The 115343-nt window shown below is 69.0% G+C and carries 101 protein-coding genes and 1 pseudogene (2 of these 102 cut by a window edge); 45 read left to right on the top strand and 57 right to left on the bottom strand.

Going from position 1 to position 115343, the window contains the following annotated elements; translation table 11 throughout:
* From ABD978_RS38275 to ABD978_RS38255, 5 genes are all read left to right on the top strand, one after another.
* Nucleotides 1-137, top strand: partial view of a hypothetical protein gene (locus ABD978_RS38275; RefSeq protein WP_345365580.1) — the final stretch only. It extends 193 nt beyond the left edge of the window; only the last 137 of its 330 coding nucleotides appear in the window; the start codon falls outside the window, past its left edge; the stop codon is at nucleotides 135-137.
* Nucleotides 130-345, top strand: coding sequence for a hypothetical protein (locus ABD978_RS38270; protein WP_345365578.1), 216 nt, complete (start codon nucleotides 130-132; stop codon nucleotides 343-345). The genes ABD978_RS38275 and ABD978_RS38270 overlap by 8 nt, the downstream gene beginning before the upstream one ends.
* A 121-nt stretch (nucleotides 346-466) precedes the next feature.
* Nucleotides 467-2518 carry a tetratricopeptide repeat protein gene (locus ABD978_RS38265; protein ID WP_345365576.1) on the top strand — a complete coding sequence of 684 codons (2052 nt, stop codon included), beginning with the start codon at nucleotides 467-469 and terminating at the stop codon, nucleotides 2516-2518.
* On the top strand, nucleotides 2515-2871 hold the full coding sequence (locus tag ABD978_RS38260; protein WP_345365574.1) for a hypothetical protein: 357 nt from the start codon (nucleotides 2515-2517) through the stop codon (nucleotides 2869-2871). Before ABD978_RS38265 ends, ABD978_RS38260 begins: the two co-directional genes overlap by 4 nt.
* 9 nt (nucleotides 2872-2880) lie before the next feature.
* Complete coding sequence (locus tag ABD978_RS38255) at nucleotides 2881-3291, top strand: NUDIX domain-containing protein (protein WP_345365713.1); 411 nt, start codon at nucleotides 2881-2883, stop codon at nucleotides 3289-3291.
* A 113-nt stretch (nucleotides 3292-3404) separates the two neighbouring features.
* Here ABD978_RS38255 and ABD978_RS38250 read toward each other — a convergent pair whose 3' ends face one another.
* From ABD978_RS38250 to ABD978_RS38240, 3 genes are read right to left on the bottom strand one after another with little or no spacing between them, the layout of a single operon-like run.
* Entirely contained in the window at nucleotides 3405-4649 is a 1245-nt protein-coding gene (locus ABD978_RS38250) for an AMP-binding protein (protein ID WP_345365572.1), read from the bottom strand.
* Nucleotides 4642-5319, bottom strand: coding sequence for an SDR family NAD(P)-dependent oxidoreductase (locus ABD978_RS38245; protein ID WP_345365570.1), 678 nt, complete (start codon nucleotides 5317-5319; stop codon nucleotides 4642-4644). Before ABD978_RS38245 ends, ABD978_RS38250 begins: the two co-directional genes overlap by 8 nt.
* Nucleotides 5312-7168: a hypothetical protein gene (locus tag ABD978_RS38240; protein WP_345365568.1), complete on the bottom strand. Its 1857-nt coding sequence runs from the start codon at nucleotides 7166-7168 to the stop codon at nucleotides 5312-5314. Before ABD978_RS38240 ends, ABD978_RS38245 begins: the two co-directional genes overlap by 8 nt.
* Nucleotides 7169-7277: 109 nt before the next feature.
* Between ABD978_RS38240 and ABD978_RS38235 the strand changes: the two genes are divergently transcribed.
* From ABD978_RS38235 to ABD978_RS38225, 3 genes are read left to right on the top strand one after another with little or no spacing between them, the layout of a single operon-like run.
* Nucleotides 7278-7517: a hypothetical protein gene (locus ABD978_RS38235; RefSeq protein WP_345365566.1), complete on the top strand. Its 240-nt coding sequence runs from the start codon at nucleotides 7278-7280 to the stop codon at nucleotides 7515-7517.
* Nucleotides 7433-8590, top strand: a complete 1158-nt coding sequence (locus tag ABD978_RS38230) for an NsdA family TPR-like regulatory protein (RefSeq protein WP_486303915.1) — start codon at nucleotides 7433-7435, stop codon at nucleotides 8588-8590. Before ABD978_RS38235 ends, ABD978_RS38230 begins: the two co-directional genes overlap by 85 nt.
* Nucleotides 8591-8616: 26 nt before the next feature.
* Complete coding sequence (locus tag ABD978_RS38225; RefSeq protein WP_345365562.1) at nucleotides 8617-9573, top strand: phosphotransferase family protein; 957 nt, start codon at nucleotides 8617-8619, stop codon at nucleotides 9571-9573.
* 15 nt (nucleotides 9574-9588) lie between these two features.
* Here the strand turns inward: ABD978_RS38225 and ABD978_RS38220 are convergent, their stop codons facing one another.
* Nucleotides 9589-9828 (bottom strand): hypothetical protein, encoded by a 240-nt coding sequence (locus ABD978_RS38220; protein WP_345365560.1) that lies wholly within the window; start codon nucleotides 9826-9828, stop codon nucleotides 9589-9591.
* Nucleotides 9829-10032: 204 nt separating this feature from the next.
* On the opposite strand from ABD978_RS38220, the gene ABD978_RS38215 reads away from it, so the two are divergent.
* Nucleotides 10033-10638 (top strand): GmrSD restriction endonuclease domain-containing protein, encoded by a 606-nt coding sequence (locus ABD978_RS38215; RefSeq protein WP_345365558.1) that lies wholly within the window; start codon nucleotides 10033-10035, stop codon nucleotides 10636-10638.
* Between the two features lie 46 nt (nucleotides 10639-10684).
* Nucleotides 10685-10891 carry a hypothetical protein gene (locus ABD978_RS38210; protein WP_345365556.1) on the top strand — a complete coding sequence of 69 codons (207 nt, stop codon included), beginning with the start codon at nucleotides 10685-10687 and terminating at the stop codon, nucleotides 10889-10891.
* Between the two features lie 609 nt (nucleotides 10892-11500).
* Here ABD978_RS38210 and ABD978_RS38205 read toward each other — a convergent pair.
* Nucleotides 11501-11773, bottom strand: coding sequence for a hypothetical protein (locus ABD978_RS38205; protein WP_345365554.1), 273 nt, complete (start codon nucleotides 11771-11773; stop codon nucleotides 11501-11503).
* Nucleotides 11774-12043: 270 nt separating this feature from the next.
* Between ABD978_RS38205 and ABD978_RS38200 the strand changes: the two genes are divergently transcribed.
* From ABD978_RS38200 to ABD978_RS38180, 5 genes are all read left to right on the top strand, one after another.
* Entirely contained in the window at nucleotides 12044-12472 is a 429-nt protein-coding gene (locus tag ABD978_RS38200; protein WP_345365552.1) for a hypothetical protein, read from the top strand.
* Nucleotides 12473-13675: 1203 nt separating this feature from the next.
* Nucleotides 13676-14062 (top strand): BlaI/MecI/CopY family transcriptional regulator, encoded by a 387-nt coding sequence (locus ABD978_RS38195; protein ID WP_345365550.1) that lies wholly within the window; start codon nucleotides 13676-13678, stop codon nucleotides 14060-14062.
* The gene (locus tag ABD978_RS38190; protein ID WP_345365548.1) at nucleotides 14059-14997 is read left to right on the top strand and encodes a M48 family metalloprotease; all 939 of its coding nucleotides are present in this window, start codon (nucleotides 14059-14061) and stop codon (nucleotides 14995-14997) included. Before ABD978_RS38195 ends, ABD978_RS38190 begins: the two co-directional genes overlap by 4 nt.
* A gap of 60 nt (nucleotides 14998-15057) precedes the next feature.
* Nucleotides 15058-15969 carry an isocitrate lyase/PEP mutase family protein gene (locus ABD978_RS38185; protein ID WP_345365546.1) on the top strand — a complete coding sequence of 304 codons (912 nt, stop codon included), beginning with the start codon at nucleotides 15058-15060 and terminating at the stop codon, nucleotides 15967-15969.
* The gene (locus ABD978_RS38180) at nucleotides 15966-16724 is read left to right on the top strand and encodes a sulfite exporter TauE/SafE family protein (RefSeq protein ID WP_345365544.1); all 759 of its coding nucleotides are present in this window, start codon (nucleotides 15966-15968) and stop codon (nucleotides 16722-16724) included. The genes ABD978_RS38185 and ABD978_RS38180 overlap by 4 nt, the downstream gene beginning before the upstream one ends.
* Before the next feature lie 166 nt (nucleotides 16725-16890).
* Here ABD978_RS38180 and ABD978_RS38175 read toward each other — a convergent pair whose 3' ends face one another.
* Together ABD978_RS38175 and ABD978_RS38170 are read right to left on the bottom strand one after the other, a co-directional pair.
* Nucleotides 16891-17802, bottom strand: a complete 912-nt coding sequence (locus tag ABD978_RS38175) for an isocitrate lyase/PEP mutase family protein (protein WP_345365542.1) — start codon at nucleotides 17800-17802, stop codon at nucleotides 16891-16893.
* Between the two features lie 143 nt (nucleotides 17803-17945).
* Entirely contained in the window at nucleotides 17946-19232 is a 1287-nt protein-coding gene (locus ABD978_RS38170) for a HAMP domain-containing sensor histidine kinase (RefSeq protein WP_345365540.1), read from the bottom strand.
* A 373-nt stretch (nucleotides 19233-19605) separates the two neighbouring features.
* Here ABD978_RS38170 and ABD978_RS38165 point away from each other — a divergent pair, with 373 nt between their 5' ends.
* From ABD978_RS38165 to ABD978_RS38150, 4 genes are all read left to right on the top strand, one after another.
* Nucleotides 19606-20040, top strand: coding sequence for a hypothetical protein (locus ABD978_RS38165; protein WP_345365538.1), 435 nt, complete (start codon nucleotides 19606-19608; stop codon nucleotides 20038-20040).
* Nucleotides 20037-20747: an ABC transporter ATP-binding protein gene (locus tag ABD978_RS38160; RefSeq protein WP_345365536.1), complete on the top strand. Its 711-nt coding sequence runs from the start codon at nucleotides 20037-20039 to the stop codon at nucleotides 20745-20747. Before ABD978_RS38165 ends, ABD978_RS38160 begins: the two co-directional genes overlap by 4 nt.
* 77 nt (nucleotides 20748-20824) lie before the next feature.
* Nucleotides 20825-21493: an ABC transporter ATP-binding protein gene (locus tag ABD978_RS38155; RefSeq protein ID WP_345365534.1), complete on the top strand. Its 669-nt coding sequence runs from the start codon at nucleotides 20825-20827 to the stop codon at nucleotides 21491-21493.
* Nucleotides 21490-24150: an ABC transporter permease gene (locus tag ABD978_RS38150; protein WP_345365532.1), complete on the top strand. Its 2661-nt coding sequence runs from the start codon at nucleotides 21490-21492 to the stop codon at nucleotides 24148-24150. The genes ABD978_RS38155 and ABD978_RS38150 overlap by 4 nt, the downstream gene beginning before the upstream one ends.
* A gap of 3 nt (nucleotides 24151-24153) precedes the next feature.
* Here the strand turns inward: ABD978_RS38150 and ABD978_RS38145 are convergent, their stop codons facing one another.
* The 4 genes from ABD978_RS38145 to ABD978_RS38130 all read right to left on the bottom strand — a co-directional run bounded on the left by ABD978_RS38145 (nucleotide 24154) and on the right by ABD978_RS38130 (nucleotide 30218).
* The gene (locus tag ABD978_RS38145) at nucleotides 24154-24852 is read right to left on the bottom strand and encodes a response regulator transcription factor (protein WP_345365530.1); all 699 of its coding nucleotides are present in this window, start codon (nucleotides 24850-24852) and stop codon (nucleotides 24154-24156) included.
* Between the two features lie 80 nt (nucleotides 24853-24932).
* A complete protein-coding gene (locus ABD978_RS38140) occupies nucleotides 24933-26258 on the bottom strand; it encodes a glycosyltransferase 87 family protein (protein WP_345365711.1) in 1326 nt (441 codons plus the stop codon).
* On the bottom strand, nucleotides 26258-27400 hold the full coding sequence (locus ABD978_RS38135) for a glycosyltransferase (RefSeq protein ID WP_345365528.1): 1143 nt from the start codon (nucleotides 27398-27400) through the stop codon (nucleotides 26258-26260). Before ABD978_RS38135 ends, ABD978_RS38140 begins: the two co-directional genes overlap by 1 nt.
* Nucleotides 27393-30218 (bottom strand): CDP-glycerol glycerophosphotransferase family protein, encoded by a 2826-nt coding sequence (locus ABD978_RS38130; RefSeq protein WP_345365526.1) that lies wholly within the window; start codon nucleotides 30216-30218, stop codon nucleotides 27393-27395. Before ABD978_RS38130 ends, ABD978_RS38135 begins: the two co-directional genes overlap by 8 nt.
* Nucleotides 30219-30350: 132 nt before the next feature.
* Here ABD978_RS38130 and ABD978_RS38125 point away from each other — a divergent pair, with 132 nt between their 5' ends.
* Nucleotides 30351-30971 carry a DedA family protein gene (locus ABD978_RS38125; protein WP_345365523.1) on the top strand — a complete coding sequence of 207 codons (621 nt, stop codon included), beginning with the start codon at nucleotides 30351-30353 and terminating at the stop codon, nucleotides 30969-30971.
* Nucleotides 30972-31172: 201 nt separating this feature from the next.
* Entirely contained in the window at nucleotides 31173-31313 is a 141-nt protein-coding gene (locus ABD978_RS38120; protein WP_345365521.1) for a hypothetical protein, read from the top strand.
* A gap of 102 nt (nucleotides 31314-31415) precedes the next feature.
* On the opposite strand, the gene ABD978_RS38115 is transcribed toward ABD978_RS38120, so the two are convergent.
* The 5 genes from ABD978_RS38115 to ABD978_RS38095 form a co-directional block, all read right to left on the bottom strand.
* Entirely contained in the window at nucleotides 31416-32303 is an 888-nt protein-coding gene (locus ABD978_RS38115; RefSeq protein WP_345365519.1) for an alkaline phosphatase family protein, read from the bottom strand.
* A gap of 62 nt (nucleotides 32304-32365) precedes the next feature.
* Entirely contained in the window at nucleotides 32366-33202 is an 837-nt protein-coding gene (locus tag ABD978_RS38110) for a ZIP family metal transporter (RefSeq protein WP_345365517.1), read from the bottom strand.
* Between the two features lie 117 nt (nucleotides 33203-33319).
* Nucleotides 33320-33709, bottom strand: coding sequence for a BlaI/MecI/CopY family transcriptional regulator (locus ABD978_RS38105; RefSeq protein ID WP_345365515.1), 390 nt, complete (start codon nucleotides 33707-33709; stop codon nucleotides 33320-33322).
* Between the two features lie 200 nt (nucleotides 33710-33909).
* Nucleotides 33910-34884, bottom strand: coding sequence for a M56 family metallopeptidase (locus ABD978_RS38100; protein ID WP_345365513.1), 975 nt, complete (start codon nucleotides 34882-34884; stop codon nucleotides 33910-33912).
* Nucleotides 34881-35264, bottom strand: coding sequence for a BlaI/MecI/CopY family transcriptional regulator (locus ABD978_RS38095; protein WP_345365511.1), 384 nt, complete (start codon nucleotides 35262-35264; stop codon nucleotides 34881-34883). Before ABD978_RS38095 ends, ABD978_RS38100 begins: the two co-directional genes overlap by 4 nt.
* Before the next feature lie 155 nt (nucleotides 35265-35419).
* On the opposite strand from ABD978_RS38095, the gene ABD978_RS38090 reads away from it, so the two are divergent.
* A complete protein-coding gene (locus ABD978_RS38090; RefSeq protein WP_345365509.1) occupies nucleotides 35420-36064 on the top strand; it encodes a phosphatase PAP2 family protein in 645 nt (214 codons plus the stop codon).
* Between the two features lie 539 nt (nucleotides 36065-36603).
* On the opposite strand, the gene ABD978_RS38085 is transcribed toward ABD978_RS38090, so the two are convergent.
* The 15 genes from ABD978_RS38085 to ABD978_RS38015 all read right to left on the bottom strand — a co-directional run bounded on the left by ABD978_RS38085 (nucleotide 36604) and on the right by ABD978_RS38015 (nucleotide 53495).
* Nucleotides 36604-39207 (bottom strand): TniQ family protein, encoded by a 2604-nt coding sequence (locus ABD978_RS38085; RefSeq protein ID WP_345365507.1) that lies wholly within the window; start codon nucleotides 39205-39207, stop codon nucleotides 36604-36606.
* Entirely contained in the window at nucleotides 39204-40343 is a 1140-nt protein-coding gene (locus tag ABD978_RS38080) for an ATP-binding protein (protein WP_345365505.1), read from the bottom strand. Before ABD978_RS38080 ends, ABD978_RS38085 begins: the two co-directional genes overlap by 4 nt.
* Complete coding sequence (locus tag ABD978_RS38075) at nucleotides 40340-42496, bottom strand: hypothetical protein (RefSeq protein ID WP_345365503.1); 2157 nt, start codon at nucleotides 42494-42496, stop codon at nucleotides 40340-40342. Before ABD978_RS38075 ends, ABD978_RS38080 begins: the two co-directional genes overlap by 4 nt.
* Nucleotides 42493-43236, bottom strand: a complete 744-nt coding sequence (locus ABD978_RS38070; protein ID WP_345365501.1) for a TnsA-like heteromeric transposase endonuclease subunit — start codon at nucleotides 43234-43236, stop codon at nucleotides 42493-42495. The genes ABD978_RS38075 and ABD978_RS38070 overlap by 4 nt, the downstream gene beginning before the upstream one ends.
* A 195-nt stretch (nucleotides 43237-43431) precedes the next feature.
* On the bottom strand, nucleotides 43432-46431 hold the full coding sequence (locus tag ABD978_RS38065; RefSeq protein ID WP_345365498.1) for a BTAD domain-containing putative transcriptional regulator: 3000 nt from the start codon (nucleotides 46429-46431) through the stop codon (nucleotides 43432-43434).
* Entirely contained in the window at nucleotides 46428-46880 is a 453-nt protein-coding gene (locus ABD978_RS38060) for a TadE/TadG family type IV pilus assembly protein (protein WP_345365496.1), read from the bottom strand. The genes ABD978_RS38065 and ABD978_RS38060 overlap by 4 nt, the downstream gene beginning before the upstream one ends.
* A 6-nt stretch (nucleotides 46881-46886) precedes the next feature.
* Nucleotides 46887-47276 (bottom strand): hypothetical protein, encoded by a 390-nt coding sequence (locus tag ABD978_RS38055; RefSeq protein ID WP_345365494.1) that lies wholly within the window; start codon nucleotides 47274-47276, stop codon nucleotides 46887-46889.
* A gap of 68 nt (nucleotides 47277-47344) precedes the next feature.
* On the bottom strand, nucleotides 47345-47746 hold the full coding sequence (locus ABD978_RS38050; protein ID WP_345365492.1) for a hypothetical protein: 402 nt from the start codon (nucleotides 47744-47746) through the stop codon (nucleotides 47345-47347).
* Between the two features lie 8 nt (nucleotides 47747-47754).
* The gene (locus tag ABD978_RS38045; protein ID WP_345365490.1) at nucleotides 47755-47979 is read right to left on the bottom strand and encodes a hypothetical protein; all 225 of its coding nucleotides are present in this window, start codon (nucleotides 47977-47979) and stop codon (nucleotides 47755-47757) included.
* 31 nt (nucleotides 47980-48010) lie between these two features.
* Nucleotides 48011-48904, bottom strand: a complete 894-nt coding sequence (locus ABD978_RS38040) for a hypothetical protein (protein ID WP_345365487.1) — start codon at nucleotides 48902-48904, stop codon at nucleotides 48011-48013.
* Complete coding sequence (locus ABD978_RS38035; protein ID WP_345365709.1) at nucleotides 48901-49803, bottom strand: type II secretion system F family protein; 903 nt, start codon at nucleotides 49801-49803, stop codon at nucleotides 48901-48903. The genes ABD978_RS38040 and ABD978_RS38035 overlap by 4 nt, the downstream gene beginning before the upstream one ends.
* Nucleotides 49800-51218, bottom strand: coding sequence for a TadA family conjugal transfer-associated ATPase (locus tag ABD978_RS38030; RefSeq protein WP_345365485.1), 1419 nt, complete (start codon nucleotides 51216-51218; stop codon nucleotides 49800-49802). The genes ABD978_RS38035 and ABD978_RS38030 overlap by 4 nt, the downstream gene beginning before the upstream one ends.
* Entirely contained in the window at nucleotides 51215-51961 is a 747-nt protein-coding gene (locus tag ABD978_RS38025) for a hypothetical protein (RefSeq protein WP_345365483.1), read from the bottom strand. Before ABD978_RS38025 ends, ABD978_RS38030 begins: the two co-directional genes overlap by 4 nt.
* A 41-nt stretch (nucleotides 51962-52002) precedes the next feature.
* Nucleotides 52003-52629 carry an SAF domain-containing protein gene (locus tag ABD978_RS38020; protein ID WP_345365481.1) on the bottom strand — a complete coding sequence of 209 codons (627 nt, stop codon included), beginning with the start codon at nucleotides 52627-52629 and terminating at the stop codon, nucleotides 52003-52005.
* Nucleotides 52630-52709: 80 nt separating this feature from the next.
* Nucleotides 52710-53495: a hypothetical protein gene (locus tag ABD978_RS38015; protein WP_345365479.1), complete on the bottom strand. Its 786-nt coding sequence runs from the start codon at nucleotides 53493-53495 to the stop codon at nucleotides 52710-52712.
* A 937-nt stretch (nucleotides 53496-54432) separates the two neighbouring features.
* Here ABD978_RS38015 and ABD978_RS38010 point away from each other — a divergent pair.
* From ABD978_RS38010 to ABD978_RS37945, 14 genes and pseudogenes are all read left to right on the top strand, one after another.
* Nucleotides 54433-57357 carry an AfsR/SARP family transcriptional regulator gene (locus tag ABD978_RS38010; protein WP_345365477.1) on the top strand — a complete coding sequence of 975 codons (2925 nt, stop codon included), beginning with the start codon at nucleotides 54433-54435 and terminating at the stop codon, nucleotides 57355-57357.
* A gap of 147 nt (nucleotides 57358-57504) precedes the next feature.
* Nucleotides 57505-57635, top strand: a pseudogene (locus ABD978_RS38005) (zinc-binding dehydrogenase); the annotation flags it as partial.
* A 481-nt stretch (nucleotides 57636-58116) separates the two neighbouring features.
* A complete protein-coding gene (locus tag ABD978_RS38000; protein WP_345365475.1) occupies nucleotides 58117-58437 on the top strand; it encodes a hypothetical protein in 321 nt (106 codons plus the stop codon).
* A gap of 219 nt (nucleotides 58438-58656) precedes the next feature.
* Nucleotides 58657-58797, top strand: a complete 141-nt coding sequence (locus ABD978_RS37995; RefSeq protein ID WP_345365474.1) for a hypothetical protein — start codon at nucleotides 58657-58659, stop codon at nucleotides 58795-58797.
* A 1118-nt stretch (nucleotides 58798-59915) separates the two neighbouring features.
* Nucleotides 59916-60989 carry a MarR family transcriptional regulator gene (locus ABD978_RS37990; protein WP_345365472.1) on the top strand — a complete coding sequence of 358 codons (1074 nt, stop codon included), beginning with the start codon at nucleotides 59916-59918 and terminating at the stop codon, nucleotides 60987-60989.
* 95 nt (nucleotides 60990-61084) lie between these two features.
* Nucleotides 61085-62341, top strand: a complete 1257-nt coding sequence (locus tag ABD978_RS37985) for an AAA family ATPase (RefSeq protein WP_345365471.1) — start codon at nucleotides 61085-61087, stop codon at nucleotides 62339-62341.
* Nucleotides 62342-62397: 56 nt separating this feature from the next.
* Nucleotides 62398-64233, top strand: a complete 1836-nt coding sequence (locus tag ABD978_RS37980) for a VWA domain-containing protein (protein WP_345365469.1) — start codon at nucleotides 62398-62400, stop codon at nucleotides 64231-64233.
* 117 nt (nucleotides 64234-64350) lie between these two features.
* Nucleotides 64351-64746, top strand: a complete 396-nt coding sequence (locus tag ABD978_RS37975) for a hypothetical protein (protein ID WP_345365467.1) — start codon at nucleotides 64351-64353, stop codon at nucleotides 64744-64746.
* A gap of 181 nt (nucleotides 64747-64927) precedes the next feature.
* Nucleotides 64928-65410 carry a hypothetical protein gene (locus ABD978_RS37970; protein WP_345365465.1) on the top strand — a complete coding sequence of 161 codons (483 nt, stop codon included), beginning with the start codon at nucleotides 64928-64930 and terminating at the stop codon, nucleotides 65408-65410.
* On the top strand, nucleotides 65407-65796 hold the full coding sequence (locus tag ABD978_RS37965) for a hypothetical protein (protein ID WP_345365463.1): 390 nt from the start codon (nucleotides 65407-65409) through the stop codon (nucleotides 65794-65796). The genes ABD978_RS37970 and ABD978_RS37965 overlap by 4 nt, the downstream gene beginning before the upstream one ends.
* Nucleotides 65797-66038: 242 nt before the next feature.
* Entirely contained in the window at nucleotides 66039-66404 is a 366-nt protein-coding gene (locus ABD978_RS37960; protein WP_345365461.1) for a hypothetical protein, read from the top strand.
* A gap of 427 nt (nucleotides 66405-66831) precedes the next feature.
* Nucleotides 66832-67188, top strand: a complete 357-nt coding sequence (locus ABD978_RS37955) for an SPDY domain-containing protein (protein WP_345365459.1) — start codon at nucleotides 66832-66834, stop codon at nucleotides 67186-67188.
* A 427-nt stretch (nucleotides 67189-67615) separates the two neighbouring features.
* Nucleotides 67616-68050, top strand: a complete 435-nt coding sequence (locus ABD978_RS37950; RefSeq protein WP_345365457.1) for a hypothetical protein — start codon at nucleotides 67616-67618, stop codon at nucleotides 68048-68050.
* A gap of 223 nt (nucleotides 68051-68273) precedes the next feature.
* Nucleotides 68274-68516 carry a hypothetical protein gene (locus tag ABD978_RS37945; RefSeq protein ID WP_345365455.1) on the top strand — a complete coding sequence of 81 codons (243 nt, stop codon included), beginning with the start codon at nucleotides 68274-68276 and terminating at the stop codon, nucleotides 68514-68516.
* Here the strand turns inward: ABD978_RS37945 and ABD978_RS37940 are convergent.
* The 13 genes from ABD978_RS37940 to ABD978_RS37880 all read right to left on the bottom strand — a co-directional run bounded on the left by ABD978_RS37940 (nucleotide 68507) and on the right by ABD978_RS37880 (nucleotide 84514).
* Nucleotides 68507-69589 carry a hypothetical protein gene (locus tag ABD978_RS37940; RefSeq protein ID WP_345365453.1) on the bottom strand — a complete coding sequence of 361 codons (1083 nt, stop codon included), beginning with the start codon at nucleotides 69587-69589 and terminating at the stop codon, nucleotides 68507-68509. The two genes, ABD978_RS37945 and ABD978_RS37940, sit on opposite strands and share 10 nt — an antisense overlap.
* Nucleotides 69590-70111: 522 nt before the next feature.
* Nucleotides 70112-71206 (bottom strand): NlpC/P60 family protein, encoded by a 1095-nt coding sequence (locus ABD978_RS37935; RefSeq protein WP_345365451.1) that lies wholly within the window; start codon nucleotides 71204-71206, stop codon nucleotides 70112-70114.
* Nucleotides 71203-71808: a hypothetical protein gene (locus ABD978_RS37930; protein ID WP_345365449.1), complete on the bottom strand. Its 606-nt coding sequence runs from the start codon at nucleotides 71806-71808 to the stop codon at nucleotides 71203-71205. Before ABD978_RS37930 ends, ABD978_RS37935 begins: the two co-directional genes overlap by 4 nt.
* Nucleotides 71805-72692, bottom strand: a complete 888-nt coding sequence (locus tag ABD978_RS37925; RefSeq protein WP_345365447.1) for a replication-relaxation family protein — start codon at nucleotides 72690-72692, stop codon at nucleotides 71805-71807. The genes ABD978_RS37930 and ABD978_RS37925 overlap by 4 nt, the downstream gene beginning before the upstream one ends.
* Before the next feature lie 47 nt (nucleotides 72693-72739).
* Nucleotides 72740-75271, bottom strand: coding sequence for a type IV secretory system conjugative DNA transfer family protein (locus ABD978_RS37920; RefSeq protein ID WP_345365445.1), 2532 nt, complete (start codon nucleotides 75269-75271; stop codon nucleotides 72740-72742).
* A complete protein-coding gene (locus tag ABD978_RS37915) occupies nucleotides 75268-77106 on the bottom strand; it encodes a VirB4 family type IV secretion system protein (protein WP_345365443.1) in 1839 nt (612 codons plus the stop codon). Before ABD978_RS37915 ends, ABD978_RS37920 begins: the two co-directional genes overlap by 4 nt.
* Nucleotides 77103-78080, bottom strand: coding sequence for a PrgI family protein (locus ABD978_RS37910; RefSeq protein WP_345365441.1), 978 nt, complete (start codon nucleotides 78078-78080; stop codon nucleotides 77103-77105). Before ABD978_RS37910 ends, ABD978_RS37915 begins: the two co-directional genes overlap by 4 nt.
* A complete protein-coding gene (locus ABD978_RS37905; protein ID WP_345365439.1) occupies nucleotides 78077-79372 on the bottom strand; it encodes a TrbL/VirB6 family protein in 1296 nt (431 codons plus the stop codon). Before ABD978_RS37905 ends, ABD978_RS37910 begins: the two co-directional genes overlap by 4 nt.
* Before the next feature lie 404 nt (nucleotides 79373-79776).
* The gene (locus tag ABD978_RS37900) at nucleotides 79777-80073 is read right to left on the bottom strand and encodes a pilin (protein ID WP_345365437.1); all 297 of its coding nucleotides are present in this window, start codon (nucleotides 80071-80073) and stop codon (nucleotides 79777-79779) included.
* 68 nt (nucleotides 80074-80141) lie between these two features.
* On the bottom strand, nucleotides 80142-81152 hold the full coding sequence (locus ABD978_RS37895; protein WP_345365435.1) for a sigma-70 RNA polymerase sigma factor region 4 domain-containing protein: 1011 nt from the start codon (nucleotides 81150-81152) through the stop codon (nucleotides 80142-80144).
* 788 nt (nucleotides 81153-81940) lie between these two features.
* Nucleotides 81941-82870 (bottom strand): WD40 repeat domain-containing protein, encoded by a 930-nt coding sequence (locus ABD978_RS37890; protein WP_345365433.1) that lies wholly within the window; start codon nucleotides 82868-82870, stop codon nucleotides 81941-81943.
* Nucleotides 82848-83570 (bottom strand): DUF6461 domain-containing protein, encoded by a 723-nt coding sequence (locus ABD978_RS37885; RefSeq protein ID WP_345365431.1) that lies wholly within the window; start codon nucleotides 83568-83570, stop codon nucleotides 82848-82850. The genes ABD978_RS37890 and ABD978_RS37885 overlap by 23 nt, the downstream gene beginning before the upstream one ends.
* A 413-nt stretch (nucleotides 83571-83983) precedes the next feature.
* Nucleotides 83984-84514 (bottom strand): hypothetical protein, encoded by a 531-nt coding sequence (locus ABD978_RS37880; RefSeq protein ID WP_345365429.1) that lies wholly within the window; start codon nucleotides 84512-84514, stop codon nucleotides 83984-83986.
* Between the two features lie 826 nt (nucleotides 84515-85340).
* Between ABD978_RS37880 and ABD978_RS37875 the strand changes: the two genes are divergently transcribed.
* On the top strand, nucleotides 85341-86387 hold the full coding sequence (locus tag ABD978_RS37875) for a TRM11 family SAM-dependent methyltransferase (protein WP_345365426.1): 1047 nt from the start codon (nucleotides 85341-85343) through the stop codon (nucleotides 86385-86387).
* Here the strand turns inward: ABD978_RS37875 and ABD978_RS37870 are convergent.
* Genes ABD978_RS37870 through ABD978_RS37860 form a run of 3 tightly spaced genes read right to left on the bottom strand, consistent with a single transcriptional unit; the run spans nucleotide 86303 to nucleotide 89422 of the window.
* Nucleotides 86303-87985, bottom strand: coding sequence for a hypothetical protein (locus tag ABD978_RS37870; RefSeq protein ID WP_345365424.1), 1683 nt, complete (start codon nucleotides 87983-87985; stop codon nucleotides 86303-86305). The two genes, ABD978_RS37875 and ABD978_RS37870, sit on opposite strands and share 85 nt — an antisense overlap.
* A 6-nt stretch (nucleotides 87986-87991) precedes the next feature.
* On the bottom strand, nucleotides 87992-88318 hold the full coding sequence (locus tag ABD978_RS37865; protein ID WP_345365422.1) for a helix-turn-helix domain-containing protein: 327 nt from the start codon (nucleotides 88316-88318) through the stop codon (nucleotides 87992-87994).
* 15 nt (nucleotides 88319-88333) lie between these two features.
* A complete protein-coding gene (locus tag ABD978_RS37860; RefSeq protein ID WP_345365420.1) occupies nucleotides 88334-89422 on the bottom strand; it encodes a tyrosine-type recombinase/integrase in 1089 nt (362 codons plus the stop codon).
* An 820-nt stretch (nucleotides 89423-90242) separates the two neighbouring features.
* Here ABD978_RS37860 and ABD978_RS37855 point away from each other — a divergent pair.
* Both ABD978_RS37855 and ABD978_RS37850 read left to right on the top strand, forming a co-directional pair.
* Nucleotides 90243-90479 (top strand): helix-turn-helix domain-containing protein, encoded by a 237-nt coding sequence (locus ABD978_RS37855; protein ID WP_345365418.1) that lies wholly within the window; start codon nucleotides 90243-90245, stop codon nucleotides 90477-90479.
* 3 nt (nucleotides 90480-90482) lie between these two features.
* Nucleotides 90483-92126, top strand: coding sequence for a tyrosine-type recombinase/integrase (locus ABD978_RS37850; protein ID WP_345365416.1), 1644 nt, complete (start codon nucleotides 90483-90485; stop codon nucleotides 92124-92126).
* A 509-nt stretch (nucleotides 92127-92635) separates the two neighbouring features.
* Here the strand turns inward: ABD978_RS37850 and ABD978_RS37845 are convergent.
* On the bottom strand, nucleotides 92636-92944 hold the full coding sequence (locus ABD978_RS37845) for a hypothetical protein (RefSeq protein ID WP_345365414.1): 309 nt from the start codon (nucleotides 92942-92944) through the stop codon (nucleotides 92636-92638).
* A 13-nt stretch (nucleotides 92945-92957) separates the two neighbouring features.
* On the bottom strand, nucleotides 92958-100148 hold the full coding sequence (locus ABD978_RS37840; protein WP_345365412.1) for an RHS repeat-associated core domain-containing protein: 7191 nt from the start codon (nucleotides 100146-100148) through the stop codon (nucleotides 92958-92960).
* Between the two features lie 446 nt (nucleotides 100149-100594).
* Between ABD978_RS37840 and ABD978_RS37835 the strand changes: the two genes are divergently transcribed.
* The 6 genes from ABD978_RS37835 (at nucleotide 100595) to ABD978_RS37810 (ending at nucleotide 110181) form a co-directional block, all read left to right on the top strand.
* Nucleotides 100595-104809, top strand: a complete 4215-nt coding sequence (locus tag ABD978_RS37835; RefSeq protein ID WP_345365410.1) for a ricin-type beta-trefoil lectin domain protein — start codon at nucleotides 100595-100597, stop codon at nucleotides 104807-104809.
* A gap of 1993 nt (nucleotides 104810-106802) precedes the next feature.
* Nucleotides 106803-107351: a dihydrofolate reductase family protein gene (locus ABD978_RS37830; protein WP_345365408.1), complete on the top strand. Its 549-nt coding sequence runs from the start codon at nucleotides 106803-106805 to the stop codon at nucleotides 107349-107351.
* Between the two features lie 47 nt (nucleotides 107352-107398).
* The gene (locus ABD978_RS37825) at nucleotides 107399-107743 is read left to right on the top strand and encodes a DUF1801 domain-containing protein (RefSeq protein ID WP_345365406.1); all 345 of its coding nucleotides are present in this window, start codon (nucleotides 107399-107401) and stop codon (nucleotides 107741-107743) included.
* A 32-nt stretch (nucleotides 107744-107775) separates the two neighbouring features.
* Complete coding sequence (locus ABD978_RS37820; protein ID WP_345365707.1) at nucleotides 107776-108192, top strand: YciI family protein; 417 nt, start codon at nucleotides 107776-107778, stop codon at nucleotides 108190-108192.
* A gap of 2 nt (nucleotides 108193-108194) precedes the next feature.
* Nucleotides 108195-109454 carry an RNA polymerase sigma factor gene (locus tag ABD978_RS37815; RefSeq protein ID WP_345365404.1) on the top strand — a complete coding sequence of 420 codons (1260 nt, stop codon included), beginning with the start codon at nucleotides 108195-108197 and terminating at the stop codon, nucleotides 109452-109454.
* Nucleotides 109455-109653: 199 nt separating this feature from the next.
* Entirely contained in the window at nucleotides 109654-110181 is a 528-nt protein-coding gene (locus ABD978_RS37810) for a transposase (RefSeq protein WP_345365402.1), read from the top strand.
* On the opposite strand, the gene ABD978_RS44105 is transcribed toward ABD978_RS37810, so the two are convergent.
* The 8 genes from ABD978_RS44105 to ABD978_RS37775 all read right to left on the bottom strand — a co-directional run.
* Entirely contained in the window at nucleotides 110171-110404 is a 234-nt protein-coding gene (locus ABD978_RS44105; protein ID WP_425550814.1) for a DUF6069 family protein, read from the bottom strand. The two genes, ABD978_RS37810 and ABD978_RS44105, sit on opposite strands and share 11 nt — an antisense overlap.
* A gap of 144 nt (nucleotides 110405-110548) precedes the next feature.
* A complete protein-coding gene (locus ABD978_RS37805) occupies nucleotides 110549-111247 on the bottom strand; it encodes a dihydrofolate reductase family protein (RefSeq protein ID WP_345365400.1) in 699 nt (232 codons plus the stop codon).
* Nucleotides 111244-111708 (bottom strand): SRPBCC family protein, encoded by a 465-nt coding sequence (locus tag ABD978_RS37800; RefSeq protein ID WP_345365398.1) that lies wholly within the window; start codon nucleotides 111706-111708, stop codon nucleotides 111244-111246. Before ABD978_RS37800 ends, ABD978_RS37805 begins: the two co-directional genes overlap by 4 nt.
* A complete protein-coding gene (locus ABD978_RS37795; RefSeq protein ID WP_345365396.1) occupies nucleotides 111705-112049 on the bottom strand; it encodes an ArsR/SmtB family transcription factor in 345 nt (114 codons plus the stop codon). The genes ABD978_RS37800 and ABD978_RS37795 overlap by 4 nt, the downstream gene beginning before the upstream one ends.
* A gap of 401 nt (nucleotides 112050-112450) precedes the next feature.
* Nucleotides 112451-112615 carry a hypothetical protein gene (locus tag ABD978_RS37790; RefSeq protein ID WP_345365394.1) on the bottom strand — a complete coding sequence of 55 codons (165 nt, stop codon included), beginning with the start codon at nucleotides 112613-112615 and terminating at the stop codon, nucleotides 112451-112453.
* A 296-nt stretch (nucleotides 112616-112911) separates the two neighbouring features.
* Nucleotides 112912-113574, bottom strand: coding sequence for a DUF4097 family beta strand repeat-containing protein (locus tag ABD978_RS37785; protein ID WP_345365392.1), 663 nt, complete (start codon nucleotides 113572-113574; stop codon nucleotides 112912-112914).
* 210 nt (nucleotides 113575-113784) lie between these two features.
* Nucleotides 113785-114591, bottom strand: coding sequence for an ABC transporter permease (locus ABD978_RS37780; protein ID WP_345365390.1), 807 nt, complete (start codon nucleotides 114589-114591; stop codon nucleotides 113785-113787).
* On the bottom strand, nucleotides 114588-115343 hold the 3' portion of the coding sequence (locus ABD978_RS37775) for an ABC transporter ATP-binding protein (protein ID WP_345365388.1). The gene runs 186 nt beyond the window's last position; only the last 756 of its 942 coding nucleotides appear in the window; the start codon falls outside the window, past its right edge; the stop codon is at nucleotides 114588-114590. The genes ABD978_RS37780 and ABD978_RS37775 overlap by 4 nt, the downstream gene beginning before the upstream one ends.

Genomic DNA, 115343 nt, shown 5'->3' with positions numbered 1-115343 from the left:
CACGTCCAGTCCTCCGCGGCGAGCACCGGCCGGAGCCGGACGTCGAGCCGTTCTCCCCTGCCGACGAGATCGACTATGCCGCACGCCGAATAGCCATCGTCGTCTCAAGCCGTGTCGAGGAGTCCGCCGATGCGTGACGAACGGCTGGCGGCGATCGCCGCAGAGGTGGAGCGTCACCTTCCCGGCTGGGTCGTCGTGTCAGCGCCGTGGCATAGGGGGCTGACCGCGTTCGCGGCCTGCACGCGGGAGAAAACGGTCATCGACGCCGGCGATGCGGACACTCTCATCGCCCTCTGCCGCGCCGCCCAACTCGCCGACGTATCCAGCGCCCCCCTGACCCCCTAGACCTGGATGCGCAGCTCCGGGCCCGATGACAGGCGCGTCAGCTTACTTGTCGGGTACCGGGCTGCGCGCACCAGTCACTCCCATCCCGTACTCGACCACCGGGCGGACCGAAAAAACCAAGATGACAGGTAACCACATCAGCAACGCGACCGTAGGCGCAGTGGTGCAGGCCCGCGCCATCCGCGGCGACATCCACATACACACGCGGCCCGCTGCCCGCATCACCCCTCGCCAGCTCCCCCGTGGCCCCCGGCTGCTGGTCGACCGCGAGGAGGTGCGTAAGACCCTCGACGACGCGCCGGCCGACTCGACGATCCTGCTCGCCGGTTCGGGCGGCGCCGGGAAGACGGCCCTTGCGCTGGCCTGGCTCCATCGAAAGGCCGGCCGCTATCCAGACGGCCAGCTCTTCGCCGACCTGCGCGGGTACTCCAGCGGCGGCCCCATCCCACCCGGACGCGTGCTCGGGGAATGGCTGCGCGCACTCGGCGTCGCACCTGAACAGATCCCGGCTTCCCTAGATGAACGCTCGGCGCTGTTCCGTTCGCTCACCGCCGGGAATCGATTCGCGGTTCTGGCCGATAACGCCGCCTCCACCGCCCAGATCAAGCCGCTGTTGCCGGGCCCGGGCTGCCTGATGGTCGTGACGGCCCGCGACCTGCTCGGCGGCCTGCTGGTCAACGGCGCCAGAGCCCTGGCCTTGGGACCACTCGAGGAGAGCCTGCCTGGAACTGCTCGATTCGCTGATCGGTCCCGAACGACGCGGCGCCGAAACCGCCGCCGCTCGCACGCTGGTGCACGCCTGCGGCCAGCTGCCCTGGCCGTCTGCCTCACCGGCGCGACCCTCGCCACCCACCCCGACTGGCCGATCGCCCGCCTGGCGCACGGCTTAACACTTCCCGCATTCGACACCGACGACGGAGCCATGACCGAGATCTTCGACAGCGCCTACAACCACCTGCCCGACGACGAAACCCGCCGCCTGTACCGGCTGCTGAGCCACCACCCCGGACCCGACATCACACCGGAGGCCGCCGCCGTCCTCGCCGACACGACGATTGAGGCCGTGACCCCCCGGATGGAGCAGCTCGCCGAGGCCAACCTCATCAACGAGACGCGAGGCCGTTTCTCCTTCCACGACCTCGCACACGATCACGCCTGCACCACCGCGAAGAAGTACGGAGCCGGTGATGATGCGACCGGGGCGTTCGTTCGCTGCGCCTACTGGTACCTGCGCACGGCGGCCGCCGCCCAGAAGGTGCTGATCCCCGGCCGTTGGTATCTCGGGCGTGTCTTCACCGAGGCACCCGACGCCCAGCTCACCGACAGAACCGCATTGGAGTGGCTCGCGGCCGAGCGCCTCAACCTGCTGGCCATCGCCAACGTCGCCCACCAGCGGGGCCTGCACACGCTCGCCTGGCAGATCGCCGAAGCGTGCTGGGGGTTGTTCGTCCGCCGCCGTTACTACGACACCTGGATCAACCTGTATGAGACCGGTCTCAAAGCCGCTCGCGTTGCCGGGGACCTTGAAGCACAAGCCCGGATGCTTCAAGGCCAAGCCAGCGCCTTCCTGGGCATGCGCTGCTACGACCGCGCAGAAGCTCTCGCCACCCGAGCTTTGGGCCTGGCAGTCGACAGCAGCCACCGCCATGCCGAAGCGACTTCACTGGAACTGATCGGCCTGGTCGAACTCGGCTGCGGCGATCATGCCGACGCCCGTGAGCATTTCGACGCGGCACGCGAGATCTACCACGACCTCGACGACGAACGCGGGGCCATGCTCATGACCCGTCACGAAGCCGAAGCCGACCTGGCAGCGAAGAACTACGGCAGGGCAATCGAGCTGCTGACGGAGGCTGAGCAATGGTGTGCCGTCCGGCCAGAGGAAAGCTACCTGCGCTCACGCTGTCTGATTCGGCTCGGACGCGCACACCGTCTCCTCAGCCACCACCAAGCCGCCCTGGACACGCTGGAAAAGGCACTAGACCTCAGTAGGGCTACCGACGCCCACCAGCAGCAGGCCGAAATCCTCATCGAGTTCGCCGACCTGGCCGCCAGCATGGGCAAGCCCGACCTCGAACAGCGGCATCTCCGCGAGGCCCACGCCATCTACACGGAGTTGGGCGCTGCGGAGGCGGCGACGGTCGCCAGCCGACTCGTCCCCAAGACCGAATGAAACCGCTCGTCTTACCCCCTCCAGGCGCGAGAGAGATCATCGTCATGTTCCAGTCGCAAGGCCCGGAGCGGCTGCCTGAACACAATGTCAGAGAGATCTTCGGTGCCAGCCGGTGGCAGGTCACCCGCTGGGCCAGTGGACTACCTCAACACCGGAAGACCATCCTCGGCGTCCGCGAATACCGTCGTACGGACGTCGAGCAGCTGGCCAACAGTCCCGGCAACCCAGGCGCGCTTGCCCGCGAGCAGCTTGGCCGCCGCTCGTCAGTGGGCGGCCGCAGCGCCCCGCAGCGACGCCGCCCGCCGGATACGGAAGGGCGTTCACTGCCGTCGTCGGAATCCTGCTGGACCTGATACCAGCGCATCGGTAGCGCGCCGGAGAACCGAGCCGCGCAGCTCCTGCTCCTGGAACGCCAGGGCACCAGATACTGCGACGGCATGCTCCACCTGCCCAGCGGCCACCTCGACGAAGGAGAGCCCATTCGCGCCGGCGCCGCCCGCGAAGCCCACGCGGAGACCGGCGTCCGGATCGACTCCGCCGGCCTGCGGCTGGCCACCGTCGTCCACCACCGGCAGCGGCCCGACCTCGCCCGCGTCGGCATGTTCTTCGCGAACAACCGATGGGACAGAGAGCCCTATAACGCCGGACCCCACAAATGCGGCAAGCTCTTGTGGTGCGACCCGGCCGTACTGCCGTCGAACACGATCGACTACCCGGCCGCCGGCATCAGGGCCGATCTGGCTGGAACATCCATCACAGCCCACGGCTGGTGACCGAGCTTTCCCTCGAATAGCGCGAACCCGCCCCGCCCTCCAAAGAGGTGCGGGGCGGCTTCTCGTTGACGTCGGGGCGCTAGTAGAGGTTGTCACCCTGCCGAACACTCAGGTCAGCGCTGCGGGTCCCGACTCAGCTTGACCGAGTGGAGCAGCGGCGCGGTGCCCTGACCGGCAACCGCCACATCATCGGGTGAGATTCCGAGCGCGTCGGCCGCGCGGCACTGGATCGCGGTCGCGTACTCGGTGCTCACATCGGACAGCAGGCGGATGGTCGCTTGCCCGCCGTGGTGGCGGATGAGGGCGCAGCGGCGGCGCAGGAGTGGTCCCAGGACGTCGAGGAGGTCGCGGGGCCACAGGCCGCCGATTTGGTTGTCGTCCGCGCGGCCGAGCAGCCGGAGCCGGCTGCGGTCATCCAGGCGGCCGAGGTCGGTGGTGCGTAGCCGGTCATCGGCTGCTGGCTCGGTGAGGTCGAGCGGTATGCCGATGGTCGGGCTGGTGAGCTCGATGACGGGCTCGCCGCCGGCGGTGTCGACGATGGTGCGTACGCCGGGCATCTCGGTGCCGACGGTTCCGAGTGAGTTGATGCCGGCTTCGGCGTCGAAGTGGGTGAGGCTGGCGGTCTCGGTGAGGCCGTAGCCCTCGCGGAGGTCGATGCCGTGGTTGCGGTAGTCCATGACCGCGGTCGTGCTGAGCGGCGCGCCGCCGGAGTCGACCAGGACGTGACGCGGCAGCGGGCCAGCCGCTTGAGCGTGGTCAAGGATGACGGGGTTGGCCAGGACGATGAGCCGGTCCGCCGTACCGGCCAGGTGCTTGGCGTCATGGAGGACCCGTGGGAGGGATCGGCTGAGGTGCAGGCGGGCGCCGAGCCGGGCGGCGAGGAGAACGCCTGCGACGAAGGTGAAGTTGTAGGCGGCCGGGAGCGCCGTAACGATGATGCTGTCCTTGGTGACGTGGTAGATCTGCTCGTACCAGGCGGTGACCTGGTCCAGCTGCGCACGGGTGAACCCGTACCCACGCGGCGTACCGGTGGTGCTGCCGGAGGTGAACATCGCCACGTCCCAACCGCCGCGGACATCCCCGCCGGTGTGCGCGTCGGCGCGGACCCGGCGCTCGTCGATCTGCACGACGGTCCCGTCGGGCAGGGCGCCGGTCGGCGGGCCGGGAAGCAGGACGAGGCGATGGCCGGCCTGCAGCGTGGCCTGCGCGGCCGCGGCGATCCGGGCCTGGTCGGATCCGTGCAGCAGGTAGGCGCTGGGCTGGCTGATCGGGCGGGTCAGGGGCAGGTGGGTTTCCTCGGCGAGGACCTGCGCGGGTGCCGGGTCGGTGCCGGTGGTGGAGATCGTCCAGTCAGGCATGCCATATCTCCTCAGTGCGGGCGGTGTGCTCGTGAGTGACGAACTGGGTGATGGCCGCGACGGCGGCTGCCAGGGCTTCGTTCGGGCGTTGGCCGGCGGTCCGGGGAGGCGGTGGCGGGCCGGGGGCGGCCGCGCGCATTGGCACGCCGATGTCGGGGAGCCGGACGGTCAGCAGCGCGATCCCCGGTGCGGGCGCTTCGATCGCGGCGTGCCGGAAGGCTTCCTCGGTGGCGGCTTTGGCCGCGGCGTAGATCAGTGTGCCGGGTGCCGGGGCGCCGACCACGTCGCTGGAGACGAGCACGACGGGCAGCGGACGCGGCAGCAGCCAGCTGGCGGCGCGCAGCAGTTGCAGGTGGGCCAGGCAGTTCACCTGCATGCACGCGGTGAACGCGTCCGGGGTGAGGTCGTCCAGGGTGGCGCGGGAGTCGACGCCCGCCGCACACACCAGCGCGGTGATCGGAAGCCCATCGGCGAGGTGTTCGGCGGCCGCCGTGGTGGCGGCTGGGTCGGCTAGGTCGCAGGGCAGGAAGTCGTGTCCGGCGGGTAGCCGGGCCGGGCGGGCCCGGCCGACCGCGCACAGTTGGCCAGGCCACGCCGGGACCAGGGCGGCGAGCAGTTGCTCGCCGACCGTCCCGGTGCCGCCGGTGAGCACGAGCACGTGGTCATTCATCGCAGAGGACCACGCGGCCGGTGGCGGCGTTAAAGTGCACGGTGACCAGCCGCAGCGGCAGGCCGAGTAGCTTCAGGAGCTGGCGGACGCGGCCCTGCTGGACCTCGTAGTAGTCCTCCAGGACGTTCAGGTGCGCGGTCACCGGCGCGGCCTGGTCGAGCACGTCGGCCACGAGCGCGGTGATGTGCGGGTCGGGCCGGTGCGGGTCGGTGACGTCGGCGAACCGCCGGTAGTACTCGCCGAGCTCGGCGACCTTCTCATCATGCGGCTGGTCACCGGACAGGATCTGCGTGGCCTGCTCGTGCACTCCGACCGTGAGGCCATACCGCTCGGCGAAGTACTGGTCGAACCGTACGGGGGCGGTGCGGTAGGTCAGCAGCGCGGTCTCGAAGAACACGCAGCCGGTGATCGGCGTACCGTCGATGCCCTCGAACAGCTCGCAGTGGCTGCCGTCGGGCAGCGGCAGGAACAGGTTGCCGCCGCGGCGGTCGAACCGGTTGCCGAGCTTGGAGTGGCGCAGCCGCTGATAGAGCGCGACGACGATGGCGCGGATGATCGGTGAGGACTCACAGATCAGGTGCATCGGCGCGCCGCCGAACGTCTGCCGCAGGAACTGGCGGTAGGTGGTCGGGGCGAGCCGGACCAGGACGTGATCGTCGTCCATCATCGGCGTGAGCACCGGTGGGCAGGTCTGCTGTTCGGCGAGCAGTTCCATCAGCGCGGCGCCGATGGCCACGCCGGTGTCCTGGTCGACGTCGAGGTCCCGGTCCAGGTGGATGTGGCCAGCCTCCATGCTGACCAGCTCCGGGCCGATGTAGCGGGACAGCAGGAGGCGGGCCTCCTCGGCCATGGCCTGGTGCGTGACGGCGCCGGTTTCCGGTGGCGCGGTCAGGGTCGCGGCCGTGACGTTGCTGGTCTGCTCGGTCACGGCGGCGGCTGCGAACGCGTCCGCGCTGATGCGGTAGGCGCCCTCGCCCATCGGAACGACGGTGCTCTGGCCCGTCGTCAGGGTGGTGATGGTCGGGAGCTGCCGGGCGACGTGGCCGATGACGTCGTCGGTCTCGGGCCGGGCGCCGGGCTGGTAGGTCCAGGAGGCCGCGCTGACGCCGCACGGGTCGGCCTGGACCACCAGGAAGTCGACGCCTGTGGGCAGCTGCTGCTCGTGCGCGTGCGCCCACAAGGCGAGCGCGGCCTCGACCGGGGTCAGGTACTCCAGGAGCGCGGACAGCTCGTAGCGGAACTGCCGGCGCAGGCGGCGCCGGGCGCAGCGCACCGCCATCCAGTAGTCCGGGGTCGCCGGCGGCGCGGCGATGGTCACGTCGCCGGTGTCGGTCTCGGCGGCGGGGTCGGGCCGCAGCCACGGCGTCGGCAGCAGGCGGCCGCGCTGGGCCAGCCGGGCCCGGGTCACGATGACCAGCTCCGACAGGACCTTCAGGGAGTCCGGGAGCCGGTCGGAGCCGCGTAGGCGGCGCAGCGCGTGCTCCTCGACGCCGGCCTGCAGGCCGAGCTGGCCGATGTCGACGATGCGGGAGAAGTGGACGAGCTCCTGCTGGATCTCGCTCGCCTCGCCGGAGATCGTGCCGGTGCCGTGTTCGAGGTAGGCCGCGGCCAGGTCGACCGGGTCGATGCTGCCGGCGTCGACGTCGGCCAGGGCGGACAGGAACTGGGCGGGCACGTCGCTGCCGTGCAGGGAGGCCAGGACGGCCAGCCGGCGCAGCAGCCGGTCGAGCGCGCCGGCCAGCGCGTCGGGCGACAGGTCGGCGGTGGTGGCGTGGTCGAGGGCGGAGAACGCCGCGAGCAGGTCCCGGCTGAGGCTGGTCTGATCGCGGTAAGTGCTGGTGAAGATCATGAGCGCTCCCTGACTTGAGGGGTCTTGGGGGTCAGTGAAGAGCGCCCCGGGTCCGGGCGGAAGGTCGGAACGTATTGAAGGCATTGCAATCGGTGGGCATGCTGGCGGCATGGCGCGTCAGCGAAGCCGCCCCATCCAGAACCCCGCGTTACGAGCGGCGATCGACCAGGCCGGATGGACCCTGGCCGCCGCCGCCGGAGCCATCAACGCGGTCGGGGCCGAGAACGATCTCCCTCTGACCTACGGCGCCGGTGCCATCGCGCACTGGATCGCCGGCGTCGTCCCGCGCGACGAGACGATCCCCATCACGGTCGAGGCCTTCGCCGGGCACTCGGCCGCCCGGGACTGACGGCCGAGGATCTTGGCTGGGATGCCCCGGCGATGACCGACATTCGCGCGGACCCGTGGCAAGGTGACCCCGTGGCGTGGCTGATGCGGCTGGCAAGGAGTGACATGGACCGCCGAACTGCACTGGCCACCGGCCTCTACAGCCTGGCCGCCCTCACGATGCCCACCGCCCCGCACCGCATCCTGTCCCGCTCCGGGCCCGGCCGCCGCGCCGGCGCGGCCGACGTCGCCCGGATCCGCGCCACCACCCGCCACCTGGCCGATATGGACGACCTGTACGGCGGCGGGAACGCCCGCGCCGCGGTCGCCGGATACCTCGCCGGCGAGGTCGGCCCACTGCTGCGCGGCACCACCGGCCGGGCCCGCCCGGACCTGTTCCGTGCCGCGTCCGAGCTGACCTACCTGGCCGGGTGGATGGCCGTCGACGCCGGCGCGAACGGCCTGGGCCAGGGGTACTACATCGAATCCGTGCGCCTGGCCGAAGAGGCCGGCGACCCGCTGCTGCGCGCGACCGCGCTGCGGTCCATGGCCATCCAGGCGATCGAGCTCGGTCACCCGCACCGGGCCGTCGACCTGGCCGAGGCCGCGGTGTCCGGGATCCGGCGCGGCTGCCCGACACGCACCCGCGCCTGGATCACCGGCGCGCACGCCGAGGCGCTGGCCGCCGCAGCCGACGGCCGCGACGCCCGCCAGGTCCTCATCCGCGCAGAACGCGACCTCGAGCGCGCCGACTCCCTCCCCGAGGACGCCTGGTACGGCGGCTACCGCCGCGAATCTTTCGAGCACCAGACCGGCACCCTCCTGGCGAGCCTCGGCGACCTGCCCGAAGCCGAACGGCACCTGGCCGCGTCCGTGAATACGCGCCGGCCGATCGAGCGCCGCACCCGTGCGCTGATCGCCGCGCGGCTCGCCCGGGTCCAGTACCGCCGCGGCCGCCGGGACGCCGCCGCGCAGACCCTCGGACGGATCCGCGACGAGCTGCCGACGGTCGCCTCGGCGCGTATCCGCCGCGAACTGGCTCCCCTGCCCCACGACCTGCTCCCGGGCACCCTTCACCGAAATCACCGGAGATGATCACGCGGCGTGGTTACCATCGGCGCGTGACCACGCCGCAATCCGTGCAGCCGGCCGCCACAGCCGTACGCCTACGCTGGGGGGAGTTGCCCGCGCCGCTCCGCGAGGGCCTGGCCGAGCTGCTCGGCGACATCGCCACCGCCCACGTCCAGGGCGGCGGCTTCACACCCGGTCTAGCCGCCCGACTCCAGCTCGCCGACGGCCGCCGCGTCTTTGCCAAGGGCATCCCCGCCGCGCACCCGCTCGCCGGGAAGTACCGCGACGAAGCCGCGACCACCCGGGCGCTTCCGGCGGCCGCGCCTGCGCCCCGGCTTCACTGGGACGGCCAGATCGCCGACTGGGTCGTCCTTGTCCTGGACGACGTCGAGGCCCGGCACGCCGACCTGTCACCCGGCTCCCCGGACGTTCCTCGGGTGGTGGCCACGATCGCCGGCCTGGCCGACGTCCTGACCCCCTGCCCCGTCGACGCACCCGCCGCCGAGATCGAACTCGCCGACTTCGTGCACGGCTGGGGAACCCTGGCGGCCACGCCGCCCACCGACTTGGACGAGTGGACCCGGCGGCACCTGGACGACCTGGCCGCGCTCGAGACCGCCTGGCTCCCGGCGGCCGCCGGCGACACGCTGATCCACGGCGACGTGAACACCTCCAACCTCCTCATCGACCCGGAAGGCAGGGCGTTCCTGATCGACTGGGCGCAACCGGCCCGCGGGTCGGCCTGGCTCGATGTCGTCGACCTCGTCCCTCACCTGATCCTGGCCGGGCACACGCCCGCCGCAGCGGAAGCCGCGCTCGCCGACGTACCGGCCTGGCGGGACACCGACCCGGCGGTCATCACCAGCTACGCCGCGGCGTTCGCCGGCTACTGGGCCCGCAGCTCACGTCAGCCAGCGCCGCCGGGAGTCCCTCACCTGCGCAGTCACCAGGGACGGGCCGCTCGTGCGGCGATCGCCTGGACGGTACACCGCACCGGTTGGGAGTAGTCGCGCTGGAGGCGGTCAGAAGTCGGGTTCCTCGACGTACCGGGGCACCCGGCGGTAGTTCTGACCGGGTACGGGCTCGAGGTCGACGGCACGCATCCACACGTCAACACCGCGCCAGAGGACGTGCTCTCGCGCGAGCCAGGCGACGTGGGCGTGCCAGGCGCCTCTCTTGTCGCGCGCCCAGCCGAGCAAGAAGACGTATCGGCCGGTCGCCTTGATGCGGACGACCGGCGCGAACATCTCCGACATCTTCACGATTCGAACAGGCTAGCGATAGGGGTGCGGAGGAAGTCGCGGGCCGCCTACCGCACCGGCCCGCGATTCTGACTCTAGGTAGTCATTCATTGACAAAGAGTGTTCGCCTGGCGATGCTTGGCAGGCACGCGCTCCGCCCCTGCCCCTGGAGAACCTTCCCCAGTGCCTGTCATCCCCCGTGTCCGCAGATCAGCCTTCGCCGTCATGGCGGCCGCCGTGACCGCTGCGGTCCTGGCACCAGCCGCGCCCGCGTCGGCGGACCCGCCCGAAGCGCCGCCGGTCGCCACCGCCCGTAAGGAACTCGCACACCTGACCATCGCCGCGCCGCATTCGATGGCCGGGTACTCCAGGGCGAAGTTCCCGCATTGGATCGAGCAGGGCAACAACTGCAGCACCCGCGAGGTCGTCCTCAAACGCGACGGCCAGGGCGTCACCACCGACGCCGAGTGCCGGGCGGTCTCGGGCACCTGGATCAGCCACTACGACGGCAAGATCCTCGCCAGCGCAGCCGGGGTCGACATCGACCACGTCGTCCCGCTCGCGAACGCCTGGCGGTCCGGCGCCGATGCCTGGACCACTCCTCGGCGCAAGGCCTTCGCCAACGACCTGAGCGACCCGCAGCTGATCGCGGTCTCGGCCGCCAGCAACCGAGCCAAGGGCGACCAGTCACCGGACCAGTGGAAGCCGCCGGCCGCCTCCTACTGGTGTACCTACGCCCGGATGTGGACGCACATCAAATACCTGTACGCCCTCAACGTCACCCAGCCCGAGGAAACGGCCCTGACCACCATGCTGGACACCTGTCACTGACATGGCCGAGCTAACGTCACCATTCACGGCCGCACCGGGCGGGGTGATGACCGACGATGTCGGCGTCATCACCGGCAACCTCGAACTGCGCACCACCTGTAGCCCCGGCGGGGCCGTGGCGGTCCAGGTTCGCTACGCGGGCGCCGAGGAGTGGTACCGGCTTGGCGTCGCTGACGTCACGTTGCATGACGGACGCGACCACCAGGCGGTCCACCAGGCACTTCTTGGGGTGTTACACCGCCCAGAAGGCTGATCCGTTTCGCCGTGGTGAGCTGCTGCTCTGCGGTGGCTCACCACGGGGCGGCAGCACTCGCGATCATCCATAGACGTTGCTTCCAGGACACCACCCTCCGGAAGCGAGGAGCCGTGCCGCCCTATCGGAAGGTGCGGCCGAATGGGTCTCCGGCCTGCTGCCGAGCAAGACTGAAACAAGAAGTGTCCCGGCGGAACGGCTGCATGCAGCCGTTCCGCCGGGACGCTCATGTTCAGCCTCCCCCGGTCAGATCAGGGGAAGACAGGAGTCACCGGTCACTTCTGCGGCTTGTCCCACGGCGCGTCGGACCGCTCCTCGGACGGCCCGGACTGCCCCTGGGACGGCCGGGACTGCTGCTGGTCCGAGCCGGTGTTGTTGTTCGAGTTGGTCGCCATGGTGTTTCTCCCTGATCTAGTCCGTCCACGCTGAATGCGTGGGCCACCTCCTGTTTGAAGGGGCCAATCGACACTGTTCGGGCACGACAGGGAAACGCACGCCGCGGGAAGAAGATGATCTGACACGTTCGAAGCCGGTCAACTCGGTCTCGGGCAACGCGGAGCGCCCCGCACCCGCAACGACGGGTACAGGGCGCTGCTCATCGGCCACGGATCAGGCGCGCTTCCACCGCCACCGGCCGTTCGAGTACTTCACGCACCGGTACCGCTTCCCCGTCTTGTACGCGTACCCGTAGTGCTTGTGCGCCGCAGCCGGGCAGAACGAGCCTGGCGTGATGCACGTCCAGTGCGAGGTCCCGGCGGCCTTGTGCGCGTGGCAGCGCGCCGTCGAGATCGCGGGGGCGGCATTCGCCGGCGCGGCGACGGCGGAGATACCGCCACCGATGATCGCGGCAGCCGCAACGGTGACCGCGAGGTTCTTCAGCATTCGACTCCTTCGGCGAGTGCGAAGCGGGGGATTCGGGAACAAGCTGTGTTCTACCGGCTACCGGACGGTCGGCGCATGGCTCTGGCCAGACCCGGACGGCCAAGGCGGGAGACGATTGGAGAGGGCAACCCCACGCGCGCTTAAAGCGTCTCTGGAGGCTGGGCAGCAACGATAATCGGCGTGTCGGGAGCTGACCGGATTCGGACGGTAACGCAACCGGTCGCCCAGGACGGCGCGTCATTCCCCTGCACCCGAATTGCAGGAGTCCCCATGCGCCGAACCCTCACCGCAACCATCACCGCCGCCGCCCTCGCATTTCCCCTCACCGCCGGCACCGCGTCCGCAGCGACCCGACACCACATGCTGATCAGCGGACCGAACGGGGCGAGCGCCAAGCCGTCCTGGGTATACGACAACAACCCGAACCCGAAGAAGTCAGCGCTCGCCATCGCCGCTACGGCGTTCAACACCGCCCACGACGCGCTGATCCCGCTGAAGGGCACCAGCCTGTGTCTGCAGCGCAAGTCGACTCGGGGCGGCAACTGGCACAAGTTGACCTGCCGGATGACGGACCGCTACGGCGACGTCCGGTTCGTGCTGCAGTCCGCGCCGCACTCCGGCTGGTACTACCGGATCCATCACTACAGCTCGAAGTACTTCTACGCAGCTACGAGCCGCACGATCCACCCGGTCTACTGATCCCGGACCCGATCAAGCCGCCCCGCCCTCCGCGAGGACACTGTTGGCGAATCCGCCCCGTCGGCCCAACTGGCGGGGCGGAGCGCCGCTGATAGGAACTGTCCAGTTAACCGTACAGTCCCCACCTGAGCGGTCCTCCGATGCTGCTGCCGTCTGGGCCTGGGGTGCCTGGCCGAGGGTGCAGGCGGACGGCGGTGCGAGCGTGGGCGGCCAGTTCGGGAATGTCTTCGGTGATGTCCACGATCGGTGGAGGAGTGGTGTGAGGCATGCGGGCCATCTTCTTACCCAGCGCCGACGGAACGGTCTCGATTCTCGATCCCGCGCGCGATCGGGGCTCCCTGCTAACGACCCTGCGCTTGAAGCCGAGTCGAAGGCGTCTGCCGCGCTCATGGCCGGTTACGAGGGCGTGGCCGCCGGACGGGAGCAGTCGTCGTGTTCTGGGTCTGACCCGCCTTGCCCGGTCCAGGCGGTCCGGATCTGACGGAACTCCTTGTAGGATCCGCCGATCCGTGAGCAAGCGCAGGGCATCTACGTGCGGCGATGTTGGAGCTAAACAACGGATCGGTGCCTGATTTCCGGTTGATCATGAGCAATCGAGCGCCGCCTTACCCATGAATCAGCAGCGTTGGAGTCCGTCCTGACCTCGGGTGGCTCATGAGCGCGCCACGCCAGAAGTGTCGATCTTGGTCTCGCCTGAGTACGGCCTGACGTCGGCCGGTCGGGCGTGGCTTGTTGGCTGAAGCTGGGGCCGGGATGCCGGTGACAGGCAGCGGCGGGCTCGGGGTTGTCAGACGCTGACCTGCCGCGCCGTTCGAGGATGCGGTAGGCGGTTAGCTTGATCGGGTCCAGGGTGAGGACTGCGGCGAGTGCCCAGCCCCAGGACAGGCTGAGGAGGTCCCAGTCGATGGGGCGCATCAGGAAGCCGGTGAGGGCGGTCGCGGTGGCGAGGGCCTGGGTGCCGATGACGGTGCCGAGCAGGATCCACGGCGGCCGGTGGGACCCCCGCTGCGCTCACCGGCCAGCGGCGTAGCAAGGTGACCGCGCTGTGGCCGCCGCCGACCGGCCGACCGTCGCCCCTGGGAGGCGGGCTTGCGGCCATCTGGCTGAACGAAGGACTCGCCGAACGCGCTGGATGTCTACGACTCTGTAGACCGTCTACGTTAGTGTAGTCATCCAACTACTCTGAGCGACAAAGGTGGGTGGATGTCGGAGATGCGGAGTCGCCGCGCGGCGGGTGTGTTGGAGGCGGAGGTGCTCGCCGCGTTGTGGGCGTCGGCCGAGCCGTTGACGCCTGCCGAGGTTCAACGACGGCTGGGTGGTCGTCTGGCCCGGACGACGGTCGCGACGATCCTCTCCAGGTTGCACGACAAGGGGGCGGTGGACCGGCGGAGGTCAGGGCGGTCGTTGTTCTACACGCCGGTGCATGACAGTGATGGGCTGGTCGCACGCCGGATGCACACGGAGCTGGGCAAGGGACGCGACCGGCGGACCGTGCTGGCCCGGTTCGTCTCAAGCCTGAGCAGCACCGACGAGCGCCTGTTGCGGTCACTGCTGGGTGAGGATCCGGGCGAGGGGGGCGGGTCATCGTGATCGCGGTGTGGGTGCCCTTGCTGGCTCCGCTGATCCTCGCCGTGGTGTTCCGGCTTGCCGGACCGTGGCGGCTGGAAGAGCGCATGCGGCCACGCCTGGCGGTGTGGGTGTTGACGATCTCGTCGATGAGCCTGGCGGTGTGCACGGTCGTGGCGTTGGTGGTGCTCCTGGTCGCCGGCCTGCTGCAGGTTCCGGCCATGGCGAGTGTGGTGCCGATTCCGCCTGGGATCACGCGGTGGCTGCCGGTGGGCGTCTGGCCGTTCGGTTCCTGCCTTGCGGGGGCGCTGCTGCTGGGCATGGCCGGCGGCCTTTTGCGTGTCGCACGGCGGCATCGGAGCGTGCGGCGTGAGGCCTGGGCGCGGGCGGTGCGGTACCCGGTACACGGTGATGTGACCGTAGTGCCCGACGTCGACGTCGACGCCTACGCGTTGCCCGGCCGTCCCGGACGGGTGATCATCACTGGCGGAATGCTCCGGCATTTGAGGCCGTGTGAGCGTCGTGTCCTGCTGGCCCATGAACGATCGCACCTACGTCACGGGCATCACCGGTTCCTGCTGGCCGCCGAGTTGGCCGCGGCCTGTCACCCTCCGCTGCGCTCGCTGGGGGAGACCGTGTCGTACTGCGTAGAGCGATGGGCCGACGAGGACGCCGCTGCGGAAGTCGGTGACCGGGCACTGGCGGCCAAGGCGATCGGCAGGGCCGCGCTCACTTCGCACACCCGTCATTCCGCACCTTTGGCACGGATCGCATCCGGCCCGGTTCCGCGGCGGGTCGCCGCCCTGCTGGACCTGCGGGAGGCCGATCCGATGCGCGGCCTGTGCAGCCATCTGACCGCACTCGTTCTGGTCTCGTGCCTGGCCGTCTCGGCCGCCGGCGCGCTAGACGCCACGACCGACCTGCAAGAAGCGATCCTGGCCGCGCCGACGGCCACCTGACGGCCACCTGACCTCCGCGAAAGCGCGGGCGACCAACAAAAGGTGATCAAGGAGTCCTCAATGGTGCAATCTCAGCTCCTCGCCCAGATGCCGCACACGGCCGTCAGCCCGGGCCGGCGGTTGCGCGCTGCGATCGCCGCCGAGGAGATCACCCCGCTGATCGGGGTCTTCGACATGTTCTCGGCGTCGGTCGCGGCCCGGCACTACGACGGCTTGTTCGTCTCCGGATTCGGGTTCGCGGCCTCCTACTACGGCCTGCCGGACATCGGATTCATCGCCTGGCCCGACATCGTCGGATTCGTCCAGCGGCTGCGGCTGGCCTTCCCCCGCCAGCATCTGCTGGTCGACATCGATGACGGGTACGGCGACCCGGAGGTCGCCTGTCACGTAGTCGAGCACCTGGAAGCGATCGGCGCCTCCGGCGTAATCCTGGAGGACCAAAAACGTCCCCGCCGGTGCGGCCACGCCGACGGCAAGCAGGTCCTTCCTCTGGAGGAGTATCTGACGAAGCTGGAGATGGTCCTGGACACCCGCCGCGATCTGGTGGTGGTAGCGCGTACCGACGCCACCGACGAGGCCGACATCATGCGTCGGGCCCAGGCGCTGGCCGCGACCGACGCCGACGTCGTCCTCGTCGACGGCGTTCGCACCGCCGATCAGATCGCCAGGGTCCGTTCGGTCGTCGGAGACAAGCCTCTGCTGTTCAACCAGATCGCCGGCGGGAAGTCGCCCAGGCTGTCCCTACCGGAGTTGCAGGCGCTTGGGGTGAACGTCGCGATCTACAGCACCCCCTGCCTGTTCGCCGCCCAAGAGGCCATCGACCAAGCGCTGATCGGGCTGAAGCAACGCCAGGGGCGGCTCGCCGACCCGCGCCCGGGCGCTATCGGCGTGGCGGCCTCCACCGAGTTGCTCGAAGACAACATCAGCCGCCATCACCCCAAGGCGCAGCCACCCGTCCAGGCCGCGCTGTGACTCCGGCACAGGCGATCGCCACCACCTTGGCCGGTGTCGCCGCCGGAGCGATCAACACGGTCGTGGGATCCGGAACGCTCATCACGTTCCCGACCCTGCTCGCCCTCGGCTATCCACCGGTCACGGCGAACGTGTCCAACACCCTGGGGCTCATACCCGGATCACTGTCGGGTGCCTACGGGTACCGGAGCGAGCTCGCAGGCCAGCGCATGCGCCTCACCAGACTGGTAGTGGCCTCCCTCCTGGGAGGCACGCTGGGTGGTCTGCTGCTGCTGACGCTGCCCGCGTCCGTCTTCTCCGCGGCGGTCCCCGTCCTCGTCACGGCCGCGCTCGTCCTGGTCGTCATCCAGCCGCGAACGGCACGCCGCATGGCGGCCAGTGACCGGCACCACTACGGCACGGGGCCCGTCCCGGCGCTGGCCGTCGCCGGATGCGGCGCCTACGGCGGATACTTCGGCGCCGCCCAAGGCGTGCTGCTCATCGCCACCCTCAGCCTGTGCCTCCCCGATGACCTGCAACGGCTCAACGCGATGAAGAACGTCTTGGTCGGCCTGGTCAACCTGACCGCAGCGATCATCTTCCTCGCGGCCGCCCCGATCGCCTGGCCGGCCGTCGGCTGCATCGCCATCGGCTCCCTCCTCGGAGGCCACATCGGCGCAGGCATTGGCCGACGGCTACCACCCGCTGTACTTCGAAGCGTGATCGTGACGGCAGGACTCACCGCCATCGCGAACCTCGTGCTCATCCGGAAGTAGACACGCGAGACCGCGAGGTAGACGGCGAAGCACAGCTCGGCCACCAGGTAGCCGAGGTTCAGCTTCTCTCACGGTGTTCGACGAGGGTGCCAGCTCCCGATCGACCAGGCCATCGCCTGCATACTCGCCAATGACGCTTCCGCCGATCGGGGCACCGGGTGAGCGCTCAGGCCTGCGGGGGAACGTGAGAACGCGGCTGATGCCGGCTGATGTTGCGTTCGAGGAGGGCGGTCGCGGCGGCCACGCCGACCGCGCCCGGGCGCGGCTCGGGAAGCCGCCCCTCGCGTTCCTTCAGCGCGACGAGATCCCTGTCGATCGCCTCCTGCGCGGCGAAGAGGCAGGGCGCGCTGTAGATGGCAACGTCGACCCCGAGTTCCCCCAGTTCGGGGAGCGACAGCCGGGGAGACTTCCCGCCGGCCATCTGGTTGAACAGCAGCGGCTTGCCCTGGACGACGGCCCGGACCTTGGTGATCAGCTCGGCGGCGGGTATGCCGTCGACCAGCACGGCATCCGCGTCGGTGGCCGCGAGCGCGGCCGCGCGGCGTAGTATCTCGGGTTCTTCGGTGGCGTCGGTACGGGCGACCACGACCAGGTCGCCGCGCGTCCGCAGTACGAGGGTCAGCTTCTCGAGGTACTCCTCGAGTGGGAGGATCTGTTTTCCTTCGGCGTGACCGCAGCGCCGTGGCCGCTTCTGATCCTCCAGGATCACTCCGGAGGCGCCGATCGCTTCCAGCTGCCGGACGACGTGGCAGGCGACCTCCGGGTCGGCGTAACCGTCGTCGATGTCGACCAGGAGGTGATGAGCGGGAAAGGCCAGCCGCAGCCGCTGGACGAAGTTCACCATGTCGGGCCAGGCGATGAAGCCGATGTCGGGAAGCCCGTAGTACGAGGCCGAGAACCCGAATCCGGAGACGAACAGGCCGTTGTAGTGCCGGGCCGCCACCGAAGCCGAGAGCATGTCGAATATCCCGATCAGCGCCGTGACCTCCGGCGAGGCGATCGCCTGGCGCAATCGTTCCCCGGGCCGCGCCGTCTCGGACAGTGAGCCGGTGAGCCTGTCTTGCGTTGTCGAATCCATGGTTCCCCCCCGAGACATGGATGCGTTTCCCATCCCACCCCTCAAGCTAGGAAGCTCGCGGTTAGCGGACTCGATTCCGATGGCTAGACGACGGCAAAATGCGCTCGGCGGCGGACTCGCGCGCCGTCACGGCCGTACCCCGCTCAGTCCCGCGCCAGTGGGAGCAGGAGGGTGAACGTCGCGGGCACGGGGCGGGTCAGGAGCAGGCGACCGCCTTCGGCCTCGGCGAGACTGCGGGCCATGGCCAGGCCGATGCCGTGTCCGGGGGTCCCTGCCGCGCGGCGGCGGAAGATCTCGTCCGGAGGCCGGCTGATGCCGGGGCCCTCGTCGACGACGTCGACGGCGAGGGCGTCCCCGGCGTCGCGGACGCTGACCGTGACCGGGCCCGCGCCGTGTCGTGCGGCGTTGTCGATCAGGACGTTGAGGATCTGGCGGACGGCCGCGGTGGAGGCGTGGGCGGACGGTGGGTCCGGTTCGATGGTCAGGCGCAGCGGGCGGCCGTGGGCGGCCAGGCCGGCGTGCCAGTTCTGGCGGATCTCGTCGATGAGGACCTTGGCGTCGAGGGTCCCGCTGTGATCGGGGACGTCGCGCGCCAGGGCGAGCAGATCGTCGATGATCGTCTGGAGGCGATTCGTCGCGGCGATGGCCGTGGTGATCGCCTTCTCGGAGGCCCCCGCCGGGGTGTCCCGCATGGCCTCGAGGGTGAGCCGCAGGCCGGTCAGCGGTGTGCGCAGTTGGTGGGACGCATCGGCGGAGAAGGCACGTTCACGGGCGAGCAGGTCGCCGAGGCGTTCGGCGGTGGCGTTGAGGCTGGCGGAGACCGAGTCGATCTCGGGGATTCCGCTGGGCCGGGTCCGTACGCTCAGGTCGCCGTCGCTGAGTCGCTGGGCGTCGGCCGACATCTCCTCCAGCGGCCGGGCCAGGCGCCGGGCCTGGCGCTGGGCGAGGATCGCGGTGAGGCCGACCGCCAGTAGGGCGACCCCCAGCATGATGAGCCAGGTCCGCGCGATGCGCCGGTAGACGACCTGCTTGCCGGTGGCCGCGCGGATCGCACCGGTGACGCGTTCGTTGTCCGCGACCGGCACGGCGACGACGATGTCGGGCCCCCTGGATTCGTTGGCTGCACTACCGCGCAGCGCCGCACGGACCGCTCCGTCGGCGTGGACCGGTCCGCGACCGGTGATCTTTCGCCCGGAGGCGTCGTAGACGCCGAGGGTCATGTCGGGTTCGGTGCGGGGCAACTCGATGGGATCGCCTCCGGCCAACTGCGCGGGCGCCACCGCGACAGTCGCGCCCGTGACCAGCCGCGACAGTTCCGCTCGCTCATCGGCGATGTACGAGCGCGCCAGGCCGATGGCGAACGGCACGCCGAACAGGCTGATCGCCAGGACGGCGGCCAGCACCGCCAAGGTCACGATGCGTCTGCGCACGCCCGTCCCCTTCAAGCGACTGCCGATTGCGGGCCTGCTGCCAGTCTGCCGTCACAGTCGCCGATGGGACCGCTCCGACCACTGATTTTGCCGTTGTCTAGCCATCGGGGCCAGGTCGGCTAACCGGGAGGTTCCTAGCGTCGGGTGCGACGGATGGATTTCTCAGAAAGATCGGGGGCCGCTCATGACAGCTCCTCGAAGTGTGATCCACGTCGGGGGCGCGGTTGTGCTCGTCGCAGCGTTGGCCGCATGCGGCGGCGGAAACGGTCAGTCGGTCGCCGCCTCAGGCCGAACCGCTGCCCGCGCGCCCTCGCCGCCGCCTACGCCGAAAGAGACCAACCCTCCCGGTGACATCCCCGACAGCCAGGTCTTCGTGCCGTTCACCGCGGCCGGCGGCCTGTTCACCGTCAAGGTCCCCGAAGGCTGGGCGCGAAGCCAGAACGGGTCCGCGACGGCGTTCACCGACAAGTTGAACACCGTCCGTGTCGAGGCGCGCCCGGCGGCCGGCGCACCGACCGTGACATCGGTGCGGGCGACCGAGCTGCCTCAGATCCGGTCCTCCAGTCCCGGATTCACGCCGGGCGATGTGACGCTGGTGCAGCGGAAGGCGGGCCCCGTCGTACGAATCACCTATCGGGCCCAGTCTCCCGCCAACCCGGTGACCGGCAAGACCACCCAGGACGCGGTCGAGCGCTATGAGTTCTGGAAGGCCGGCAATGAGGCGATCCTCACTTTGTCGGGTCCGGTGGGCGCCGACAACGTCGATCCGTGGCGGACCATCACCGATTCCCTGCGGTGGCTGCGATGAGCCTCGGCGCGACCACTTCCACGGCCGGTGAGGTCACCGATCCGGGAGACGACGTCGTGTTGTCGGCCCGTACGCTCTACCGCTTCTTCCGCGCCGGGGACGAGGAGACGCTGGCGCTGCGCGGCGTGTCCTTGTCGCTGCGCGCCGGGGAGCTGGTGGCGGTCGTGGGGCCCTCGGGGTCGGGCAAGTCGACTCTGCTGGCGTGCCTGGCCGGGTTGGACGAGCCCGACGGCGGCACGGTCGTGGTCGGCGGGCGACGCATCAGCCATCAGCCCGAGACCGTACGGACCCGGCTGCGGGCCAGCATGATCGGGCTGGTGTTCCAATCCGGGAACCTCCTCGAGCACCTGACCGTCCGGCAGAACGTCCGGCTGGCCCAGCGGCTCGCCGCCCGAGGTCGGCGCGGTGCCGTCGACGCGCTCTTGGACGTGGTGGGGCTGGCGGCGCGTGGCGCGGCGTACCCGAGTCGGCTGTCCGGCGGTGAGGCGACGCGCGCCGGGCTCGCGGTCGCCCTGGCGGGAGATCCCGCCGTGGTGCTGGCGGACGAGCCGACCGGCGAACTCGACTCGGCCACCGAGCGGCAGATCCTCGATCTGCTGGCCGAACGCGCGCGCTCCGGGGTGGCGGTGCTGGTGGCCGGCCACAGTCCGGCCGTGGCCGCCGCCGCCGACCGCGTCATCCGGCTCCGTGACGGGCAGGTGGTCTGATGAGCGTGCGCGATGGTGCCACCACGCGGACGGACGGAGCGCCGGCCGCGCCCGCTGACCGTGCATTGGTGCGGTGCGTGAACGTGGCGCGCACCTTCGGTGCCGGTCCGACGGCCGTCGTCGCCGTGCACGACGTGTCCTGCACAGTGCCGCCCGGGGCGCGTGTGGCGTTGATGGGGCCGTCCGGATCGGGCAAGTCCACCCTGCTGCACCTGATCGCGGGCCTGGACGCTCCGACCGGCGGGACGATCGCCTGGCCGGGCCTCGGCGGTGGCCCTAACGGCAGACCCGGCCTGATCGGCGTGATCTTCCAGGGGCCCAGCCTCATCCCGACACTGGACGTCACCGAGAACGTCGCCCTGCCGCTGCTGTTCGCCGGCGTGTCCGCCGAGGCCGCCGCCGCGCGCGCGACTGTGGCTCTGGAGCGGGTCGGGATCGCCGATCTGGGGCCGAAGCTTCCTGAGGAGCTGTCCGGTGGACAGGCCCAGCGCGCCGCCGTCGCCCGTGTGATCGCCGGTCGGCCGAGGCTGATCCTGGCCGACGAGCCCACCGGTCAGCTCGACCACGAGACCGGCGGCCACGTCATCTCGGTGCTCCTCACAGCGGCGGAGGAGCTCGAGGCCGCGCTGATCGTCACCACACACGACTCCCAGATCGCCTCCCGGCTGCCCCACCGATGGACCATGCGCGACGGCGGCCTCACCACGCGCGGCACCGGCCCCGGTGCGGACGACAGGAGGCCATGATGATCTGGATCTGGCTCCACGGCCTGGTCCGCAGGCGCACCGCCCGGATGGCCGCCGCAGCGGCCGGAGTCGCGGTCGCGGTGGCGCTGCTCGCCTGCCTCGGCGCGTTCCTCGCCGCTTCGAAGGCGACCATGACCGCACGGGCCGCCTCCGGCGTGGCGGTCGACTGGCAGGTGCAGGTGACCGGCGGCACCGATCCGGGCTCGGTCCTCGGCACCGTACGGGCCGATCCGGCGACCCGGCAGGCCCTCCCGGTGGGTTTCGCGCAGACCAGCGGCTTCACCTACACCGGGCCGACCGCCCAGACCACCGGGTCCGGAGTCGTGCTGGGCGTGCCGGACGGCTACTTCCGGGCCTTCCCCGGCGAGGTTCGTACGCTCACCGGATCCGGGACCGGCGTGCTGCTGGCCCAGCAGACCGCCGCCAACCTGCACGCCGGACCCGGCGACACGATCAGCGTGGGCCGTGTCGGCGTGGCTCCGGCGCGCGTGCGCGTCGACGGGGTGGTGGACCTGCCGCAGGCCGACTCGCTGTTCCAGAAGGTCGGTGCTTCGCCGGGCTCCCAGCCGTCGGCGCCGCCGGACAACGTGCTCCTGCTGCCCCAGGCCCTCTGGCACCAGGTGTTCGATCCGCAGGCCAGGACCCGCCCGGACCTGGTCACCACACAGCTCCACGTCCGGCGCTCCCACGCGCTGCCCTCGGACCCGGCAGCGGCCTACACCGCCATCACGGCGGCCGCCCGGAATCTCGAGGCCCGAACCGCAGGCGGGGCCATGGTCGGGAACAACCTGGGGGCGGCGCTGGGCTCCGCGCGCGAGGACGCGGCGTACGCGCAGATTCTGTTCCTGTTCCTCGGCCTGCCCGGGGCGGTCCTGGCCGGGTTGCTGACCGCCGCGATCGCGGGCGCCGGGGCGACCCGGCGGCGTCGCGAACAAGCGCTGCTGCGCTCCCGCGGCGCCTCCGTCCGCCAGGTGACGTGGCTGGCGGCCGTGGAGGCTGCCGTGGTGGGCGTCGCCGGCAGCGTCGTGGGGCTCGCCGTCGCGGCGCTGGTCGGCAGGGTGGCGTTCGGCTCGGCGCGCTTTGGCGCCACGACGGCGACCGCCGTCGCCTGGACCGTGGGTGCCGCCGTGGCCGGTCTCGTGATCGCCGCGCTCACCGTCCTGGTGCCCGCGTACCGGGACGCTCGGGCGATGACCGTGAGCGCCGGGCGCCTCACCGTCGGCCGTACCCGGGCACCCGGCTGGAGCCGCTATGGGCTGGACTTCGTGCTGCTGGCCGCCGCCGGAGCGGTGTTCGCCGTGACCGGCCGCAACGGCTACCAACTCGTCCTGGCCCCCGAGGGACAGCCGACCATCTCGGTGTCGTACTGGGCGTTCGCCGGGCCCGCGCTGCTGTGGCTCGGCACCGGGCTGCTCGCCTGGCGGCTGTACGACCTGCTGCTCGGCAGGGGGCGGCGGCTCGTCGGCGCCGGGCTCCGCCCGCTGGCCGGTGGGCTGTCGGGTACGGTCGCCGGGAGTATGGCGCGCCAGCGCCGGCTGCTGGCCCGGTCCATCGTGCTGCTCGCCCTGGCGGTGGCCTTCGCCGCCTCGACCGCGACCTTCAACTCCACCTACCGCCGGCAGGCCGAGGTCGATGCCCAGCTGACCAACGGCGCCGACGTCACCGTGACCGAATCGCCCGGCGCGTCCGTCGGCCCCGACCAGGCCCGGAGACTGGCCGCCGTGCCCGGGGTCAAGAGCGTCGAGCCGCTGCAGCACCGCTTCGCCTATGTCGGCTCGGACCTGCAGGACCTGTACGGCGTCCGGCCCGGCACCATCAGAGGCGCCACCGCCCTGCAGGACGCCTACTTCACCGGCGGCACCGCGAAGCAACTGACCCGCACCCTGGCGGCCAAGCCGGACTCGATCCTGGTATCGGCCGAGACGGTGAAGGACTTCCAGCTAGGCCCCGGCGACCTGCTCAACCTCCGTTTGCAGGACGGCCGGACCAAGCGCTTCACCACCGTGCCGTTCCACTACATCGGCATCGTCAAGGAATTCCCGACCGCGCCGAAGGACAGCTTCCTGGTCGCCAACGCCGCCTACGTGGCGCAGAAGACCGGCAGCGCCACGATCGGCGCGTTCCTGGTCGACACCGGCGGGCGACACATCGCTCCGGTCGCCCACCGGATCCGCTCCCTGCTCGGCCCCACCGCCACGGTGACGGATCTGGCCACCACCCGCCGGGTGGTCGGCTCGAGCCTGACCGCCGTCGACCTGGCCGGGCTGACCCGCGTCGAGCTGACGTTCGCGCTGCTGCTCGCCGCGGCCTCCGGCGGGCTGGTGCTCGCGCTCGGCCTGGCCGAACGACGTCGTACCTTCGCGATCGCGACCGCCCTGGGTGCGAACCGGCGGCAACTGCGCGGCTTCGTGTCCGGGGAGGCCGCCACGCTGGCCATCGGCGGGCTGGTCGCGGGCGGACTGATCGGCGCGCTGGTGTCGCAGATGCTCGTCAAGGTGCTGACCGGCGTCTTCGACCCGCCACCGTCGGCACCGACGGTGCCCTGGCCCTATCTCACGGTCGTCGTATTGATCACCGTCGCGGCGCTGGCCGCGGTGGCCGCCACCGCCGTGCGACTGGCACGCCGTCCCGCCGTGCAGGTCCTGCGGGAGCTGTAAGGGTCAACCGGAGGGGACGTCCAGCCGGTAACCATGGCCCCGCAGGGTGACGATGTGCGGGATGATGGTGGTCTCGTCGGCCGCCTCCGCCAGCTTGCGGCGCAGCGCCGCCACGTGCACGTCGAGGGTCTTGGTCGATCCGAACCAGTTCTCGTCCCACACGTCGGCCATCAGCTCCTCCCGGCTGACCGCAACCCCGGCCTGGCCCGCGAGCCTGGCCAGCAGGTCGAACTCCTTGGCCCGCAACGTCACCTCGCGATCCGCGGCGAAGCACCTGCGGGCCGCCGTGTCCACCACGAGATCGCCGACCGCGAAGCGCGCCGGCCGCGCGGGCGGCGGTGCACCGCGCCGCAGGTGCGCCCGGATCCGGGCGAGCAGCTCCGCGAACCCGAACGGCTTGCTCACATAGTCGTCGGCGCCGGCCTCCAACCCCACGACGACATCCATCTCCGTGTCACGCGCGGTCACGATGACCAGCACACACCCCGGCTGAACGGCCCGGATCCGACCGCACACCTCAATCCCGTCCAGATCCGGCAGGCCCAGATCCAGCAGCACGAGATCGAAGGAGGCCAGCGTCGCCTCACGGATCGCACCGCGCCCCGAACGCCGCCAGACCACCTCGTGGTCGTGCAGGCGGAGCCGGGACTCCAGGTGACTCCCGATCGTCTCGTCGTCCTCGACGATGAGCAGACGCGCCACCCGCTCATTCTAGAAAATCCTCGGGCCGTCTACTATCGTGATAGTAGAAATCTTCGGAGACGAGTGGGAAGCGATGCTGGTCAATCTCCTGTTCGGCAGCGCCGGCCTGGTGTTCGTCTGGCACCTTCAGCTCGCGCCGCTGCTGATCGACCGGCCCGGCCGAGGCGGCGCCGACGACCCGGCGACGCGGCGTGCGAGTGACGCATCGCGAGGATCACAAGCACCGTGATCGCCGCCAGGGCGATCAGGACGTAGAGGTTTCCGCGCGCGAGCTCGAAGCCGTGCCAGTGGTGTTCCCGGTGCCTCCCGAACGGAACGGTGCGGATCAGGCCCTGCGGCAGTGCCGACAGGCCGGGAACCGCGAAGATCCATGCCCCGAAGAGCACCTCGAGCGCCGCACCCCCGGCGATCCAGGCCCACGTGCGCCGGGGCGGTCCGTTCATCCGGTCGGCGGCGAGCACGAGCGCAGGCGCGATCCACACCCAGTGGTGCGACCAGGAGATCGGCGAGATCAGCAGACCGGTCATCGCGCAGGTCACGACGCCGGCCGGCTCACGGCCGCCGCGGCTCTGCCGAGCCGCGAGCCACAGCCCGGCGGCTCCGACCACCGTTGCGCCGCCCAGCCAGTACGGCCGGGCGGCGTTCTCGCCGCCGAGGAACCGGACGAACATGCCGTACAGCGACTGGTTCCCCACCCAGTCCACCGGGCCCACCCGGCTCGGCGCCATGAACAGCCGATCCCCCCAGAACCGCCCGGACTCGTGCGGGAGGGCCACGAAGCCCACGGCGACCGTCAGCAGGAACACGGCGATCGCGACCCCCGCCGCGCGGAATCGCCGGGTGAGGAGCAGGTAGGCGATGAAGATGCCGGGCGTGAACTTGATGCCCGTGGCGATGCCGATCCCGGCGCCCTTCCAGCGGCGACCGTCGCCCTGCCGGAGGTCGGCGATGATCAGCACCATCAGGATCAGGTTGATCTGGCCGAACCACAGTGTCTTCTGCACCGGCTCGGTCCACAGCGCCGCCGCGGTCACCAGGAGCGTCGCTCCGAGCAACGCGGGGCTGCGACGGTGGCCGAGCTCCCGCCACGTGATCCAGACGGCCGTCACCAGTGCGGACAGGCTCGCCAGCGTCATGATCCAGCGCAGCGCGGCCATCGGGAGCACCGACAGCCCCGCGAAGATCACGGCGGCGATCGGCGCATAGGTGAACGCGAAGCCGCCGATCGTCTCGTCGTACAGGTGGTCGGAGTGCCGGGCGAGCAGGCCGCCCCAGCGGTAGACCTTCAGGTCGGACATCGCCCACAGGTCATGGGGATGGGCCAGCACGGTCATCGCGTAGCCGGCGACCGCGACACCGAACGCGAGCAGGCCGGTGACCAGCAGGACGGTGCCGCTCCGGGTCATCACGCGCGGTGCGCCCGCTCGCCGGTGACGAGGGCGAACTGCCGTTCCCAGCGGTCGAGGACGGCGTCCGGCTCGTACCGCCGGACGGACTCGCGGGCAGCCTCGGCGAGGGAGTCACGCAGGCCCGCGTCCTGGATCAGCCGGTCGAGCGCGGCGGCGAACTCCACGGTGTTGCCCGGCGCGACGATCAGGCCGTCGTGGCCGTCGGTGAGCAGTTCGCCCACGCCCGGCGCGCAGTCGAAGGCGACGGTGGGCAGCCCGTACGCCATCGCCTCGATGATCGACATGGGGAAGCCCTCTTCGCGCGAGGACAGCGCGAAGATCGACGCGCCGGTCAGCGCCGCCTCGATGTCGGAGGTCGGCCCGGCGAACTCCACGCTGCCGGAGACACCGAGTTCGGCCGCCTGGCGGCGCAGCACGTCCTCATCGGGTCCGGAACCGTACAGGCGCAGCCGCCAGGACGGGTGGCGTGGTGCGATCTCGGCCCACGCTTCCAGCAGCATGTCCTGGCCCTTCTCGAAGGCCAGGCGTCCGTGCCGGACGACGACCGGTTCGGTGCGCGGCGAGACGGAGCGCGGGGTGACGTGCAGGAAATTGGGCATCGATCCGGCGTTGGACATGTCGTCGAAGGCCCACGCATCCGCGTCGGCGTCGGTCAGCGCGAGCAGCAGGTCGGCGCCGGCGAAGTGGCGCTTCACCCGCTCGTAGCGCGAGGACCGGCGGGTGGCCTCGTACGACTCGTGGCTCATGCCGATCACCGGCATCCCCGCCGTGTCGGCGCGTGCCACCCATTCCATCGCCCAGACCTGCGCCGCGATGACCACACCGCCGGGGCGGGCGGTGCGGAACAGCGTGCTGAGGCGTGCGGCGCCGCGCCGGACCCTCAGGCGATGGCGCAGTTCCCGCAGGAGCGTGCCGACCGGTCCGTCCGCCGGCGGCAGGTCGCGGTCGTGCAGCACGGTGACGGTGTACGGCAGATCGCGGCCGTAGTCGTGGGGGCGGTCGGCGTGCGTGATGCCGACCAGGTGCACACGGTGGCCTCGATCGGCGAGCATCCGGCCGATGTCGTGCGCCCAGCGCTGCAGGCCGCCGAGTTCTTCCACGTTGTTGCAGACGATGAAGACGTCGCGGGCCTCAGCCACGGTCACCTCCGGTGAAGAAGCGCTCGACGATCGCCTTGGCTGCGGTTCCGGTGTCGTACTCGCCGAAGCGTTCGACGAAGCGCCGCCGCCGGTCGGCGTGGTCGCGGCGAGCGCCGTCCAGATCGCCGAGGGCGGTGAACAGTCCGTCCTCGTCGCCGGCGACCGGGCCCGGCGCGTGCTCGGCGAGGTCGAAGTACGCTCCGCGCTGCCGGCTGACGTAGTCCTCGGCGTCGGGCGTGTAGAAGATCATCGGCCGCTCCAGCAGCGCGTAGTCGAACATGACCGAGGAGTAGTCCGTGATCAGCGCGTCGGCCAGCAGCATCAGCGTGGTCACGTCGTGTTCCGCGCCGACGTCGATCACGGTGCCGCGCAGGCCCGGTGGCACCACCGCGCGGCTGAGGTAGTGGGCGCGGATGAGCAGGACGTGGGACTCGCCGAACTCGCGGGCGAAGCGGTCGAGGTCGAACGGGATCTCGAAACGCGCGGCGGGCCTGCCGTTCTCGTCGGTCCGGAACGTCGGCGCGTACAGCACGACGGTGCGCTCGTCGTCTTCCAGGCCGAGCCGCCGCCGCAGCGCCGCCTGCTCCTCGGGATCGCCGCCGGTGACCAGCGCGTCGTTGCGCGGGTACCCGGCCCGCAGGGGTTTGGCCGTCACTCCCAGGCCCTTGACGAGGGTGCGGACGTCGTGCTCGGAGCGGACGGCGAAGTGGTCGAACCGGCCGATCATCGCGGCCAGCCGGTCATGTTCGAACCGGGTGCCCTGTTTGACCGTGGGCTCGTCGAAGCCCATCCGCTTGAACGCCGAACCGTGCCAGGTCTGGATGTAGGTCGTCTCCGGGCGTTTGACCAGTCCGGCGGGGAAGCCCTGGTTGTCGATCCAGTACTGGGCGCGGGCCAGGGCTCGGTAGTACGCCCACGAGCCGCGCTTGACCAGCGTGGTGTCGGCGGGAAAGCCCCGGCGGCTGCCGCTGTACGACCAGATGGCCTGGTACGGCGCGCCGCGCTCTTGGAGCGCGCGGTGGATGTACTTGGGGTTGTCGGAGTACTGGGCGCCGAGGTGGCTCTCGAAGACGATCGTGTTCTTCTTGACCGGCAGCCGGACGAGGAGCCGGTTGAACACGGCGATCTTCGTGTCCCGGCTCGTGAGCCGGCGGATCACCGCCCGCTCGACGCGGCCGAACCACTGCCACCAACGCCGGCCCAGAGCGGTCCGGGCGACGTGGCGCAGGGCGGGCAGTGTCGTTCGTGCGGGCCACCTCTCGCCCACGATGCGCAGCGCGAGCTCGCCGGACTCGGCGACGTAGGCCTCGAGGTGGTCGCCTGCCACGCGGGTCAGCCGTGGCCGTACGGGCACCCGTACGCCGTCGTGCGCCGTTCCGTCCGAGGCGAGCCGTACGGTGACGGTGTCGTCGCCGGCCTTGAGACGTAGCCAGAGACCCCAGGTCTGGTCGACCAGCCCGAGCGGGCGGATCCTGCGGGCCGGCGCGAACGCGGCCTCCCAGCGGATGCCGTCCGCCTCGTGCCGTACGGTCACCGGGACCCGGAAGGCGCGATTCTTCCGGCGGCGGTCGCGGATCTCCAGCGTTCCGGACGGTTCCAGGTCGGCGCCGATGTGGCCCAGCGGGTTGACGACCGTACCGGTGACGCGGAGCTCTCCCCCGGCTCGGCTCATCGCGGTGACCTGGCCGCCCAGGTCGAAGGCGTCCAGTGGCGCCGAGTGGAGCCCCAGGTCGGTGACGTCCAGGATCCGGCGGCCCAGTGCGGTCTGGAGCCGGCCGCCGGACCAGTAGATCCGCCCGTCGCGTTCGACCGGTTCGATGGACAGGACCGGTTTCCGGCCCCTCTTCGCGGCGTAGTCGGCCGCCGCCACGGCGCCCTCGATGTCGCCGTGCCGGACCAGGTACGCGCCGATGGCGGGCAGCGGGTTGCACTCCGCGAACACCACCGGGTCCAGTTCGGTGAGGTAGGACCGGGCCAGGTCGAGGAACGCCCGGCGGTACTCCGGATCCCGGCTGCGCAGCTCCCGCAGGTAGAGCAGCAGGTCGTGGTTGACGAACTTCACGTTCTTGAATCGCGCGAGCCGATCGGCCTCGTGGGCGTGGAACACCGCGTCGATCCGCCGGTGGATCTCCAGGCGGTCGGCGAAGTTGCGCAGCTCCGCCCGGCGGTTGGTGATCGACAAGGTGTCGTCCCGCGGGACCACGTACCAGTTGTAGACCCGGTGCGGGATGGTCACGATCCGCCGCGCGGTAACGTACGCCTGCGCGCTGAACAACAGGTCCTCGTAGTGCAGCCGGTCGACGAACCACAGGCCCTGGCGATCGAGGAAGTCACGCCGGTAGCACTTGTTGGTCGACAGGGTGTCGTACAGCAGGTCGGGGTCGTCCAGGACGCTCTCGTACACCCGGCGCTCACGGTAGAGCCACGGGTACCAGTTCTGCTCCCGGTCGGGGAAGACGCGGACGCAGCGGCCGGAGACCAGGTCGGCGCCGGTCTCGTCCGCGGTCGTCACGAGGTTCCGGCAGGCGTGCGGGTCGAGGGTGTCGTCGCTGTCGAGGAACATCACGTACCGCCCGCGCGCGGTCTCGATCCCGACATTGCGCGGCCGCCCGCACCCGCCGGAGTTCTCCTCGAGCGTGCGGGTCCGAATCCGCTCCGGATGGGCGGCGGCCAGCCGGGCGGTCACCTCCGGTGTCGCGTCCGTGCTCGCGTCGTCGACGATGACGATCTCGACGCCGGGCAGCGACTGGTCCAGCACCGAGCGGACGGCGCGGGCGATTCGGGCCGCGTCGTTGTAGACGATCACGACGACGCTCACATCAGGTTCCGGAAGCAAGCGGTTCCACCACCTTCGTCCTCGCGATCAACTACTATCGCAATAGTACGATTTTGATAGTAATTGCACCGTAAAGGCACCGATTCAGAGGACCACCCCGGGGAAACGAGGACAATGCAGCACTTCATCGCTGATTTCGGGTACGTCGCCGTCTTCCTCCTGATGGCCGCCGAATCCGCCTGCATCCCCGTGCCGTCCGAGCTGATCATGCTGTTCGCCGGCGCGCTGGCGGCCGGCGCCGTCCCGGGGAGCAGCCCGGACCTCTCCCTGATGATCGTGAGCGGCACGGCGGGGAACATCGCGGGAAGTTACGTCGCCTGGGCCGTCGGGCGGTACGGCGGCCAGGCCGCGCTGCGCCGCTGGGGCCGGTACGTCTGGCTGAAAGAGGAGGACATCGACCGCGCCGCCCGCTGGTTCGACCGATACGGCGCCAAGGCGGTCTTCTTCGGCCGGCTGCTACCCGTCGTGCGCACCTTCATCTCCCTGCCGGCCGGCTTCGCCGTCATGCCGCCGGGCCGGTTCGGCGTCTACACGCTGGCCGGCTGCGTCCCGTGGACGGCGGCACTCGGCATCGCCGGCTACGCCGTCGGACGCAACTGGCAGCGCGTCGCCGACGCCTTCCACGGCCCCAGCTACGCCATCGCCGCCATCGTCGGAGCGGCCGTCGTCGTCGGCGTCATCGTCTTCGTCCGCCGGCGACGCCGTACCGGCCAGGCCACCGGTCGCTCCATCTGAGCGGGCATGCCCGGGGCGTGCCGCCGAAGGGCTCCGAGCGCCGCTCCCGGCGCGGCCCGTCCATCCCGCGATGTAGCCGGACATCGGCCGTTGGACCTTCGTGACCTGCCGGAATCCTCCGGACGGGCGACGCGAATGCGGCCGAGGCGACGCCGTACCGTTCTCCTCGAGTACGCCGCCGAATCTCCCAAGGAAACGATAATGATCGAGGCCAGGGGCCTGACGAAATGCTACGGCAACAAGACGGCGTTCTCGCTCTGGGCGCGGGTCGCGGTCAGTCTGGTCCTAGCCGTCATCATCGTCGGCTATCTGACTGTGACCCGCAAAGATACGGCGCGCTGATCAGGATCGCCTGTTCACCACCCGGCGTCCGCCCTCATCCGGGAGCGCACGCGTGGGGCGCGCTACCCGGGAACCCTCACCGGGAGACCTCTTCTGGCGGGTTCACCCTCGGCCGGTCGTCCACACGTCGGTGATGGGGGCGCGCGAGGCGCTCGTCCCGGCGTGGGACAGGCCGTAGGCGTCCTCGACGGTCCGCAGCACGCTGTAATGGTCGATCTTCTCGGGATAGGCGCCGGGCTTCACGGACGCTCCGGCGAAGATGGTGGCGATCTTGTTGCCGGGAGAGCTGTCGTTCTCGTCGAAGGTGACGATCAGCAGGCTGTCGTGGGTACGCGCCCACCGGACATAGCCGTCCAGGTTGTCCCGGACCCAGGCGTCCCCGGTCTTCACCGGGCAGTTGTGCATGTCGTCGCACATATCCGGAATCACGAACGACACCGTGGGCAGCGCGGCGTAGTCGGAGGGGAAGTCGGCGAAGGACCGGCTCATCGCGTCCGGCAGGTCGGGGAAGTCCGCCCAGGGGACGTGCTTACGGGCATAGCGCCCGGTGACACAGGCGGCCCGGTCGAACGGCGGGAGTTCCTCGGCGAAACCGGCGAAGGTCAGCCCTGCAGCGGAGAGTTCCGAGGCGAGGTTCGGGGCGGTGTAGGAGTGTGGGCAGGAGTCGTCGGTGAGCCCTTGCGTCGACCCGGAGAACAGCGCCAGGTAGTTCGGCTGGCTCGGGTGCCGGATCGCGTAGGAGTTCGTGAACCGCGCACCGCCCCGCGCCAGCGACGTCAGGTACGGCGCGTCACGGGCACCGATGATCTGACGGTCGGACTTGTTCTCCAGCACGACCACCACCACGTGCCCGATCCGCGGCACCGAAGGGGCCGTCGGGCGCGGACCGGCGGCAGGAGCGGACCCACCCTTGCCGCACGCCGCCGTCAGGCACCCGGCGAGGGCCATCGCCGTGAGGAGCAGAGCGTGGCGAACACGCCGTTCTTTCACGGCCGGCCTCCGGTGCGGGGTTCGACTACTACCCCGATAGTACATAGATCCCGGACCAGGGCTCAGGCTCCTGCGGCGGTCACGATTGCGTCGGTGGCGAATCCGGCCAGCACGCCCAGCAGAATGCCCCAGGTGGTCAGCGTCTTCAGCCCCAGCTTGCGGGCCACCGCCAGCAGTTCGATCACCACGTACAGGATGGATCCGGCGGCCAAGGTGAGAAATCCAATGGACACCGTGTCATTGACGACTCGCTGGCCGATGAGAGTGCCCAGGAACGTCGGGCCGCCTCCGATGAGTCCGAGGAGCGCCAGGTAACCCCAGGACGGACGGCGGCTTTCGGCGGCCATGGGGGCGACGATTCCGAATCCCTCGGTCGCGTTGTGCAGGCCGAATCCGATGATCAGCAGGACGGCGAGTTGCAACTCGCCGTGGGCGGCGGAGTTGCCGATCGCCAGGCCCTCGGCGAAATTGTGCAGCCCGATACCGATCGCGATCATCATAGGCAGGTCGGCCAGGCGCGACAGACCGGTGGCCTGGGCCGGGAAGTCGGTCGCCGACGCCGTGCCGGGACCGGACCGCCCCGGAGCCGCCGGCCTGGCGCGGCGCGCGATCGCGCGGTCGAAATGGACGAGCCCCAGCAGACCGACGCCGAAGCAGACCGCGAATACCGCCCCGTTGCCGACCGCCGCGCCGTACCCGTGATGGCCGAGCGCAGTGTCGACCGGCTCCCATGCGTGTGCGAGCACGTCCCACAAAAGGAAGATCAAGATGCCGGTGGCGGTCGCGTTCAGCAGGGCCCGGACCTTCGGCAGAGGCGCGCGCAACCGGCCGATCGGCAGGCCGAGATAGATGGTGAAGCCGGCTATCGCTCCGAGCACGGCGATCTGAGCGGATCCCATGAGGACACTCCGAGGGGTCGAGAGGTGACGCATGCCCCTGCCGCACCGTCCGCGCACGTTAGATTAGGCAAGGCTCGCCTAATACTACTGAGATAGTAGTTTTAGGCAAGCCTTGCCTCAGTCGGCGTCGTCGTGGCGCAGCAATTGCTGCAGCAGACGTTCGTCCTCGGGGACCAGATCGGACACGAAGCGGGCCAGTACGGCCGCGCGGTCATGACGCCGCCGGAGCAGGTCGTGCATCGCGGTCGCCGTATGCACCGCCTCGTCGACGTGGGGCGAGTAGACGAATCCGCGGCCGGCCCGCGTGCGGGTGGCCAGGCCCTTGCGGTGCAGCCGCGCGAGGGTGGTCATCACCGTGGTGTAGGCCGGGGTGTCGGGAAGCACGGCCTGCACGTCGGCGGGGCTCATCGGCCGGCCCCCATGCCACAGGGCGGCCAGCACGGCGTCCTCGAGCATGCCGGCGGGCCGCCGCCCCTGCTCGCGCTCCTTGGTCACGTCGATCTCCACACGTGTGTATTACCTTGATAGTAGATCACGCGGAACGAGAAGGCCGTACGGGCGGCTGCGGGCGTGCGCCCATGCGGTGCCACTCGTCCATCTCCTGAGGGATCGGCCATCGCCGCGCCGCGGCGCTCGCAGCCGCTCCGGCGCCGAGACGCTCGCGGTTACCGTCCGGCATGGGTTTCGGCGGTATGGGCGGTCGCCGGTCAGGCCCCGGCGAGTTCGAGCAACAGATGCAGGTCGTGGGCGGCGGCGAACGCGCACAGGGCACTGGAGCCGACCACGGAGGCGGCTCCGGCCAGCGGCAGCAGTGGCACCCCCAGCGTGGTGGAGGGAATGGTGGGCTCGGTGAGCAGGGCGGCGACACGGCGCGGAACGGGCCCGGCGGCGGCCAAAGAGCCACGCCGCCGCCCCAGCAGGCCGAGCACGGCGTCGGGCAGGCGCCGGCGAGCCGGGCCATGGGCGGTCGCCAGGGCCGCCTTGCCGACCGCGCGGGCGACCTGGCGGCGGTCACCGCAGACGGCGGCGGCGCGCTCGTCCGCCCAGCGTTCAACGGTGTAGGCGACAGTGGTGGCCACCGGCCGCAAAAGCGGATTGACCGCGGCGGCCAAGTGGGCGACGGCGACGAAGGCGTAGTGGTGGCAGGTCAGGTGGGTGCGTTCGTGCGCGAGCATGGCCTCCCGGTCGGCAGGGTCGAGGGCGTCGAGCATGCCGGTGGAGACCACGATGCGGCCGGGCAGGCCGGGCAGCGCGTAGGCGTCGGGGACGGCGTCGTCGACGACGACCAGCTGGCCGCGGCCGGGTAGACAGGCGGCTTCGAAGGCGGCTGCGGCCAGCGCCCGCATCCGCCGCCACAGCATCCGCACCCCCGCCCCTGCGGCGGCGGCCAGCACCGCGGCGGCGGCGACCGCCTCGATCGTGGAGACGGGGTCGCCTTTGCGTACTGTGGACGCCGACCAGTGACCCACATACGCCGCCAGCGGCAGGCGTACCATGCCCGCTACCGCCAAGACGCCCAGAGCCGCGCAGCTCAAGCCGGCCAAGGCCAGCGCGCTCGCGGTCAGTATCCAGGTCGCAAGCCGTGGTTCCAGACGGTCGGCCAGCGGCCGGGCGGCCAGCGCGGCGGGCACGGGGAACAGCAGCGGCAGGTAGACCAGCAGGTGCATCACCACGTTGTTCACTCCTGATCCGGCAGGCCGCCGAGGAGCTGCCGCAGCAGCTGCTCGTCCCGGGCGGGCAGATCCTCCACGAAGCGGGTGAGCACCGCCTCCCGGTCCGAGTCGGACTCCAGCACCTGCCGCATCCGCCGCGCGGTGAGCCCGTGGGCGTCGGCGACCGGCGCGTACGCGTACGCGCGGCCCTGCTTGCCGCGAGTCAGCAGGCCCTTGTCGAACATCCGGGACAGCACGGTCACCACCGTGCTGTACGACAGATCGTCGCCCAGGCTCTGGAGCACCTCGCCAGGGGTCAGTGCCTGAGGGGAGGACTGCAAGAGCGCGAGGACCTCGGCCTCCAGTGCTCCGCCCGGCCTTCGCTCTCCCGGAGCGGGTCCGGTGTTCACGAGTTGGTTCCCTTCCGTTCATCCTCTACAGTCCTGTAGAACTTCTACCAATACGTAGAAGTTGGTGCGCCGACGAGTCTGTCACGCCGGCCAGGCGTGGCACACCCCGCCCGGCCCGACCCACGGCCTTCCTCATCTCCTGGAGATCACCCTCGATGACAGTCCACCCCGTGCAGCTCGCTCTCGATGGCTCCGGCATCGACGGCTCGCTGTTCACCGCGATCACCAACGTCGCCCGCGACACCCGGTGGCTCAACACGCCGCTGGAGGTGTGGACCAACGCCGGGCTCGGGGTGTTCGCGGTGCTCATGCTGGTCGGCTGGTGGAACGCCCGGCGCCGCGACACCCCCGCCATGGCCCTCGCCCTAGCGGCGCCGGTCGCCGTGGCGGTGGCCTTCGCCGTCGCCGAGGTGGTCAAGAAGCTGATCGCCGAGGTGCGGCCGTGCTACTCGCTGCCGCACGACTACTTCGTCTCCGCCTGCCCCGTCCGCACCGACTACGCCTTCCCCAGCGGCCATGCCACCGTCGCCGCCGCGACGGTGGCCGCACTGTGGCTGCTCGACCGCCGCCTGTCCGTCGTCGCCGCCGCCTTCGCGGTCTTCGAGGGTTTCACCCGCGTCTACCTCGGCGACCACTACCCCCACGACGTCATCGGCGCCGCACTCCTGGCCCTTCCGGTCGCCTACCTCATCAGCCGGACCCTGGGCCGCGTCGCCGTCCCCCTCGTCACCCGCCTGCGCGCCGGAGTACTGGAACCGGTGCTGACCGCCGCGCCCGCCAGCGCCCACGCCGCCCGCTGAAACACGGCCGGGAAAACGGCGGGTAGACCGGCGCCGTCCAGGCAATGCAGCGCCCGCTGCGGGGCACCGGAGAGGCGAACAGCCATCGCAGACCGGTCACGGCTGCGTTCGCGGAGCGAGTGCCACCTCGACGGCGACGATTGCGCTCAAACCGTGACCGAAGGACGCGAACGTCGGCGATGACCAGGGCAGGAGCGCATCGGCGGCCCGGGCGGCGAGTCCGGGGATCGGTCGGCGGGTCCGCAGATCCTCGATGGCGAACGGTTCGGTCATCCTGTCCTGCCGACCCGGGTACCGAGGCGGCCAGCCGACCCACATTTGAGCCAGCTCGGTGCCCGCCTGGGCGGTGATGAACGCAGCGTTCGCCGCAGCGATAGTGTCCGCGCAGGTAGTTCCGGCCCACATGAGACAGACGCGAGCGGGTCAGCCCGATTTTGCAGCTCTCGGCAAGCGCCACCAGCGGACGAGCAGCCCCTGCAGGCGGGCAGGGTGGTCGGGCCACCGCGCCCGGCGGACCTGGGCGCGGACCCATGCGTCAATTAAACCTCCCGAGCGGCGTAGAGGATCTGGCGTGCTTCGTGGAGGAATTCGCGGCCGCGCTGCGTGGGAGTGAGCGGGGTGGTGGTCCGGTCGATGATCGTGAACCCGGCGGCGTTTTCGATCTTGCGGGCCCGTTCCCGTAGGACGGTGTCGCGCCCGTCGTAGATCGCGCGGGCGGCCGCAGCGAGGCTGGCGTGGCCGGGGATCTGAATGATGAAGGCCAGTCGGTTCAGCGCGCCGGTGCGCATGGTGACCGCGTGCATGGCGGGCGAGGGCGGCGCGGGCAGGTCGAGGTGGCCGATGCCGCTGTACTCGTTGTGGTGGCGGATCGGCAGGCCCCAGTTCTTGGCCAACCGCATCAAGTAATTAGCGGTGACACCTCGTTCTCGGGCCAGCGCGTTCATGCTGCGCAACTTGTCGACGTACTCGCGGTGTAGCCATGCGCGGGTGATTCCGGATTCGGGCGGTGGGCGGCGGTAGGTGCGGCGCGGTGGGACTCCGTCGTGTTTGAGGAGCCGGCGGATGGTCGCGGTGGCGCAATCGGCCGTCGCCGCGATCTCAGTGACGGGAAGATTTTCGTCCTCGTACAACTCGCGTAAGCGCGCCGGCTCGAGCACCTGCTTGCGGGTGCGCGATACGGGCAGGCCGTTGGCCATCGTCGGTGGCGTGCCGACATCGGTGATCTCGCAGTACAACCGGATGTGTTCGGGGGTCAGCCCGAGCGCCTCAGCCGCCTCATCGATGGAGTCGGTTGTGGCCAGGACAGCGGTGACGTCGCCTTCGTTCATGGTGGTGGGGTCGGTTCCGGGCCATGACGGGCAGTTGGCCCAGTGTGCGGGCGGCTCCCAGGTGAGGGGTTCGTCGATGCCGTGCCGGTCGAGGTTGGCGCGGGCCTGCTGGCGAAGGAATTCCCGCAGCGGACGTGGCGCGTGGTAGCGGAATTCGGTGCAGCGGTGCCCGAACGGTTTTCTCGCGTCGGGCGGGGCGCGGTGTTCCCCGGTGAGCAGCAGACGCAGGTACCAGCGCAGCGCCGCGACACGTGGCGCGTACCCGCTGCTCCAGCCGTGTTGCAGGCGCAGCCGGGTGTAGGCGTCCAGATCCAGGGTGAGGGTGGCGTCGGTGAACAGGGCGCGTCGGCGGGCGTAGTCGATGGGACTGCCGTGTTCGTCAAGGGCGAAGGCGAGCTGGGTGAGGATCGATGCCAGCGGTGTGAGGTCGCGATCGTGGTAGATGCGGTGTTCGACGGCGCCTCGGTCGGCATCGTGAGAATGGTTGCCAAGCAGTGGGGCGGCGCGTTCGTAGTTCATCTGGGGCGGTGCGCCGGGCAACAGGAGGAAGCTGGCACATCCGCGGCGGAACGAGCTGAACGAACCGGTGCGCGGGTCGTCTCGGCACGGGCCGGCCTCACTGGGCGGTGGGAGCAGGCGCATCGTCCAGCTTGGCCACAGCATCGCCGGGATCATCGTCGCGCGGCGGGTGATGGCCTCGGTGGGCAGATCCGGCCAGCGGGGCCGGGGCGTGGCGGTGGCATACCGCAGGCGAGTATGCAGGGTCGCCTGGCGGTCGAGCCGTCCAAGGACGTGGCTGACCATGGTCGGGCCTGCCCAGGTCCACCGGTGGGCCAGCATCCCGACGCTGGGCTTGTTCTGCCGGTCTGCGATGAGGGAGCGATCGGCCCGCAGGATCCAGTCGAACAGTTCGTTCTGATCGGGGTGGCGGTCATCCAGCGCGACATCGGCGAGCGCGGCGCCGATGGCCGCGCTGCGCGCGTCACGGCCGATATCCGCATTGATCAGATCGGGTAGCTCAGCGTCGCATTCGGTCAGCACGGCGTGCACGATCGGCGGAGCTTGGTCACCGATGGTGTGGAGTCCACGCACGGCCCGCCAGGCCACCGCGTAGATCTGCCGGAGTGCGGTCACCGCTTCCGGGCGGGCGGCTGGCGGGCCGGTCAGGAGGCCGGCCAAGCGCTCGTAGGTGGCCAGCACCAACCCGGTTGCGGGGAGGCGAACGGTGGGCGCGCAGGTCAGGTCGGCCCCGCACGCGCCGCGATGCCCGGTCCCTGGCCGGTTCGGGTTGTCGCGGGTGCAGGCACCGGTCGAGGCGGGGCCGAGGCGTCGGATGTTCCAGGGGTGCGGGGGACGCTGGCAGGCTGGGCATACGTCCAGCAGCAGACGTTGGTGCTGCGGGCAGGCGAAGGTCCAGGGCAGCCGCCAGGTGAGTGGGCCGCGGCCGTCGTCGCGGGCCAGGCAGGCGGGGCAATAGCGGGCGTGGGCGCCAGGGAATCGTCCGGTCGGGAATCGGGCCAGCCGGGTCCGGTGGCCGGGTTCGATCGCCACCGCCAGGCCATCGAACGGCTCCAGTGTCATCGCCGCCAGAGCTTGCCTGCTCACCCCGGTGGCCTGCTCCAGGGCTGTGGCTTCGTGCTCATGTAGCCGCAGCACCATCTGCGTCATCGGGCTGCTGCCGAGTCCGAGGTGGTCGAGCAGGCCGTTGCTGGTGGTGCGCAGTCGGCGGGCGTATGCGCCGAGCCAGCTGTCCAGCGCCTCTCCCGGCAGCGGGGCCACCGTGATCGGAATACGTGTCGCCGTCCAGCCTGTCATCGACTCGCCGTCTTTCGAGCGCGGAAGGTTGGGAGGGAGGTCAAGAGCCCGGCGTCGATCGCGGCGAGGAGTTCCTGCCGGTTCTCTTCGGCTGCAGCGTCGTTTTTCACCCCGTCCATCAGCCCAGCATCCAGACGTTCCCGGCCGGTGCGGACCGTGCGCAGGCAGCCCCGGCTGATCAACGCCATCAGCGAGGCGAAATGCCCGCTGGAGCGGGCGAACAAGTAATCCGAAAGATCGTCGGCCAGCATGCCGGGGTAGCGTCGTGCCAGCACGAGTTGGCGTTCGATCGACAGCAGCAGCCGGCGCCACTCGACGCGTCCCGGCTCGTTATCGATGTGGAAGGGGCGCAGGGTCAGCGGGGTGGTGCGCCGCCCGAACTGCGCGTACAGGGCTTGTGGCGGCGCGTGGCCCTCGGTGAGCAGGCCGCGGTCGGCCACACCCACTCCGACATAGATGAGTGTGACCGGGAAGGTGTTGGACAAGAACTTCAGGTGGTTGGCCATCTTCACCGCGTTCGTATCCGTGCGGCTGGGCGCCAGGAAATGGATGTCGTCGACGATGAAGACACTGGTCCTCAGGCTCAACACCGCGTCCTTGGCGCGCTCGGCGAGCGTGTCGGCGTCCCCGCGGTCGGGCAGGCCGTAGAACCGGCAGATCGCTGCGTTCAACCCGCGGATGTGGGTGTTGCCGGTCAACGCGATGTAGATGATCGGGACACGGCGATGCCCCTCACGCGTGGTCTCCCCGCGCAATACGATCTGCTGCCGGTAGTAGTCACGCCCGTACTCACGAACCGCGGTGCTCTTCCCCAACCCCGCATAAGCGTCGACCAACGCGGCGGGTTTGGCCTTGTCTCCGTCCTGCCGATTGGATTCCACGATCTCGGCCAGATCCTCATGCAGTCCAAGGAGTTGGGGTGTTTTGATCGGGCCGAGGTTGGCGTGCCACACCGCGCGCCGATCGTTGTACGCCACCAACTCCTGTTCCGGCAGCGCCGCCAACTGGGCGACCGACAGCCGTTCCGGCCGCGCGCGGGCGGCACCGTAAACGAATTCCAGCCAGCCCGACAGCCTGGTGGGCGAGTACTGCCGGTCGTCCCCCTCCACCAAGCTCGGCGCCACCGCAGCGTTCACCTGCTCTCCCACGCGTCGGCGTAAAACACGTCCTCATCCATTTCACCCGCCGAGACCGTCTCCTCCTCGCCGGGAAAGGCCGCGTCACACTCGGCGTCCTCATCGTCGTCCCCGCCATCGAGCTCGGCGACCCCGTCAGCGGCAGTAGGCTCTTGTCGCTGTTGCGCGCTGACTCGCTGGACAGTCGGCAGCGCCGTTACCTGCTCAGCCAGCATCATCGGGCCGGTGATGGTTTCGCCGGTCAGCCTGAGCCGCTCTTGGGACAGGCGCACGGCCATCCGCCGTTCGGTCCGGTTCGCTGTCAAACCGGCTCCCCACCGGTCCAGCAAGTCGATCAGAGCACGTTTGGTGTCCGGGAACCGGTGGGTACGGGCCGCGAGCCTGCGCGCGTAGGCGGCGGCTTCCCGGCTGAACGGCCGCCCCAGCGCGGCGGCGTGCTCCCACACCAGCTCATGCCAGGAGCAGTCCCGTGGATCTTGGAAGTACACGTGGCTAAAGTCGCCGCTGTCGATGGCGATCGGCCACTTCCCCGCGTGCGGACCGCCGAGCGTGCTGCGCCGGTTACGGAAATCGTCCAGTGCGGGGCTGTTGTAGCGCAGCGTGTCGATCTCCACCCCGTAATGCTGGATGGTGGCGTACGCCACCTCCAGAAACTCCAACGCCATGTCCGGTCGCGTGGGGATTACGAGCGGACCGGCGCGCGTGATTCCGTGCTGGAGCATCTCCAGTGGACTCACCTGCAGGCCCGGAAATTCCGGCACCACCAGGCCGCGGTGCCGACAGCGGTGATACAGCCCGATCCACTCCCGGATGATCTCCTCAAGTTCGTTGAGGAAGAAAAACGCCTGCTCCTCGACGTTCTGACCGCGCGAGTACACGTCCGGGCCCTTGTACCCCGGCAGCACCGCCAACAGCCCCTCGCTCAAGGTCTTGAACCAGCGTTCCACCGGCTTGTCCGTCGGCGTGTACGGCCGCGCCGGTTGAATCGAGATCCCGAACCGCGCGCACACGCTCTTGACGTGGTTGGACAGGTAGACCTTGCCGTGGTCGACAACGATGGTCTCGGCCGCGACACTCGGCAGCAGTGGCCGGCCGCGCGCATCCACCAGCTTGTCCGCATCCACCATCACCGTGTCCGGGACGCCGCAGTACGGCAACGCCGCACTCTCTTTCCGCCGCTCGCGGGTGCGGGTGTGGATCGTTTCGAACAAGACACCGGCGATGTCGATCGCCTTGGTCGATACCGGGGTCAGCCGCAGCCCGGTGATGCACCGGCTGTACAGGTCCATCGCGACGGTCAGCTCGGCCTGCACCCACCGGCAGGTCACCGGCTCCATCGCGAACACATCCAACCGAGTGGTGTCCACCACCACGTACTCGCCGGGGCGGGTGGCCCTCAGCCGTCCGTACGCTCCGTGCGGGCGGTTCGCGATCGACCGTTTGGCTTTCGTGCTGCCCGTGAAGGCGTTCACGCCCCGGTCCAGTTCCCGCAGCAACTCATACCCGACCGTACGAGACGGGATCGTGACGACGCCCTGCCCGTACTTGTCCGCGAGTCGTTCTTCGACCTCCGCCAGGATCAGACTGCGGACCGGTCGGCTCGCGTTCACGTGCTCGGCGATCACCTGCCGGGCCACGTCCAGCCAACGGGGATCGGCCCGATCCAGAACCTCGCGGACCAGTCGCTCCGCCACAAGCCCTACCGGCCCATCCTCGGCCTGCTTCACCCAGCGGCGCACCGTACTGACTCCGACCCCTAGTTCGGCGGCCTTCGCCCGATACCGCGCCATCATCGGCACACCCGCTGCGAACTGCGGCCGCGGCTCTGCGGCCAACGCCAACGCCGGGCACCCGAACTGGTAGCCGGTCCTCACCTCCTGCACATGCCGGTACCGCGCCGTCACATCATCGTCCTCACCCGAAGCGGAGAGGACCGCAGCGACCGCCGGCTGCGGCTCGGCCGTCTGGACCAGGATTCGGATACTCGGATGCGACAACAGCGCGACGACATCCACCTGCCGCCACGCCGATTTGCCCGGAGCGCCAACAGGGCGGAGCATTACGCGGCTGCCCTCGATCTCAGCGACGGTGAACTGCTCACCGTCGAAGCTGATCGGCAAGCCCGGCCGCAACGCAACCGTCCGCCCGGTCACCTGCGCCTCCGCAGCACCGACGTACCCGACAGCGGACGGCTCAGATCGGTGGTCACCCGGCCCAACCACAACAACGCCATCAGCGCTGGCCGTACCTCATGCCGCGGACGGTCACCAGCAAGCCGCAGCTCCGTGTCGGCCAACGGTTCACCATCGCGAATCAACGCCCACGTCCGCTCCATCTCCTCGGCTGGCACAACGCCCTGGCGGCGGTAGGCGGCCAGGAAACGGACGTTGTCCAGCATCGTGACGTCAGCACCGGACCACACCTCATACGCCCAGCCGTGCCGTTTCGCCAAGACGCCCGGCCACGCCAGTGCCCGGACGACCCTGCGGTCTTCCAACCGCGCGGCCGACTTCACGTTCACCAGCCGACCCGTATCCGCTGCCGTCACCAGCAGGAAATCCGGCACATGACAACGGATATGGCCATCCACACGGGCCACGAGGCGGAACGGCTGGGCGTAGATCTGACGGACCCGCAAGTCGAAATCGGCCAGCAGCAGCCGGGCCAACTCCAGACGGCTCTCATACGCGACAAACCCGCCAGTTGTGGCGGAGGCGTAGGCGCCGGCGTAATGCGCCTGGCCGTGGCGGGCACGGACCTGCCGCCACGGAACCGAACCGATGAAGTCCGGCAAGCGCAAGCGATCAAACGTGAACGCCCGCACCGTCCCGTCGTCGTAGCGAACCCATACGGCCGGGTCGCACACCCTCAGCCGAGCACGTAACCGCGCCATCAATCCACAGTAGGCGAACCAAACTCACCGACCAGTGTCGACCCCCGACCTGGGGCTTCCCTCTGCTGACCGGCCGAGCGGCCTTCGTCGGCTGCGGCACCTGCCGGCGCTTCCCGGTATAGAGGAATTACAGTTTTGCAAGGATTACAGTTGGCGCCTCAATGCCATTGCTCAACGAATCCCGGATTTGCTCATTCAGTGCTCATGATCGCGCGGATTTGCTCGCTTATTTCCGGATCCTACACTCCTGGTGGATTCGGCTGTGGGGCGGAGAAGTTCCAGATGGAGGCGGTGGGTTTCGTCGGTGGGTTCGACGTCGAGGTCGGCGAGGCGGTTGGCCAGGAGTTGGTAGGTGCGCCGTACGGCGTCGGGTCGGCCGAGATGTGTTTGGTGACGCATTAGGTCCTGGTAGAGCGGCTCGGCGTAGGGGTCATGTTCGATGGCGTGCTCGAGGACGGTCAGGGCTTGCTCGGGGTGGTCGTCTTTGAGGAGGCGGGCGAGATGGGCCAGGGCGTCGGTGGCGTGGCGGCGGAGGCGTTCGCGTTCGGTTTCGGCCCACTCATAGGTCAGGTCGTCGGCGAGTTCTCCCGTGTACAGGTCGGGGATCTGCTGGAGGGCTGTGATGCGGTTGGCGTCACTGGTGGCCTTGTGGGCCTGGTGCAGGGCGGCTTGCAGGCGCCATAGGTCGACGTCGATGAGGGTCGGGTCGAGGCGGTAGCGGCCGGCTTCGTGGTTGATGAACATCGGCTGGCGCAGGCCGGTGGCGGCACGGAGGGTTTTGCGGACGTTGTTGATCGCGGTGTGGAGCATGGTGGTTCCGGCGTCGGGGTCGCGGTCGGGCATGAGGGCGTCGATGCCTTGGTCGCGGGTGATGCCGTCGGGGTGGAGGGCGAGGTAGGCGAGCAGGTCGCGGGCGATGCGTCGCAGTCCGGTGGCGATCAGCTCTCCGCTTGCTTCGACGCGGACCGCGCCCAGCAGCCGCAGCTGGACCGGGCGGGCGACCGGCGCATCGCCCTCCGCTCCTGGGGACGGCGTCTTAACGGCTGTCGGCTTGTTGGGGGCGGCCTGCGGTGCCTGCGCCGTGTCCTTGGCCTCAGGTGGGGTTGCGGCCGGTGGCGTGCTGACCGGCGGGGTTGGGGTGGCGGGTTCGGGGGCGCCGTTGGCGGTCTGGATGACCTGGAGCATGGTTCCGGCGTCGGTGGCCGGTAGGTGAAAGAACTGGGCGCCGGTCCAAAGGTCGGTCTCGGGTCCGGTGGCACGGGTGATGGTGCCGTCGGCAGCGAGGGTGAGGGTGGTGCCGGCCGCCCGGTCTCCGAGCAGGAGGCCGCCGACGTCGTAGGGGCGGCCGAGTTGAAGGATGGCCTGCAGGGCTTCCCCGCTTGTGGGGGCGGTGGTGATGAGGATGATGGCGGGCAGGGGTTCGCCGGGGTCGGCCTCACGGAGGGCGGGTACGTCGGGTGCGTCGGTGGTTTCCATCAGCCGGGCCCGGTGGATGATTTCGGCTTCCAGGTGGGTGATGGCCGCGGTGAGTGATGCGGTGATGACGAGCCCGGGGACGGTGGCGGCCAGGCCGGTGACGTCGATGCCGGTTCCGGCGAAGAGTGCTGCGGCGTCGGGTTCGGGGATGAGGAGTTCGACGCGGTAGCGGCGGGACTTGGCGAGCAGTTCGGTCACGATCGCCCGGACCACCTCGAGGTTGCCGGGACCGGTCAGGGCGAGGTTGAGCCCGGCCAGGCTGATGGTGAGGTCCTGGCCTTCGCGGGTTCCGATGGTGAGCTGGGCTGGGGACGGGGCCGTGGCGTCGCGGGCGAGGAGTTCGGCGTCCGAGGGAATCGGCTGGCCGCAGTCGGTGAAAGCGTCGAGGTGGGCTTTGCGGGCGTGGGCGACCGGCGTGGGTACGGGAGGGGCCGGGTCGGTCGGGGCAGGGTCTGGCCATTCGTCGAGGTGGGGGCGGCAACGTCGGCGGTGCAGGCGGGTGGCGGCCAGTGCGAGGCTGATCGCTCCGGCCAGTCCCAGACCGACATACGCGCCCGAGGGCAGCCGTACCGTGGCCGGTGCCCCGTGTGGCCTGTCGTGGGGGTGTGTCGGTTCGCTCGGTGTGGGTTCTGGTCCGGGGTGTGAGGACCGCGCCAGCGCGGTGGGGCGCGGTGTGGGGGCGGGGTGTGTGGGCGTCGCTGGCGCATTTCCGGTGGTGGGCTGGGACGCTCGGCCAGGTTGCCGGGTCGGGGCCGGTGTCGTTGCCGTCGGTGACGTTGACGGCGTGGCCGCAGACGTCGCCGTCGGTGATGCCGTGGTGCTCGGCGCGGCAGGTGGGGCACCGGGTGCTGTCGGCTGTGCTGGCGTCGGAGCGGAGGAGCGTCGTGGGGGCTGAGAAGGCGGTGCCGACCGGACAGGATGATGCCGGGCAGGGCTGGTCGGTCGGGTTCGGGTCGGGCCGGAGACGCCGTGGTTACCGGAGGCTGGGACTTTGATGCGCTGGCCGGGGTAGATCCGGTCCGGGTCGCTCAAGCGCGGCAGGCCGTGGGGTTGGGTGAGGTGTTTGCTGGCGTTGAAGATCCGCAGATACTTGATGCCGGAGCCGTACTCGTGCCGGGCGATCGCCCACAAGGTGTCGCCGCGGGTGATGACGCGCGTCTTCCAGCGGCGCGGCTCCGTCGCCGGTGTCTCATGCGCGGCCAGCCGAACACGACCGTGGAGCCCGTTCGAGGGTGTCGTGGCGATCTCGGCGGTTACGGCCGCCGAAGCCGCTGTGGGCTTGTTGGCAGCGACGGCGGTCTGGTGAGTGAGGGACGCGGTGGTCGAGCTGGCGAGCGGAGCCCCGGTACTGACGATGAGGGCGATCGTGGCGATTAGGTCGCGGGCCAGATGCTGCATCGGCCGGATCGGCCGTGGCAGTCGCCGGGTGGGGCACCCGCGCAGGTAGGCGATCGTTTCGGTGAGCGTCGCGGTCATGAACAGGAGCCAGGCAATCCAGCCGATTCCCTTCACCACGGCCAGGAACAGCGTGTTGCCGGTGTCGGGCTGGGCCAGCGTCGCGGTGATCCGCGTCCAGCTCGGTACCGCGTGCGGAATGGGCGAACCGCCGACCGCAACCAGGGCAGCCGGGAGGCCGGCCAGCAGGAACAGCAGGACAGCGAGCGCGCCCAGACCGCGCATGATCTCAGTGGCTCGTGACCTGCCGGGCTGGTGTGTCATCGGTTCTCCCCCTTGACGCCGGTGGCCAGGTCAGCATCGGCCACGGCCTGCACATGCAGGCTCGAGATTCCAATCACGGGCAGGAAAATCGCCGGCCGGGTGATCTCGACCCGCACGCGGATCCGGCGAGCTCCGACCGGGGTGACCGACCCTCGGTAGCCGCCAGCGCGCAGATACTGCTGGGCCGCGTTGATCGCTTCCTGACGGTCCACGCGGAAGGATCCGTGGGTGTAGGCGTGGTCACGGTCGACCTGACCGGCACCGGCGCGGGCGGCTTCTTCAGCGGCGATGTTCGCGTCGTGGCGGGCTTCCAGCTTCTGTTCGAAGTCCACGATCGCGCCGAAGAACACGATGACGACCATCGTGATGATCACCGTGAAGATGCTCAGCGCGCCTCGCTCGCGTCTGGAGCGCTCCCCTACCTGGGCCGGTGGCCGGATGATGGTCATGACCGGTCACCGGGCCCGGAACGGGTCCAGCATGGACCGGTGCGTCTTGGTCACCGTCCGGGAACCGGGCATTCCCGGCGCGGTGACCTCGGCGAAGTGGACGGTGCAGGTCACGCGTGCGGTGACGGTACCGGGCCGTCCGACGGGCAGGGCGAAGGCGGCCAGGTCGAGGCTGATGCGCGGTGTGCACTGCAGTCCTTTGTCGTGCAGGGTGGCCAGCGCGCTGGTGGTGGCGGCGCTGCGGGCTTGGGCGGGGGTGCGGGCGATCGAGGCCTGGCGGACGGCATCAGCAGCGGCCTGGTCCACCGCCGCGCCTGCGCCCCGAATCCGTGCACCGACCAGCAGGGCTGCCAAGAAGACGATGAACAACGGGGCGAGGATGGCCGCCTCGACCACGGCATTACCCGCATCCCCGCTCCCCGCTGGTGCGTGGCACCGGGGACGCACGGCATGGTTCGCGCGGGTCATGGTGTGTGCTCCGTGGTGAAGACCTCGCGTGCGCCGCGGGCTGTCGCTGCGACGGCCAGGTGGACCCCGGGCAAGAGTGAAGGCGCGCGTCCGCGGACGGTCACGGTGATCACGGTGGTACCTGCCACCGCAGCTCGGGGGGCCAGCAGGACCGGTTCTTGCCGGGCGAAGGCGATGGCGGCGGTTCTGCCGCCGACCAGGGCGCCGTGGTGAGCGCGGGCGAGGCGCAGCCCGTCCTCGGCGGCGGCGAGGGCGACCTGGTGGGCGGCGGCGACCATGACGGCCTGCGCCAGGGCAAGGAACAACAGCGCGATCGCGGGAAAGACGATCGCGATGGAGACCGAGGCCGAGCCCTCATCGCTCCGAGCGCCCGGCCGTTCCGGTGGTGTCGAGTGCATGACAGTGGTCAGGGAATCTTGGCGATCCAGGCGTGGACCCTGCCGGACACCGCGGCGTAAATCCCGGCGGCCAGGACCGCGAATCCGGCCACGATGATGATCGTCTCGACCACGTTCGCGCCCCGATCCTTCCCCTCGGCGCTGCGGGCGCGGAGCGTCTCGCGGATACGGGTGGCCTGATCGGCCAGCCCGCTCACCAGGAGCACACTCGCCTGGAGCAGTCGATGTCGCATCAGTGTCCTTCCGTTGGTGGGTGGCTCCCGGTCATCCGGGGCCGATCAGCCGGGCGAAGAACGGGAAGCCGACCAGGACGACGAACCCGAGCATCAGCAGGGAGGTCGGCACCCACATCGCGGTGGTCCGGGCGTTGGCTTCGGCGCGGGTCGCGGCAGCGGCCTCGTGCCGCATCGCGGTGATCTTGGCGGCCAGGACGTCGTGCATCTTGGCGCCCTCGGCCCCGGCGATCTGCGCGCTGTAGGCCAGATCCACCAGATCGGCCACACCGATCTGCTCGCCGAGGTCGGACAGGGACCGCCAGGGTTGCTGCTGGCCCCGCCGCGCGGACTCCAACGCGGCGGCGATCCGCCGGAACGGCCAGGCTTCAGCGGCGCTCACCGGTCCCTCGAGTGCGGCGTTCAGGGCAGCGCCTGCGGCGCGCTCCAGCAGCACCAGTTGCAGGTAACAGGTGAAGGCGTAGCGGAACTCGCTGCGGCGGTGACGCGCCTCGGTGCGCACCCAGACATCGGGAAGGAACGACAACCCGGCCGCCAGCAGCACCACCGCGATGACCGGCAGCGCCCACGGCAGCGAAGCCCCCACCGCTGCCAGGGCGCCGAGCAGGAGCGATGGGATGATGATGCCGGCGAGGAGCAGGGCGAGTTTGTCCAGCATGAACCGCTCGGCGGTCCGGTCCAGCAACGCCAGATCCGTGCGCGGGACCACGAGCATTCCGGCCGGACGGGCCAAATGAACGGCGAGCCAGGCCCCGACCCGCTCCCCGAGCTCAGGCGGGGTCGCCGGTTCGGCGGGGCTGAGACCGGTGGCCTGGATCCGGGCCAGCGCCACATCTAGGCGGGGCGGCGCGGGCCGCAGTTCCCGGGCGATCAGCAGTACGCCCACCACGGTGAGCACGGCGGCTACGACAGCGAGCGCGATCACGGCGCACCACCGGTTCCTCGGCGGTGCGATCCATCGTCGCCGGTGATGCCGTCGTCGATGAGCCTGGTGCCGGTGGTGATGGCGGCCAGGCGGCGCATCCATCCCAGCCCGCACGCGTACAAGGCGGCGACCGCCGCCAGGACCAGTTGACCCAGCGGCGTGCCGTAGGGGGCGGCCAGGGTGCCGGACGCGGCGAACAACGCGGTCAGCGTCCCGACCGAGATGATGATGACCAGCAGCGTGGTCCGCAGCGAAGCGCGTTCAGCCTCGACCTCCCAGCGCACGCGGACCTCTTGGGCGACCGCATCTGCCAGCGCGGTCAGGGCGTGGCGGGTTCCGGGCCCACGGCGCCGTGCCGCCAGGATCAACGCGGTGGCGATCAGGTCCCCGACCGGGTCGGCCAACTCGGCGGCGAAGGCGCGCAGGGCCTGTTCGGTGCCGGCCCGGTTGTTCAACCGCTCGGCCAGCAACGCGACCGGCTCACGGATCGGGGCGGGCGCCACGCGCAGGCTGTCGGTGAGGGTCTGTTCCAGACCGCGGCTGGCGCCCATCACCTCGGCCAGCCGCCGCGCCCACGCCTCCAGCGCCTCCAACCGGTCGATCCGCTGCCGGGCCGGACGGCCGGACAGCATCCGCGGCAGCACGTACGCCCCGGCGGCGACCGCCACAGCGGCCACCGGCCACCCAAGCAGCAGCAACACGACCAGCCCGGACCCGAGGGCCGCGAGCAGCCGGTTCCGGCGGGTCCGCTCCCCCGCCGAACGCAGGAGTTCGCGCCAGCGGGCCGGTGGCCGCCCCGCCGCCGTCTCGGTCAGGGGGACGCCGGTGAGGCCGCGGGCGGTCAGCAGGATGCCGCCGCTAGCGCACAGTCCGGCCAGCCCGGCGAGCAACCCCATCATCGGGACCACCCGCCCTCGTCACCGAGCCCAGCCCGGTCACCGTTCGCCTCGCACGTGAGCAGGCTTGGGTCCAGGCCGTAGGCGGCGAGTTCGTCGAGCAGGCTTGTGCTGATGTGCCCGCCTGTCGGGGTGGCGCGGCCGTCCGGGCCGGGGACGAAGATGCGGTTGCGGGCCGGTTCGGGTCCGTCAGCGGGTGGACCGGCCTCCATCACCTCCGCGACGAACCGGGCATTGGTGTGCGGGTCGCGTTGCAGGTAGACGATCAAGGGTTCGGCCAGCCCGAACATCAGGTGCAGGTCTTCGGGGCTGAAGCCGAGCCCGGACCGGCGCCCCAGCTGGATGACCCGGTTGAACACGTGCTGGGGACGGTGGACGTGGAGCGTGCACATGGAGCCGCGCGCCCCGGAGTACATCACCTCCAGCATCGGCGCCAGCTCCCCTTGGCGGGCCTCACCGACGATGACGCGGTCGGGGTTGAGGCGCAGGCTGGCCGGGACCAGGTCCTGCAGGGTGACCTCACCGGCGCCTTCGGAGTTGGCATGGCGGGCCTCGAGCGCGACCACGTCATGGTGACGGTGCGCCAGCCGCCGATCGTCCAAGAACAGCTCGTAATCGGACTCGAGCGTGATGATGCGCTCGTCCGGGTCGATCTCGTTCGCGAGGGCACGGATGAGGGTGGTCTTGCCGGTGTTGACCTCCCCGGCCACGATGATGTTCCGCCGGGCCCGCACCGCCGCCCGCAAAAACTCCTCCACGGCCCGGGTGAGGGTGCCGAGTTCGGTCAGCCGATCGAGGGTGACGTCGACCAGGCGGTGGATCCGCAACGCCAGGTGCGGGCGGCGCGAGACCCAGTGCACCACCGCCAGCCGGACTCCGTCTGAAAGGGCGACGTCCAACAGCGGGGTGGCGTGGGAGAACTCCCGGGTGGAGTTCCCGCGCCTGGCCAGCAGCTGGACCCACTCGACGAGCTCTTCGTCGCTGGCCGCGACCGGCGGCCCAGGCGCTTTGGCGCCGTTGGTGTAGGTGACCCAGGTCTGGTCACAGCCGTTGACGACGATGTTCTCCACATCGGTGCGTTCCAAGAACGGCTGCAAAACTCCGAGGCCGTAGCGGCGGTCGAAGACCAACCGGGCCAGATACTGCTGAGCCTGCGCCGACGGCATCGCCTGGCCGGCCGTGGTCTGCTCGTGCGCCCAGTCCTGCACCGCACGCACGATCACCTGCCGCGCCTGAACGCGATCGAGGTCGTCGCTGAGCACGTCGACCAGCTGCTCGCTGATCCGCCGCGCCGCCGCCCACCACGCCCCGGCGTCCGAAACGGCCGCTTGAGTGTCGGTGGAGCCGCTGGCCGGGCCGCTGGATGCCAGGTCGGCGGTGGGCCGGATGGTGGCTGGGGACCAGCCGTAGCGCGTCACCTCGCCTCCCTAGAGGGGACCGCTCGGGCGGGAAGGGTCTCGGGGTGGAACGCCCTTTCTTCCACCAGCTTGCGCATCTGGTGACCGAGGTTGCCCGCCGTGCGCAGCAACAGGCACGTACGGAACGCCATGCGGGGACGGGCGCCGTCGGACAACACGTTTGCATCCGCCGGTGCGTGCGGCAGTTCGGCCAGCATCGGGAGCCCGAACAACTCGCGGCTCACCGCGGCTGCGGAATAGCGGCCGGACTCGATCAGGCACAACGCCACCGGCACCCGCCAGTTCAACGCGCCGAGCAGGGCGTCCAGGCGGGGCTGGGCGGCGTCGACCTGCGAAAGCGTTCCGCGTAGCACCATCACCACCAGATCCGCGCCCGCCAAGAGCCCCATCGGGGTGTCCGGGCTACCGACCCGGCCGACGTCGGCGATGACATCGACCTCGGCTTTGATGAACAGGCCGGCCAGCGGCTGCCACAACCGGGCCAGCTGTGCGGCGTGCCGAGGGTCGCGGATACCGTGCAGCAGCCATGCCCTCCCCTGCTCGGCCAGCGGAATGGTGTAGTCCTCCACCCGCACGTCCTCGCCGCCAAGTGCCGTCGCCAGGCCGAGCAGCCCGGGGCCGGGCGGCCCGTCGAGCCGCTCAGCGAGGTATCCAGGCAGGATCCGGCGGCCAGCCGGGTCACACTCGGCCAGCACGACCTCGCGCGGCCAGCCCAGCGCCAACGCCAACGCGGTCGTCGTCACCCCCGGCGACCCACCCGCAGAGCACACGCAATACAGCGCCATCACGAACCCACTTGGCTCGTCACCACCAACGCGACCCGCCCCGCCGCGGCAAGACGCGCGACCGCGCTCGCATCGCCATCGGCGACCAGCAGCGACACCGTCACCGCCCCATCGGCATCCGGGCCACCGACCGCATCGACGACCCCCGCGACGTCCTTGCCCGCCGCCGGGCCGCTCTGAGCAGACGGACTAGGGGTGTCGTCTTGGCCTCCGGAGGTAGCCACGATCCGGACCTGCGAACCCGGCTCAAGCCCGCGGGGCGGCAACTGACTCGGCTTGAGCGCCACCGCGACCAGCGCCTGCCCCGGACCAGGCGTCAGCTGCACCGTCACCTGGCTGGCCGTCAGCAACGTTCCCGCCCGCAACCCCACCGCCGCGCGCCGACCGACCACCTCCCCCAGCTGAGCGCCCGGGATCGCCCGCACTCCCGGCCCGAGCGCCACCACCGCGGTGTCCAGGTCCGCGCGAGTGAGCGGCTGGCCGACCGCGACGTCCCGCGCTACCCGCACCACTGAGGTCCGCTCACTCGCGGCCTCGAACAGGTACACGTTCGCCAGCACGCCCAGCGCTAGGATCGCCACCCCCGCCGCGATCCACGCCGGGCGCCGCTGCCGCGCCAGCCGCACCGGACCACGGGCCGGACTGTTCGCCGCTAGTGCCTGCGCGCGGACCTGGGAGCTCTGCCGTCGCCCGCTTGTGCCAGACGTCATCTCCCCGCCCCTCCCCCGTACAGGCCCTGAGCCTCGGCCACCTTGAGGCCGAACGTCGTCGACCGACTTATGTCCGGCAACGCTCCGCCAGCCCCGCCCGAGCCGACCCAGCTGCCGCCCCACACCACCGTCACCTTCACCCGATACACCGCGCCCGGCTCCGCAGCCGAGGACCGGCGATAGGTGAAGGAACAATCCGTGTGCTGACCCGACGCCGGCTTGACCGGGTCGTACACCGTCCCCGGTCCCGGACATGTCACCGTGGGCAGGCCCGGGCCTGGCTCGATGACCATCTGCTTAGGCGTCGCGGTGACCTCCGCCCACACCGCCCCCGCCGATGCCTTCTGCGACAACGACCGCCACTGACCACGCGGCACCCACACCCACTCCGGCAGACCAACCAGCCCCTCAGAGCCGTGTGGGGGTGCCGTACGCACAGCGGGGATCGGGAGGTTGAGGCCCTTCCACGCTGACTGAGCCAGCTCTTGCGGCGTGACGGCAGAAGCGGGCTCGTTCCCACACACCATGGGTCTTCCAGCGATGGGACTGAGCGCGCCTACGACGCGGCTGGCCGCTGCGGCCTCGGCGCAATACGGCGGAAGGTTGTGCTTGGGATCGGCTGCTGATCGCCGGATGGTGGCTTGCATAGGCAGGCTGGTACCGACTTTGCCGCGTGTCGTCGCGAAGGGATTGTAGGAATGAGGTCCGGCAATCACGCCGCGATCATTCCGTCCCGGCGGCGGATCGGCGGAAGCAGGCACGGAAAGGGCGATGATAGACATACCTGTTACGCCGACGATAGCCGCTATACGTGGCACGCGGCTTTGAACTGCCTGAGCTCTGAGATTCGCCATCGACCATCACCTCCTGGTGCCAGCTTCGCAGTTAGGTTTCGGTGTACCGTGCCGCGCGTTTCTGATATCAATTGGTGGGTTTTTGTGCTGGCCAGCCCGGCGTTCGACGCATCTTGGCAGTCGTGAACTATTGCTGCTCCTTGTTGCATGTCGACTTGGGTGATATGAACAATTACGTGACCCCACGGCTCAAGATGCTGCGCCTGCTCATCGACCGTCTGTCGGATTATGGAATCCAGATACCATCCCGTCGCAAATCCCTCCAATATGGGCCGGATTCGTTCTGGCGGTGCCGTGAGGGCCACGTCGGAGGCCGGAAAGAAACTCGTATACGCGGTGACGGCCGCATCCCGTGGCGTGGCAGCCGAGGGGGAAGCCGACGAGTAGGCCCTTACGGTCGAAGGACCGGATCTCAGGGACGCGGACGGGAAGGCGACCTTTGAGCGGTTGTGGCCACAGCCCGCTATAGAGATCAAGGCCAGGGCGATATATAGCACTCCCTGAAGGGGGCGGGATATCGAGGCGGCCCGACGGCAGCTCGGAAACGCCAACCAGATGGGGGTTATCGCTGCCGACCGCGTACGGGGGCGACGCTCACCCCGCCGGCGAGTACCCGGCATGCACAGCATCGATCCACCTCCTCGCCCCGAGTGACCGCTCTCCACGTCGATCCGAGTGCAGTCCGTGAGAATCTTGCGACCGACCGTAAACATGCCTGATCACCGTTCCATCACCGAGGAAGCCGAACTCCATCACAGTAAGTAGCAATCAGTAACTCATTGTGGCCGAACCTGGCCACGCTTAAGGGCTCAGGCTCGCTGTAGCGTGGTCGGCTCCGAAGTGGCGGGGGCGAGGACAATCGGGGATGGAATATCGCGTTCTTGGACGTTTCGAACTGGCCGAAAAGGGGCTGATGCGTGCCGTCACGCGTCGGCTGGCGCGTGGCGTGCTATTCGCGTTGGTGCTGTACCGCAATCAGTCTGTGCCGCCAGACCGTTTGATCGATCTGTTGTGGGGACCGGCGGAGGATGATGACCGGCTGCACTCGCTGCGTACCCGTATGTGGGACCTTCGCCGAGTTCTGACGGCAGACCGGCTGGTCACCGATGACGTCGGCTACCGACTGCGCATCGACCCCGACCGCGATGAGGTCGACGTGGACCGATTCCGGGATTTGCACCGTCAAGGGCGCGCGGCGCTGAGCGCGGGTAATCCGGACGTCGCGGTGCGGCTGCTGGATGAGGCGATGGCTCAGTGGACCACCGATCAGCTTGCTGATCTGCTTCCGGCTACCCCGACGATGGCCGCGTTGGTCACTGGGCTGATCGAGGAACGGCGAGATGCCCGCAACGCGCTGGTGAGCGCTCGGCTGGCGTTGGGCTGGCATCGCGAACTGCTGCCTGAGCTGCGAACGCTGGTCGCCGCTGAGCCGGGCAACGAACAGGTGTGGGCCGATCTGATGCTCGCGCTCTACCGATGTGGTCTCCAGGCGGATGCGTTGAATGCCTTTAGCAACGCCGAAGCCGCCATGGCCGCGCACGTCGGCGTCGAGCCCGGGCCGGCGTTGCGTACCTTGCGGCGCCGAATCCAATGCAACGACCCGGAGTTGCGGCCCCCGGTGGTGACGGACCCGCAGGCCGGTCATCAGATGAGGCGGACCGTGCCGCGTCAGCTGCCGGCGGACCTGGCGGACTTCACCGGCCGGGAGGGTGAGGCTGCGGAGCTGATCGCGATGCTGTCGCCGGCCTCGTCGGCGACAGCGCCCCGGGTGGTCGAGGTCAGTGGACCGCCGGGAGTCGGTAAGACCGTGCTGGCGGTACGGGTCGCGCACGCCGTTGTTCATGACTACCCCGACGGCCAGCTCTACTTGCGGCTGGCGGGAGCATCACCCGCCCCGCGCAAAGCGCCCGAGCTCTTGGGCGAGGTCCTGCACGCCCTGGGAGTGTCCGCCTCGGACATCCCGCGTACGCTCGCTCAGCGCGCCGCCCTGTTGCGAACCACGCTGGCGGACCAGCGTCTGCTGATCGTGCTCGATGACGCCGCCTGTCCGGAGCAAGTCCAGCCGTTGCTACCCGGGGCCGCCGGATGCGCCGTCGTCATCACCAGCCGCACCCGGCTGGCCGGCATCGCCACCGGCCGTTCGATCGGCCTCGGCCCCCTCGACCATCGTGACGCGATGCAGTTGCTGAGTCGCCTGGCCGGTCCCGAACGGGTGAATGCTGACCCCGAAGCCGCCGACGCCGTCATCGAGGCGTGTGGCAGGTTCCCCCTCGCGGTCCGGATCGCCGCCGAGCGTCTGGCCAGGCGTCCGTCCTGGCCCATCGCCTACCTCGCCCGCCGCTTGGCCGATGAGCAGACCCGGCTCGATGAGCTGGTGGCCGGGAACCTGGCCGTACGCGCCAGCATCGCTCTCAGCTACCAGACCCTTGAGCCTGCGGCCCAGCGGGCGTTCCGGTTGCTCGCGCTGGCCGGGACCGGTGAGTTCTCCGCTTGGGTCGGCGACGTCATCCTCGGCGATCCCAGCGGGGCCCTGATCGATGCTCTCGTCGACCACTCGTTGCTGACCACCGTCTGTATCGATCCGCTCGGCCAGCCCCGCTATCGCTTCCACGACCTGGTACGCGAATACGCGACCGAACTCCTTGGCGCCGATCCTGACGCCGACGTGGCGCGCGAGCGCTTGATGGGGGCGTGGCTGGAACTGGCCGACATCGCCGATGCCCTCATTCCGCGTGGTCTTCACGCGCCCCCACGGACCCGCCCTCCGCTCGCGGCTCGCGTCGTCCAGCCGAGCCTCGCGCAGCGGGTCGCCGACGCCGCGGAAAGCTGGTTCGCGGCCGAACGCCGGAACCTGCTGGCCGCCGTCGAGGCGGCCTGCGGCCTTCCCTGCGGATATCGGCTGGCCCGGGAGCTGGCGCTGCGCCTGGCCGCGTTCTTGCAGCTCCACGGCTACCACGACGACGCCGAACACATGTGGACCGCGATCGCGCAGGCCGCCGATTCCGCCGAGGACACGGTGTTCGCCGCCCGGGCGTGGTTGCGGGCCGCCATCGTCTTGGCCGGCGACCGGGCCGACCCGATCCCCGCGCTGCCGTTGGTCGCACGATGCATCACCGCTCTGGAACGTGCGGGGGATCAGCAGCGGCTTGCTCGCGCCTATGGGCTGCGCGCCTACTGCACCATCGCCACGGGCGACTTGCCCGCCTCCAGAGCCGACGCCGAACGCGGCCTAGCCCTGGCGCGCGAGATCGGCGACCCGAACGCGGAGTTCTTGTGTCTGCGGATCCTGGGCGGAACGCTGATCCGGCTCGGCCGGCACGCTGAGGGGATCACTCGCTGCGAGGAAGCACTCGAACTCGCCCACCGCCAGGGCAACACCCTTTACGTCTGCGTGGCCCTGCACTCGCTCGCCAAGTCCCGCCTGCATGCCGGCCAGCCCGATGCCGCCCTTGACCTATGCCGGCAAGGATTCGATCTCAGCATCGAGGGTCGCGAACGACTTCGCGCCTACTTCCATCGGCAAGCCGGGCTGGCCTACCAGCACCTCCACCGTCATGACGCTGCGATCGAGGCCCTCACGATCGCCGCGGAACTTTTCAGCGCCCGGCACGATGACTACCAGCACGCCTGCTGCCTGCGCGCACGCGCCAAAAGCCACCAGGCAACCGGCAACGGCGACCAGGGGACCCGCGATCTGGAGAAGGCCGTTGTCCTGTTCCACACCCTCGGCCGCAGAGATTTGGAAAACCAAGCATGGGAAGAACTCGCCCGATACCAGTCCCTGCGCTAAACCCGTTACGCGATTAGTCACGCGCCCCACTCGGGTCGCGGTCATATACGGGGTGACTTGCGTCCCATTTAGAGTGGATTAACCATAGATACCGAAGGCCCGCGCCTGCGCCGCATGCGGTGCTTGGGTCGCCCGCTGGGAGGGCCCGGCCGAGCGCTCGAGGCTGGCAGATCTCGCTCCCGGTCGCGCAGACCTTCCCGCTCGCCGAAGTCGCCGAGGTCCACCGGGTGAGCGAGCAGGGCCATGTCCGGGGGAAGCTCGTGCTGCTGCTCGGCTGAGACAGTGCCGGCGAGGTCGACGGGCGCCGACTGCGAACAGCCGCTTGTGCCGCAGGTATGCCAGCGCGTCTACCGCTGGTATGCCGGCTTGCCCGCCGCCCAGGCCAGTAGAGCCTGTGCATGCTAACACTGCAGGTCAAACGCGAGCTGTCTATGCCGATGCCTCACCCGACTCATATAAGGACTCCCCCTGTATCGAATGATGGCCACCACGAGCCACAGCTCCTGGCCACGCTGCGGCCGACTTCACCCGCCAGCAACGAACACCCTCAGCGAATCCACTCACTAATTTATCCACGCGTATGGCCGGCAACTCTATTCAGTGGCCGTTAGCACCTCGGCCAGCGAGTCCGTCGAACGACACCGGCGACAACCTAAAGAAGAGTCTTCGAAGTGAACACACATTGGCGTTAGCGACCCGTCCGGGCGGGGTATTAATGATTCAGCGAACCAAAACGAACCGAATCCCACGGGGGACGCGATGACCGTCACGGCGGATCAATTCGACGGCGAATTCATGCATGTAGATGCCGCCGACGTCCGGCAACACGACATCATTTTGGGCGGTGCCCGTCCGGTCATAGCCCCGCCGGTCCCCACCACCGGCGGCGGTATCACCGTGACCACCACGAACGGCCCGGAAACGTTCACCGCCACCGCGCCCGTGCATGTATTCCGGCCCGCCCCCGGAACGATCGGCGAAGAGTGCCCCGAATGCTATTCCGCGCCCGGCGAACCATGCGCCCCGCATTGTCTGAGCTACGCCACGCTCGATGACGCGGCCGGTACCGACATCGCGTGACCCCGTTTCGGCGCGTCACACCGCCCGGGTGTGGCGCACCGACACCGTCATCAATCATCACATAGGGCTATCCGGACACGAACTAAAGGGGGGTGCGACTTTTACATGGCAGACATCGAAATCGGCACGGCCGTGCGTCACCGGACTTGGACAGGAACCACGGGAACGGTGGTCGGTATAGACGGGCCATGGTTGTCCGTCGCATGGCACAACAGCTGCGTGATCGACGAACTGAAAGCTGATGACGTGGACGTATGGGCCGACGCCCCGGCCGAATTGCGGGAATGGCGCGGCGGGCTGGGACGGCTCGGGGGGATCACCGAACCGTACCGCGTCGTTCCGGTAACCGGCGGCCTCTGATACCGCCAACCGCACCGGCACGGGGAAGCCAGACCGTGGATACGGCCCCAACGGATGACACGCCCATAGCGACGGTGCGCCGCTCCCGGGAACACCGGAGCGGCGCACCGTGCGTAGGCGTTCGTCCCGTCACCCCCGCCGCTAGCACGGATGACCGGACCGGTGTCGCATTTCGCCGGAATGACGTGGCCGGGGGAAGAACCGTTCGAGAATTAGCGCGCCGACGATGGTCACCGCGCCACCCCGGGCGGACATGAACGCGCCTCCGATACCACTGGAGGGATAGGCAATGCCCCGGCCCCGGTGGCGAACCGGTCCCGCGCTGGGGCGGCGAACTGATCCTGCGGCGGGGCCGCAACCCCGGGCGGCAGCGGTCGGCCGGTATGACATGTCACCCAATCGGACGCAGGCACACCGAGCCGCACCCGCCGCGCACATGCGAGCCCGGGAGGGAGGAAATGCGTCGCCATGGCACGTCGCCGGTCACCCTCACCCCCGGCCGGGCGGCCGGGGCGACTGGCACGCTGGGCCGCCTACACGGCAGGTGCCGTCTGAACGTCAGCGGCGCATGGGCGTAATTGATCAGTTCATGGGCGGCGCGGTCGGCACGGTGGGCGTCGCATCGCGGGCGCTACCCGGGCGAGCGTAGCGGTGGGCCCGGTTCGGCCGGACAGATGTGCCCGGTCCCTTTCCCTGTGCCGCCGACGTTCTTCACCTCCCCTTCGTGGATAGTTCGCGTTTTCAGTGTGGGCGCTAGATCTATTGGACCTCGCCATTGCGTGAAGTCAAGTCGCCGGATCGGGTCTACACCGACTGGACCCGATACCACCCAGGTAAGGAACTCCAGCCGTTAGAGACTGGTCGCCGGCACGGACAGAAAAGGTGAGGCCATTCAGTCTCCGGCGACATCTCATCCGGCTTGACTACGGCGCATTTGTCGAGGTAGGCGGCGTGATCACCGGCCTGATGGAGGTGAGGTGGTCCAGCCGTTCCGGTAACCGAGAAACCCGTGTTTCCCTATTGCGCGGACACCGGGTGTCGAGAAATGGTCGAGCTCCACGCGACAGGAAACGGCACCAAATGAATGGTGCCGACACCACCTGAGAGGGGCCCATCAAATGACCGCCATCGACACCCGCACCAACGCCACCGAAAACACCGCCGCCAATGACGCCGTAAACGGCTCTCAGACGGCCGGTACGGCGACCGGGGCCACCGCCCTGGCCGTTGGTCCGGTCGAATTGGCCGGGGCCGTGTGGGACGCGCTGAACGCCAACCCCGGCGCGTCGGCCGCGACCATCGCCACGGCGGCGGGGGTGTCCCAGACCGCCGCCCGACGTGCCCTGAACGAGTTGGAGGCCGCCGGGCACGCCACCCGCACGCCGGGCGGACACCACGACGGCAAGCGCGTCCCGGACGCATGGAACGCCACCCCGGCGGCTGACACCACCGGTAGCCCCGACACGGGATCCGAGGCGACCACGGATAGCACCGACGTGCCGGAGGTGACCGTCGCCGCGTCCGATGACGACACCGCCCCGGCCCCGTCCGCCGAGGTGCGCCCGGTAGACGAGGCCACCGGTGACGCGCCCACCACCGACGCCGACGCCGACGGCGTGCCGGGCGGTGAGGAGGAAACGGCCACGGATCCGGCGGACGCCCCCACCCCGGTCACCGGTACCCCGCCTACCGAGGAGGGCGCTCCCGCGCAGGTCAACGACGACGGGGATGAGGGGATGGACTCGGCGGCGGTCAGCGATGCGCGCGAGGCCCTGACCGCGCTGGGCGAGGCGGTCACCGGTGCGTTGTCGGCCCTGCAGGCGGGTGACCGGGAGGCGGTGCTGGCGGCGGCCGAGACGTTCTACGCCGGTTCGGGTAAGGCCCGCCGTCGGGTTCGGGCCGCCGCGCACCGGCGGCGGCGCGGCGCGTCGGGGGCGGCGCATGCCGCGCCGGGGCAGCTGCGGGAGAAGGTCGCCGGGCATCTGGCGGCGCACCCGGGCAAGGAGTTCACGCCGCACGAGATCAGCAAGGTGATCGGGCATTCGGCCGGGGCCATCGCCAACGCCCTGGACCGGTTGGCCGCGCTCGGTCAGGCCATCGAGACCTGTGAGCGGCCCCGCCGGTTCGCCGCCACACAAGACACTCCCGCGTCCGCCGCCGCCACGCCCGCCACCGGTGCGGCTACCGCCTGAATCCGCTTTGGGCGGGCGGCGGCCCGCGTTGGGGCCGGTCCGCCCGCCCCGCCCGGTCCCCCCGGAACCGACACGACGCGTCGAGGGAGATCACGATGAGCAGCACCACACCCACGTCACCAGCGGGCACCGGAACCACGGCCACACCACCGGGCACGACATCGGCCACCTCAGCCATGGAATTCGCGGTGCGGCGTACGCCGACCGGCAGGTTGGGACAAGGCGAGTTGCGCCGTCAGGTCGCCGCGCACCTACTGGCCAACCCCGCCAAGGAATACACGCCCGGGCAGATCGCCACGGCGGTCGGTGCGCGATCGGCCGGTGCGGTCGCCAACGCGCTCGAGGCGCTCGTGGCCGGTGGTCACGCGCAGTTGACCACGGCCAAACCGCGCCGGTTCCGCGCCACCGCCACCACCGCCGAGGCCACCAAAAGCGGGCCGGTCCCGGCCCGCCCACACCCCGCCCCGCACACGCCGGGCACGCCATCCTCCCGCCCGGCGGCCTCCGGCACGGGCACGCCGGGCGGGACGGCAGCGGACGCCTCGGCGGTGGAGGCGGGCGGGGGTGTGCGGCGGCCGAACGGGCAGACCTACCACCCGCGCGCTTTGGCCGATCTGCCGGACGTGACCGCGTTGCGCAAACTCCGCACGGCGGGGGTCCCGGCCCTGTTGTACGGGCCGCCCGGCACCGGCAAGACCTCCCTGGTCGAGGCGGCCTTCCCCGACCTGATCACGGTGGCCGGGGACGGGGACACGGCGGTGGCTGATTTCGTCGGCGAGTACACCCAGACCAGCGCGGGTGCGTATGAGTTCGTCTACGGGCCGCTGGTGACCGCGATGACCGAGGGCCGGTGCCTGTTCATCGACGACGCCACGCTCATCTCCCCCAAGGTGCTGGCGGTGGTGTATCCGGCGATGGACGGCCGCCGCCAGATCACCGTCAAAGCCCATACCGGCGAGGCCATCACCGCCGCCGACGGCTTCTACGTGATCGCCGGGCACAACCCCGGCGTCCATGGCGCGGTCCTCACCGAGGCCCTCGCCTCCCGGTTCGCCGCTCAGATCAAGGTGTCGACCGACTATGACCTGGCCCGCACCCTGAAGATCGATCAGCGCGTGGTCCGGGTGGCCCGTGGTCTTTCCATGCAGGTCGAGGCCGGGCTGATCGGGTGGGCCCCGCAACTACGCGAACTGATCGCCTACCAAAAGATCACACGCGTCCTAGGCACCGATGCGGCGGTGGCGAACCTGATCGGTATCGCCCCCGAAGAAGACCGTGACGAGGTGGCCAAGGTCATCGCCGCCGTCTACGGCCGCACCATCAAACCCCTCGCCCTGGGCCGCCAACTGTGACCCGCCACCGGTGACCCACCGCCACCGCCCGTCATCCACGCGAAAGAGGACCCGTCATGTTCGCGCACCTGATCACCACCCGGCCCGAACCCGCCACTCCGAGCGGGGCGTGGCTGAAACTGTCCGCCGCGTTCACGGACCAAACCGATCACCTGACCGGACGCGAGGACCTGATCGTCACTTGCGCGCCCGGGGCCGGGCGCGGTGCGCCGGGCTGTTTCATTCCCGCCCTGGGCACCATCGAGCTGGATGGCACTCACCTCGGCCTCAACCCGGCCACCTGCGACCCGCGCCGCCCCTCGGACCGGGAACGCTACCCCGCGCTGTGGGGGGTGTTCGTCCACGAGACCGCCCACGCCCGCCACTCGATCTGGACCACCACCCTCGACGAGGCGCTCACTGCCCACGCCGAGGCGGCGACGGTGCTGGAGGAGTCCCGGATCGAAGCCGCACAAGTACGGCGGCGACCCGCTGACCGGCAGTGGCTACGCGCCTCCGCCCGCCAACTCGTCCTCGCCGATTTCACCACCCCGCCCGGCCCCAGCACGTCCACCGCCCCCGCGCCCGCCGTCCCTGGCACGCCAGGAACGCCGGGCACCGTCACCACGGGCCCGGCCGCCCACGGCCCGGAATCGACAGAGATTCCCCAGGTGGCGATGACGCCGTGGCAGGCCGGGCGCGCCGCTGCCCTGCTGCTCGCCCGCGCCGACGCCGAGGTCCTCGACACGGACGAGGTCACCGCGCTGAAGGCGACCATCACCGAGGTGATCGGGGCCAGCCGGTTGAGTGCGCTGGCCGCCCTGTGGCACCTCGCCCACGCCACCGCCGACGATGACGCCGCCACGATGCTGGAGCTGGGCCGCCGCTGGTGCACCATCCTCGGCACCGATCCCGACGCACCTCCGCCTTCACCCGAAGACGAGCGAGAAGAAGAGGATGGGGAGTCGAGCCGGCCGTCACCTCTGGCCGCTGCGATCACCGCCACCCTCGTCGCCATCGCCGCCGCCGACGCCCCGCCCGCCCCACCCCCCGGCCCCAACAGGTCCAAGCAACGCTGGGAGGACAAGGCCGCTCGGGAACGCGCGGAACGCGCCGCACAGGCGGTATTCGGCGAACCCGGTGGCCACGGGCACGGCGGCGGTGGTGACACCGCGATCACCGGCACCCGCCAGCCCACCACCGCCGAGCAAGGGGCCGCGCGCCAGCTCGCCCGCCATTTGAAGGCCGCCGCCCACCGCGAACGCGTCACCGTCACCACCACCTCGGCCACCCCGCCCGGACGGCTGCGCATGCGCGGGGCGCTGGCCGCCGACGCCCAGCGCGCTGCCGGAGCCACCCCCACCGCCGAACCCTTCACCCGCACCACGCGCCGTCACGTCCCCGCCCCGCCGCTACGGGTCGGCATCGCCTGTGACGTGTCCGGATCCATGTACGCCTTCGCCGCACCGGTCGCCTCGGCCGCATGGATCCTGGCCCGCGCCACCGCCCATATCCCCGACGCCCGCTCGGCCACCGTCATCTTCGGCGACCACGTCCGCCCCCTCACCCACCCCGGACACGCCCCACGCCAGGTGAGCGAGTTCTCCGCCTGCGACGGGACCGAACGGTTCTGCAAGGCCATCGACGCCCTCGACGCTGCCCTGGACCTGATGCGCCCCGGTGCCGCCCGCCTGCTGGTCATCGTCTCCGACGGGCTGTTCAAAGGCGAGGAACTACCCGACGGCCAACAGCGCATCACCCGCCTGACCCGCGCCGGATGCGCCGTGCTGTGGCTGACCCCCGACAAGGTGAACCATCCGATGGACGGAGCCCACGTGATCACCCTGACCGATCCCGCCGAGACCGCCGCCACCATCGGCCGCGCTGCCGCCCGCGCGCTGGCCACCACCTGACCCACACCCGCCGGGGCGGCGGTGCGCCAGCACGCCGCCCCCACATGGGTCACGGCATCACCGCCACCGGCAACCGCCCGGCCCGGACGGTGGGCCGCGAACACACAGGAGCCACCGATGAACGAGTTCGCTGAATACGTGTTCCACCTCCGCGACGAAGCACTGGAAGCCGCCGGGAACAAACGTGGCCGCCTGATCCGCCTCCTCGAGGAGGCCGACGATGACCTCGCCGCAGCCGTCGCCGACGTCGCCGTCCACCAGTCCTACGCCAGCTGGTGGATGAGCGTGACCGACCACATCGAACACGGCGGCCTTGACCCCGTCACCGCCCTGGCCCGGGTACGCGAGGCCGCCTATCGCGCCGCGCTGCAAGCCCCTGGCCCGGGCGCCTCGGCGTACCAGCACGCCCAAGCTGTCGCCCGAACCGACGCCGCCCGCCTGTTCTACAACGACACCACCGCGATCGGCCCGGCCACCGTCACCGGCTCGGCCCCCACCACGCCCGCCGGGTGACCACCACCCGCCCGGCGCGCGCAACCCCCGGTGCGGCACCCGTCCGCTACCCGGATGCCGTACCGGCGGCACCGGGGATCTCCGGATCGACTTGTGTCGGCGCATCGAGACACGCCACGCTCCCGCCCCCGCCCGGTCTCCGGTGCGGGCCCAGCACCATCCACCACCAAGGAGAGAAGCAATGCAGCCTTTCGCCCAGCATCTGTTCACCTTGCGCGACAACGCCAAAGACGCCGCCGACGAGGCATGCAACCGCCTCATCGGTCAACTGCGCATCGCCGCACCCGACCTCGGCCCGGCCATCGCCGAGGTCGCGCACCTGCAGGCCTACGCCCGCTGGTGGACCACCCTCACCAACCACATCGAACACGCCCACACCGACGCCATCACCGCGCTGGTCCGCACCCGCCAGGCCGCACACCGTCTCCTACTCGAAAACGTCATCCCGCGCAGCGAGTGCCCCTTCACCGACGCCCAGGCCATCGCCAACCTCGAGGCGGCCCGGCACTTCTACCACGACACCCAAGCCCTGGAAATCGTCCCGCTCCCCCCGGCCGGACCCACCACACCCGCCACCGGGCCTGCCGCCCCGCCGCCTGCCACTGGACCGGCCGCCCCGCCTACCCGCGCCTACCCCACGATCAACCCTCGGAGGTCAATGTGACCACCGCACCGGACCTGATCTGGCTTTTCCTCGGCGAGCCCGCACGCGCCGAACAGATAGCAAACCACCACCGCGCCTTGACCGATGCAATCGAACGCCTCGCCTCGGCCCGCGGCCTGGAAGCCGGCCAGGCGGTCATCGAACACCTCACCTCCGAAGTCGTCACCACCTCCACCAGATTCGCGGCGGCGACCGGACCACTGATCACCCATCTGCTCGTCATCACCGCCGCGCTAAGAGACGCCGCCCACTACCGGCGTCTGAACGGCGGATGCTGCGCGCAGGACCCCGGCCACCTCGGAACCGACGTCCCATGTGGCTTTCACGCTGTTCAGCAGAACCTGGCGGACGTCTACACCACCGCCCTGCACGCCATCGCCGGGTGAAACCGCACCGGTCACAAACCGGGGATGGGCCGGGCACCAGCACATGAGGGGGCTGCTGGAGCCCGGCCCGCCACCCCGAGTCTTGGTCACCAGCAACTCGGCGGACGTCCACTCGGTCCACGCGACACCGCGACAAAAAGCAGGCCGACCGCTCGCGCTGGCCTACGCCATAACGGTTCATGCCGGAACAGATAAACGCCTGTGGTGCACCCGGCCGCTGCCGCAAGAAGGGATACACACCGATGAGCCGAACCATCCGTATCGACGATGAAGTCATGGCCTGGCTCCAACGGCACGCCCGCCCCGGCGATAACCCCAACCAGATCGTTCGGCGGGTCCTGGGCATGGACGAGACCCCGTCCAGGCCGTATGCCGCCCGCGCGTTGCAGGCGGCCCTGCGGGCGAACCCCGGCGTAACCGTCGCCGAACTTGCCCACGCGGCAGGGGTCGGCTACTCCACCGCAGCCCAAGCCCTTGCCGCGCTCGCCGACAAGGGGGTAGCCACCCGTACAGCCAGCAACCGAACTGGGGGCGATGGCCCCGGCAGAACCGGTTACCGATGGTGGACCGCCGAGTATGACCACACTTCTCAGCCACGCCGGGATTGACCTTCACCGATCTAACACGCCATCTCCAGCTCCAGGCCGATGTGACCACCGCCCAGGGCAGCGCCGTCTCGCTCCTCGGCAACGCCGGTCCCGCCGCACCAGACCACGACCGGAGCACTCCTAACTCCTCGTCTACGGCAGGCTCGCCGGCCGAAGGGCCGACCACACTCGCCCGCACGTAGGTGCTACCGCCCCGGTTGGTGGCATAGCAGCCACGCTCGCCGAACTGGTCTCGGCCGATTCGCTGCTTGCCCCCTGAGGTGCTGTTTCGTGCGCTCCGGGGGCTGCCGATCGGGACATGTGGCCGGGCCTTGACGTCCGTTGGGGAGTCGAGCCTGGATCGACGCGATCGTCACTACGCCGCCGGGTCCGCCGGGGGGCCGGTTGGCGATCGGTGTCCATGCCGCTACGTGGAAGGAGATGTGCCATGGCGCTGGTATCACGTCCGCTGGCCGGGCCCGGGCTGCCCGGGACCGCACTGGAATTGGTGCGGGCCGCCGGATGGACCGTCACGTCGGACGGCAAGGCGAACGCCTACGCGTTCCCGCCGGACCGCCGGGTCGTCCTGGCGTTCTTGCCCGAGCACAACCATTTCGCCCCCGAGGCGCCGCTGTGGGTCATCCGCGCCTACGGTGACCTGCACGACATCGAGTGGGAGGCCACCTTCACCGACGACACCCCGGCCGAGTTCATCGCCGCGTTCCTGGCCGACCTGATCAAACCCGAACCTCTCGAACGCGAGCACGACGAGGATTCGTCCCCGATCGTGCTCGAAGACGTCTAGGGATATCAGCGGCCAGGCGCAACGTTCCAGACGATCCCGGCCCATCCCGGCGCGCTGGGACGTTGCGCCTGACCCAACGAGGGCGGCCACGGCCTCGCCGTAGCTGTCGCCGACATCATGAAACAAACGAACACCCGTAAACCTGGTGGACCACCGTCACCGACCGCATCGAACCCAGCGGCCTCCCTCCACCGCCCTGACCTGGACGCCCAACTTCTCGCCCGCCGGTTCCGCGCCGCGCCGCTGCCACGCGGTGCGGTCGCCATCGCCGCTCCCCGCCCATCACATCCGGTGCGGTCCGGTGGCGTGCCGCCCCGCCAGCGGACGCCTGGCCGACTGGTGTCGGCGGATCGAGGTACGTCACGATCCGGGTCTACGCCGACACCAGACCACGGGGCCTGGCCGCGGGGAGCAAGGAGCGCATTCGGTGATCCGCATGATCAGCATCGAGATCGATGAGGACCTCGTCGGCTACTTGCAACAGCAGGCCAAACCCCGGGAGGACACCGCTCAGACTCTACGACGACTCCTTGGAATCGACATCCGAGTGCCGCGCGCTCTGCCGCCGGGATGGGTACCCCCGGTGGACGGTCAAGATTCCCGGCGGGCCGCGATCCTGGCTGTCCTGCGAGCCCACCCCGGCGCGACCACTCTGGAGCTGATACGCGGCGCCGGTGTCGCGTACGCGACTGGCACCAAGATCCTGCGAAGCTTGCAACAGGAGGGCGTCGCGATCCGGTGGAAGGACCCGTGGTCATCGGGTCCAGGCGTCCTTTGGCGATGGCGCTTGACCGGCGGCGATAACGAGTCCGATCCTGATGGCGGCACCACGGCAACCACTAGGCCGAACAGCTCTGACTAACTGCGACAAGCCGTTGGTTCTCGGCCTCGCATCAGGTGACGGCCGCCGACTCTCACCGGTCGTGTAGCTTCTCGTTCTTCTTGTCCCAAGGAGTGCCGTTTACCAGGGCATTCTTCGGTGCCTCAGCGATCTGTCCACGGGATTCTTCTCGTCGATCTGTCCTTTCCTCGGATAGTGGCCGGGGTTGGGGGCCGGAGGGTCTTGTGCTTTGCGGCATCTCAGGATGGACGGCTTCCTTCTCACGCTGGACCCGTATCTTCACCGCTCTCGGCTCTGCGCCGCCGTCATCGACCGCTTGGCATTCGGGCTGATCATCAAGATCGGCACCGACTCCCGTCTTACCCACGCCAAGGCACAGCGGCGACCGCCACCACGACGGCCGCGCGGCACCGGCCAAGACCGCGGGGTGGAGCGGTTCGCCGAGGCCTGTCGGCGTGCTCGCGTAGTCGTGGTCGTTCAGGCGTGACCGGTGATGACCTTTTGGAGCGCGTCCAGGAGGTGTTGGAGAGAGTCTGGTGCGCCGAGAATCTGGGCGACCACCGGGGTGAGGAGGATGACGTTGTTCAGCGCGAGCCGGCGTCGGACGCGTGTGCTAACCGGCCACGTCGGCATCTTCTCGATGGCTTGGTACCGGCGGGTGAGGCGGGCGAGTCGGTCTTCGAGGTGCTTGAGTTGGGTCTCCTTCGGTTCGGAGCGAAGCTGCCGCTGAACCTCCAGCGCCTGGTGGCCGATCTCGTCCGCCTCGGCGAGGAGCCGTCGCTTTTCTTCCTTCATGACGATATGGAAGGACCATAGCGGCAAGAGGAAGGCGAGTAGTTCGCAGACGAGTACGATTGCTAGGAGGGCCACATAGGCGTCTCGCCAACCCTCGTACCGTTCACCGTAAAAGGGGATGGCGACCCACCAGGCTCCCAGGAAAACCGCTGGAACGGCGAGCAGCATGGCCTGGAAGAAGTAAAAGTCTCCGACCGGGCGCAGGCCGGTAGCGCCGTCGAGGTGTTCGGGGTCGACGGTGACGGTGAACCGCGACCGCGTCAACCGCCTGCCGAGGAGGCCATAGCCAACCGTACGGCCGAAGCACAGCCCGACCGGCACCGCCGCGACCACCTCCGCCGTCATGGTGCCCAGGTAACGACCGACCAGCCCGCGCGCCGCGATCCAGGCGACCGCGATGACAGGCACTGTGACAGCACCGCCGACAAGCGCCGCCCACCGGCTCGACCGATGCAGGTTCCGCTCAAAGGCTTGGAGGTCCTCGGGACCGGACAGCACCTTTCCGGTCCCGAGCCGGTCCAATGTCTCATGCATCTTGTCCGGCAGCGCCAGCGAGGGGCGAAGCGCCATCAAAAAGGCGAGAATGCCGGTGACGAAAAGCCAGTCCCATCGCCGGACATCGCCGCCCCAAAGACTCAGTTCATTCAACCCTAAGAGGACGAGCAGACCCCCGGAGAACCAGCCGAAGCGCCGGTAAAGCAAGCCTTCCCCCGGCCACAACGCCAGGCGCCGGACCCATGACCCCGCAGACGCGACCGACTCCACGACGGAAATCATCCTCCACCGACCGAGGAACCGGAAGGACTCTTGGGCTGCAGAACCGGAGCCTTTCCGCGCCGGGCCCTCCCTGGGCCCCGGTTCGCGCGTGCATCGATCGCCGTCCCCTTGCGGTGATCGCGACGACCGCCGGATCGAAATCGGCCAGCAACAACCAGGCAAGCTCCGGCCGGCTCTCATAGGCGACCAGCCGTTCCACCGTGAACGACCAGTACCAGCCCGATTAGTGACGGCGCCCCTGGTGCCAGCGGAACTCTCGCACCGGCAGGCCACCAGCCACCTCCGCCACGAACACCCGATCCAGCATGGTGTCCGCGAAGTCGCCACCGCCAGCGCGGTATCGCACCCGAACCCGCTGCGCCCGCTGTTCAAGACAGGAAGCCACCCCGGCGATCATGACCTCAAGGGACATACCAGCCCAAGACGGCACGCCGACGGCGTCTCACCGAGATGGCCAAAAAGACAAGTCATGGACAACTTATTTGAGAATTGGCCATGCCTTTTGAGAACCTACAGGTCGCGTGCGGCGGGACGGGTGAATCCGACGACTCCTCCGGGGTAGGTCTTATACGACTGCAGTCTCACGCGGGCGCCGGTGTGAGGGGCGACGATCATCATGCCAGTGGCGGGCTTGTAGACGATGCCGACGTGGCCAGGGCCGGTGTGGCCGGGTTTGTAGTCGAAGAAGACCAGGTCGCCTGGCTGCTCGGTTCCTGCGGGTATCTGCTTGCCGAACCAATACTGGTCATCGGACAGGCGGGGGATGGTGATGTGGGCGGCGCGGTAGGCCATCATCGCCAGCCCCGAGCAGTCGAACCCGTCCGGGCCGGTGCCACCGTAGACGTACGGTTTGCCGATCTGGGCGCGGGCGTAGGCGATGACGGTCCCGAGCACGCCGCCGGGCGCGCCGGTGAACGCGTCCACGTCCCCGGGACACGTGTGGGGGTCCGAGCCCGGATCGGTGATGGCGGGGCTGTCGGCGGTGGCGTAGCGGGCCGCTTGGGCCATGACGTGGCGGACGTAGGCCGGGTCGGGGTTGTAGGCGAACACCGCCCGGGCCAGGCGGGCGGGTGCGCCGTGAGCAAGCAAGAACCGGGCGGCACCAGGGATGGCATCGGCGGGATGGTGCACGTCGGCCCAGCCGTCTCCGTCGCCGTCGACGGCGACGCCGCCGGCGCGCTGGCTGGCCAGGTGGCGGGGTGTACCGCCCCAGTTATTACCGGCCCGGCCGCCGATGCCGATCTGCATGGGCCCGGCCGCTCCCGCCGAGTTCGCGCCCCAGTGGACACCGCGGCTGTGGTCGCGACCGTGGTCGGACTCGGTCTTGCCGATGGCAGCGAGCAGAGTCCACGGGATCCCGTAGCGCTGCCCTGCAGCCCGGTAGAGGGCCAGGTACTGCGCCGGGATGTCGCCTTGGGCGGCGGATGCGACGCCGGGTTGTGGGGCGGTTTGTTGCTCGCAGGCGGTGAGCGTGCCGGCGTGATGGCTGAGTAAGGGCGCGCCGAGAAGCACGGGTAGGCCCAGTAGCGCCGCAACGACCAGCAGGAGGGTGGCCTGCGCCGACCCGGTGTCCTTAGCCTCACACCTGGGCGATGCGGCGGTCATGGGATGCCGCCTGAGTCGCCGGCCTGCCCGATGGCGGCGAGTTCGATGTCATACACCTTCCAGCCACCACCGGTGGTGGGGACGAGGGTGATGGCGTAGCGGACGGTGTCCTGCCGGGCGGCGTATGCAGTCGTGATGTGCTCGGTCGCAGTGACCACGAAGGTGACCGAGGCGGGCCCCAGTTCACGGATCGTTTCGGCTCGGACCTCGCCGACGCAGACCTCCTGGATGCGCTGCCGCTCCACTACGACAGCCGGGTCGTTCGCGGTGCGTTCGATGACGACGTGCAGCGAGGGACTCATCATCGATGCGAGCCGCTGGAGGTACTCGGCGGTCGGTTCGCTGTAGCGGTGGGTGCTGTAGGCGGCGGTGAACGTCTGCGCGAGCTGCGCGCTGCGGGCGAGTTGTTCTGGTGGAAACGGCAGCAGTCGACCAGCGTCGGCCGCCGTACGGATCGGCCGCGATACCGGCGCGCCCGCAGCCGGTGCGCGCGAGGGCCGTGCGGGGTGGGCGGGTCGTGCGGTGCGGCGGGTGGACCAGGTCAGGCAGACCAGCACGAGTACGAGTGCGGCGGCGCCGGCCAGGAGAAGTCCGCGGTTCATCGCTCGCCCCCGGCGGAATGGAGGTCGATGAGCCGCCGCCGGGATTGCGCGCCGATGGGCCGCCAGGTGGCACCGGCCGGTCCCCCGGCGGCGTCGAGCACCTCGAGGGTTGTGGTGGCGATCAGGGGCCTGTGGGTGGTGATGCGGTCGTGCAGGTGCTGTTCGCGGGCGGGGTTGGGCAGGACGAACAGGACCGGTGTGTCGCTGATACCGGTCGTCTCGGCCAGCGTGGCGTAGTCGCTGATCTTGGTGTCGAGGCGGTGTAGCGGTTCGGTTCCGGTGTCGTACTCGATGAAGAAGTCCGCTTCCCGGTGGTGTTCGCGCCAGCGGCCGTATCCGTCGGGCCGGGCGTATCGCCCCCACACCTTCTGGCAGCGTCGTTCGGACCACCAGATCACCAGTTCGGTGCCGGAATGGGTGCGGGCGTGGGCGGCCAGGGCGGTGAACAGGCCATTGGCACCGACCAGGTGGGTGAGCTTGTCCGAGTGGGCAATCGCCAGGGCCCGGTCGAGGCGGTAGCCGAGCTGGGCGACGGTCTTGTCCCGGCGCTGCGCCAGGATCGCGGCACCGGCGGGGCCCAGGACGTAGTGCATGGGCGAGGACCCGACCTCCATCGCCGGGCGGAACCGTTCCAGTGCGCGCAGTCGCCACAGCTTGAGGAGGCGGTGGGTGGTGGTGCTGATGGACGGGAACGCGAGCTGCTGGATCTGGCGGGTGGTCAGCACGCGGTGTTCGTGCAGGATCTCCAGCAGCCACCGGTCTCTTGGCCGTAGCCGATTCGCCAGGGCCGCGACCAGGTCCGGGCTCATCGGCGGCCGGGCCGGGATGCGTGCGGTGCCGGAACCGACGTAGGTCGGGGCACGTTTGGCAGCGGGCGTGGGCATGAGGATTCCTCCTGTCGTGACGGGTTCGGGCTGGTGGTGTGACGGGGTTAGGCGGGTGGTCGCGCCGCGGGAGGCTCGTCTTCACTCGGCTGCGCGCCGGGCTCGCTGAGTTCCGGATGGTGGGCGCCGTCGTGACGCGGGTCGGATCGCGGCGGTGGGCGGCGCGTGGTTTCGGCGTTGGCGCGCGCGGCCCGGCGCAGTAGGTCGGCGCGGCCGGGTGCCGGCTCGGGCAGGGGCCGGGTGGTGAAGGTGAACGCGGGTGTTTCGGTGTTGTTGACGATGAGGCGGGCGGCGGCCTGGTAGGCGGCCAGGTTCGCCAGATCATGGGCCGTGAGGTTCGGTGCGGTGACGGTGGCGAGTTGGCGGGCGTCGTGCGCGGAGATCGAGAAGATGATTTTGTTGCGGGCGTTGGCGGCGACCGCTTCGCGCATCCCGGCGGGGAACTGGGCCAGGTTCTGGTGCGCTAGGACTATGGACAGCCGGTGAGCGCGGGCTTCGGCGAGCATCTCCTCGAGCCCGTGAGGCAGGTTGAGGAAGCTGTGCGCCTCGTCCACATACAAGGCGGCATCCCGGCGGGTTGCTTCGGGTTGGCGGGCGCGGCGGGTGGTGGCTTCCCAGACTTTGGCGATCACGAAGGAGCCCAGGAGCCGGGCGGTGTCGTCCCCGAGCATGCCCTTGGGGACCCGCACGAGGAGGATTCCGCCGGTATTGAGGAGACGGTCGGTGTCGAGGCCGGGGCCATGGGCGCCGACCACGGCGCGGACGAAGGGTCGGAGCAGGAAGTGGCGGAGTTTGTTCATCACCGGCCCGATCGCCGCCGCGCGCGCCTCGGGTGACAGGCCGGTGTACCAGGCCCAGAAACCGGCGAGGACCTCATCGCGCAGGCGGCCGGTGGCACCGATCCGGTAGGCGTCCTCGGTCAGTAGCCGGGGGATGTCGGCCAGGGTCGCGCCGGGGGTCTGCTGGAGGGTCAGGACGGCGGAGCGGAGGATGTCGTCGGTGCGTGGCCCCCAGGAGTCGGCGAAGATCCGGGCGAAGATCCCGACCAGGTTGTCCGAGGCCAGGTTCGCGTCCTTCCCGGCGAGGACTCCGAGGGCGGGGGGTGGGGTGGTGTCGGGGTCGATCAGCCAGACCCGGTCGGCGACCTGCTCGGGAAGCCGATCGAGCAGATCGTTGATCAGGTCCCCGCGAGGATCGATCACCACCGCCGCTCGCCCCGCGCGGGCGTCGGCGAGAATCATCTGGGCGATCAGCGTGGACTTGCCCGCCCCGGTCGCCCCCAGGACGTGCAGGTGCTGGCGCGCGTCGGCGACGCACAGCGCGATGGGGCGGACGGGTCCGGCGTCGGCGTCCCCGAGCGGTTTGCAGCCCTTCCCGCCCGCCGGCACGACCGGTGGCGGGGGAACTGAGTTCGCGCCGGCCCTAGACAGGCCGGGCACCGCGGGGTCATGCGGCAGGTGCGCGATCGCGGCGAGTTCGGCGACCGACAGCAGGTCCCCCCAGCCCAGCCGCCGCTGGTTCAGTGCCTGGGCGGGGTGGTGGAGGCGGTGCCGGTCGAAGTAGTTGCGGCCGGCGAAGACCGCGAACGCCGAAGCGAGCGCGTGTGCCCGGCCGCGTGCCCATCCCCGGGCCGCCTGGACATCGTCGGTGTGGGTGGTGGCTGCGGCGTATCGGATGGTGACGGCGAAGCGTGGCTGGGCGGCCTTGTCGAGGATCGCCTTGATCTCTCCGGCGCGTTCGGGATGCGCCGCCGCGATAGTGCCCGGCCGGGCCGGTCGAGCAGGTGGGCCGGGGGTGAGCAGGTCGAGGAGCCGTCCGGTCAATGTCGGCTGGGTGGTGCCGCGCAGGCGCGCGGCGGCGCGGTGCGCGCGGGCCAGACGCCGACCCGTGATGGGGCGGGCCAGCACCTGCACCACCGCACGCTGCCCGACCGTGATGCCGGTGGCGGCACCCAGCAGGGCCCGGATCGGGTCGTCTTTGTGGCCGGTGGCGATGGGGTGGTGGTCGGGTCGCGCAAGCCGGAGCGTCCCACCGGTCGCGACGGCGCCCGTGGGGATGAGGTCGGTGGGGGTGGTGATGGTGGTGCGGGCGGCCGGCCAGGCCGCCTCGATAGCGCGGGCGACCAGCACGGCCGGGACCGAACCGGGCACCCACACCTGGATGCCGAGTTCAGGGCCGTCCCACCGGAACTCGAACGCGACATGCGGCTGCCCGAAGACCCAGCGCCGCCAGCGGGGGCGCAACAGCCCGATCAGGTTCGCCCAGAACGTCGCAGCCGCGGAGGCATCGACCTGGGGCGGCACCCGCACCTGCACCAGCTGCGCGCCGTCGAGGAGCAGACGGTGCCGCCACCGGCTCAGCAGAAGGCGGGCGACGACGATCAAGATGACCGCACCCATCGCAGCCGGAGCCGCGACCGGCAGATGAGAGATCAGGAGGTGGCCGGCCTGCTGCCCCAATCGGGAGAGCGTGCCGAGCGGGTCGGTAAGTAGCTGCCCGAGCGGCGAGTCGCCGCGCAGGTCAGCTGGAACGGCTTCGGGTGCCTGGAGGTGTCCGCCGAGGACGCGCGGGGTGTTCATAGGTCGTCGTCCTCCTCATCAGGCAGCGCGTACGGTCCGCGCCTGGGCGAGCCGGTGAAGCCGCCGGTGGGCTGCTGGTCGAGTTCGGCGAGGAACTTGGGGTCGGTGGTGGCCAGGGCGTGTTCGGCGGGGCTGGCCACCACCTCGAAGGCGACTCGGTCGGAGCCGGCGGCCAGTAGTCCCTGGCCGCGGTGGGCTGAGGCCAGCAGTTGGCGTTCGCCGTCGGTGAGGTGGAACGCCTCGGTGATCTGGTCCAGGGCCTGAGGGGCTTGGCGCAACAAGATCTGGGTGGCGGCGTTGGCGACGACGGCCTGGCCGAGGTCGGAGCCCAGGACGTCGGCGGCGTCCTGGGTGATGACGGACAGGCCGGCCCAGTGTTTGCGGCTGGCTTTGGCCATGCGGAACAAGAAGCGGGCGCCTTCGGGCTGGCGCATCAACAGCCAGCCTTCGTCGACCACCACCAGGCGGGGCTTACGCATGGTGGGGTCGGTGACACGGCGCCAGACGGCATCGAGGGTGAGGAGGGTACCGACGGTCTTGAGCTCCTCAGGCAGGTCGCGCAGGGAGAAGACGATGAGGTGGGAGTCGGGGCGGGTGGTGGTGGGGCCGTCGAACAGCTGTCGCCAGGTCCCGGTCACGTACGGGGCCAGCCGGGCGGCCAGCTCATTGGCCGCCGGGTCACCGTCGGTCTGGAGGGTGTGGGCGAGGTCGGCCAGGACCGGGGGCTGGCGGGTCCAGGTGCGCGGGTCGGCGGTCAGCCCCGCGCTGTGGTAGGCCGCGACGATCGCCCGGTCCAGCGCCGCACGGTCGGCGGGAGTGAGCGGGGTTTCCAGCAGGACGGAGATGAAGGTGTGGATGAACAACGCCCGGCGTGTCAACGCATCTGTGCTGCTGCGGTGCGCGCCGGGTGGCAGGTCGAACGGGTTCAGTCGGACGCCTTCGGCGCCGAGGGCGAGGTGTGCGCCGCCGACCGCGTGGGCGAGGCGTTCGTATTCGTTTTCCGGGTCGATGACGCAGACCTCAACGCCGGTGAACAGCGACCGCAGGATGTCGAGCTTGGCCAGGTAGGACTTGCCCGCCCCCGACCGGGCCAGGATGACGGAGTTGTGGTTGTCGCAGGTGAACCGGTCCCACATCACCAGCGAGGACGAGGCAGCGTTCACCCCGTACAGGACGGCGTGCTCGCCGAGGTCGGCGTGCAGGTCCGGTGAGGTGAACGGGAACGCCGCCGCCAGCGCACTGGTGTCGAACGTGCGCTTGACGTCGAGCAGGTCGACGCCGAGCGGCAGGGTGGTGATCCAGCCCTGCAGCGACCGGAACGTGGCAGGTTTGGCATCGATGAGCAGACCCGCGGCCAGGGCCCGGACCCGGGCGATCTCATCGTCGAGCTGCTCTGGAGTGTGGGCGTGGATGGTGAGGGTCAGACCGACGCGGAACAGCCGCACTTCACTGCGGGCCAGGCGGGCGGCCAGGTCCTGGGCGTCACCGGCGGCGGTGTCAGCACCGAAGTCGACCAGCCGGCCGTGCTCGAAGTCCGATCGGGCACCTGCCTCAAGGCGGGCGAGCTGGCGACGCAGCCGGGTCGCGGCCAGCTGAGGCGGGATCGGCTCGACATGCACGGCGACGTCCAAACGGCCCGGGTAGGTCAGCAGCGGCTCGAGCCAGCCGAGGCCGACCTCCCGCGGATACCCCGTCACCACCAGCGACGCGCACATCCCCTCCCCCAGGTCCAGGCGGCGCGGCTGCACCGCGACGCCCGGCGGCCCGATCGGTGACGCCACCGTAGGTTCGGCGTCAGTGCGAGTGCGGGTCCAGGGCAGGCGTCGTGCGCTCATCGCGTGCCCCCGGCAGTCGTCGTGGTGATGGGCGCCTCGGGGGCGGCCTGGCCGAAGTCCATGGGTGGGGCGGTCGGGTCGGCCACTGCCGCGAGCACGGCGGCGGTCTGGGCGCCGTCCAGGAGGTAGGCGTTGATCCCGGCGGCGGCCAGCGCCCGTGTGGTCTGCTCGGCCCGCCGGAGGACACGCTGGGCTGCTCCGTCGGCGTCGTGTCTCCCCCGCCCACTCGAGCCGGTCTCGGTGGGACCGTAGGGTTCGCGGAGCACGATGAGGACCTGGCGGTCCAGCAGTTCGCGGGTGGTGGCCAGCTCGGTGAGGAAGCCGGCGTGGTCGCGGGCGGCAGCCTCCAGCGCCGGGTGAGGCAGCCCGGCAGCGCGCTCCCGCAGCAGGCTGATCGCGGGAGTCAGGTTGACCGGCTGGGCGCGGACCAGGATCTGGGCCGGGCCGGTGAGGGAGTTCAGCCAGCCTCCGAACGCGCCGACCAGGGCGGCCTGTTCGCCGGGAGTGCGCAGGGCGAAGCTGACGGTAGTGCAGGCGATGATGACCGCGACACCCTCACCACCGAGGCTGATGGCTCCATCGGTGCGGATCGCGCGGGCCGGCAACCGCAGCGGTGCCGGAAACGGCGACGCTTGGTCTGGGGCGGTGGCCCAGGCGGGCAGCGCGGGGACCCCGTCGGGGGCGATGACGAGGCGGCGCGGCTGGCCGGCCTGCCTGACCGCATAGGCCAGGAGGCGGTCCAGGGGAATGCCGTCGCGTTCGACCAGCGCGAGCGCCGCCGCCGCCCCGAGGATCACCACGGCGAGCACGACGAAGACGGGCAACGGCAGGACGTTCGCGGTGCCCAGGTACAGGGCCCACACGCCGGCGACGGCGGGGGTGAGGATGGCGAGCTGGCGGGCGGTGAAGTTCGCCAGCACCCGGTCGGGCTTTTCGATGTCGGCCGGGATCGTCACCGAATACGGCGTGCTCATCGGTTCCTCCATGGGGTGGTCGAAGACGGGGTGGTCGTGCCGCCGCGGGCGCGGGCCTCGGCGTCGCGCAGCGCCGCGGTATCGGCGAGCCGGCGCGGCGAACGGCCAGCCTGCGGGCTGCCCGGCGGCGGGAAACGCAGGGGCAGTTCCGGCTGGGCATGGCCCCGCGCGGGTGGGGCGGGCAGCCGGGTCTGGGTGTAGCGGGGACGGATCGGCAGCGAGGTCTGCTGCCAGCGCGATGGCCTGCCCGAGGTGGCGGGCAGCCGAAGCTGCGTCCACCCCGGCGAGGGCGTGACGGGCTGGGGTGGTGGCGTGATCGGCAGCTGCAACTGCGTCCCGCCGGCCGGTGGTGAGGGCGGGAACGGCAGCTGCGGCTGCACCCACGTCGGCGGATTCGACGGCGGCGCAGGCGGAGGCAGTGCCGGTGGGGACGGGGGCAGCCTCGGCGGCCGACGCGGTCCGCCAGCCGCGCGGCCGGCCTTGAGCGCACCCACATTGCGGAAGATCAAAAGCGCTGCGATCGTGCGGGCAGCCCGGACGATGGGGCTGCGGCCCATCCCACCGCGGAAGATCATCTGGGAGACCCAGAACGGGATCCGCGCCAGGATGTACAGCAGGCAGATCACCAAGATCAGGTCGAACGTACCTCTGCCGGACCGGGCGCCGAACAGGTCGGTTTGGTCGGAGGTGAAGAACACCCGCAGCGCGGTGGCCAGCACCAGGGCCTGGGCGACCTGGATCGCCAGCACCCCCGCGATGGCGCGCCACCACATCTGGGCCAGCCCCTCAGCCTGCGGGAGGGCGTGGCAGGCCAGGGCGAGCGGCGCGGCGGCGGTCAGCAGCACCAGCAGCATGACCCGGATCGCGAAGGTGAACAGCACCACCAGACCGGCGATCACAGCGACCAACGCCAGCAGGCCGGTGAACGGGTCGGTGGCGTCCGTCAGGGCGTGCAGGATCAGGCCCTTGAGCGTGTTGGCCGCCTGGGCCTCATCGACGCCGTGCCCCATGAACGTCTGAGACAGCGCGTTGGCGAACTCGATGGCCTGCCCGATCAGCGGCAGGTTCATGTTCGCCGCGACGATCGCGACCACCAGACGCGGACCGAGATCCTTGGCGGTGAAGGACGTCTGCAGGGTCTGGTGACCCATGATGAACAAGCCGCCGAGGATCACCAGGAGGACGAAACTGGTGTTGGCGATCCACGCCGAGGTCTCCCACAGGCTGTGAACCCGGTCCATCTGGTCGACGCGGGGCGTGGACAGCACCGAGCGGGCCAAGAACCGGAACACCGGATTGAGGGCGTAGGAGACCAGGCCACGGAAGAACCCGTTGACCGCCTGACCGAACTCACACCCCAGGTCGAAGAACCCGCACCCACCCGACCCGTTACCTGCCGGTCCCGTCGACGGGCTCTGACCGGGCGCCGGCGCGGATGTCGAAGAGGTCGGCGGTGGAGCAGTCGGAGGAGCGGTGGTCGGACCAGACTCGGCCGGCGCCGTGCGCGGCGCCGAGGAAGGTGCCGACGGTGGTGAGGGGGTCGGCGGCGGAGTGGCCACCGCCGGGCGCACACCCGTAAGCGGTTGGGCGTGCGCAGCACCGGTATTTCCGGTGACCACGGTGGCGGCCAGCCCGGCAGCAGCCACCAGCAGCAGCAGGGCCTTGATCCAGGTTGGCAGGGGCATTCGCATTCCGCTCACGCCCCGACGAAGCCTTTGAGGATCTGCACCAGCACCGGGGCCAGCACAGCGACGCCGTAACCGATCGCGGCGTACTTCAGGGTGTCCTTGGCCTTGGCGACCTCACCGGGGTCACCACCGGCCAGCAGGTACCGGACTCCACCGATCGTCAAGAACAACGTGGCCAGGGCGACCAGCATCCCCACCAGCCACTTGGTGATGTTGCCGATCACCGTGTTCAGATCCTTGGCCACCGCGTAGGCGGCGGCCTCGGCGGCCGGGGCTGTGGTGGTGATGACCGCTGCCGCGGTCATCACCACCACCGCGCACCCGGCGGCCAAGACGACGCCAGCCGCGCGAGGGGCGGGGCGGGATCGGCGGTTCATGACGCATCGCCGTCGGGTCGCCGGGTTCGGCCGTCTCCGGGACGGCGGGTGCAGGCCCGGGGTCCCCGGTAGCGGCGCCGGTCACCGGAGCGATGCCGGCGGTGTGCGCCCCGGGTGGAGATGTCGTCGCGGGGACCGGTGGGGGTGGGGCTGGGTGCGGGACCCTTGCAGAAGGCTCCTTTCTCGTTGGGGTCCTTGGCGGATCCATCCGTGTCGGGTGTGCCGTCCGAGATGGTGGATCGGCCCCGCACCCGCCCCGGCTCGAGGTTTCCTCCGCTCGCCTTGTTAAGACCGGGATTCGGTCGGTGAGCGGACAGGCGATGTTCGACATCACCGTTCTTCATCGCGGTGACCAGCCGGGCCTCACCGCGCTGCCGCGTCTTGCAGGCGGCCTCGTAGCCGAGGCCGAGTTCGGCGGCGGCGTCCTTGAGTGTGAGGTCTTCGAGTCGGCTGCGGCCGATCAGCTCGGCCTGCAGCGGCGACAGCACGCCCTTGGCGACCGCGTCGAACAAGATCAGGTCCGGGTGCCCCCACGGCGCGGGCGGCGGCTGCGACTCCGCGACCGGCGACGGCATGGGCATGAGACCGTCGCGGGTGTAACGGGCGGTGATCCCGGCCCGGTAGGCGCACCACCGCAACCGGGTGATCACCCCCGGCCGGTCGACCTCGATACGGCGCAGACCCTCCAGGAAACCGGTCAGCACGGCCGAGTCGATGTCGGCGGCATCGCCGCGGTAGCCCTCGGCGAGCTCGGTGGCCATCTTCCGCAACGCCGGAAGGGCGACGCCGGCGGCGGCGATCGTCCAAGCCGGACGTTGGGTCCGCGCCTGGTCGATCAGGTGCCGCCAGGCCGCGTCCCGGCACGCCCGACCCGTCGCCGGGTGCAGCAAAATCGCCCGCAACTCCCCCAGCGGGATCAGTCGGCGCGGCAACCCGTGCCCGATGGCGCTGCCGTCGAGGGCGATCGGGTTGGGGCCGGCGGTCAGCAGGTAGAACGTCGAAGCCACCGTTTGCAGCGAAGAAGGCGGCCTCTGGTGTGTCCGGCGACGCCGCTGCGGGCCGTCTTGATGTGCACCGGGGTTCTGCTGGTTCGGATGAGAGTGATCAGGACTGGCCATGGTGAGGCTCCTTCGATCCGCAGTGGTTCGGGAGCTCTCATGCAGCCAGCAGGTCTAGGCATTTCTTAGGCATGCGGGGTGACGGGTGGGCCTACGAACGTGTGCCTACGAAACGCTTACGGCTCGCCTGCGTCCGAATACGTGCCTACGCCCCATGCCCGCCCCGATGCGGCAGGAGCAGGCTCGTCGTTCTACCTGGCCCTCCTTGAAAGCGGCACGCCGCTGGCCCGGGGGCATGCGCTAAGGAGAATCAGCCGCGAGTTGCGGCTGCTCTCAGGGCTATAAATCCGCGACGGTTGCCTCGCCGGCTGGATCGAGCTTTTGCCCGCCTTCCGCGGCGCGCATGCGCGGGTTCGTCAGGCCACATGGCTGAGCCGTACGCGATCCGCCTCGCCGTTGTCCGGACCGTTGGAACACCCGGTTCGCGCCGATGACCGTGGAGCCGTGCCCAGTCACGCGCTAAGCCTCCCTGCCCACAGTCGTCTTGGCGCGGCTTCCGTCCCGATGTGGCCGGACGGTGGGCTGTTGGCTCGGGCGAGCGCTAGTCGGGCTGCGGGACATGAGTCCCGACGTAACTATGGCCACGCCTGTCTGCGTAGTTCTAGAAGGTAGACACGCGGTGAAAGTGCAGGATGTGGACGGGATTCCTGGCTTGGTCAGCTCGCGGCGTCAGGGGATCAGTGCAAAGGCTGCACGGTGATGTCCCCGCAGTAGGCGCTGGTGGCGATCATCGTGCTGCCGTCAAGGGCGCGGGCGGCCGCGACGCCGACTCCAGGGATCGGGTCACCGATCAAAGCGCCGGTCAGTAGGTCGATCCGGCGGATGAGCCGGTCTCCGCCGGCGGCGAGGAGACAGGGGCCTTCGGCCGCGATGATCACGGCGAATTGAAAGGCCCAAGCGCCGGTGTGGATGGGCCGGCCGATCGGTTCACCAGTGATGGCGTCCCAGCGCCGGATGACCCCGTCGCTGTCCGCGCTGGCGAGCAGGATCCGCCCGTCCGCCAGGGTGACCGAGGCGAGGGAAAGAACCTGCCCCTCATGACCGTTCAGCGGTGCGCCAAATGGGGCTCCACTGATCGCCTCCCAGCGCCGAACAGCAGCGTCCTCTCCACCGGAGGCGATCATGGTCGACCCGTCGGGGAGGGTGATGACCTCGACGGATTTGACGCAGAAGCCGTGGCCGCTCAAAGGTGTTCCCAGCGGTTCGCCGGTCATGGCATCCCAGCGGTAGACCAGGTGGTCATGGCCGGCGCCCACCAGGATCGATCTCCCATCGTGCACAGTCCCGGACGCCACCGACCAAATGGTTCTGTCCGGGCACAGGTTGCCCGGCAGCGGTTCACCGGTCAGCGCATCCCACCGGCAGACGCCATCCTCTCCGCCCGAAGCCAGGAGCGTCCGGCCCTGCGGCAGGCGTACCACCGTGAGGCTGAAGCTGATCGAATCATCGGTGACACGCCATAGCTCTTCGCCGGAGGCGACGTCCCAGCAGCCGATCGTGCCGTCAGGCTGTCTCGCCATCAGCAACATCCGGCCGCGCGGCGACCGGGTGAGCAGCAGCGGCCCCGGAGTCCCAGGCCCGGTCTTAGGGATGATGACGCGTCGCATCTTCCACCTCTTGCCTGGTCACCTTCTTACAGATGCGACCGCCGTTGGCGTCGGGTATGTCGATGATGATGCTGGTCCACTCCGGGTCGGGCATCGTGACGATGCCGGCGGTGTAGGTGGCATCGTCCAGCAGATCGGCGGTGATCCGGACGCCGGTGAGTTCCTCAGCGAGGGCAAACTTCCCTGAGACACCCGGGTCCGGTCCGTCGGCACCAAGGTCGTACCCGACGCGACTCATGGTGGACAGGAGGGCGTCGGGAGTGCTGCCGGACCGGCTGCGCGGCCATTCGAAAGAGGTGCGCAGATCACCGTCCTCCCACCAGCGGAAAAGGGTGAGGGCGTTGACGTTGCGGTAGTGGGAGACGATCCGGGTTCCGGCCGAGGCCACAGCCATGAACTGATCGTCAGTGCCGACCGTGCCGTTGATCTCCACGCCCAGCGTCCAAGGCCCGTCGGGACCGAGGACCGGCGCCGCACCGACGAGCATGTAGTCGCCATACAGATCCTGACTGTCCTGAAACTCCATATCCCGGGCGGCGAAGGCGTCCATGCCCGTGAAATCACCTTGAAAGTCGGCGTCGAGCCGCGACAGGAACTCGACGGGCGTCAGGTCCTTGATCAAGGTGAGACAGTACATCTCAGATAGCCAACCGCGCCGATAGTCGTTGAACCAGACGTAGTCAGCGGCAGAAGCGGTCATAGCGGCTGATGCTTCCACGCGTCGCCGACATTCCCGAGGACCGCCGTCTTCTCAAGGAACGCTGGTTGCCGGAAGAGGCCACCCGGCAGACAGAGACGGCCGTGTTCCTGGGTAGTCGCCCATGAAACACACCCTCCTGATTTTGTTTGCCGGAACTGACCGCACTTGCTCGTGGGTTTTGACCGCGCTTGGTGGCCGTGGGCGTGATCGATGTTCGCGAGGAGTGACCGCACTTTGGCGGTTGGGGGGTTTGCGGGCCCGGAGGGCTGGCGCGGCTGGCGGGCAGGCCCGCGGGGACTCGTCATGTGCCTGAGCTCGTCATCGCCGGATTGTGGAAGACCGGCCCCCGCCCACCCGGAAGGTGGCGGGGGCCGGCTTCTTCCTCAACCGCCCAGCGTCTCTCGAACGCCGTGCTAGACGGCTGCGCGCCAGTCACGCTCTGCGGCTAGCGATCGCTCCAGGCCTGCGCCGTAGAGGCCACCGACCATCCCGTGACGCTCCATCGTCTTGCTCAGGAACTTCGCCGACCGCAGGGCCAGCTTCCTCATCCGCTCCGGATCCTGCGTAGCCTTCGCGGCTGCCACAGCCTTCGCGGCCTTTGCGACCCTGATCTTCTGCAGCAGGGAGGCCGCCGCACGTTCTGCGGCGACCGTGGCGATGCTGGCGAGCTGGACCTGGTGCTCCGGAGTCCGCTCACCCTGGAAAGCCCACTCAGTCGAGATGCCCTTCGCGATGATCCAGGCGAAGTGACCCAGCGGACCGTTCTGCCGCGGGTCCTCCGAGCCAGAGCGTGACAGTTCCAGTTCCAGCTCAGCCTGCTCCTCCACGCTGATCGGGGACAGCAGGAGCTGCTTGGCCTGAATTCGCAGGTCAGACTTCCGCTTCCAGTCCTCCTTGTCCCCAGAAGCCAGAGCCGCACCGATGATCAGCAGTGCCCCTATCATTTGATCGGCCTTTCCGTTGCCGTGGACCGGCTGCGTTTACGCACCCGGACAGGTCTTGAGACCCGCAACATCCACTGTCCGAGGTGGGCCGTGGTACGCACGGGGTGACGTGGGCTGGTCGCAAGAGGGGCCAGGTAAGTCACACTGCGCGGTCAAAACTCACGAACAACGACTTCACCGGAACAGGACCGCGGTCACAGCCCGCAAGCAACCGCGGCCAACTCTCCGAGCAAAACCACCCTCCAGCCTCCGTAGGCGAGGGCGTTCGCCGTAATCCGTCCAGTAGCCGCACCCCCACGCCCACGAACGCGGACGACGATGCTCACATGCACGGCCATCTCTCTGCTCGATCAGCCATCCGTGGCCATGGAATCGAACCTGCACGCCAGCACTCCTCCGGTCCTCCCAGTCCCGGGTCCCGTCACCCGTTGACCGCTCGTCTTGGGTTGCCAACCATGTGCCTGAGTTCTACTGGCGACACGGCTGCTTACTCAACGAGGCCGCTACCCATCCAGACTGCCGCCGACGACGTGCTCACCGGTTGCCAACCACGTGCCCAAGGGCGCGCCTACGGCCCTTGCCACGTGCCTAAGGACATGCCGACGCCCAAGCGCCTGGCCGGCGGCGCGCTTACCGGCTAGGTGTTGCTTGCCTACGCGGTGCCTTTGAACGCAGCGGCTTGCCTAACCTCGTGCCTAAGATCACCGTCCAGCCCGTTGCGGCTGCCGGTCGCATGCCTATCGGCCGTGCCTAAGAAGTGCCTACGTGGGCGGGTTGCCTGGGGCACGTGCCGTTCGAGACGGGTGGACGCGCAGAAGCACCCGTTATGAATTTCAACCTGAACCAGTCCGGTGGCCGCCCTCCTGGCTGGCCATACGTCGCCCGCTGCGATTCCTCCCCCGCCAACCCTGCCGAGGCATTGCCGCTGTCGGTGTGGGCGTGCGCGCAACAGCCCTCGATCACCCAGAGGAAGGGCCGCTACCTTGCCGCGGCGACCGCGCACCCGGCCAAGATGCTGCCCACCCTGGCCGCCACCGCCATCACCTCCTACACCCACCCCGGCGACCTCGTCCTGGACCCGATGTGCGGGATCGGCACCACCCTGGTCGAAGCCGTCCATCTCGGCCGGGATGCGATCGGGATCGAGTGCGAACCCCGCTGGGCCCATTTGGCCCGCGCCGGCCTCGACCACGCCCGCGACGATGGCGCGGCCGGGACGGGCGCGGTCATCACCGGGGACGCCCGGAACGCGACCGCTCTGCTGTCCGACCCGCGCGTCGCCGGGCGGGTGGCGCTGCTGTTGACCTCACCTCCGTACGGGCAGGCCACGCATGGGCATGTCTGTTCCACCCGCGATAGCGGCCGTTCCGGCGTCCGCAAGACCAATTACAGCTACGGCCAGGACCCGCACAACCTGGCCCGCGGCAACCACGACCGGCTGCTGGCCGGATTCACCGACATCCTCACCGGCTGCCTGCCCCTGCTGCGGCCGGGTGGGATCGTGGCGATCAGCACCCGACCGTTCCGCCGCCACGGCCGATACATCGACTTCCCCGCCCAGGTCTGGGCCGCCGCCCAAGACGCCGGCCTAGAGCCGGTACAGCGGCTGGTCGCCTTGTTGTGCGGCATCAAGGACGACCACCTGGTGACACGGGCGTCGTTCTTCGCCATGCACGAGACCCGCAAAGCCCGCGCCGCCGGACTACCGCTCCACGTCAACGCGCACGAGGAGGTCCTCGTGCTTCGCCGACCGCCGTTTGCTGGCAGTTCAGCCGAACTGAAGGGTCCTCAGCGGGAACCCGAGGGTCGGTTCGGTTCCTCACCGCCGGTGGACCCTGGGGTTCCCGGTGACTGCGGGGATCGCGACTCGTGAGGCCGTTCCAGAAGCTGGCGGGCGGACTCGGCGTAGCGGATCGCGGTCGATTCACCGATGCCGAACACGGCGGCAAGGTGCAGCGGATCAGCGCCGTGGGTGAGGGCCTCTTCGAGTTGCCGGTCGAGGCGGAGCCGCTCCACCGTGGCGGGCAGGCCGCGCAGGTTCAGCAGCCATGTAGCGCTGACGGGGCCGGTGTCGACCGCGGTTCTGGCGCTGATCAGCAGGTGCCGGTTCGCGGTGTTGGGCCAACGCCTCCGGCGGTGATCGAGCCAGTCGGTGATGGCCTGGAGGGTCAGGTCGTCCAGCGGCCGAGCCAGGCCAGCGACGGTCAGACGGCGATTACCGAGATCGACGTCGTCGAGTTGCAGGCCGCGGATCGCTGCGGGGCGGGCTGCGTGCACGGCCGCCAGCACGAGGAAAACTCGAGCCTGCGGGGTGGTGGCCGCTTCGACGGCCCGGGTGATGTCCTCAGGTCTCAGCGGCTGAAGGACCGGCCGTTCACGTCGTGGGCCTTTGATGCCTGCTGTCGGGTTGACGAAGAGCAGCTGCTTCTTCTTCGCCCAAGTGAACAGGGATCGCAGGACCGTCAGAACGGTGGTGCGATCCACGCCGTGCCAGGTGGCGAGATAGGTAAGTACGTCGTCTCGGGTGACCTGGCGCAGGGTGTCGTAGCGGGCCGACCAGTCCACCAGCGCCGGGGGGATGTAGCGCATGAACGTTCCGACAGTGCCCGGTCTGCGGGCTCGCGTGCGGGGGCCGCCGTCGCGCAAGGTGCGGGCCCACTGTTGGACCACGGTGGCGATGCCAGGGACCAGCGGCGTGAGTTTGCGCTGCAGCCACCGTTCGAAACTCGTGGGCCGATCCTCAAGCACGACACCCATGGTCTGCAGGATCTCGATGGTGTGGGTGACGCTGTTGCTGCGTTGCTTGATCGCCTCGTGCACGTCCGAGGCGTGGATGACCTCGCCGGTGATGTGGGTGGACAACAGCATGATGAGGTTGCGCTGCATGGCCTGGCGGATCCGCCGATTCCATCCGTGGGCTTCGGCTCTGGTGTGGGCCAGGTGCAGGGCCCAGGCCAGCCACGGATTGTCCGGCAGCGGGTCCGTGCGCAGGTCGTGCCGGTAGCGGTAGTCCCGCCGAAGACGATCGGTGAACAGCGGCGGCTGCACCCAGTCGGTGCGCGGGCGAGCCGCCACCAGGGGCGGGGGCTTGAGTGGACGGCCCTTTTCGCCATAGCGACGTGGCGCGGTACGCGGCCTGCCCTTCCGGCGGGTCATGCCGGCCAGGAACAGCTGGTGGTGACGGACGTCTGGCAGGTGCGGGGCGATCACCACGCGGGAGCGGGCATCGCCGTCCGCGAGCATGCGGTCCAGGGCGGCCTGGCACCAGCACAGGCGGCAGTACCCCGTCTTCAACGGCTGCCGGCGTTTGCACGCACCGCACTCACCGACCGCATGCCCGAAGCGGGGCGTGGCGAAGGCATAGCAGGCCAGGCACACGCCCTGGGCGCGGGTGCGGCCCCAGGCCAGGCACGAGGCGCAGCTGGTCACCGTTCGCGGGATCTTGCTGCCGTCGTGATCGTAGGGAGCCATCGCGTCTTACTGCGGGGGCAGGGACCGGCCATCGCGCCGCCGGGGCACCACCGCCGACGCCTGGGCCGAGGCGTCGACCGCCCGTGCGGGCTGGTCCTGGTTCGGCTGGGGGACCTTGTCCGGTTCAGGGATCAGCAGCTCACCGATCTCACACCCCAACACCGCGCAGATGACGTCCAGATCATCGAGCTTGAGGCTGGCCGGATTCCCCGACCACAGCCCCGACATCTTCCCGGCGCTGATCACCAGTCCGCGCGCGGCCAGCATCCGCTGCAGCTCACTGGCCTTCCAGATGCCACGGTTGGCCGCGGCCAGCCGAAGATTCCACCTCATGATCTGCGCTCCGTTCTAGCTCGACTCGCCCGGCACGAGCCCGGTCAACCGCGCGGCCGCGCGTTGCTGACCGGCCAGCCACGCGTCCTCGACATGCGTCGCGTGCACGTGGACGTATCGCATCGTCGTAGCCACCCAGGCGTGCCCCAACATCTCCTGAACGGCGAGCAGGTCCATCCCGCTCAGATACAGCTGAGACGCGGCGAAGTGCCGCAGCACATGGGGCGTCACCTTGTGCGTCCACTCCGGCAGGTGCCGGCCCGCCATGTCGCTCAGCGTGGACCGCAACGACTCGTTCGCGACCCGGGCCGCCGTGCCGTCGGTGTTCTTACGCTCGGACGGAAACAACGGCGCCCCCGGACGAGTGTGGTCGTCATCGAAGTGACCCCATACGTCTTCGATAAACCAGCGCAGTGTCCGTCCCGCACCGTTGATCAGCGGGACCATCCGCTCCCGAGGACCGGACCCGCGGGCGCCCTTGCCGCATCGGACGTGGAGCTTGCCGAACCGTCCCAGATCCCACTTCACATCAGCCAGATCAAGACCGCGGACTTCGCTGACGCGCAGGCCCACCTCGGCCATCAGCCGAGCCGCCGCATAGTTCCGGGCGGTCGGACCGAACTTGCGGCACGTCGTCAATTCCTCACGCCAGCGCGCGAACAGCCGGTCGACCTGCTCGCTGCTGGGCGGGATCCGCAACGCCGCATCCCGTCTGCCGCGCGGACGGTTCATCTCATCGATCGGGCACTGGACCACCCGGCCGGTCAGCTGATGGATCTCGACCGCGTGCCGCAACTCCAGGAACAGGAAGAAGGTCTTCAGCGCCTGAGCGCGTGCCAGCCGGGTTCCCTTGGCCGCCCTGTGCAGCACCGTGCCAAAGTAGCGGTCGGCATCGGCCGGCTCCATCTCCCACAGCGGACGCTCCAGCCACGTCCTGATCTGCTCCGGGTGCACGACGTCGGTACGGATCGTCCCGTCCGCCAAGCCAGCCGCCGCGCGGGCGAGCACGAATCCGGCAAGCACGTCGGTTTCGAAGGCGGCCACTTCTTCTGGACCCGCTGGCGCGCGTGCTTCGCGCAGGTCGCGTACGACCGCCAACCCCACCGCACACCTCCACCACTTCACTCTGAATGCAGAGCGATCGGAGCTGACGATATGGCTTCACGATCCATGAAATCTCATCAATACCGAGATTCGCAGCGTTGCAAGGGCGAAGACCCAGGACATGAGGTCGAGCCGCCTGAAACGGATTCAGCGAACTCCCGGGTTATCTCACATGGGCCGGAGCAGGCGGGCGCTGAGCACCGACTCGCCGAGCAGCCCACTGCCCGTCCCCAGCGCCCTGGGGCAGGGACGTGAGCCCGCTCGCGATCGCGGGTCGTAGGTCGGCCGAGCGCGACTTGACCGGCGACGTGAAGGTGGGCGTACATGTGCCGTGCCCTGGGCGGCAGGCCAGCCGGATGGGACCGCCGCATGTGGAGCGGTGGTCGCCAGAGGGACATCCGGACCGCGGTCACCGCCCAGGGCACCCATCGCTTCTCCTCTGCCTTCAAGGCCGTTCCGACGCCGGTGACCGGCTGTCCCCGGCCTCGAGTGATGGTGTCCGTGCGGGCTTCGGAACCGGCACGTCGACCTTCCCATCCATCTGGGGGGAACCTAACCGGCCCGTGGACGCGGACCAGCGGATCCGCCTTGACCATGCCGATGGAGGCGAGCGTCGATGGGGGTCGCCGCGGACGGATACCCGGCCGATCGGCGGCCATCAGTCGACCGCTGCGGGCCGCCGCAGGTCCCGGCCACCCGTTCGCGGCATCACCCAACAGCAAGCGTCAGCTCCGGACACCGCCGCCGTCTTGTTCCGATGCCGGCACGCGTCACCGGCCTTCCCGTGCCGGTGCGCCTACCCCGCGGAAGGGGGGCGGCGGTGAAGCGGGAGCTGTCGCTGGCGGACATCGACACGCTGCCGGTCGTGATGGACCTGGTCAGCGCGGGCAAGGTCCTTGGGCTGGGACGCACCAAAAGCTACGAGCTGGCCAAGAAAGGCCAGTTCCCCTGCCGCCTCATCCGGGTCGGCAAAAGCTACCTGGTGCCCACCGCCGACCTGCTCGCCCTGCTCGGCCTCAACCCGGATCGCGGCAGCACTGGTCCGACGATGGAGTGAGGCATGGCTAAGGGGAAGACGTTCAAACAGTGCGGCTGCCGTGACGCCGATACCGGGCAGCGCCTGGGGCAAAAGTGCCCGAAGCTGCGCCGGGCGCGCGGGGCGTGGAGCAGCAACCACGGCACCTGGACCTACCAGCTCGAACTACCGCCCCACGCCGACGGTGGCCGCCGTGGGCCGCTGCGCCGCAGCGGCTTCGCCACCAAGGACCAAGCCGAACAGGAGATGAACACCGCCCGGGAACTCCTATCGATCGCCGCAGATGACGAGGCGACCGCTACCAAGATCGCCGACCTCATCATCCAGACCGTCAAGGACACCCGGCGGCTGCCGGATGCGGACGTGCTGCGCCGCAAGGTCCGGACCGGGCAGGACCTGGCTACCCGGCTGACCATCGCCCAGTGGCTCGAGGCATGGCTGCGCGGCAAACAGCGGCTGCGGCCCGGCACCTCCGCCTCCTACGCCACCCACATTCGCCTCTACCTGACTCCGGTCATCGGCCACATCCGCCTGGACAAACTCCAGGCCACCGACGTGGCGGCTGTCTTTGAGACGATCGATGAGCTGAACGAGACGATTCAGGCCGCCCGCGCCAGCGGCGACCCGATGCTGCGGGCCAAGGTCAAAGGCCGCCGTATGGTGAACGCTGCCACCAAGCAGCGGATCCGCGCGACCCTACGGTCGGCCCTGAATACCGCGATCAAACAACGACTGATCGACTTCAACCCCGCTGCCGTCGTCGAACTGCCCCCGGCTAAACGCCCCAAGGCCCTGATCTGGACCCCTGAACGCATCACCGCCTGGCGGCAAGCCCGCAACCAGTACGTAGAGGACACCCAGCGCCGCAAGACGGTTCTGGCCAAGCGCAGCCCACACGGCGCCAAGCTCGGGACCGGGGTCACCGCGCTGGACTCTTACATCACCACGCCGCGCCCGTCCCCGGTCATGGTCTGGACACCCGAACAAACCCGAGCGTTCCTCGACCGCGCCCACGGCCACCGCCTGTACGCGCTGTTCCACCTCATCGTCTTCCGCGGACTACGCCGCGGCGAAGCCTGCGGACTACGCTGGCCCGACCTAGACCTGGCCAGCGGCACCGCGACCATCCGCTGGCAGATCGTCCAAATCGGCGGCACCACCATCCAAGGCCGACCCAAATCCGATGCCGGGGACCGGCAGGTCGCCCTGGACCGGCAAACCATCCACGCCCTGGTGGCGCACAAGGCCCGGCAGAACACCGAACGCCTCACCGCCGGCCAGGACTGGACCGATACCGGCTTCGCCTTCACTACCCCGAGCGGCGAGGCGCTCCACCCGGCTGAGGCCACCGAGCAGTTCCACTGGCTGTGCATGGAAGCCGACCTTCCCCCAATCCGCCTGCACGACCTCCGCCACGGCGCCGCCACCCTCCTGCTCGCGGCCGGACACGACATGAAAACCGTCCAAGAAACCCTTGGCCTGTCCTCCATCACCATCGCCGCCGACACCTACACCTCCGTCCTACCCGACCTCGCCCGCCGCGCAGCCGAAGACGTCGCCGCCCTCCTCACCCCCACCACAAACCACCGCCAACCCACACCCGCACTTCAGGGCACCACGAGGGACGCGGGGGACCGAGCGCAGCGTTCCGTACCTACCATTCGCTGACGCGTATTCCTTCGAGCCACCGCCATTCTTCGCCTCTGGACTTGATTAAAGCGCGTGCCGCTACGCGGCCCGCGCGGGCGGCTGCCCCGCCCACAATGGGCGCCAGAGCCATGGAGAGACTCATCGGCGGATCAGACGTCTCCACGTTAAGCCAGTCTTGCACCACGAGGAGCACAAGCCAAGGCCGTGACGATCGCCGTGGATGGTTGCGCGCCGCACCGGCTTGGGCGATCGCTGCCGCCCCCGACTCCGTTCCTCGGGCCGGAACGGCCCTCCGGTACGGATCGGGGTTGCCACCGAACCCCCACCTTCTGCCGATCCCAGGGCTGTTGTCGCAGACCTACAAATGATCCACATGGCACATCCCGGCTGACGGCGACGCCGACGGCAACCGGGGTGCCCAGGAGCGCACCCCGGCGAACATCGGCATGACCGACCACCAGGAAGGTCATGCAATGGTCGCGCGAATGATGCTTGATGAGCCCGATTCATGGTAGCGGTTCAGAACCCTATCCCAGAGGAGTCAGAATGCTATATGGACCACCATCAGCAAGCGCAGACTCCATCGTCTGAACCATTGCCGATATTCCGGCCTCGCGCACGATCACGAGATCACCGCTGCGAAAATATCTGCCGCCCGAATTCTCTCCAGAAGAGCGCCACCTGTCCATGATTTTTTCGATTTCACGCATGGTCATAAAGGTTGCACTCCACCGCGTTCCGTCTGAGAGATAAACCTCTACATCAACATTCTCAACAGAGTCAACCTCATCCTCCGCGCCCAACATGAAGACTGCCCTGAACTGGTCGGTTACCACCTCATGGAGCGGGCTACTGGCCATAGATTTGTTTCAACCTCCCAATGACGCGAGATTCGTTACTCTTGTCCGCCTTGCCCACGATCTGGATACCACCACCGACATTTCGGAAGAACAAGCGTGCCCCATTTGCCCCGCGAGCGTAGGAGACATCCGTCCCAGCTAGGGATTTCGTACCGATTCCCGGATTCGCATTTCCGTTGGACAATTGAGAGAACAGATTATCCATCTCGCGCTGAACAGTCTGATTCCTACCGGCTTGCTGCGCCGCCTTCACCAACAACGGGTCGTCCCCAATCGCCGACGACATCGGGATACCACACAGTCCAGAGTTGTGGACGAGGACGGGCGTGGCGCCTGCCTCCACATAGTAGGTGTGGAGGCCATCGACGGTGAGGTTGTAGGTCACCATCGTGTCGGTGTGGCGGTGCAGTGCGACGATGGTTGCGGTGTGGCCTTGTGTGGTCTGGACACGGTCGCCGGCGTGGAGGTGGTCGGCCGGGGTCCAGGCACGGGTGGTGGCGTCCCAGTACAGGTGGTGGCTGGTGCCGGTGATGGTGCGCGGGCCGGTGGCGGTGGCTATCGTGACATCGGTGTAGTCGCGATCGGTTCGGGTGACGTGTACGGCGGTGACTGTGTGGGTTTGGTCGTGTGTACCGGGATCAGCGCCGGGTAGCGCATCGGCGATCTTGTCGCCGACTTTGATCTGATCGATGGGTTTGCTTTTGCCGTCGGCCAACGGTACTTGTGTCTCACCGGCGAAGCTATCGCAGGCCTTCACTCCTCCACGTTCCAGGCTCGAGGCGGCGGCGATGAGAGCAGGAAGACATTGCGCATACTTGCCATGTACACATGAGTTCAAAGCATCAAGGCCAAAGTAGCCCTGGATGAGAGTGAGTAGGCGATCTGGGTAACCGCCGACGCATCCGCTGTTTTCGCCGAAGCTGCAGTCAAGTTGGACGTAAGCTTGGCCGTTTTCTTCGTAGTCAGGCAGGGCCCGCAGCTCCTCCTGAAGCTTTTGAAGAATAGCTGAGCGCAGTTTTTGTCGGCGGTTTTCTTCTCTCGCGCGAGCCGCGGCTCGGGCTGCTGCGGTGGCGTCGTTTCCTCGGTTTTGTACCGTCCTGTGGGCTTTGCCGTCTGGCCCGCGGTAGGGGTCGTCGAGGTTCTGGTCGGTGCCGTCACCGCATTCGGTGTGGACGCAGTCGCCTTTTCGGGTGTCTCCGTTGCAGCCTACGTCGGCGTCGCTGCAGGGCGGGTTGCCGTGGGCGTCGCAGCCTTCGTTGCCGTTTCGACAGGTGTAGAGGCCGCTGGGGTCGCTTGAGGTGATGGGGTTGGAGGCGGCGTAGTTGTAGCCGCCTTGCTGCTGGGAGTCAGTGGCTTCGAAGATCGGGTCGAGGGAGGCGAAGGTGCCGGTGATCGGGTCGTACCAGCGAGCGCCCACATCGGTCAGCCCCGTTGCGGTGTCCTGTGGCTTGTTCAAGAACCCGTGGTTGTCCGGCCAGAACGCCGGAGCGGTGCCGCGGGGTGCACCATAGGGGGTTTGTTGCCGCCAGGTCGGTACGGTGAACGCCGGGTCAATGGTGAGGGTGGCGGTGCCGTGCTGGTCGCCGGTCGCGAAGGTGTAGTTGGTTCCGGAGCCGGTGCGGATGGCCTCGCCGCCACCTGGCAGGGCGTAGAACCGGGTCCCGGTGATCGCGCCGGTGCTGGTGTTCAAAGCGAGTTGCTCGCCGGGCAGGTACAGGGTGGTGGTGCCGGGGTCTTTTTGCAGGAGCAGGTTGCCGTCGGCGTCGTATATGTAACTGGATCCACCGGAACTGCCGGTGACCGTGGTCAGCTTTCCTTCATCGTCCCAGGTGAGGGTCTGCTGCCCCTGATCGGGCGTGGTGCGGGTGGCGGTGTCGCCGCTCTTGTCGTACGACATCGTTGATGTCGCGGTGCTGCCGGTGGGGCCGACGGTGGTGGTTTTGGTGAGGGTGTGTGGCTGGTCGGCGTCGTTGCCGTCGTACTTGTAGGTGGTGACGGTGTCGCCGATGCCGGCAAAACCGTGTTCGGTCTGGTTGGTGCGTTGACCGAGTGGGTTGAAGGTCCAGCTGGTCCAGTAGGCGCCTTTGGTTATGCCGGAGCCGACGGTGGAGCCGTTGTTGCTGGAGGGGTCGGTGGCGCAGGAGTCGGTGGCGGTCCAGGCCTGGGCGAGCCGGTCGAGGGTGTCGTAGCCGAAGCACTGTGTTTCGGTCGTTGTCCCTTGCCGGGTTTCGGTCTGGGTGAGGGGGTTGCCGGCCGGGTCGTAGGTGTACGAGGTCTCGTCGATCGGGGTCGACGAGGCGGCGGTGTTGGCGAGCTTGGTGTCGGTCAGCGCGCCGGTGTGCAGGTCGTATGTGTTGAAGATGTAGGCGTTCGTCTTGGTGGAGCCGATTTTGTTCTGTGTGGCCCGGCCGTAGGCGTCCCAGGTGGTGTCCACCTCATAGGAGGAGAGGCCAACGAGGCCGGACGGTACGTCAAGGGCGGTCGAGTACCCGTGGGTTACGGTCTCGGACGGCAGTGTCCCGGTGGCGGGGTAGATGTCTCGCCACGGCAGTCCGATGCCGCTGGTGTAGGTGTGGGTGAAGGTGTAGGAGTTGTTGAGGCCGGTTTCGTTGTCGGGGATTTTGATGGTCTCGCCGGTCGATTCGCCCCAGACGTTGAATCCGCTCGCCTGCTCGGTGTAGGCGTGCCCGCTCGAGCCGCTACCCCCGATGTAGGAGGTGGAGGTGGTCAGGTGGCCGATCGGGTTGGCCATCCCGGAGATCTTGTTGTCAGAGTTGTCATAGACCCAGGAGGCAAGCTGGTTCGACGAAGCTTGGTCCGGAAGCGCGGCGGCGTACTCACCCGTCTTGCGGCCGAGCGGATCGTAGGTGAAGGAGATCGTCTTGCCGCGGGCGTCGGTGGTTTGGGTGATGTTCCCGGCGACGTCGTAGGCGATGGTGGAGGTTCCGGCGTCGGGGTCTTGCTTGGTGATGGCCTGGCCGAGCAGGTTGTAGTCGGTGTGCCAGTCATCGCCGGTGGCCAGGTTCTTGACATCGGTCTGGCGGCCGACGCTGTTGAAGATGTACTGGGTGGCCTGCGGGTTGCCGCTTGAGGCGGTGGTGGATCCGCCGGTGATCGTTACGGTGGTGATCGGGGCGGTGCCTTGGCCGGGGTTCACGGTGACGGCCGGCGCGGTGGTGTACTCCGCTGTCTGGATCGTGCGGCCGAGCGCGTCGGTGACGGTCGCTGTGGCCGGGGCGCCGTTGTATGGCTGGCCGGAGGCGTTCAGCGGCACGGTGATGGTCGCGCCGCCGCCGTTCGCCGCGGTCTGGTCGTAGACCGTCGCGGTCTGCTCTTTGATGTGGGAGTCGTCGTAGGAGGTGGCCAGGATCGCGCGTCCAGCGCCGTCGAACTCGGTGTCCTGTTGGTCGTGGACTTGGGCGTCGGGGACGGTGACCAGGTCGGAGCCCGGGGTGGAGCCGGGGTCCCACCATGCGTTGTTTTTCTTCCAGGTCCAGCCGCGGGTGTCGTAGAAAGTGTCGGTGACCAGCCGGCCGCCTTGAGGGGTGGGGTTTTGGGTCTGGCGGGGCCGGAGCAGCGCGTCGTACAGCGCGGTCGAGGTGATGTACCCCTGTGCGTCGTTCATCTCCTTGGTAGTGACGACGCTGGGGGCACTGGTATTGATGTCGTAGGTGTAGAGCAGGTTCGCCGGACTGCTGGTGGCCCGGCCGTATTCCCATACGGCGGTGATGCGACCCAGGCCGTCGTAGTGGGCCGTGGTCGTAATTCCATTGGCGTCGGTCGTGGAGACCGGCAGGTTACGCAGCGGGTCGTAGGTGGTGCTGGTGGCCTGTCCGAGGGGATTGGTGACTTTCGAGCCGATGGTGACACCGTTGGGATTGGTGTAGTCCGTGTGGGTTTTGTTGCCGAGCGCGTCGTAGGTGTCGGTGACCCGGCCGTAGGAGTCGTAGGCGGTCGTGGAGGTGGTCCGGTAAGTGAACGCGCCGCTGGAGTAGCCGTCGGCGATCTGGACGGCGGAGGCCTCTCCCTTGGTGGGATGGGCCTGCGGCCAGGTGGTGAGCGAGGCCTGGTCGTAGAAGGTGCGCTGGTCGGAGACGACGTCGTCGGGCCGGGTCACGCTGGTGGGTGCGGTGAGGGCGTTGACCTGCCCTGAGCCGGGGGCGGTGGTGCCACCGGGGTTGGAGCCTCCGCAGGCGACGGCGTCGGTTTCGACCTCGGCGGGCAAACCGGCCAGGTTAAGGTCAGTGTTGGCGGGCGCGTAGGTGGTGACCGCGCATTGTCGCTGGTCGCTGCGGGACAGGTCGCCGTGGGTGTAGACGACCAGTGGGAGACCGAACGTGGCCGAGGAAGTATCGGTGTCGTAACTGGTGTCGGTTTCGGACTTCCGCCAGGTCGTCGTAGTGCCGTCGGTGAGGGCCTTGCGGCTCCAGGTCTCCACCTGCCCGCTGGCGGTGGCTGTGAGGTCGGGTAGGCCGGTGCGGGCCCGGGTGGCGGTGGGGGGCGAGACCCAGTAGGAGTTGATGGTGGATCCGGTGGCTGGCCCGTCGGCGTAGTTGTAGGTGGTGGATTCGAGGGTGTCCCCGGCGAGTTCGTCGAGGTCTTCGTGTTTTCCGCCCTGGGAGTCGGTCAAGGTGACGGCAGTGGTGTTGTTGTCCTTGGACATGCCCCGGTAGTAGGTGTCCTCGGTTTCGGTCTGCGCGTCGGCGCCTTGGCCGGTGAAGGTTTGCACGCGTCCGAAGCCGCGCCATTGTCCGTAGGTGCGGTATTTGGCCTTGACGACCTCGTTGTCGTCGTAGTGCCAGGCGCCGCCGTCCAGGTATTTGTAGCTGGTGGACGTGGTCGGAGCTCCGCCGGTGGTGTCTGCTTGGGTGACAGAGTTGACTTGGTACTTGTTGAACCAGTCCAGCAGCGGTTTGGTGTTGTCTTTCGGGGTCCAGTAGACCGGGTAGCAGGAGGAGGTGTTGGTGGCCGGGGTCGGTTTGGCGGTAGCGCTGCACGGGTTTGTCAGGGTGTAGTTCACGCCGGTCACTGCACCGGTCTCGGTGGTGATCGAGTTGATGCGCATCCGGGTCAGGGCGGGCAGCCCGTCGGTGACGCGGTCGAGGCGGTTGTCCATCTCCTTGGCGGTGAACGTCACCGTCGGCAGCGTGACGGCAGACCCGCCCGCGGTGGTGTCGGAGCCGGTATGGGCGATCTTCGACAACCACAAGGTCGGCGAGGTGCCGTCGCCGGTCGCCGGGAGGGTCTGGGTGAACTCCCAGGAGTCGACCGGAACGTAGGTGGTGCCGTTCCACTGCTGGGTCTTGATGCCTGTGAGGCGGACCGTGGACCAGAACGAGGGGGCGGTGACCAAGCAGTCCGAGCCGTCGGTGCAGTTCAGGTCGTACGGGACGTCGGGCCAGTTGGCGGCGTTGGTCTTGTTCAGCGGGTCGCAGGTGCCGGACAGGCAGCGGTCGCCGGTGGTGAACTGCACCTGATCGGGGGCGTGGCCGCCGTTGACAGTGTAGGCGTTGCCGTCGGTGAATCCGTAGTCGATGTGGTCCAGGTGAGAGTCCCGGACGAAGGTCGCGTTGGCCTTCGGGGTGGTCGTGCCGCTGGTGTCGGCGTTGCGGGCGTAGGCGTTGGTGTCCTGCTTGTAGTAGTACGCCATCGCGTTGCCGTGCAGGTCCTTGACGTAGTCCAGCTTCCACCGGTACGCCATCGTGCAGTACGAGTCGGCCCAGGTGGCCTTGTAGCAGGGGTCGCCGGAATGGGCGGAGAAGACCGGTTCGGAGTCCACCGAGTTGGTGGTCGTCTTTCCCGAGCTCCAGCCGGGCAACTGGTTACGGCCGAACAGGAAGACGGTCCCAGTCCGGTCGGTGACCTGCCAGTAGTCGGTGTTGTAGGTGCCTGACCCGTTGTTCGAGTCGGTGTAGTGCTTGATGACCTCACCGTTGTCGTCGGCGGGCGTGTAGGTCTTCTTGGCCGAATCCCAGACCAGTGAGGTCGTCGAACCGTTCAATGACATGGTCAGGACCGGTCCGTCGTAGCATTCGTCGGCCGTCGACTTGGGGGCCGCTGAGCCTTCCGGTGAGTCCGAGCAGGACTTGAACGACTGCTCGATGTAGGACTGCGGGGTCGACCAGCCGTCCCCCAGCCAGCTCGCCTGCGCCTGGGTAGCTGAGGTCTGACCGTCCACGCTGCCGGAGTCGTACGCCAGCTTGACCGACGGGATCAGGGCGGAGGCCGCCGGTGGTACCTGGATCGGGTAGGAGTAGGTGAAGGATCCGTTTGATCCGCCGGCCGACCAGGATCCGGACGGGCTCAGGGTGGTCGCGCTGTAGGTGCCGGCCGGGCTGCCGCCGTCGTTCCCGCCGTCGGCCGAGCCGCCTGTCGTGGCCGCCAGCACCATCGACTCTGAGGCCGCGTTCTGTGCGTCCGCGTGGGTGGTGAGGGATGCAGGCTGTACGGTGCCCGGCCGCGTTGCGGTATTGAGTGCCGCTGGGTGAATGCTGCTGGGATCGATCTGGGTGTAGGCGGAATGCGCCCGTACGTCGTTGCCGCCTGCCCGCAGCGGTGTCTGTACGCGGCATGACGGTGTCTGCGGGGTGGTCAGCGCACAGGCCGGCATCGTGACCAGCTGCAGCCGCGATCCGTAGTTGCCGCCGTAGGCGCCGGCGAAGGCGTGGTAGTCGACGCCGATGGTCACCGGTCCGGTGCCGCCTTTCTCGGTGGCGGTGAACAGCACGCCGTTCACCCCCGCCGCCGCGGCTGCCTTCCGGCTCGCCACCTTGACGGCGACCTGCGACGGCCCGTGATAGGCACCGCCACCAGCCGGCGGTACCGGCCGCGCCCACACGGGCGTGCCGTGCGCGGTCACGCGGCCGGTCGATCCCAGGTGCTTAAGGTCGAAGCTCACAACCCCGGTTCCACCGGACGGCAGTCTGCTCGGACCCGCGCCAGCGCTCTTGGCCGCGTCGTCATGGGGTTTCGGCGGCTTGGCGTAGTGGGCCTTGCGAACGCCCTGCGCGCCCTGAATTCCGGGAACGTGCGGTGCCGCCGGTCCTCCTAGGAAGAAGTACGCACCGGACAGCAGCGAGATCATCATGGTCATCGCGACCGACGCCCGCAGCCACAGTGACCGCGCCATCCACTCCGCCCAGCCCCGGCCGATCCAGCCCGTGATGCCCGAACCGCGCACCGCGCACCCGCTTCCTCACCTCGGCGCCGTGTACCAGCACGACGGCAACACCAGCACAGCGCCTCCGCACACACGTCACCCAGGCAAGTGCCGAAGGCAAACGCCGCGGGAAACCGGTGATTGGAAGATCAACCCGCGCAAAGTTCCCATAGCCGTCGTATGGCGCATAGCCGCCCACAGGTAAAGCAAGTTTTACCAAGAGCAAGATCACTCGTTGATCAGCGAACATCGTCAGCACTTGAAAGTTCCGTGACCTTGGTCACATTGACGATGATCACTGACAGGACGTGAGATGCGGCTTGCGTCGTGTCCCGGCAGCGGTCCTCCGGCCGCCAGCCTCACGTGCGCGTACCTCCGTCACGCCGTGGAAGGGGCCCGTCGCCGTGTCAATCGCATCGACCCGTCGCCGCAGAGCGATCCTGGGTCACCGAGGCAGGCTGCGCATAGTGATCGCCGCGATCACGGCCGGCGCGGTCGGCTTCTCGGGCAGCGCGGCGATCGCCGCCGTACCGCAGCAGGGCCACGCGAAGACAAACCGGCCAGCACCACTGACCAGGTCCGCGAAGGTGGCCCGAGAATCGGCCCAGGCGCTCAAGCAGGCCAAAGCCACCGGACAGAGCGTGCCGGTCACGTCCTTGACGACACCCACGTCTACGACGGTCGCCAATTCCGCTGGCACCTTCACCTTGAATCAGAGCGTTGAGCCGGTTCGGGTCTGGCGCGGCGGGGCGTGGCAGACCCTGGACGCGGCATTGCACGTCAACCCTGACCACTCACTGTCGCCGAACGTGACCACCAACGACCTGGTCCTGTCCGGCGGAGGCACCGGGCCGCTCGCGACGATGACCTCGACCGGCCACACGCTGGCGCTGTCCTGGCCCACGCCCCTGCCCGCTCCGACCGTCTCCGGAGCGACCGCAACCTACCCGTCGATCCTCGACGACGTCGACCTCGTGGTCACCATCTCCCCTCAAGGTGATTTCAGCGACACGCTCGTCGTCAAGAACAAGACCGCCGCCGCGAACCCCGCACTCGCCAAACTGACCATGGCCACCGCCAGCAACGACCTGACGGTGACCGCGGATGCCGCAGGTGACCTGAAAGCCGCCGCGACCGGCAACGGCGAACCGGTCTTCACCGCCAGCGACCCGATGATGTGGGACTCAGCGACCACCACCGACGACGCCGGGCAGCAGCCCGCGCCCTCCACCACAACGGAGCCCGGACAAGGCGCGCACGTCGCGCCCATCAAAGCCACGGCCCAGCAGACCGCCGCCGCTCGTACCAGCGGATCCGGCACCACACACAGCGGTTCGATAACCCTTCAGCCGGACACCGGCCTGCTCACCGACACCTCCACCGTATTCCCGGTCTACATCGATCCGACCTGGGTCACCCAAAGGAAGGGGTCTACTCGCCAGGCGTGGGCGCAGACCGACACCATCAACAAGTCCGCCGCGCACTGGAAGCCCAGCATCCTGCAGAACGGCTACTGCGGCTGGGACCTGACCTGCTCCCCCACGTTCAAAGCCGAGTCCTACGTCCGGATGAGTGTCCCCTCCCAACTGCAGGGCGCGCAGATCTATTCCTCCGAACTCGATCTGACCGTCTACTACGGCCCGTACTCCTCTTGCTCCAGCGCACCCAACCCTGGCCTGGAGCTGTGGTGGACCGGGGGGATCTCCTCCTCCACCACGTGGGACAACGCGCCTTCCTGGAAGCAGAAGATCAACACGCAATATCCTCCCGCCTGCTCGGGTCAGGATGTGGGATTCCCTATCACTTCTTTCATGCAGGACCATGCCCAAGGCGCCTCCAACCTGACCTTCGGCATCGCTGCGGCATCCGAATCCGATAAAGATGCCTGGAAGCAATTCCATGCCACCACCCTGACGATGTCGACGACCTACGACCGCGCGCCGACACTGCCCACCCATCCGGCGACGTCACCAGGCGGACCCTGCCAGACCGGCGCTCCATCCGCGACCATCATCGGCAACGACGACATCACGTTCGAAACCGTCGCCTCCGACCCCGACGGCGACTCACTTGGCACACAATTCGTCATCAAGAACTACGGCGGCTCCACCGTCTACGACTCCGGGGACGCCAAGACCGCTTCGAGCGCACTGACGTCGTACTCCGGCAACGTCGTCCGCCTGCTGCTCAGACACGAGGTGATCCAGAACTGGCATACCGACGGCGCCACCAAGGCCTACACCTACTCGTGGTACACCCGCACCAGCGACGGCAAGCTCTACAGCCCCACCACCGGCGCCGGATCATCAGGCAGCCCGTGCAACTTCACCTATGACCCGACACAGCCCTCCGCTCCCGGGCGAGCTGTCACCACCGACAGCGATGGCCGTGCCGGCGCGCTCGGCCAGGACGGCACCTTCACCTTCGCCCCGTGCGCGGGCGCGCTCGCCGACCCGCCTGTGGCCTGCACGGGCACGGCACCCAACCGCTACGTCTACCAGATCAATTCCAGCCCGCCGCTGAGCGTCATCGCCACCGGCGGCCCGCAGACGGTCCAGGTTCCGCTCAGCCACGTAGGCCTCAATACGCTGACTGTCTTTGCGCTCTCCTCGGGCGGCAACCCCGGTCCCACGGCCTCCATCGACTTCAACGTCACCGGCCCGGCCACGCCCTACGCCGATGCTGATCTCGACGGCGACACCCATCCCGACCTACTGGCCTATGGCACCGGAACCACCCCGGGCCTGTGGCTGGCCACAGGCGACGGCACCGGCAACCTCAACATGCCCACCGACATCGGTGCCGCAGGAACCGGTATCAACACCGCCGGCACACCTGCCGACTGGAACGGCGCCCAGGTCCTGCACGGCGACTTCACCGGCAACCACGTCCAGGACGTCATCGCCTACTACCCCACCGGAACCAACGCTGGCGGGACCAGCGTGCTGTACGGCAACGGCGACAGCCTCCCCCTCACTCCCGTCTCCGACAGCCAGAAGAACCTGCCTGCCGGTCAGTTCGCCGACTACTCTTTGAACGGTGATGGTGATAACCCCATCGACCTAGTCGCGGCCGGGAACGCCAGTCTGACCAGCACTGGAATAACCGACCTGATCGGGATCGCCGGCGACGACGCCAACGGCTACGAACTTGACCTCTACGCCACCTGCGGCGACTGCGACGCGACCGGTTACGGCTACTACCAGACCCTCGCCAGCCCTGCCGACTCCCCTGACGGCGCAGGCGACTGGAAAAACTTCTCCCTCGCCACCGCGCAACCCGGCGGCAAAACCGTCCTGTTCGCGCTGAAGAAAAGCACCGGCGAACTATGGGAAAGCACTAACCCCAACCAAGATCCCGCAACACCGATCGGCACCTCTTCCGCCAATGGCGGGACATGGGCCAAAATCACTGCCCCCTGGACTACCGCACCCACCCTTGTCTCCGGCGATGTCAACACTGCCGGGAAGGTCGAGCTATGGGCCCAGTCGGGAAACAACGCGACTCCGTATACTCTGTCGGCCAGTAGCCTCGCCCAGGGCACCACGGTCAGCCTCCTCGCCCCGAATCACGAATGGCCACTCACCGCCAATAGCGGACCCACCAGCAGCTGCACCGCCACCGTCTGCACCCCGGACACTCGCGGAGGATCCGACGCGCCGGTGACCGGCGGAGTCACCTTCTCCTCCGACACCACCTACGGCACTGTTGCCGACCTCGATGGGACCGGCTACCTCACCGCTCCCCCGAACATGATTCACTCCTCCAACACACTCGCTCTCGCCCTGTCCTTCCGCGCCGATCCCGGCAGCAGCGGAATCCTGGTTTCCACCGGCAACGACACCCCCGACAAGGTCAACCCCGCCACCATGCCGGTGATGTACATCGGCACCGATGGACGCCTGTACGCCCAATTCTGGAACGGCGCCATCACCCCGATGATCTCCCCACAGCCCGTCAACGACGGACAATGGCACACCGCCACACTCAACGCCTACGACGCCGGAGGCGGCGCCTACCATCAAGGCCTCTACCTCGACGACACCCCTCGCATCGGCATGGCCGGCAGCAGCCCCGTCAACAACATAGACCCCCTCAACTACATCGGCGCCGGAGTCTTCCCCGCCAACACCAGCACCAAGACCTGGATCAACGCCCCCGGCGTCACCACTAAGAACCGGCCCAGCTACTTCAGCGGCCAGATCAGCCACGTCGCCTACTACGCCGCCAACATCTCCACGGCCGAACTCAGCGCCTGGTGGAAACCCGCCCCTCTCGTCGGCCCCATCGTCTCCAACGTATCGAACGGCATATGCATCGACGACGCCGATGCCAAGACCACTGACGCTAACAAAATCCAGATTCACACGTGCAACAACACAGCGGCCGAGAACTGGTCCATCAATCCGAGCGGCTCCAGCAATACCATAACCATGACACTGAGTGGCGTCACGAAATGCATGGATGTCGACCATTCAGGCACTACCGACGGAACACTCGTCCAGCTCTACACCTGCAACAACTCCGCAGCCCAGCAATGGCATCTGGACTCCAGCGGACAAATCTGGAACCCCAACTCCGGAAAATGCTTGGACGATCCTAAGTCAAGCACCATCAACGGCACCCAGCTACAGATCTATACCTGCAACCTAAGCAAAGCGCAGTACTGGATCGTCCCCTGAATGACCTAACTGCTGCTTAGCTGCATCAGAACGCCCGAACTCAATCCGCAGGTTAAAGCTCAAGTACCGGCGGCGGTTCCCAGTACGGGGATCGCCGCCGATTTTTTATGGGCCAGACCGGAGCCCTAGTGAGGCCACGATTCGAGAACTCGATACGCAAAAAACGTCGGCAGCGGAGGTTCAGTCCGACCCGTTGGCCACATCCGCGACAGCCCCAACGAACGCCCATGGTTGCTCGCTGGTTGCTCGGATGCCACGAAACAGCCAGTCAGCCAGCGGCACCACCCGGCACGTGAACCGGTCGAGTCGCGGACGATCCGGCATAGACTGGCAGTGAGAGCACTGATCTGACACGAGAGCAGCGGACTCTTAATCCGCGGGTTCGGGGTTCAAGTCCCTGGCGGCGCACCCGTCCCGACCTGGGCGTTCTCGGTTCCACCGAGAGCGCCCAGTGTCCGTTTTGAGGCGGTTTGGCGACCACGTGTGCTCGATATGTGCTCGGGTGCCGTGATCTTGGTGAAACCACCCACGGGCACCACCCGACCATCTGGGGGTACGACCCACCAGCCAACCGCCGACGAACCGGACCCGTATCACATCCACGCCGCCCCAGACCCGTCACCGTTCATCGGCGTAACCGACCCCCTCCCCCCGCCCCAGGCAGACTCCTCCCGCTAGGCGCATACCTAGGGACGATCTTCAGCCGGCCCAGACGGTCACTACCGCCCGCACGGGCTCTGGTGATCGCCCGCTCCGTCCGACGGCCTGGTAGCGCCGCAACAGCTGTCCGGTGGACCCCAGCGCGGGATGGGCAGATACACGAACGCGCGAACCACGCCTACGCCGATGGACTGCCTACGATCTGCCCAGGCCATCGATCTTGGGCAACGGTCGAGAACCATCTCTGAAACACTCGGTGCACACCTTCGCTACCAGGCGTGACCTGCAGCTTTCGATATGTTCGGATTGGCCTCGACCCATGACCCACAGCTTCGAAGCTGCGGATTAAAAGTCCACAGCCCTGCGAGAATTCCCTACTCGACTCGCTGTCGCGTGCTATTTCACAGTGCCACCACGTGCCGTTTGATCCGCGTGTTCGTTTCTCTCGCGGCACATCGATCCGGCGTCGCGCCGGGTGCTGCCGGACAGTACCGCGACATACGAGCACCCGCGGAGCACCCAAGCGGGCCGTTGGGGCCGGAAAACTATGCATCGTCTACTCCTGACTAGGGCCAGGACGGTGGAGCCGCGACCGCGGCCCGAGCTCACGTGTTCGATGAGGACGAGACCATCTGCGGTGATTACTGGAGAAGTCATCGCCTCAGACTGAATAGGATGGCCTTGGCGGCCTACAAGCGGATCCAGGGAGATTCCGCCGCGCAGCCCCCAGGCAGACGTCTATGCCGAACGCTGGATGCGTACCGTCCGGTCCGAGGTCACCGACCGGATGCTGATCACTGGGCCGTGGCACTAGTACGTTGCGCGCTGTAACCGGCATTGCCCGCATCGGGGCAGGAACCTGCGGCCACCGGACGGCGGCGCCGGCATCACAGTCGCGGTCACGGACCTGGCGACGGGTCGGATACTACGTCGCAAGATCCTCGGCGGACTGATCCACGAGTACGACCGGGCGGCATGAAGATCACCGACTGATCCAGAAAACTACAGTTCAGAGGCCGTCGACGCAGTTTTGGCACCCGACGGGCCGGCGGGCCAGACCGCGGACTCCTCGGCAGCCGCCGACTTTGCACCGGCGTGCCGAGGCTCGACGGCTCCCACCGGTGAGGCGAAAGCTCACCGATCATGAGATGCCTGCCTGACCACGCCGTCCTCGCTGCTCCGGCACGGTGACCGGGCTCCGCGCGTTTTCACTGACCGTCGGTCGCGTGACCGATCCGAAGTTTTCTCAGCCGGTGTCGAAAACGCGCCCCCCCGTTCGAAGACCGGGTGTCAGGGCTGCCGAGCCCGATCACTTCATCATGGGAGGACTGCCATGCGCAGGATCATCGCTTCGACCTACACGACGCTCGACGGCTACATCGACAACCCGCACGAGTGGTCGCTCCAGTACAACGACGAGGGAGCTCAGAAGTACGCTTTCGAGCTCGCCCTCGGCGCCGACGCGCTGCTGCTCGGCCGTGTCACCTACGAGGGCATGGCTCAGGCGTGGCCGAACATGGGTGGCAATCCCTACGCCGACCACGTCAACTCGATCGCCAAGTACGTCGTGGCCTCCGAGCCGGTTGACATCGCCGCGTGGGGACCGTCGACCGTGGTCCCCGGGGGCAAGTTGGTCGAGACAGTCGGCCAGCTCAAGCAGCAGGACGGCGCCGACATCATCATCTGGGGCAGCGGTCGGCTCACCGATGATCTCGCCGCGGCCGGCCTGCTCCACGAGTACCGCATCTGGCTTTACCCCGTGATCAAGGGCCACGGCCAGCCGCTCTTCCGGCCGGAGAGCACCGGTCCGGTCGAGTTGGTCGATACGGTCACCTTCAACTCAGGCGTCGTCGTGCTCACCTATCGCCCGGCTGCGGCATGACCGGCGCGACGAGACGAGCGTTGGATCGAACCCTCGAGGAGGACCGGATGAAGGACGACGTATCGGCCTACATCGAGAAGACGAAGCCCTGGCAGGCTCAGGTGTGTACGAGGCTGCGGGAGATGATGCACCGTACCATTCCCGGGGTCGAGGAAGCGTTCCAGTACGGCAAGCCCCACTTCCTTCGCGATGGCCGTCCGTCGGCGGTGATCCACGTCGCGCGGGACAAGGTCTCATTCATGGTGTTCGACGCGGTCGGCGTCGAGGTCGTGCCGGGACTTCTTCGGCAGCTCGGCAACGGGGAGCGGAAGGCCGTCGACATCCGTGAAGGCGACGAGGTCGACTACGACCTCCTCGCCGACATCCTGCGCCGTACCAGCGGCGCGCGCTGACCGACAAGGAAGGAAACCGCATCGTGCGCGTCATGGTGATGACGAAGGGGACCGGCGCTGATGAGAGCCAAGGCCAGCCGTCCCAGGAAATGTTCGAGAAGATGCAGGCCTACAACGAACAACTCGTCAAAGCCGGCATCCTGCTCGCTGGGGAAGGTCTGAAGCCCAGCGACGCCGGGGCCCAGGTGGTCTTTACGGCGGGAGAGACCTCGGTGGTCGACGGGCCGTTCACGGAGTCGAAGGAGATCATCGCCGGGTACTGGATCTGGGAGGTCAGCTCGCTCGCGGAGGCCGTGGAGTGGGCCAGGCGGTGCCCCTTCGACCCTCGATACGGCGCAACGCAGATGCTTGAGATCCGGCCGTTCTTCGACATGGCGGACTTCGCCGAGGTCGTCGACTCCCAGACGCTTGCGAAGGGCCAGGAGCTCATCGAGCGGGGCGATGCCTGATCATGGATGTCCGCCAGTCGATCGGGGCGGTGTGGCGGATCGAGTCGCCACAGATCATCGCCACGCTCGCCCGGCAGATCGGAGATGTCGCGATAGCGGAGGACCTCGCCTCCGAAGCGTTCGTGGCCGCCCTTGAACAGTGGCCCCGCGACGGCATCCCGCCGCGGCCGGGCGCGTGGCTGATGTCCACCGCCCGGCACAAGGCGATCGACCGTGCCCGCCGCGAGGAGGCCGGTCGGTGCAAGGCGGCGCTGCTCGCGGCCGACCTGGACGACCGGACACCGGACGCCGCCGAGCAAGCGCTCGACCCGATTCCCGACGACTTGCTCACGCTCATCTTCATCGCCTGCCACCCGGTACTCTCGCTCGAGTCGCGGGTGGCGCTCACTCTGCGCCTGGTCGCTGGTCTGACCACCGAGGAGATCGCCCACGCCTTCCTCGTCCCTTCCGCCACGCTCGGCCAACGCATCTCGCGGGCGAAGCGCACACTGTCCGAAGCGCGCGTTCCCTTCGAATCCCCGCAGCCCGGGGAACTGCCGGCGCGGGTCAGCGCGGTGCTCGAAGTCGTCTACCTCGTCTTCAACGAGGGCTACTCGGCGACGTCCGGCGAGAGGTGGGTACGACGAGACCTGGCCTTGGAAGCGACGCGGCTCGGACGGGTACTCGCCGGGCTGCTGCCGCGTGAACCCGAGGTTTTCGGGCTGGTCGCGCTCATGGAACTGCAGGCCTCGCGGTTCCCCACCCGTACCGATGCGGACGGCGCACCGGTGCTGCTCGAACACCAGGACCGGACCCGCTGGGACCGTACGCTTATCACCCACGGTCTCGCCATGCTCGACCAGGCGACCGGTCTGCGCCGCCTGCTCGGGCCCTACACACTCCAGGCCGCCATCGCCGCGTACCACGCCCGGGCAGCCACCTTCGCCGACACTGACTGGGCCGCCATCGTCGCGCTCTACGACGCCCTCGCCCACCTGACCCCGTCTCCCGTGATCGAGCTCAACCGGGCGGTGGCGCTGCTCTACACCGACGGGCCAGAGGCCGCGCTGGCGGCGGCCGACTCCCTCCGGGAGGATCGAAGGCTCGCCCGGTACCACCTGCTCGGTGCGGTCCGGGGCGACATCCTTCTCCGCCTCGGCCGGAACACCGAGGCGGCCGAAGAGCTGGAGCGCGCCGCCCAACTCGCGCCCACCCGGCGTGAGCGCAGGCTCCTGCTCGAACGAATGGCTCAAGCACTCGCCGATCGTCCCGCAGATCGCTGATCCCGCACACTCAGCTCAGTCCGCGGATATCACGAGAATGCAGAGCCTGCTCAAGAGCATGGGACCAGAATGAAGCCTCGCGCAACGCATCTCCGACGTGTGGGTGCCGAATTATTGCCTCACCTCATGCGACCTAGCTTGATGATTAACGCGGGGTGTCGATGGTGTGGCCCCGGTTGATCATGGATGAAGCCCTTGGGTGATCATTCCTTCTTGCGACAGAACGGAAGATCACGACCAAGGGCTTCGACGGATCAGTGTTCACGATGCCGGTGTTGCCGGTGCACTCGGGGAGCTGTCACGGTTCCGGCAGGAGTTCTATCGGTGCCTGACGCCGCGGGCGGATGCGTTTTTCGAGCTGGCTGAGGCGGTGTTGTGCGCGGACGGGCCGGTTCGCTCGCTGGTGGAGTTGTCACTGGTCGGCGAGCATCGTCGTGGTCACGGATCGCTGTATGCGGCGCTGGCCCGAGGCCGGCTGGATGTGGGCCGGTTGCGCTGGGCGCTGTCGGCGGTGGCGTTGCCGCGGGCCGCCGATGGGCGGCTGGTGCTGGCCGTGGACGTCACCTGCTGGCTGCGCCCTGAAGCCCACACCTCACCTGAGCGGATCTTGTGTCACACCTACGGGCGCGGCAAGGACCGGCATCTGATGATCCCGGGGTGGCCGTACTCGGTGATCTGCGCGCTGGAGACCGGCCGTATGACGGGCCCCGCCTGGCCTACCTGCTGAAAGACCTGCCTGTTCGGGTGCTGGCCCGGATGCGCTCGGACCGTGTCCTGCGACGTGCGGCCCCACCCCATGCGCCCGACACCCGCGCCACCGCCAGCACGATTCCGATCACGGCGCACATCAGTGTCATCTGGGCGAAGCCGACCGGTGGGATCGCTTTGCCGTCGACCTTCAGCGGTACCCCCGCGCTTGAGGAGACGGCGGCGATGGCGGTGGTGGTCAGCGCGGCGGCGATGGCGGCGAGCCCGCCGGTGCGCCACAGCGGGACGGTGCGAGGCGAGATGGCGGTCGTGGAGGGGGCGGCGGTGTGGGGGCGAATAGGACGGGCCAGGTCGTGGGCTGAGCCGCGGCGGCGGCGTGGTCGAGGTCATCGCTCCACGCGGTAGTGCAGGTGTGTCACGCCGGGTGCCGGAACGGCCTGAACGAGGTCGAGCCGCGCATGGTCGGGCAGTTCCTGGAAGAGCCGTCGACCCGCGCCGAGCAGTACCGGCACCTGGTGGATGACGATCTCGTCGACCAGTCCCGCGGTGAGCGCGGCGGTGAGTGCGCCGCCGCCTCCCATCAGGCTGACGTCGAGGTCCCCCGCGAGCGTGCGGGCGGTGGTGACCGCCTCCTGGATCGAGGTGGTGAACCGTTGCTCCGGCGTCGCCTCGGGCGGTGCGGGGCGGTGGCTGACGACCACGAGAGGGGCGGTGGGGTGGGGGCTGCCGCCGCCCCAGCCACCCGCGTCGTCGTAGCTGTTGCGGCCCGCGATCACCGCCCCGATGCGCTCGACGAGGGGGTCGATGAAGCCGCGGGTCGTCTCCGACAGCCGAAACTGCGGGACGACCTTGCTGGGCGTGTCGCCGCCCCAGTACCAGTCGTGCAGGACGGCGCCGTCTCCGAGTCCGTGGCCGGGATGCGGGTTGCGGCCGGTGATGAAGCCGTCGACGGAGACGGCCATGTTGCTGAAGATCTTGGTCACGGTGATCGCCTGCTCTCTGGAAGGCCCAGCGGGTCGGGACGGGTGCGCGTCGTGGTGGTCCGCGAGCACCCGGGGGTTGCGTTCGGTGGTCTGGCCGGTCACCGGGCCAGCAGTTGTTCCAGGCGTGCCATCGAGTCGCGGACGCCGTGCTCCATGCCGCTTTCGATCATCGCGTCACGGCTCTCCACCGAACCGAACACCGTGTGGATGTGCACGCGGGTGCGTCCGCCGAGGTCCTCGAAGGTGAGCGTCTCGAGGCTGACGTCGTGGGGTCGGCCGTCGTATTGGAAGGTCTGCACGATCCGCTCGCCCGCTACGACGGTGTGGAACACGCCGCGGAATCGGTACTCACCGGCCTGGTCGCGGTGGATGTAGCTGTAGCGGCCGCCGGGGGTCGCGTTGTACTCGAGCACGGTCATCGTCGTCTCGGACGGCCCCAGCCACTGCGGGACGAGCTCGGGGTCGGTCCAGGCCCGGAACACCAGGGCCGGGGACGCCTCGAACTCGCGGACGAGGTCGATGAACGGGGTACCGGGCCGGGCGGTGATCGTCGTCTCGTTCACTTGTCCTGCTCCTTCATGTTCTCCAGGACCGCGTCCAGGCGGCGATGGCGTTGTTCGGCGACGAGCCGGTACCTGTCGATCCAGCCGGTCAGCTCTTCCAGGGCCGCCGCGTTCAGGTGGCACGGCCGACGCTGGGCGTCGCGGCTGCGTGTGATCAGGCCGGCAGCCTCCAGCACCTGAATGTGCCGTGAGACCGCCTGCTTGGTGATGGAGAACGGTTCGGCCAGCTCGTTCACGGTCGCGTCCCCACGAGAGAGCCGGGCGATCAGCGCGCGCCGGACGGGATCGCCCAGCGCGGCGAACGCGCGGTCCAGCCGCTCATCCAGCTCGTCAACACTCATGTTGTTCAACCTTTTCTTTTATCAACTAATGTGTTGAATATAAGCCTGCAAGGTCAACCGGTCAACCCCCGGGGCCGCGCTCGACTCGCGTGCGGCAAGTCATCCCCCAACGGTGGCGCGGGCCTGGTGGCCGTCCAGGAGAACGGCGGAAGCGGCGGCGACATTCAGGCGCTGTTCGACGACTTCGACATCTCCGCGGTCAAGGAGCCGCCGGGCCGGCGGGCCGGCGCCCTGGAATGGTGACGCCCCCTACTACGAGTACGCGCTCCGCGCCGACGGCAGGGGAACGCTGATCAGGAAGACCGCCGGCGACACTGTTCGACGATTTCGGGGCGTGGGCCGGGCAGCAAGCCGACCCTGGGGACGGGCCCGAGCGGTACTGCGGGGCCTCGCCCCAACGGTCAGACGTGACCTAGGTCGGCGGCGCGCTCGTCGAGGAAGAACGGCTTTCCGCCCTCGATTGCCCGGTCGGGGGTGCCGAGGACCGGTTCGAGGAAGGCGCGCAGTGTGGCCGCTCCCCGGCGCGACCTTCTAGAGCCTGACCGGTTGATCTTGTGATGCTCCATGACAGCACGGAGACCAGGCTGGTCATTGCCCGAAAGAAGTGGGTTTGTCATACCGGTCAGCCGAGGCGGCAACCGGAACGGCTTTCGGCCAGCGGGCCAAGGCATACCGGATGCTCGGCAATCGCGGGCCAGGAAGGGGGCGAAGCCCGCATATCAGCGCCGCCGCGCGGCCTTTCCCGAACATTCGGAACGCCCCCCTCGCCCCCCTCGCGACCACCCCAAGAGGCGACGCGTCGCCTCCCCTCAGCGCGCAGCACCGGTGATCCGGTCGGTGCTGCGGGCATGGAGGCTGCTGATCAAAGGCTGCGGGCGGTGATGTCGCCGTTGGAGGTGGTCGCCTGGATGGTCAGGTCGGCGGTGCCGTCGTTCTTCAGCGTGTTGGTGATCCGGCCGTGGCCGGTGCCGGCGTCCAGGACGGCGGAGACGCCGGTGGCGGCGCCGACGGAGATGTCACCGGACTGGGTGGCCAGCACGACCTTTCCGCCCGTGGCCTCGGTGATGTGGATGTCGCCGTTGGCGGTGGTGATCTCGGCGGGGCCGTCCAGTCGGCCGACCTCGACGTCGCCGGCCGAGGTGGTGAGGCGGACACTGGTGGCCTCGTCGAGCTTGATCGAGCCGTGCGAGCTCTCGTAGGTGATGTCGCCGAGCGGTCCGGTGGTCGAGAATTCGGCGCTGGCGGCCTTGGCCTCGATGCCGGAACCCGCGGGCAGCTGGACCGTCACCTCGATGGATCCGGACGAGCCGAAGTACTGGTTCTTCACCGCGGTCTCGATCCGCAGGACGCCGTCGGCGTAGTCGACCGTGGTCTGCTCGGCGACCTTCACGTCACGGCTCTTCGAGGGGTCCGCGGGCAGGACCTCGACCGTGGTGTCGGCCCGGTCGGCGGCGATGAACCGCACGCGCCCGGCGGGGATGTTCAGGACGGCGGTGATCGGGGCGGGGGTGTCGAACTTCTGCATCGTTCTCTCCTTGCGGTTCGTCGTTTCCAACACCGCAAACGCTACGTTGCTTTCCATTTTTCTTCAACCAGACCGTTGCGAGTCCACATCGTTTCAGCAGTTCAACGTACCGAAATCGTTGCAACAGGTCTGAAGCTAACGCAACATCGAGAAGGGCACTCGTTGCGATAAGCTATCGATGAACGCTATGGAGGCTCATCCGAATTCGGGCTATTCCGGGCGGGGGTCCCAGCGGAACCGGCGGATGGCCACCACCGCGCTGACCGCGCCCCACGCGAGCAGAGTGCCGTGGTCATGCCACGGGAAGCCGGAGCCGCCGCCGGTGAAGGCGGTCAGCAGCGCGTCGTTCAACGGCTTCACCGGCAGCGCGCCGGCAATGGTGCCGATGGCACCGTGGATCGGCACCATGGTGCCGGAGATGATCACCAGCGGGAACATGACGAACTGCACGACCGCCGGCGCGGCGTCCGCGTTCCTGATCATCGAGGCCACCGCGGCGCCCAGCGCGCAGTAGGCCGTCGCGCCGAGCACCAGGGAGACGACGATCGAGAGCCATTGCGCGGACGCGGGCAGCGAGAGCCCGTAGAACCGGCCGACCACGATGATGAGCAGGACGTCGACGAAGCTCACCAGGACGCAGTGTGCCAGCAGGCCCACGAAGTACACGGAGGCGGGCAGCGGTGTCGCCCGGACCCGCTTCAGGATCCCGGTCTGGCGCCGGGTCGCGAGCACGACGGCCAACTGGCTGTAGCAGGAGCCCAGGACGGACATCGCGATGATCGTGGACACGTAGTACTGGAGCGCGTCCCCGCCGTAGTAGAACGAGGTGTCCTTGGCCTGCCCGAACAACCCGCCGAAGATCGAGATGATCAGGACCGGGAACACGAAGGTGAAGAACGCGCTCTGCGGGTTGCGCCAGAAGGTCAGCTGCTCGTAGCGGATCTGGTGCCACAACAGGCCGGCGCCGCGGCGAGGTGCGACCTGCCGGTGCGCCGCTTCCGGGACTGCGACACTCACGGCGCGCTCCTCTCCAGCGTGCGTTCCGGCGCCCGCTGGTCGTCGCTGGTCAGATACAGGTAGACGTCCTCCAGGCTGGGCCGGTCGACGGTCAGCCGGGCGAGCGCCACCCCGCGGCCCAGCGCCCATTCGGTCAGCCGGTGCAGCATCTCGGTCGGTTCCGCGGACTCCACGGTGACCAGGCCGTCATCGCCCGGCACGGCGGCCACCGGCAGATCGGTGACCGCGCATTCCGGCGGCGGTTCGAAACGAATGCGGGTCCGCGCGATGTCGCGTCCGCCGAGGGTGTCCGGCGTTCCCGCGGCCACGATCCGCCCGGCGGCGATCACGGCCACCTGGTCGGCCAGCACCTGCGCCTCTTCCATGTAGTGCGTGGTGAGCAGGATCGTCATCCCCGCGTCACGCAGAGTCCGCACCAGTTTCCAGGCGCCCCGACGGGCGTTCGGGTCGAACCCGGTCGTCGGCTCGTCGAGGAAGAGCAGGTCCGGGTCGCCGATGATCCCCAGTGCGAGGTCCAGGCGGCGCTTCTGGCCGCCGGAGAGGACGCGGACCTTCTTCTTCTCATGTCCGACGAGGTCGACCAGGCCGATCACCTCGTCGATGTCGCGCGGCGCCGCGTAGTAGCCGGCGTTGCGGGCGATCGTCTCGCGGACGGTCAGGTACGGCTCGACCGCGATGTCCTGCAGCACGAGACCGACACGTTCGCTCAGCCGCCGCTTGGTGGCCGGGTCTCCCGGGTCCAGGCCGAGCAC

Source organism: Actinoallomurus liliacearum (assembly GCF_039542035.1).
Classification (GTDB): Bacteria; Actinomycetota; Actinomycetes; order Streptosporangiales; family Streptosporangiaceae; genus Actinoallomurus; species Actinoallomurus liliacearum.
The sequence above is the reverse complement of the archived record's forward strand: the minus strand, read 5'-3'. Positions and strand labels throughout refer to the sequence as shown.

Excerpts from the sequence above, each read along its gene's own strand:
- ABD978_RS37975 (WP_345365467.1), top strand. The coding sequence starts at position 64,351 with ATGAACGAGTTCGCTGAATACGTGTTCCACCTCCGCGACGAAGCACTG.
- ABD978_RS38070 (WP_345365501.1), bottom strand. The coding sequence starts at position 43,236 with ATGGCGCGGTTACGTGCTCGGCTGAGGGTGTGCGACCCGGCCGTATGG.
- ABD978_RS38085 (WP_345365507.1), bottom strand. The coding sequence starts at position 39,207 with ATGACAGGCTGGACGGCGACACGTATTCCGATCACGGTGGCCCCGCTG.
- ABD978_RS38265 (WP_345365576.1), top strand. The coding sequence starts at position 467 with ATGACAGGTAACCACATCAGCAACGCGACCGTAGGCGCAGTGGTGCAG.
- ABD978_RS38110 (WP_345365517.1), bottom strand. The coding sequence starts at position 33,202 with ATGGGATCCGCTCAGATCGCCGTGCTCGGAGCGATAGCCGGCTTCACC.
- ABD978_RS37945 (WP_345365455.1), top strand. The coding sequence starts at position 68,274 with ATGGACGGCTTCCTTCTCACGCTGGACCCGTATCTTCACCGCTCTCGG.
- ABD978_RS38245 (WP_345365570.1), bottom strand. The coding sequence starts at position 5,319 with ATGAATGACCACGTGCTCGTGCTCACCGGCGGCACCGGGACGGTCGGC.
- ABD978_RS37865 (WP_345365422.1), bottom strand. The coding sequence starts at position 88,318 with ATGAGGTGGAATCTTCGGCTGGCCGCGGCCAACCGTGGCATCTGGAAG.
- ABD978_RS38215 (WP_345365558.1), top strand. The coding sequence starts at position 10,033 with ATGGCGGCCGCCGTGACCGCTGCGGTCCTGGCACCAGCCGCGCCCGCG.
- ABD978_RS38270 (WP_345365578.1), top strand. The coding sequence starts at position 130 with ATGCGTGACGAACGGCTGGCGGCGATCGCCGCAGAGGTGGAGCGTCAC.
- ABD978_RS37875 (WP_345365426.1), top strand. The coding sequence starts at position 85,341 with ATGAATTTCAACCTGAACCAGTCCGGTGGCCGCCCTCCTGGCTGGCCA.
- ABD978_RS37850 (WP_345365416.1), top strand. The coding sequence starts at position 90,483 with ATGGCTAAGGGGAAGACGTTCAAACAGTGCGGCTGCCGTGACGCCGAT.
- ABD978_RS38185 (WP_345365546.1), top strand. The coding sequence starts at position 15,058 with ATGGTGCAATCTCAGCTCCTCGCCCAGATGCCGCACACGGCCGTCAGC.
- ABD978_RS38065 (WP_345365498.1), bottom strand. The coding sequence starts at position 46,431 with ATGACACACCAGCCCGGCAGGTCACGAGCCACTGAGATCATGCGCGGT.
- ABD978_RS37920 (WP_345365445.1), bottom strand. The coding sequence starts at position 75,271 with ATGAACACCCCGCGCGTCCTCGGCGGACACCTCCAGGCACCCGAAGCC.
- ABD978_RS37830 (WP_345365408.1), top strand. The coding sequence starts at position 106,803 with ATGCGCAGGATCATCGCTTCGACCTACACGACGCTCGACGGCTACATC.
- ABD978_RS37960 (WP_345365461.1), top strand. The coding sequence starts at position 66,039 with ATGAGCCGAACCATCCGTATCGACGATGAAGTCATGGCCTGGCTCCAA.
- ABD978_RS38000 (WP_345365475.1), top strand. The coding sequence starts at position 58,117 with ATGACCGTCACGGCGGATCAATTCGACGGCGAATTCATGCATGTAGAT.
- ABD978_RS37910 (WP_345365441.1), bottom strand. The coding sequence starts at position 78,080 with ATGAGCACGCCGTATTCGGTGACGATCCCGGCCGACATCGAAAAGCCC.
- ABD978_RS38240 (WP_345365568.1), bottom strand. The coding sequence starts at position 7,168 with ATGATCTTCACCAGCACTTACCGCGATCAGACCAGCCTCAGCCGGGAC.
- ABD978_RS38160 (WP_345365536.1), top strand. The coding sequence starts at position 20,037 with ATGAGCCTCGGCGCGACCACTTCCACGGCCGGTGAGGTCACCGATCCG.
- ABD978_RS38010 (WP_345365477.1), top strand. The coding sequence starts at position 54,433 with ATGGAATATCGCGTTCTTGGACGTTTCGAACTGGCCGAAAAGGGGCTG.
- ABD978_RS38045 (WP_345365490.1), bottom strand. The coding sequence starts at position 47,979 with ATGCGACATCGACTGCTCCAGGCGAGTGTGCTCCTGGTGAGCGGGCTG.
- ABD978_RS37795 (WP_345365396.1), bottom strand. The coding sequence starts at position 112,049 with ATGAGTGTTGACGAGCTGGATGAGCGGCTGGACCGCGCGTTCGCCGCG.
- ABD978_RS37915 (WP_345365443.1), bottom strand. The coding sequence starts at position 77,106 with ATGAGCGCACGACGCCTGCCCTGGACCCGCACTCGCACTGACGCCGAA.
- ABD978_RS38150 (WP_345365532.1), top strand. The coding sequence starts at position 21,490 with ATGATGATCTGGATCTGGCTCCACGGCCTGGTCCGCAGGCGCACCGCC.
- ABD978_RS38205 (WP_345365554.1), bottom strand. The coding sequence starts at position 11,773 with ATGCTGAAGAACCTCGCGGTCACCGTTGCGGCTGCCGCGATCATCGGT.
- ABD978_RS37970 (WP_345365465.1), top strand. The coding sequence starts at position 64,928 with ATGCAGCCTTTCGCCCAGCATCTGTTCACCTTGCGCGACAACGCCAAA.
- ABD978_RS38195 (WP_345365550.1), top strand. The coding sequence starts at position 13,676 with ATGTCGGAGATGCGGAGTCGCCGCGCGGCGGGTGTGTTGGAGGCGGAG.
- ABD978_RS38015 (WP_345365479.1), bottom strand. The coding sequence starts at position 53,495 with ATGTCTATCATCGCCCTTTCCGTGCCTGCTTCCGCCGATCCGCCGCCG.
- ABD978_RS38120 (WP_345365521.1), top strand. The coding sequence starts at position 31,173 with ATGATCGAGGCCAGGGGCCTGACGAAATGCTACGGCAACAAGACGGCG.
- ABD978_RS37815 (WP_345365404.1), top strand. The coding sequence starts at position 108,195 with ATGGATGTCCGCCAGTCGATCGGGGCGGTGTGGCGGATCGAGTCGCCA.
- ABD978_RS38140 (WP_345365711.1), bottom strand. The coding sequence starts at position 26,258 with ATGACCCGGAGCGGCACCGTCCTGCTGGTCACCGGCCTGCTCGCGTTC.
- ABD978_RS38125 (WP_345365523.1), top strand. The coding sequence starts at position 30,351 with ATGCAGCACTTCATCGCTGATTTCGGGTACGTCGCCGTCTTCCTCCTG.
- ABD978_RS37890 (WP_345365433.1), bottom strand. The coding sequence starts at position 82,870 with ATGCGACGCGTCATCATCCCTAAGACCGGGCCTGGGACTCCGGGGCCG.
- ABD978_RS38035 (WP_345365709.1), bottom strand. The coding sequence starts at position 49,803 with ATGATGGGGTTGCTCGCCGGGCTGGCCGGACTGTGCGCTAGCGGCGGC.
- ABD978_RS38210 (WP_345365556.1), top strand. The coding sequence starts at position 10,685 with ATGACCGACGATGTCGGCGTCATCACCGGCAACCTCGAACTGCGCACC.
- ABD978_RS38235 (WP_345365566.1), top strand. The coding sequence starts at position 7,278 with ATGGCGCGTCAGCGAAGCCGCCCCATCCAGAACCCCGCGTTACGAGCG.
- ABD978_RS37825 (WP_345365406.1), top strand. The coding sequence starts at position 107,399 with ATGAAGGACGACGTATCGGCCTACATCGAGAAGACGAAGCCCTGGCAG.
- ABD978_RS37785 (WP_345365392.1), bottom strand. The coding sequence starts at position 113,574 with ATGCAGAAGTTCGACACCCCCGCCCCGATCACCGCCGTCCTGAACATC.
- ABD978_RS37935 (WP_345365451.1), bottom strand. The coding sequence starts at position 71,206 with ATGACCGCCGCATCGCCCAGGTGTGAGGCTAAGGACACCGGGTCGGCG.
- ABD978_RS37790 (WP_345365394.1), bottom strand. The coding sequence starts at position 112,615 with ATGGAGCATCACAAGATCAACCGGTCAGGCTCTAGAAGGTCGCGCCGG.
- ABD978_RS38200 (WP_345365552.1), top strand. The coding sequence starts at position 12,044 with ATGCGCCGAACCCTCACCGCAACCATCACCGCCGCCGCCCTCGCATTT.
- ABD978_RS38090 (WP_345365509.1), top strand. The coding sequence starts at position 35,420 with ATGACAGTCCACCCCGTGCAGCTCGCTCTCGATGGCTCCGGCATCGAC.
- ABD978_RS38250 (WP_345365572.1), bottom strand. The coding sequence starts at position 4,649 with ATGCCTGACTGGACGATCTCCACCACCGGCACCGACCCGGCACCCGCG.
- ABD978_RS38260 (WP_345365574.1), top strand. The coding sequence starts at position 2,515 with ATGAAACCGCTCGTCTTACCCCCTCCAGGCGCGAGAGAGATCATCGTC.
- ABD978_RS37900 (WP_345365437.1), bottom strand. The coding sequence starts at position 80,073 with ATGACCGCGGCAGCGGTCATCACCACCACAGCCCCGGCCGCCGAGGCC.
- ABD978_RS37820 (WP_345365707.1), top strand. The coding sequence starts at position 107,776 with ATGGTGATGACGAAGGGGACCGGCGCTGATGAGAGCCAAGGCCAGCCG.
- ABD978_RS37885 (WP_345365431.1), bottom strand. The coding sequence starts at position 83,570 with ATGACCGCTTCTGCCGCTGACTACGTCTGGTTCAACGACTATCGGCGC.
- ABD978_RS38050 (WP_345365492.1), bottom strand. The coding sequence starts at position 47,746 with ATGCACTCGACACCACCGGAACGGCCGGGCGCTCGGAGCGATGAGGGC.
- ABD978_RS37870 (WP_345365424.1), bottom strand. The coding sequence starts at position 87,985 with ATGGCTCCCTACGATCACGACGGCAGCAAGATCCCGCGAACGGTGACC.
- ABD978_RS38175 (WP_345365542.1), bottom strand. The coding sequence starts at position 17,802 with ATGGATTCGACAACGCAAGACAGGCTCACCGGCTCACTGTCCGAGACG.
- ABD978_RS37930 (WP_345365449.1), bottom strand. The coding sequence starts at position 71,808 with ATGAACCGCGGACTTCTCCTGGCCGGCGCCGCCGCACTCGTACTCGTG.
- ABD978_RS37955 (WP_345365459.1), top strand. The coding sequence starts at position 66,832 with ATGGCGCTGGTATCACGTCCGCTGGCCGGGCCCGGGCTGCCCGGGACC.
- ABD978_RS37925 (WP_345365447.1), bottom strand. The coding sequence starts at position 72,692 with ATGCCCACGCCCGCTGCCAAACGTGCCCCGACCTACGTCGGTTCCGGC.
- ABD978_RS37880 (WP_345365429.1), bottom strand. The coding sequence starts at position 84,514 with ATGATAGGGGCACTGCTGATCATCGGTGCGGCTCTGGCTTCTGGGGAC.
- ABD978_RS37985 (WP_345365471.1), top strand. The coding sequence starts at position 61,085 with ATGAGCAGCACCACACCCACGTCACCAGCGGGCACCGGAACCACGGCC.
- ABD978_RS38060 (WP_345365496.1), bottom strand. The coding sequence starts at position 46,880 with ATGACCATCATCCGGCCACCGGCCCAGGTAGGGGAGCGCTCCAGACGC.
- ABD978_RS37980 (WP_345365469.1), top strand. The coding sequence starts at position 62,398 with ATGTTCGCGCACCTGATCACCACCCGGCCCGAACCCGCCACTCCGAGC.
- ABD978_RS37990 (WP_345365472.1), top strand. The coding sequence starts at position 59,916 with ATGACCGCCATCGACACCCGCACCAACGCCACCGAAAACACCGCCGCC.